The organism is Leifsonia sp. NPDC058230, assembly GCF_042882245.1.
Lineage (GTDB): Bacteria > Actinomycetota > Actinomycetes > Actinomycetales > Microbacteriaceae > Leifsonia.
On the sequence record NZ_JBHVWM010000002.1, the window covers coordinates 399,674 to 512,044 of the forward strand.

Below are 112,371 nucleotides of genomic sequence, written 5' to 3' on the forward strand. Positions count from 1 at the left end.
TCGCGACGACCATGCTCGCCTCGCCCGACCACACTTCGTGGTCGGCGGCGACGACGCTGACGTTGAGAACAGCCATCGTCAGCCGTTCTCCTTCTGGATCTGAGCCCACTTCTCTTCGACGTCGGAGATCGAACCGACGTTGAAGAACGCCTGCTCGGCCACGTGGTCGTACTCGCCCTTGGCGATCGCGTCGAACGACTCGATGGTGTCTTTGAGGGGAACGGTCGAACCCTCGACGCCGGTGAACTTCTTGGCCATGTAGGTGTTCTGCGAGAGGAACTGCTGGATGCGGCGCGCACGCGACACCGTGATCTTGTCCTCTTCGGAGAGCTCGTCGACACCGAGGATGGCGATGATCTCCTGCAGCTCCTTGTTCTTCTGGAGGATCTGCTTGACGGTGGTCGCCACGCGGTAGTGGTCCTCGCCCAGGTAACGCGGGTCGAGGATGCGGCTGGTCGAGGTCAGCGGGTCGACGGCCGGGTACAGGCCCTTCGACGCGATCTCACGCGACAGCTCGGTGGTGGCGTCGAGGTGGGCGAAGGTGGTCGCCGGCGCCGGGTCGGTGTAGTCGTCGGCGGGAACGTAGATCGCCTGCAGCGAGGTGATCGAGTGTCCACGGGTCGAGGTGATGCGCTCCTGCAGAACGCCCATCTCGTCGGCGAGGTTCGGCTGATAGCCCACGGCGGACGGCATGCGGCCGAGAAGGGTCGACACCTCGGAGCCGGCCTGGGTGAACCGGAAGATGTTGTCGATGAAGAGCAGCACGTCCTGCTTCTGAACATCGCGGAAGTACTCCGCCATGGTCAGCGCCGACAGGGCGACGCGAAGACGCGTTCCCGGCGGCTCGTCCATCTGGCCGAAGACGAGCGCGGTCTTGTCGAAGACGCCCGCCTCCTCCATCTCGTGGATGAGGTCGTTGCCCTCACGGGTGCGCTCACCGACACCGGCGAACACCGACACACCACCGTGGTCCTGGGCAACGCGCTGGATCATCTCCTGGATGAGCACGGTCTTGCCGACGCCGGCACCTCCGAAGAGGCCGATCTTTCCACCCTGCACGTAGGGGGTGAGCAGGTCGATGACCTTGATGCCGGTCTCGAACAGCTGGGTCTTCGACTCGAGCTGGTCGAACTTCGGGGGCTCGCGGTGGATGCCCCAGCGCTCGGTGATCTCGACCTTCTCGCCGGGCTCGAGGTTGAGGATGTCGCCGGTGACGTTGAAGACCTTGCCCTTGGTCACGTCTCCGACGGGAACCGTGATGGGGCCGCCGGTGTCGCGCACCTCTCCGCCACGGACCAGGCCGTCGGTCGGCTTCAGCGCGATGGCGCGGACCAGGTCGTCACCGAGGTGCTGGGCGACCTCGAGGGTGATCTCGGTCGACTGCTCACCGATCGTGATGGTGGTCTTGAGTGCGTTGTAGATTCCCGGGATCGAGTCGTGGGGGAACTCGATGTCCACGACCGGGCCGGTGACGCGGGCGATACGCCCCACGCCGGCCGGCTGCGCGGTCGAAGCCTGGGCTTCGGCGGTTGCGGTAGTCATGTGTCTTCTCTTCTCGTTCTACGTAAACGTATGTCGTCCGGGTCAGTCGGTGGTAGCGAGTGCGTCCGCACCGCCGACGATCTCGGAAATCTGCTGGGTGATCTCGGATTGGCGAGCGTTGTTCGCCAGGCGGGTGTAGTCGGTGATGAGCTTGTCGGCGTTGTCGCTCGCCGCCTTCATCGCCTTCTGCGTGGCGGCGTGCTTCGAAGCAGCCGACTGCAGCATCGCGTTGAAGATCCGGCTTTCGATGTACACGGGGAGCAGCGAGTCGAGGACCGTCTCGACATCCGGCTCGAACTCGTACAGCGGCAGGACCTTGTTGTCCTCCGGCTCCTCGACGCCCTCGACGACCTCGAGCGGGAGGAGGCGGATGACCTGGGGCTCCTGCACGAGCATGCTGACGAAGCGGTTGTAGATCACGTGGATCTCGTCGACTCCGCCGTCCGAGGCGTCCCGGAGGAAGGATTCGAGGATCGCGTCACCGATCTCCTTCGCCTGTGCGAACTCCGGAGCGTCCGTTCCACCTGTCCACACTCGCTCGAAGCCGCGGCGGCGGAAGCTGAAGTACGAGCTCGCCTTGCGTCCGACGAGGAAGTAGACGACATCCTTGCCCTGGCTGCGGAGCAGCTCGGCGAGACGCTCCGATTCCTTGAGCACGTTCGAGTTGAACGCGCCGGCCAGACCACGGTCGGACGTGAAGATGACGATCGCTGCGCGCTCGATCTTCTCCGGCTCGGTGGTCAGAACGTGCTCGACGTTCGAGTACGTCGCAACCGCCGACACCGCGCGCGTGATCGCGCGGGCGTACGGGGTGGATGCAGCGACTCGCGCCTGCGCTTTCTGAATGCGTGAGGCGGAGATCAGCTCCATGGCCCGAGTGATCTTCTTGGTCGTCTGGGCAGACCTGATCTTCTGCCGGTAGACCCGAAGTTGCGCTCCCATGTGTCTCCTACGTACCTATCTGCTCGTGCGTCGCGCTCAGCGCTTCGCCTTGACGATCTGCTCCTGGTTGACGTCTTCCTGGGCGATCGCTTCGAACTCTTCGCGGCCGACCGAGGCGAGCGGCTTGCCCTCGCCGGTCTGGAACTCGAGCTTGAACTTCTCGACGTCGGCCTCCAGCTTCTCGACGGTCTCGTCGGAGAGCACGTTGGTCTCCCGCAGCACGTCGAGAACGTCGGAGTTGCGGCGCAGGTAGTCGAGAAGCTCACCCTCGAAACGCAGGATGTCTTCGACCGGGACCTCGTCGAGCTTGCCGTTGGTGCCGGCCCAGATCGAGACGACCTGCTCCTCCACGGGGAACGGCGAGTACTGCGGCTGCTTGAGGAGCTCGGTGAGGCGTGCGCCTCGGGCGAGCTGGCGACGGCTGGCCTGGTCGAGGTCGGAGGCGAACATCGCGAACGCCTCGAGCGAGCGGTACTGCGCCAGCTCGAGCTTGAGCGTTCCCGAGACCTTCTTGATGGACTTGACCTGGGCGTCACCGCCGACTCGGGAGACCGAGATGCCCACGTCGACCGCCGGACGCTGGTTGGCGTTGAAGAGGTCGGACTGGAGGAAGATCTGGCCGTCGGTGATCGAGATCACGTTGGTCGGGATGTACGCGGAGACGTCGTTCGCCTTGGTCTCGATGATCGGCAGACCGGTCATCGAGCCGGCGCCCAGCTCGTCGGAGAGCTTCGCGCAACGCTCCAGCAGGCGGGAGTGCAGGTAGAAGACGTCGCCGGGGTACGCTTCGCGTCCCGGCGGGCGGCGCAGCAGAAGCGACACGGCGCGGTAGGCCTCGGCCTGCTTCGACAAGTCGTCGAAGATGATGAGGACGTGCTTGCCTGCGTACATCCAGTGCTGGCCGATGGCCGAACCGGTGTACGGAGCCAGGTACTTGAAGCCGGCGGGGTCGGAGGCGGGAGCCGCGACGATGGTGGTGTACTCCATCGCGCCGGCGTCTTCGAGCGCGCCCTTCACCGAGGCGATGGTCGAGCCCTTCTGGCCGATGGCGACATAGATGCAGCGCACCTGCTTGTTCTCGTCGCCGGACTCCCAGTTGGCCTTCTGGTTGATGATCGTGTCGATCGCGATGGCCGTCTTGCCGGTCTGGCGGTCACCGATGATCAGCTGACGCTGGCCACGGCCGACGGGGATCATGGCGTCGATCGCCTTGATGCCGGTCTGCAGCGGCTCGTGCACGCTCTTGCGCTGCATCACGCCGGGCGCCTGGAGCTCGAGCTCGCGACGGCCTTCGGAGGCGACCTCGCCGAGCCCGTCCATCGGGTTGCCGAGCGGGTCGACGACACGGCCGAGGTAGCCGTCGCCGACGGGCACCGAGAGGACCTCGCCGGTGCGGGTCACCTCCATGCCTTCGACGATGCCGTCGAACTCGCCGAGGATGACGACGCCGATCTCGTTCTCGTCGAGGTTCTGGGCGAGGCCTGCGACACCGTTGGAGAAGCGGATGAGCTCGTTCGCCATGACGCCGGGGAGACCCTCGACGTGCGCGATACCGTCGGACGCGTCGATGACGTGACCGATCTCGGTGGTGTCTGCCTTGCCCGGCTCGTAGTTGGTGACGAAGTCTTTCAGCGCGTTCCGAATCTCATCGGGGCTGATCGTTAGTTCTGCCATCGTTGTTCCCTATTCTGTGCGGGACTTGGATGTCCCTCAGTGCCTGTGTGCGGCGGCGACCTGTCGGTCAGCCCGCCAACTGAAGTCGTAGTTCGTGGATGCGTGAAGCGATGCTGCCGTCGATCACGTCGTCGCCGATCTGCACCCGCACTCCGCCGAGGATGCTGGGGTCGACGATCTGGTTGATCTTCAGTTGCTTGCCGTACTTGGTCGAGAGCACCCCGCGCAGACGCTCCTGCTGTTCCGCGGGGAGCGCCTTGGCCGTGTAGACCGTGGCGATGGTGAGATCGCTCTGGTCAGCGACCGTGCGCGCTGCTTCGCGCAGGGCCTCGCGGATGCTGCGGCCCCGGGACTGAACAACCAGCTGGCGCACGATGGCCACGGTCTGCTTCGAGAAGCGGCCCGCCAGAAGCCGGTCGACCAGGGCGCCCTTGGCATCCGGATCGGCGAGTTTGCTGCGCAGCGCGAGTTCGAGGTCGGCATTGGACGTCACGGCGGTGCCGAACGTGAACAGTTCGGAGGCGATGTCGACGTCTTTCGGCGCCGACTGGGCGATGGCCCGGATGCCGAGCTCCTCGATCGCGCCGAGCAGGTCTCTGGGCTTCGACCAGCGCTCGCGCGCGACGACCATCAGCACGTCGACCGACGTGATGGAGAGCTGAGGACCGAACACGCGACGGACGAGCTCGGCCTTGCCCGCGGGGTCGGCGGATGGATCGCTGACGACTGCGCGGAGCTGGGCGGAGTCGGCGAGGACCCTGGACGCTGCGAACAGGTCTTCAGCCGTCGCCAGATCGGCCTTGGTCCCCAGGCCGGCGAGAGCCGACACGGACCGGGCCAATGCTTCTCTGGTGGCGCTTCCCATTACTTGCTCGACCCTGCCTTCTCGCTGGCCTCGAGGTCGGCCAGGAACCGGTCGACGATGGCCTGAGACCTCTTGTCTTCGTTGAGCGCCTCACCGACGACACCCGACGCCAGGTCGAGTGCGAGCGAGCCGACGTCGTTGCGCAGCGATACGAGCGCCGACTGGCGCTCCGCCTCGATCTGCGCCTGAGCGTTCGCGGAGATGCGAGCGGCCTCGGTCGACGCGTTCTCCTTGGCCTCGGCGACGATGCGCTGACCGTCGGTACGTGCCTGCTCGCGGATCTTCGCCGCTTCGCTGCGCGCGTCGGCGAGCTGGGCGGTGTACTCCTCGAGAAGAGCCTCCGCCTTGTGCTGCGCCTCGTCGGCCTTCGCGATGTTTCCTTCGATCGCTTCTGCACGCTCATCCAGAAGCTTCTTCATGCGCGGAAGAACGAGCTTCCAGAAGAAGAACAGGATGATGACGAAGCAGATCAGCGAACCGACGATGTCGTACCACTCGGGGATGAGCGGATTGTGCGCTTCAGTTGCAGCCTTCACCACGGAGTGGATCATGCTTCCTCCTTGCTGAGTGAGAAAAGAGGACTTAGACGAAGATGAAGTAGGTCGCGATACCGATGAACGCCAGCGCCTCGGTGAAGGCGATACCGATGTACATCAGGACCTGGAGGCGACCGGCCAGCTCGGGCTGGCGGGCAACACCCTCGATGGTCTTGCCGACCACGATGCCGACGCCGATGGCGGGGCCGATGGCCGCGAGGCCGTATCCGACGGTGGCAATGTTGCCGTTGATAGCAGCGATGTCCACGTTATGTGTTTCCTTCCGTGATGGCGATCAGCGCGGGCGCGCGGAGCGTTGTTAGTGTTCCTCGGCGACCGCGAGCTGAATGTAGACAGCGGTCAGCAGTGCGAAGACGTAGGCCTGGAGGACTGCGACCAGGATCTCGAACAGGGTGAATGCGAAGCCGAAGGCGAAGGTGCCGATTCCGAAGAGCGACCACCAGCTTCCGGCCGTGAAGAAGAAGAACGCGGTCGCGCTGAAGAAGAGCACGAGCAGGAGGTGCCCGACGACCATGTTCATCAGGAGTCGGAGCGTCAGGGTGATCGGGCGCAGGATGAACGTCGAGATGAACTCGATCGGGGTCACGATGATGTAGAGCGCCTTGGGGACACCGGGCGGGAAGAGGGCGTTCTTGAAGAAGTTGCCCGGGCTCTTCTTGACGCCGGCGTAGATGAAGGCGATGTACGCGACGACCGCGAGCACCAGGGGGACGCCGATCACCGAAGTTCCGGCGATGTTCAGGAACGGGATGACACCCGTGAGGTTCATGAACAGCACCATGAAGAAGATGGTGGTGATCAGCGGGAGGAACCGCTGACCGTCTTTCTTGCCGAGCAGGTCTTCGGCGATGTTGACTCGTGCGAAGTCGAGTCCCATCTCCACGACCGACTGGAAGCGTCCGGGGACGATCTTCATGCGGCGGGTTCCCAGCCAGAAGACCAGGATGATGGCGAGGACCGCGATGAAGCGGATGACCATGATCCGGTTGACCTGGAAGTCACCGATCGAGAAAATTGCGGGCGGGAAGAACTCATCGATCGACGGACCGTGGAAGCTGCCGTCATCGGAGCTTGCGGTCTGGACCAGCAGGTTCACAGCGTTAGCTAACAGCGCTATCTCCTGTTTCGGGGCGTCGAGCATAAGCTCTCGCGACGACGAATATGTGAACACCCTGCGCTCTTGCGCGCCGGAAGAAATACACTCTGGCGAGCGCTGGGTGGGGGAACTTCCTCAACTCTACAAGAGTTTTCGCAGGGTAACGAATCGGATACGGGTCACGGCTTCTCGCCCGGCAGAGTCGTGTCGCTCACATAGGGAACACGCGACCGGAAGACGACGATCATGTCGACGACGAGCGATCCGACGACCCCCGCGATCAGGCTGAGGAACAGCACGACGGGGTTGATCCAGGGCTGATCTTTGAGCACGACCGCGAGCACGATGAACAGCACGAATTTGAGCAGCCAGCCGCCGAGGACGATTCCGAAGAACAGGCCGACGAAGAGGTCGCTGCCGATGAATCGGTTCGCCACGAGGATGCTGAGCGCCGTGATGCTGAGAAAGACCACAGCCATCAGGGTGCCGATGAGAGCGCTCGTGACACCGATCCAGCCGGCGAAGATCCCGCCGAGCACGGCTCCGACCACTGCGATCACGACGGCGAGGATCGCCCCGTACTTGAGCACGTCTTTGAACACCGGCGTCGAGCTCGGCTGCACGGGTCGTGCAGGCTGGCCGGCCGAAGGCTTGTCGCTTTCGCGGTCGGTCATGGGGTCTCCTTGGTGAGCGGGGTGGTCTTCCGGATGCGCGGAGTGTCGGGGGTCGACTCGCTGGCGACGTCGAGCTGGTCGTAGTGGGCCGTCGCATCCGCTTCGTCGCTGCCGGCCGGTGCGAGCTCGGCGGCCGCCTCGTTCGCCTTGCGACGGCTCAGCGGTGCGAGTGTGAAGGCCGTGCAGACCACCAGGCCGATCGCGATGAACACGATCGCCATCCAGTACGGGTCGAAGAAGAACAGCAGGCAGCCGATGGAGAGCACGGCCGTCCATGCGTAGAAGATGAGAACAGCGTGCAGATGGCTGTGCCCCATGTCGAGGAGGCGGTGGTGCAGGTGTTTGCGGTCGGCGCTGAACGGCGACTTGCCCGCGCGCAGCCGGCGAATCACGGCGAGACCGAAGTCGAGCAGCGGGACGACGAGCACCGCGAACGGCAAGATGATCGGAATGAAGGCGGGCACGAGCGACGACTTGCCGAGGGTCTGGAGCGCTTCGGGATTGATCGTTCCCGTGACCGAGATCGCCGACGTCGCCATGAGCAGGCCGATCAGCAGCGCGCCCGCATCGCCCATGAACATCTTCGCCGGGTGCCAGTTGAGCGGCAGGAAGCCTGCGCAGGCGCCGACCAGGATGGCCGCGATCACCCCTGCGAGGCTGAAGTAGTTCTGCGGGCTGATCTCGCGCTGCAGCAGATAGGTGTAGACGAGGAATGCGCCGTTCGCGATCAGCGCGACCCCGGCCACCAGCCCGTCGAGTCCGTCGATGAAGTTGATGGCGTTCATCACGAGCACGATCGCGAACAGCGTGATCACGATGCTCATCACCGGCGAGCCCACGGTCAGCCCGCCGATCGGGAGCGAGTAGATCTGCACGCCGAGCCAGGCCACGAGGCCCGCGGCCACGAACTGTCCGGCCAGTTTGGTCATCCAGTCGAGGTCCCAGATGTCGTCGGCGACGCCGATCACGACGATCAGCAGTGACGCCCCCAGGATGGCGAGGATCGGCCCCGAGTCGGAGAAGATCAGACTCAGCACGCCGAACTGCCCGGAGAGCAGGTAGGCCACCCCGAAGGCGACGAGGATGCCCAGGAACATCGCGATACCGCCGAGGCGCGGCGTCGGCGTGGTGTGCACATCCCGCGCCCGGATCTTCGGATAGAGCCGGTACTTCAGGCTGAGCTTGTAGACGACCAGCGACATCCCGAACGTGATGACGGCCGAGATCAGGGCGAGCGCGAGGAGGAGGGTCACGGCCTGGCGTCCGGGGCTTTCTCGGTCTCGGCGCTGTCGTGCGCCAGCTGGTCGCCGACGATCGCGCGGATGCTCTCCTCGGAGATCACACCGTGCCGCAGGATGCGCAGCGGGCCCGTGCCCGCGGCAAGAGCCGTGGCATCGACGATCGTGGACGACGAATCGCGCCCCTCGACCCGGCTGTAGCCGGCCCCGGCCTCTCCCCCGTCGAGGTAGACCTCGACCGAGTCACCGAGCATGCCTTCGGCCTCGGCGGCGGTGCGGGCGGCCGGGCGGCCGGTGAGGTTGGCGGACGAGACCGCGAGCGGTCCGGTCTCGGACAGGAGCTCGAGAGCGATCGTGTCACTGGGCATTCGCAGTGCAACGGTTCCGCGGGTCTCGCCGAGATCCCAGGCGAGCGAGGGTTGTGCGGGAAGCACCACGGTGAGGCCGCCGGGCCAGAACTCCTGCACGAGGTCGGTGACCGCCTGCGGCACGTCTTCGGCGAGGGCGGCGAGCGTCGGGATGCCGGGGATGAGCACCGGCGGAGGCGACTGGCGACCGCGACCCTTCGCATCCAGGAGCCGCTGCACAGCGGCCGGGTTGAAGGCGTCGGCCGCGACCCCGTAGACCGTGTCGGTCGGGAGGACCACCAGCTCGCCGCGGCCGATGGCGGCGCGCGCGAGCCTCATGCCGGTGAGGAGTTCGGAGTCGACCGAGCAGTCGTAGATGGGAGCCATGTCGCCACAATGATAGTTGAGCGATCACCGCGTTCCCTGCGGAGGGGACGATACTTGAGCCGATGGACGTCTACTTCTTCGACTGCGACAAGACCCTCTACGACTACGACTTCCATAAGCGGCTGCCGCTCCTCGCCGAGCTCAGCGGCGTCAGCCAATACAGGCTCGCCTCCACCTGGTGGGCCGGTGGCTTCGAGCGTGCAGCCGAGATCGGCGAGTACGCCACCTCCGACGAGTATCTGCGTGCTTTCGCCGAAGTCACGGGCGCCAAGCTGACCATCGAGCAGTGGCAGCGGGCGCGCAAAGCGGCGATGACCCCGATCCTCGGGTCCATCGCCGCCCTGCACGAAGCCGCCGGTCTCGGCACGGTCTCCCTGCTCTCGAACAACCCCATCCCGTTCAAGGATTCGCTGCCGGTGCTCACGCCGGAGATCATCGATGTGCTGCAAGGTAACGATCTCGTCTCGGCTGTGCTCGGCGCCCGCAAACCCGAACGGCGCATCTACACACGCGCCCTCGGACGGTTCGGCGTCGACGCCTCCGACGCCATCCTGTTCGACGACTCCGCGGCGAACGTCGAGGGCGCTCGCGCGGCCGGGATGCACGCCCACCAGCTGACGCAGAACGAGGACGGGTCGTTCGACACCGAAGGCCTGGTCGGAGCCATGCACGCTTTCGCTGAGCGCGACAGATCCGCCAGGCCTTCGACGTCGTAGCAGGTCAGCGGCGGCCGGCCTTGCGACGGAAGAGGATCGCCGTCCAGATGTAGGCGCCCACGATGATGACCAGGCACCAGCCGACCGCCCACCAGGCACGGTCCCCGATGTCGGTGTTGAACAGGAGGCCGCGGATGGTCTCGATCACCGGCGTGATCGGCTGGTTGTCCGCGATCCACTGCAGCCAGGTCGGCATGGTGTCGGTCGGGACGAAGGCGCTCGAGAGGTACGGCAGGAACAGCAGGGCGAATCCGTACCCGCTGGCCGCCGCGGGCGTGCGCGCAGCGAGACCGAGGGCGGCGTAGAGCCAGGTGATGGCGAGGATGAAGAGTGCGATCATCCCGATGGCTCCGAGCCACTGCAACGCGTTGCCCGTCGGACGGAAGCCGACCAGGAGCGCGACACCGATGACGACACCGGTTGCGAGCAGGTTGCGGGTGAGACTCGCGACCACGTGCCCGGTGATGACACCGTTGCTGCGCAGAGGCATCGTGCGGAACCGGTCCACGATCCCGTTGGTCATGTCGTCGGCGACGTCGACGGCGGTGCTCGACGACCCGAAGCCGGCGCAGAGCAGGATGATTCCTGGGACAACGTAGTTCACGTAGTCGCCACCGCTGTCGATGGCGCCTCCGAACACGTAGGTGAACAGCAGCATCAGCATGATCGGCAGCACGATCGCCATCGTCAGCACTTCGACGTTCCGAAGAGTGTGGCGCAGGCTGCGCCCGATGAAGACGAGGGTGCTCGTGGCGCCGGAGACGGCGCGGCTCGCGGGGGGCGTCGTCAGGCGGACGACGCGTTCGGGGAGAAGGGCGGTAGACATCAGCGGGTGACCTCCAGGTTCGTGTTCTGTGCAGCGTCGGCTGCTGTTCGGGGTGCGGCACTGCTCGTCGTGGTCCGCGCGGTGAGGGCGAGGAACACATCGTCCATGCTCGGTTTCCGGATGCTGACGCTCGAGCCGGCCAGGCCGCTCGCGTCGAGCAGGTCGATGGCTTGGCGCAGACCGTGCACGCTGCCGTCGGTGGGGAGTTCGCGCACGATCTCGTCGTTCGCGTCGCGCAGTTCGACCACCTCTCCGCCGACCCGTGCCTTCAGCTCGGCGGCGGTCCCCTCCGCGACGACGACGCCGCGGTCGATCACCGCGATACGGTCCGCCAGCAGGTCGGCCTCGTCGAGGTACTGGGTGGTGAGGAAGATCGTGATCCCCTGCGCCGCGAGGTCGAGGATCATGGCCCAGAGCGTCTGCCGGCTGCGGGCGTCGAGACCGGTCGTCGGCTCGTCGAGGAAGATCACGGGCGGCGTCGCGACGAGGCTGATGGCGAGATCGAGGCGGCGACGCATGCCTCCCGAGTACGTCTTGACACGCTTGCGCGACGCCTCGACGAGGTCGAACTGCTCGAGCAGCTCCCGTGCACGCTGCTTGGCCGCGGGGGCGGTGTAGCCCGACAGCCGCGCCATCATGCGCAGGTTCTCCTCCCCCGTGAGCACCTCGTCCACGGCGGCCGACTGCCCGGTGAGGCTGATGGAGCGCTTGACGCCCTCGCTGTCGGCGACGACGTCGTGACCTCCGACGCTCGCTGTCCCGGCATCCGGGAGCACGAGGGTGGAGAGGATGTTGATGAGCGTGGTCTTGCCCGCCCCGTTCGGCCCGAGCAGGGCGAAGACGGTGCCGGCCTGCACACGCAGGTCGATGCCGTCGAGCACGGACTGCCCGCCGAACGACTTGTGGAGGCCGGAGACCTCGATGGCGGCTGTCGTCATGATCCGATTCCTTTCTTGGTGCTGGTGTGTGGTGGCTTCTTCTGAGTGCGGCGTAAACTGTTTATGTCGCATACGGTTTTGTTTAAGGTATACACAGTTCTAGGATGAGTGTCAACAACCGACCGGAAAGGGCGCGAACCATGGCAGACGCCGTCGAAGACGCACTCCCCCGTGCCGTCGCGCTCAGTTGGGGAGTCGCGGAACGCCCCCAACGCGGACCCAAGCGCGAACTCAGCATCGAGCGGATCATCGAGACCGCCATCCAGATCGCCGACGACGAAGGCCTCGGCGCCGTCTCGATGAGCAAGATCGCCACGACGCTCGGCTTCACGACGATGTCGCTCTACCGGTACGTGACCAGCAAGGACGATGTGCTGCTCCTCATGCAGGACGCAGTCTGCGCGATCCCGATTCCGGCGGAGGAAGAGGACGGCGACTGGCGTTCGGGTCTGCGTCTGTGGGCCGGAGCGACCATCGATGTGATGCGCGCGCATCCGTGGTTCGCGGACATCCCCATCTCGGGCATGCCGCTGATGCCCAACAATCTGGCGGTTCTCGACTGGGGCCTGCGGATCATGAAGGACCTTCCGCTCAGCGATCCCGAGAAGATGTCGACGGCGCTGACACTGAGCTCGTACGCGCGTGCCAACGGCGTGGTCGAGCGCGACGTGCAACGCTCCCGCGCACAGCCCGACGAGCCACGACGGAGCGGCGAGGCCTTCTCGGCCGCGCTGAGCGAACTCGTCACCGAGGAGCGGTTCCCCTACCTGGCGCCGCTCGTGAGCTCGGGCGTGTACGCGGATTCGGAAGGCGACGACGACCAGGACGACTACGCCTGGGGGCTCGAGCGCATCCTCGACGGCATCCAGCGGTACGTGGACGCGCGCGGCGCGGGCGAGCCGATCGTCGCGGCGATGCCCCGGCCCGAGCCCGTGCCCCACGACAAGGCGGTGCGCGAAGCGGCGAAAGCCCGCCGCGAGGCCGAAGGACGCCTGCGTGAAGCGCGTAAGCGCGAACGCGAGGCGATCTCGAAGGCACGCGAGCGTCAGGCGAAAGCCGAGGAGCGCGCCGCCAAAGGCTAGGCGCTCTCCGGCGGCGTCAGCGGATCGCGGTCGTGGTGCGGTCGCGGGTGGTCAGGTCGCGGTGCGTGGCGGCCGCGCGCCAGCCGTCGGCGGTGAGGATGTCGCGGATCTGCGCGCCCTGCAGTTCGCCGTGTTCGAGAACGAGAGTGCCGCCCGGGTGTAGCAGGCGCTGGGCGACGTGGGAGATGGTGCGCACGACATCCAGGCCGTCCTCTCCGCCGTAGAGGGCCGCCGGCGGGTCGTAGAGACGGACTTCGGGGTCGCGCGGGATGGCCTCCGCGGGAATGTACGGCGGATTCGAGATGACGACGTCCACCTGGCCGTCCAGGTCGGGCAGGGCGTCGGCGAGATCCACGAAGACCACGCGCGCGTTCGACGCCCCGGACTCGTCGACGTTGCGTCGGGCCCAGATGTAGGCCTCGGGCGAGTTCTCGACCGCGAGGATGCGCGCGTGCGGCACCTCTGTCGCCATCGCCAGCGCGATCGCGCCGCTGCCGGTGCCGAGGTCGACACCGATCGGCTCTGCGCTCGGCACGGCCCGCAAGGCGTCGATCGCGAACTGCGCGACCTGCTCGGTCTCCGGTCGCGGCACGAAGACACCCGGACCGACGGCGAGTTCGAGCGATCGGAACGGTGCCCGCCCGGTGATGTGCTGCAAGGGCTCACGAGTCGCGCGCCGCTCGGCGAGGTCACGCACGCGGGCCGCATCCGGGTCGCTGATCGTCGATCCCGTCAGGACGAGTGCCTGGAGGCGTCCACGCCCCACGCCGAGCACGTGCCCTATGAGCAGCTCGGCGTCGACCTCGGGATCAGGCACCCCGGCACGCGAGAGCACGCCGATCACTTCGTCGCGAAGGGCGTCGACGGTGGGGGCGGGCAGAGCCGGGCGGTCGTCCGGGGAGGAATCGGGTGGGATCATCGCCCGTCGAGCCTAGCGGCACCGTCGAGGGCCATGGCACCGGGCGCATCCATGGCGGTCACACAGCGTGCTCGCACGGCGCCGAAGATTAGAGTGGTGATGCTCAGTCAACAAACCGCGCGTCACAAGGAAGAGGCCATGACAGGTCACGTTTACGACAACATCGCCGAAGCGGTCGGAAAGACGCCGCTCGTCAAGCTGAACCGCCTCACCGAAGGCATCGACGCGACGGTTCTCGGCAAGCTCGAGTTCTACAACCCGGCCGGGAGTGTCAAAGACCGCATCGGCGTCGCGATCATCGACGCAGCCGAGAAGTCGGGCGCACTGCGGCCCGGCGGCACCATCGTCGAAGGCACCAGCGGCAACACCGGAATCGCCCTGGCGATGGTCGGCGCCGCCCGCGGCTACAAGGTGATCCTGACCATGCCCGAGACGATGAGCAAGGAGCGCCGGGTGCTCCTGCGCGCGTTCGGTGCGGAGATCGTGCTCACGCCCGGGCCGGACGGGATGCGCGGAGCCGTCGAGACGGCCAAAGAGATCGTCGCGACCACCGACAACGCCATCTGGGCCCAGCAGTTCGCGAACGAGGCCAATCCGGCCATCCACCGCGCCACCACCGCGGAGGAGATCTGGGCGGACACCGACGGCGGCGTGGACATCTTCGTCGCGGGCATCGGCACCGGCGGAACGATCACCGGTGTCGGGCAGGTGCTCAAGGAGCGCAAGCCCGGCGTGCAAGTCATCGCGGTCGAGCCGATCGACTCGCCGATCCTCAACGGCGGCAAGCCGGGCCCCCACAAGATCCAGGGCATCGGCGCCAACTTCGTACCGGAGATCCTGGACACCACCGTCTACGACGAGGTGATCGACGTGTCCTTCGACGACTCGATCGACACGGCCAAGAAGCTGGCCAGCGAGGAGGGCATCCTCGCGGGCATCTCGTCGGGCGCGATCGTCTGGGCGGCGCTCCAGGTCGCCAAGCGCCCGGAGAACGCGGGCAAGACCGTTGTCGCGATCGTCGCCGACACAGGTGAGCGGTACATCTCGACCCCGCTCTGGGCCGACCTGCTCGACTGACGCATCCGGCTGACCATCTCCATGGCGTTTCTCTCCCGCACCCGCGAAGACATCGCGAACGCGCGCAAACACGACCCCGCAGCGCGCAGTGGCTTCGAGGTGTTCATGGCGTACTCGGGACTGCACGCCGTGTGGACGTATCGGGTGACCCACCGGATGTGGCGGGCCGGCTTCAAGACGCCGGCCCGCCTGCTCTCCCAGTTCACGCGATTCCTCACCGGGATCGAGATCCACCCCGGGGCGACGATCGGCCGCCGCTTCTTCATCGACCACGGGATGGGCGTCGTCATCGGCGAGACCACCTGGGTGGGCGACGACGTGATGCTCTACCATGGCGTCACTCTGGGCGGTAAAGGCAGCGGTCACGGCAAACGGCATCCCACCATCGAGAACGGCGTCACCGTCGGAGCCGGGGCGAAGGTGCTCGGCGCCATCACGATCGGTGCGCGCTCGGTGATCGGCGCGAACGCTGTGGTCGTGCACGACGCCCCCGCCGACTCGGTGCTCACCGGTGTGCCCGCGAAAGCCAGACACCGGTCGGGCCACGAGCAGATCGCCGGCGACGACTGGCTCGACCCCGCCATCTACATCTGACCCCGCCTCACTCCTCCGCCGCCGCCCAAATCCGCCGAGTCCACGAACAATCCGCGGACTCGACGCTTTTCGGCGCACTTTGCGCGGACTCGGCTGCTTGTTTGCGCGGGCTCGAGAGGGATGGGAGCGAGAGGCTTGGGGGTCAGTCGGTGGCGAGGTCGGCCAGGCGGGACTCCTCGTCGGCCAGGATGCACGACTCGATGACCGGATCGAGGGCACCGTTCATGACGGCGTCAAGGTTGTAGGCCTTGTATCCGGTGCGGTGGTCTGCGATCCGGTTCTCGGGGAAGTTGTAAGTGCGGATGCGCTCCGAACGGTCCATGGTGCGGATCTGGCTCTTGCGCACGGCCGAGGCCGCCGCATCCAGCTCCTCCTGCTGACGCGCGAGCACGCGGGCGCGCAGCACGCGCATCCCGGCTTCGCGGTTCTGCAGCTGGCTCTTCTCGTTCTGCATGGCGACGACGATGCCGGTGGGGAGGTGGGTGATGCGCACGGCGGAGTCCGTCGTGTTCACCGACTGGCCGCCGGGTCCGCTCGACCGGTACACGTCGATCTTGAGATCGTTGGGGCTGATCTCGACCTCCTCGGGCTCGTCGACCTCCGGGAACACCAGCACACCGGCGGCGGAGGTGTGGATGCGCCCCTGCGACTCCGTGGCCGGTACGCGCTGCACGCGGTGCACGCCGCCCTCGTACTTGAGGTGCGCCCAGACCCCCTCTGCGGGGTCGGACGAGTGGCCCTTGATAGCGAGCTGCACATCCTTGATACCGCCCAGATCGCTCGACGTCTGCTCGAGGATCTCGGTCTTCCACTTCTTCGACTCGGCGTAGTGGAGGTACATGCGCAGCAGGTCGGCGGCGAAGAGGGCGGACTCTGCGCCGCCCTCGCCCATCTTGATCTCCATGATGACGTCGCGGCTGTCGTTCTCGTCACGCGGGATGAGCAGGCGACGCAGCTTTTCGCCCGACTCGGCGAGGCTCGTCTCGAGCCCCGGGATCTCCTCGGCGAACGCCTCGTCCTCCGCGGCGAGCTCACGCGCGGCTGCCAGGTCGTCCTCGAGTTGCTTCCACTGGTGGTACGAGGCGACGATGCGGCTGAGCTCGGCGTACCGGCGGTTCACCTTCTTCGAGCGCACGGGATCGCTGTGCAGCTCCGGGTCGGCGAGCTGCTCCTGCAGGTCGTCGTGCTCGGCGATCAGGGTGTTCACCGATTCGAACATCGTCTCTTCTTCCTTCAGTTCCGCGTGTGGGCCGGCCTGCCCGTTTCAACAGCAAAGTGCCCGCCGACCGTCGGCTGAACCGACGACGACGGGCACTTCAACAGCTAGCGGTGGTCGTGCTCGCTGCTGTGCGAGTGCGCCGTTCCGTGGCCGTTGACCGGAGCCGCGGGCATCGACTTCTGCACCTGCATCAGGAACTCGACGTTGCTCGAGGTCTCCTTGAGACGGCCGAGAACGATCTCGAGCGCCTGCTGCTGGTCGAGGCCGGCGAGGGCGCGACGCAGCTTCCAGGTGATCTTGACCTCATCCGGGCCCATGAGCATCTCTTCGCGACGAGTACCGGATGCGTTCACGTCCACGGCCGGGAAGATGCGCTTGTCCGCCAGCTGACGCGACAGACGGAGCTCCATGTTGCCGGTGCCCTTGAACTCCTCGAAGATGACCTCGTCCATCTTGGAGCCGGTCTCGACGAGCGCCGAGGCGAGGATCGTGAGCGATCCGCCGTGCTCGATGTTGCGGGCGGCACCGAAGAACCGCTTCGGCGGGTACAGCGCCGAGGCGTCGACACCGCCGGAGAGGATGCGACCGGATGCGGGCGCGGCCAGGTTGTAGGCCCGGCCCAGGCGGGTGATCGAGTCGAGCAGCACGACGACGTCGTGGCCGAGCTCCACGAGACGCTTCGCACGCTCAATGGCGAGCTCTGCGACCGTGGTGTGGTCTTCGGCGGGACGATCGAAGGTGGAGGCGATGACCTCACCCTTCACCGTGCGCTGCATGTCGGTCACTTCTTCTGGACGCTCGTCGACCAGGACGACCATGAGGTGGACCTCGGGGTTGTTCGTGGTGATGGCGTTCGCGATCTGCTGCATCACGATGGTCTTACCGGCCTTCGGCGGCGCGACGATGAGTCCGCGCTGGCCCTTGCCGATCGGGGCGACCAGGTCGATGATGCGCTGCGTGATCTTGGTGGGCTCGGTCTCGAGGCGCAGACGCTCCTGCGGGTAGAGCGGAGTGAGCTTGCCGAACTCGACGCGGTTGGCCGCCTCCTCCATCGACTGGCCGTTGATCGAGTCGACCTTGACGATCGCGTTGTACTTCTGGCGGCTGTTGTTCTCGCCCTCGCGCGGCTGGCGAATCGCGCCGACAACGGCGTCACCCTTGCGCAGGTTGTACTTCTTGACCTGACCGAGGGAGACGTACACGTCGTTCGTGCCCGGGAGGTAGCCCGAGGTGCGCACGAAGGCGTAGTTGTCGAGCACATCCAGGATGCCCGCGACCGGGATCAGCACGTCGTCGTCGGCGATCTCAGGATCGAGCTCGTCGGTTCCCGTGCCGCCACGGCGCTTGCGGTCGCGGTAGCGGCTGCGGCCCGAACGCTCGCCGTCCGGCTGCACATCGTTGTCCGGACCGTTGTTGCGGTTCTGGTTCTGCTGGCCGTTCTGACCCTGCTGGTTCTGACCGCGGACCGACTCGTCGCGGTCGCGCTGCTGGCCCCGGCCGTTCTGGCCCTGGCCCTGCTGGCCCTGGCCCTGCTGGTTCTGGTTCTGCTGGCCCTGGTTCTGCTGGCCCTGGTTCTGCTGGCCCTGGTTCTGCTGACCGTCGCCGCCACTGTTCTTGTTGCGGTTGCGGTTGCGGTTGCGGCCCTGGCGCTGCTGGCCCTGCTCGCCGTTCTGCTCGTTCTGAGCATCGTCGGCGGAGTCGGCGTTGTCGGACTGCTCGGCCGGAGCGTTCTGCTCGTTCTGGCCCGAGCGGTCGCCCTGGTTGCGGTCGCCCTGGTTGCGGTCTTCGGCACCCTGACCACGGCCACGGCGACGTCCGCCGCGCGGTGCGTCATCCTGCTGGACGTCACCCTGCAGGACGTCGGCGCCGGTCGCGTCGTCGTTCTGGGCACCGGCACGCTGAGCGGCCGATTCGCGGGAGGCGAGGGCGGAGTCGAGCAGGGCGTCGACGTCCGGGATGAGCGAGTCGACACCGGTCACACCGGAATTGACGTGCGTGGCCGCCGGCACGATGGCATCGGCACTGGTGGCCCGGCGCGGGGCCCGCTTGCGGGACGTCGCGGTCTGCGTGGCGGCCTCGGGCTGACCCGCCTCGGGCAGCACGGCCTCGCCGACGTGCGGCTCGGCCGACAGGGGCTCGGCGATGAGCGGCTCGATGAGCACCTGGGAGGCTGCCGCGGCGGCCGGCTCGGCGTCGAGCGGCGCAGAGCCACCGTCGGCGGTCGGCTCGTCTGCGGTTCCCACGGTCTGGGCGGCACGGGCGGAGGCGACAGCCTCCACGAGCTCGCCCTTACGAAGCTTGTTGGCGCCCTGAATGCCCAGGCCGGCAGCGAGAGCCTGAAGCTCTGCCACCTTGAGGGACGTCAGGTCGCTGGTGTCCGCGCCCCCGGCGCGGAGATTGACATCAGTCACTGAAGAGGATTCCTTTCCCCCGACATGCGATCTTCGCAGTCGTTTGAAGCGCTCGTCATATGAACTGGCCTGTGCTTGATGGAGCTGACGCGATGCGTTCTGATCCGCTCGACGTCGGTACTCGACTAGGTATCGAATACGCAGGCAGGAATGACGGCATGATTGCTGGAAATCACCCGAAGATCAGATTCGCTCGTGACGCGGTTCTTGCGGGTGCAGGCACAGTTTACCACCTTTGCGGACGCGTTCTTGACGCTAGGCGGCTGGTGTGTCCAACTGGGTTTCGGCGACGGGCGCCACCGTGGCGCCCTTGAAGTCGACGGCGAGCATGAGCGGCTGCCAGCGGGTGTCGGCCTCCTGTGCGACGAGCTCCGCCGCGGCGAGTCTCTGGCTCGGGTCGTTGCAGAGCACGAGGATCGACGGCCCCGCACCGGAGACGACGGCGGCGAATCCGTTGTCGCGGAGCAGCGTGATCAGGCGGTCGGTCTCGGGCATGGCCGAGGCGCGGTAGCTCTGGTGGAGCTTGTCCTCGGTGGCGGCGAGCAGCAGTTCGGGGCTCTGGATGAGGGCCGCGACCAGCAGAGCCGAGCGGGAGAGGTTGAACACCGCGTCCTCGTGGGGCACGGATTCGGGCTGCAGACTGCGGGCCAGAGCCGTCGACATGACGTGCTCGGGCACGAACACCAGCGGCGAGACGCCGCGGTGCACGATCAGCTTCTTGAACCGCGGACCTTCGGGAGTCACCCACGCGATCGTCAGGCCGCCGAACAGGGCGGGCGCCACGTTGTCCGGATGACCCTCCATGTCGTTGGCAAGGGCGAGCAGTCCCTGAGCGTCGATGTCGACGATGCCGTCGAGCAGACCCTTCGCGGCCATGATGCCGGAGACGATCGCGGCGCCCGAGGAACCCAGCCCCCGCCCGTGCGGGATGGCGTTCCGTGCGACGAGGTCGAGTCCCGGCATCGGGTGGCCGACCGCCGAGAAGGTGTGGGCGATCGCCTGCACGACGAGGTTGGACTCGTCGGTCGGTACCTCGCCCTCCCCGATCCCGATGACCTCGACGGTCGCTCCCGGTTCGTCACGCACGGTGACGCGGAGCTCGTCGTACTGCGCCAGGGCGAGTCCGAGTGTGTCGAAACCCGGGCCGAGGTTGGCGCTCGTCGCGGGGACCTTGACCGTGACCGCGCGTCCGCGCAGGTCGTCGGCCGAGAAGGTCACGCCCCCGCTCCGGCGGGCTCGGTGGCCTTCAGCCCCAGGATGTCGGCGATCGCTGCGGTGTCGACGGCGACCACCGTCGGCTGCACGTCGGAGCCGTCAGCCGTGCGGAGTGCCCACTGCGGGTCCTTCAGGCCGTGACCGGTGACGGTGAGCACGACGGTCGCGCCTGCGGGGATGACCCCGGCGTCCGACCGCTCGAGCAGGCCCGCGACGCTGATCGCCGAGGCGGGCTCGACGAAGATGCCGACCTCGGCCGACAGGATGCGCTGGGCGGCGAGGATCGCGTCGTCCTCGATCGCGCCGAAGTAGCCGTCGCTGTCGTCGCGTGCGTTGAGGGCGAGCTCCCACGAGGCGGGGTTTCCGATGCGGATGGCCGAAGCGACGGTCTCCGGGTTCTTCACCGGGTGGCCGAGCACGATCGGGGCGCTGCCTGCGGCCTGGAAGCCGAACATCCGGGGCAGCCTGGTGGCCTCGCCGCGCTGCAGCTCCTCGGTGTAGCCGCGGTGGTATGCGGTGTAATTGCCCGCATTGCCGACCGGGACGATGTGGAAGTCCGGCGCATCCCCGAGCACCTCGACGACCTCGAACGCGGCCGTCTTCTGGCCCTCGATGCGGTCGGGGTTCACCGAGTTGACCAGGTGCACCGGATAGTGGGTGGCGAGGTCGCGGGCGATCTCGAGACAGTCGTCGAAGTTGCCCTGCACCTGGAGGAGCTGCGCGTTGTGGGCGATCGCCTGGCTGAGCTTGCCCATCGCGATCTTGCCCTCGGGCACCAGCACGACGGCCTGGATGCCCGCGTGCGTGGCGTAGGCGGCGGCCGAGGCCGAGGTGTTTCCGGTCGAGGCGCAGATGACGGCCTTGGCTCCGTGCTCGACGGCCTTGGAGATCGCCATCGTCATGCCGCGGTCTTTGAACGAGCCGGTGGGGTTCATGCCCTCGAACTTGACGAAGACGTTGGCTCCGGTGCGTGCGGACAGGGCGGGGGCCGGCAGCAAGGGTGTTCCGCCCTCGCCGAGCGTCACGATCGGAGTCGCGTCGCTGATGTTGAGACGGTCCGCGTATTCACGCAGCACTCCCCGCCACTGGCGACTGTTCGGCTTCTGGGGCATTACGATCCTTCGACTCGGAGAACGGATGAGATTGCTTTCACGACATCGCTGGCTGCCAACGAGTCGACGGTGGCCGCCAGTGCGGCCTCCTCGGCTTCGTGGGTTCCGATAACCAGGGTAGCGGTGGGCGCGCTGTCGAGATGACGGGCGGCGTCCGGCAACGTAACGATTCCGGTCCGCGTTCCAACGGACTGCTGAACGGTCTCGACGCTGACCCCGCCATCGCTCAGGATGCGCGCGACCGCGGCGAGCACGCCCGGCTGGTCGGCCACATCCATCGTGATCTGGTAGCGGGTGATGACGCGGCCGACCTCGAGCACGGGCAGCTGCGCGTGCGTGGACTCGGCGACTCCCGGTCCGCCGACGACGTGCCGCCGTGCCGCGGAGACGAGATCGCCCAGGACGGCCGAGGCCGTCTCGACACCCCCGGCGCCTGCGCCGTAGAACATGAGGTCGCCGGCCGCCGCCGCCTGTACGAAGACGGCGTTGTGTGCGCCGTGCACGGCCGCGAGCGGGTGGTCGCGACGGATGAGCGCCGGGTAGACGCGGGCGGAGACGCCCTCCTGCCCGGTCTCGGGATCGGTCAGGCGCTCGCAGATCGCGAGGAGCTTGATGACGGAGCCGTTCTCGCGGGCCGCCTCGACCTGCACCTTGCTCACGCCCGTGATCCCCTCGCGGTACACGGACTCGAGCGGAACCGTCGTGTGGAAGGCGAGGCTGGCGAGGATCGCCGCCTTCTGCGCAGCGTCGTACCCGCCGATGTCCGCAGTCGGGTCGGCCTCGGCGTAGCCGCGGTCGGTGGCGATCGCCAGCGCGTCCTGAAGGGTCTCGCCGTTGACGTCCATCCGGTCGAGCACGAAGTTGGTCGTTCCGTTGACGATGCCCAGGATGCGGTTGACCTTGTCGCCTGCAAGGCTGTCGCGCAGCGGGCGGATGATCGGGATCGCTCCGCCGACGGCGGCCTCGTAGTAGAGCTGCGCGCCGACCTGTTCCGCGGCCTCGAACAGCTCCGGGCCGTGGGTGGCCAGGAGCGCCTTGTTGGCGGTGATGACATCGGCGCCCGAGTTGAGCGCCTGGAGCACATATCCCCGAGCGGGTTCGATGCCGCCCATCAGCTCGACGACGATGTCGGCGCCCAGGATGAGCGACGACGCGTCGGTCGTGAAGAGGTGGTGCGGCAGGTCGGCGTCGCGGGGGGCGTCGACGTCGCGCACGGCGATGCCGACGAGTTCGAGGTTGGCGCCGACGCGGGACGCGAGCTCCTCACCCTCGTCGAGCAGGAGGCGCGCCACCTGGGAGCCGACGGATCCGGCGCCCAGCAGGGCCACGCGCAGGCTGCGGTATTCGATCATGCGTTGTCTTCCTCGTTCCCGGCATACGCGGCGTCGCGCGCCAACAGATCCGCTTCGGTCTCGCCACGGACGATCACCCGGGACTCCCCGTCGCGCACGGCGACCACGGCCGGGCGGCCCAGATAGTTGTAGTTGCTCGACAGCGACCAGCAATAGGCGCCGGTCGCGGCAACGGCCAGCAGGTCGCCGGGGGCGACGTCGCCCGGGAGGTAGTCGGCCTCCACCACGATGTCGCCGCTCTCGCAGTGTTTGCCGGCGATGCGCACGAGCGCGGGAGGCGCATCCGAGACCCGGTTGGCGATGCGCACCGAGTAGTCGGCGCCGTAGAGGGCGGGCCGGGCGTTGTCGCTCATCCCGCCATCGACACTGACGTAGCGCCGCACAGCGGTCTCGCCGTCGTCCTGGTAGCTGACCGTGACGTCCTTCGTCGTGCCGGCGGTGTAGAGGGTGAGGCCGGCGGAGCCGATGATCGACCGGCCGGGCTCGAAGGCGACGACGGGGATCGGGATGCCGAGCTCGGCGCATCCTGCGGCCACCGTCTCGGCGATGCGGGTCGCGAGCTCGTCGATCGGCGACGGGTCGTCGGCGGCCGTGTACGCGATCCCGAAGCCGCCGCCGAGGTTCAACTCGGGGACGGGCCCGCCCGCGAGGAGTTCGGCGTGGACGGCGAGCAGCCGCGCGGCCGACTCGACGAACCCGTCGGCGCCGAAGATCTGAGAGCCGATGTGGCAGTGCAGTCCGAGGAATGCGATGCCGTCGAGTTCGCGGATGCGCGCGACGGCCGCGGGAACGTCGCCGAGGGTGATGCCGAACTTCTGGTCTTCGTGGGCGGTCGCCAGAAAGGCGTGCGTGTGGGCGTGGACTCCGCTGTTGACGCGGACCCGCACGCGCTGAGTGCGCCCGTGGCGAGCGGCGGCGTCGGCCACGCGCTCGATCTCCTGCACGCTGTCGATGATGATGGCGCCGACGCCCAGCGACACCGCGCGGTCGATCTCGGCGAGCGACTTGTTGTTGCCGTGGAAGCCGATGCGCTCAGGATCCACCCCGGCCGCGAGCGCGACAGCCAGTTCGCCTCCGCTGCAGACGTCGATGTTGAGACCGGCCTCGACCATCCACCGCGCGACCTCGATGCTGAGGAAGGCTTTGCCTGCGTAGTAGACCCGGGCCGTGGACCCGACGCGCTCGAGGGCCTCGGTGAAGGCCCGGCGCACCTCGGCGGCGCGTTCGCGCGCCGCCGTCTCGTCCACCACATAAAGAGGAGTGCCGTAATCGGAGGCGAGGTCGCCCACCGAGACGCCTCCGACAGCGAGTTCGCCGTCGGTGCGTGTGACGGTGCGCGACCAGAGACCGGGAACGAGGGTGTTGGCGTCGGCGGGAACGCGCAGCCAGCCGGGGGCGAGCGGATTGCCGGCCACCGGGTTCTTCACCTCGGGATCTAGTGCCACAGGAAAACCTCACGGGATCAGACGAGTGGGGGTCTCTCGGGGCGAGCGGACCCGGATTGGCCCCTGAAGCCGACAGAGAAAACGGCGCACGCGACGAAAGGCGCGCGGTACCGCGATTCTACCGAGGTTCGTTCCCGGCTCTCGACTTCGTTACGCCGACACTTGTCACCGGCGATTCCGCTGCGAACGGAGGCTCAGCAACTGCCCTTGCTGCGGAGGGTGGCCTCGTTGAGCACGAAGTCCGCTGCGTCGAGCTTCACGGTTGCGTGGCCGGGTGTCACGGTGATCTCGTTCACCCCGACGCCCTCGGGCAGGTACTGTGCGACGCAGACGGGGATGGGCCCGCGGTCGGTCAGCGCCTTGACGAGCGTCGAGAGGTCGATGGCGCCCGAGCCTGCCGTCACCTGGGCGTCGACCGGCTGAAGCAGCACGGTGTCTCCGGCAGCCACCGGCCGCACGCTCAGCTGGTACCCGATCGGCAGGCCCAAAATGTCCGCGGTTCCGTCGTATTCCACGACACCGGAGTCGAGGGTGAGATCGCCGGTTACGCCGGGGATCGAGATCAGCTTGTTCAGCGAATCCTGCGAAACCCCGAGGGTGCCGTCGATGGCCTCGACCGGCTTCGTGAAGTCGGCGGGCACGCCGGTCGCGACGATGGATGCGCTGATCGGCACGTCCTGCACCGTGAGTTCGGGCGCATCGAGCTCCACCCGGTCGAACGATCCGCTGAGGTACTGCTGGATCACCGAGACGCCGCCGATGTGCACGGACACGTCGCCGGAGACGTTGTCGGGAAGACCCTTCTCGATCTCCGAGGCGACGCGGTCCTGCGCGTAGGCGCGCACGATCCCGTCCGCGATGAAGAACAGGGCGATCAGGGCGACGACCGGGATCACGATCCAGAGGAGGATGCGCAGCCAGCGCCGCTTCGGGCGAGGCCGGGCGACCGCATCCGGATGCGCGGGCCCGGCGTGCGCCGGATCGGGCTGCTGGGGTTCGGTCGGCAACGGTTCAGTCGGCTGGGCGTCGCTCATCCGTCACCTCACATGCGATCGGGGGCGGAGACCCCGAGCAGTCCGAGTCCGTTGCGGATGACCTGGCCGGTGGCGTCGTTCAGCCAGAGACGGGTGCGGTGCAGATCGGTGATCGGCTCCTCCCCCAGCGGGATCACCCGGGTCGCCGCGTACCAGGTGTGGTACAGCCCGGCGATCTCCTCGAGGTACCGTGCGACACGGTGGGGCTCGCGCAGCTCGGCCGCCTGCGCGACCACCCGCGGGAACTCCTGGAGGCCGCCGAGCAGGGCGGACTCGCTCTCGTGGGTGAGGAGTTCGGGCGCGAACGCGCTGCGGTCGACACCCGCCGCCGCGGCGTTCGTCGCCACAGAGCGGGTGCGGGCGTGCGCATACTGCACGTAGTAGACGGGGTTCTCGTTGCTGCGCTTGCTCAGCAGGTCGAGGTCGATGTCGAGCTGCGAGTCGCTGGACGAGCGCACGAGGGCGTAGCGTCCCGCATCCACGCCGACCGCGTCGACCAGGTCGTCGAGGGTGACGATGGTGCCGGCGCGCTTCGACATCTTGACCGGCTGCCCGTCGCGCACCAGGTTGACCATCTGGCCGATGAGGATCTGCAGGTTGTCGTGCGGCACATCCCCGAAGGCCTCGACCATCGCCATCATGCGGCCGACGTAGCCGTGGTGGTCGGCGCCGAGCATGATCAGGTTCTGCTCGAACCCGCGCTCGCGCTTGTCGAGGTAGTAGCCGAGGTCGCCCGAGATGTAGGCCGGCTCGCCGTTGCTGCGGATGATCACGCGGTCGCGATCGTCGCCGAACGTGGTGGTACGCAGCCAGATCGCGCCGTCGGATTCGAAGATGTGGCCCTGCTCGCGCAGCCGCTCGATCGCGCGTTCGACGGCGCCGGACTCGTGGAGGGAGTCCTCGTGGAAGTACACGTCGAAGTCCACGCCGAAGCCGTGCAGCTTGGACTTGATCTCGGCGAACATCAGCTGGGTTCCGGCCGAGCGGAACACCTCCTGCTGCTCATCGCGCGGCAGCTCGGCGAGGTCGCCGTCGTATCCGGCCACGACCTGTTCGGCGATGTCTCCGATGTACGCTCCGCCGTAGCCGTCGTCGGGCGTGGGCTCGCCCAGGTACGCGGCGAGCAGGCTGCGGGCGAACCGGTCGATCTGGGATCCGTGGTCGTTGAAGTAGTACTCGCGGGTCACCTCGGCGCCCTCGGCCTGAAGGATGCGCGCCAGGCTGTCGCCGACCGCGGCCCAGCGCACCCCGCCCATGTGGATGGGACCCGTCGGGTTCGCCGAGACGAATTCGAGGTTCACCCGGAGGCCGTCGTACAGGTGGCCGTCGCCGTAGGTGTCGCCGGCATCGACGATGGTCTTGGCCAGCTGACCGGCCGCGGCCGCATCGAGCCGGAAGTTGATGAAGCCCGGCCCCGCAACCTCGGTCGAGGCGACGCCTTCGATCGAGGCCGCCTCCTCGGCGATCTCGGTCGCGAGCTCGCGGGGGTTGGCGCCGATGCGCTTCGCCAGCCGCATCGCCACGTTCGACGCCCAGTCGCCATGCTCGCGGTTCTTCGGACGCTCCAGCGGCACGTCGTCGATCGTCACGGTGACCTCGCCGATGGTCTCATCGGCCGCGCGTCGCCGGTCGACGATCGAGGTCACGATGTCGAGCAGGGCGGCGGAGAGGTCAGCAGGAGTCACGATCACCGATTCTACCGGGGCTGCGCCAGGCATCGATTGCGCAACGAATCCCTCCTGCGCGACCGGGTCGTCCACTCCCCTTTGATAATGTCATCGCGACGCGCACCGGAGCGCTCTCGCAGCTTCGCGTATCCGCCCACAGCACCAAGAGGAACAAACCGCCATGGTCGAACCGTCCCGCATCCGTCCCGCAGCGGCCCTTCGTGCCGGTGTGGCCATCGTCGCCGTGCTCGCCGGCACCCTGGCTCTCAGCGGTTGCGTCGGCGGCAACGCAGCGACCACCCCTACCCCCTCGGCTACGAAGACGGCGGATGCCGCGGCCACACCGACGCCTACGCCTACGCCGACAGACCCGCCCACCCCGGTCACGCTGACCTGCGACCAGATCGTCACGCCCGACCAGCTGTACGCGTTCAACCCGAACTTCGGCGCGGCACCCGGCTACGCCCCGAAGGACGGCACCCTGCAGAAGCAGATCGCCGACTGGAAGGGAGCCGTCTGCGGCTGGTCCAACCAGACCAGCAACGACCTGATCGAGATCGCCGTCGGCCTGCCGCCGGCGAGCGCCCTCGAAGGACTGAAGAACGCGGCCGTCACGACGAGCCAGCCTGTGCCCACCTACGGCGTTCCGCCGGAGGTCGAGGGCTACTTCAAGCCGGGGGCGGCCGGTGAGGTGCAGATCTTCACCGGAGACTACTGGATCGTCGCCACCTCGACGGCGTTCTTCGAGCCCGGTGACGCCGCGCCTCTCATGGAGAACGTGCTGTCGAACCTGCCGAAGGGCTGACGCGGGCGCACGGCACGACAACACCCGTCGAGGATGCTAGCCTTGACGGGCACTCCTGGCCCCCATAGCTCAGGGGATAGAGCGTCTGCCTCCGGAGCAGAAGGCCGCAGGTTCAAATCCTGCTGGGGGCACCGTTTCCCTCGTTCTGTCGCGCTAGAAGTCTTCGTGCCCTTCCGCCTCGATGTCGAGGACTTTCTGGTCCTCCGCCCAGGCTTCGAGAACCAGTACGAGCTGGCGACGCAGCCAATCCGCCTGCAGCGGTCCTTCGGCTTCGAGTCGGCTGAGCTGTCGGGCTCGTTCGCCCGACGTTCCGGTGAGGTCGTCCATGTGCGCTCCCTTCCGTGACCGAGTCTGCCGCTTCTCGTCTCGTTCCGCACCCCTCCGCACGTCACCCGGCGGCGCGGATCCGGGTGTCGGCTGCCCGTGAGAGGGTGTACCCATGCCTGATGCCCTGCCGTCCACCGGGTGGAAGGCGAGCGTCTCCGCTCTGTCGCAGTCGGCGCCCTCGGCGGCGGCCGGCACGACGCGGATGGGACTGCAGTTCGAGCTCCGGGAGCGGACTCGCGCATCCACCGGCCGATGGGATGCGCCCCGATCGCGCACCGCGACCGCCCGCACCACCGGCGACAGGGGCGGGACGTTGCGTCTCGGCGTTCGGCCGGTGACCCTCAGCCGGACCGACAACTGGGTGCGCGGCAGCCTGACCTGGACGACCCTCCCCCACCTGCTCAACCGGCTCGGGGTCGCGCGCGAGCAGCATCATTGGTTCGGGCAGTTCGCCGCGCTCCACCGGTCGGGACGGGACGTGTACGTGCCGGGCGAGGCCGACTGGCTCTACCTCGACGAGTTCGCCTCGCCGCTCCTGTGGCCGCTCCTCGCCGAGGCCGAACGGCTCGGGATCGCGTTCGTGACCGGCAAGCGGGAGACGCAGGTCGCCCTCACCGAGAGTGCACGGGTCACGGTGGATGCGAGCTCCGACGCGGATGCGCACCTGCTACTGCGCACCGTCGTGGTGCTGGGCGACCAGGTGCATCCGGCAACCCGGGTCGGCACGATCGCGGAGCACGGGGTGTACGTGTGGGAGTTCATCCCCGAGCCGCGTTTCACGCTCGCCCGCACCGCGGCGCCGCTCACCGCGGAACAGCGGCGGCTGCTCTCCGGGCCCGCGGTGATCGAGGTTCCGGCGCACGAGACGGTCGAGTTCCTGCGCGACTACTATCCGCGGCTGCAGAGCGTCGTGGAGGTGGTGAGTACGGATGCGTCCGTCGCCTTCCCCGAGATCCTCCCGCCGCTGCTCGTGCTCACGGCCACCTTCGGCGCAGACGACCGGCTCGAGCTCGGGTGGGACTGGGAGCATTCGGGTTCGCGGGTGACCCTGGCGGCGCATCCGGTGCCGGCAGAGCTCGCGGAGGCGCTGGATGCGCTGGGTGCCGAGCCGCGCGCCATCGTGCTGTCGGGGGTGGCGGCCGCCGAGTTCGCCGCGGAGGTGCTGCCCGTGCTCGAGCAGCGCACCGATCTGCGGGTCGACGTGGTCGGCGAGCGTCCGGACTACCGGGAGCTCACCGAGACACCGAAGCTCGTGGTGACCACGGTCGAGACCGACAAACGCGACTGGTTCGACCTCGGCGTCATGGTGACGGTCGCGGGGCGCACGATCCCGTTCACCCCCCTGTTCTCGGCTCTGTCCAAGGGACGGGCCAAGCTCCTGCTCGTCGACAAGTCGTACCTGTCGCTCACGCAGCCGGTGTTCGACGAGCTCAAGCGGCTGATCGACGAAGCGCAGGAGCTCGACGAGTGGGAGCCCGGCGGCCTGCGCATCAGCCGGTACCAGACGGCGCTGTGGTCGGAATTCGTCGAACTCGCCGATGAGGCGCACCAGGCCGAGGCCTGGAGACGAACCGCCGACGGCCTGCGCGGGATCCGCGACGGCGACTCGCTCGAGGCACTCGCTGTTCCGGCCGCGGTGCGGGCGAGCCTGAGGCCGTATCAGGTCGACGGCTTCCGCTGGCTCGCCTTCCTCTGGGAGCACGGTCTCGGCGGCATCCTCGCCGACGACATGGGGCTCGGAAAGACGCTGCAGACCCTCGCGCTGCTGGCGCACGCGCGCGACGTCACTCCCGAGGCCGAGCGTCGTCCGTTCCTCGTGGTCGCGCCGACGTCGGTCGTGTCGAACTGGCAGACCGAGGCCGCCCGGTTCACGCCGGGGCTGGTCGTGCGCACCATCACGGCGACCGCGGCGAAGAGCCGCACCGCGCTCACGGCGCAGGCGGCCGGTGCGGATGTCGTGGTGACCTCCTACGCCTTGTTCAGGCTCGACTTCGCCGCGTATCAGGCGGAAGAGTGGGCCGGGCTGATCCTCGACGAGGCCCAGCTGATCAAGAACCGCAGCTCCAAGGCCCATGAGGCGGCGGTGAAGCTGAACGCACCGTTCAAACTCGCCATCACGGGCACACCGATGGAGAACAACCTGCTGGATGTGTGGTCGTTGTTCCGGGTCGTCTCCCCCGGGCTGCTCCCACCCCGTCTCGGATTCACGGAGCGCTATCTCAAGCCGCTGGCGGCGGGCGAGCGGCCGGACGTGCTCGCGCGGCTGCGGGGACGCATCCGGCCCCTCATGCTGCGGCGCACCAAAGAGGCCGTCGCCGCGGAGCTGCCCGCGAAGCAGGAGCAGGTGCTCCGCGTCGACCTGTCGCCACGGCATCGCCGGTTGTACGACCTCTACCTCCAGCGGGAACGGCAGAAGCTCCTCGGGCTCGTCGAAGACCTCGACCGCAACCGGTTCATCGTGTTCCGTTCGCTGACCCTGCTGCGGATGCTCGCCCTCGACGCCTCGCTCGTCGACGAGCAGTACGCCGGGGTGGCGTCGGCGAAGCTGGATGTGCTGCTCGAGGAGCTCGACGATGTGATCGCGGGTGGGCACCGGGCGCTGATCTTCAGTCAGTTCACCTCCCTGCTCGATCGGCTCGCGGCACGACTCGACGAGCGCGGCATCGCGTACTCCTCGCTCGACGGATCGACACGGCGGCGGGCCGAAGTGATCGACGGATTCCGAACCGGCGACGCTCCGGTCTTCCTGATCAGCCTGAAGGCAGGCGGATTCGGCCTGAACCTGACCGAGGCCGACTACGTCTTCCTGCTCGACCCGTGGTGGAACCCGGCCGCCGAGACACAGGCGATCGACCGCACACACCGCATCGGGCAGACGAAGAACGTCATGGTGTACCGGATGATCGCCAACGACACCATCGAGGAGAAGGTGCTGGCGCTCAAAGATCAGAAGGCGCGGCTGTTCGACGCCCTGATGGACGATCCGGCTGCGGCGTTCGGATCGGCGCTGACGGCCGACGACATCCGCGGGCTGCTGGAAGGCTGACGCGCCGCAGTGTCCCCCTGCTCCCGCTGAACACCCCGCTCGAGCAGGGAGCGGACCTCCGTCGGGTCGAGCCCGAGAATCCTCGCCTCCCGAAGCAGCGGCTCGATGTGGCGGGCGGTGAACTCGGAGCGGCGCCGCGCCAGCAGGGACTCGCGCGCGCCCGCGGCCACGAGCATCCCGACGCCGCGTCGTTTCACCAGAAGGCCCGACTCGACGAGCACGGAGAAGCCGTGCCGCACGGTCGCCGGGTTGAGGCCGAGTTCGCCGGCGGCTGCGTTCGTCGAGGGGACGAGAGCCCCTTCGGGGTATCTGCCGGTCAGGATGTCTTCGGCGACCCGGGATGCGACCAGCAGGAAGAGCGGCGGCCGTTCGGCCTCGGCGTGCGTCATCGTCCGCCGGCGGCGGCCGACAGCACTGCGAAGATCTCCGGTCCGCGAGCGGCGAGTCGGCCGCGGGCGACTCTCCCGAGGGCCACGGCGAGCGCCACGCCCGTCACGACACCGACCGGCACGGCCGCCCAGCCGATCCACGCGAGCCCGGATGCGCCGCCCACAATCAGCAGAGCGAGCGCCGGGATCGCAGTGACAGCCGTGAGCAGCAGTGTGGCGTAAGCCTTCACGACCCACGCCGCCCCCGGCGATCCGTTGTCGTCGAGCGGCTGCACAGCGACGACCGACAGGAACGGCAACACGCCCACCGCCCCGCCCAAGACAGCGGGAAGCAGGCCGAGCACCCACGGCCAAGCCCAGGCCTGGCCCCCGACGAGAACCCCGGCGACGCTCAGCAGCACCGAATACGGACCGACGAGGAGCAGCCAGCCGAGCTGGCGACCGCCGACGTCCGCGCGCGCCGTGTTCGGTGCCGACAGGACGATCCCAAACGCCGCCCCGTCGAATCCGTAGAGATTGCCGGCGACGGCGGCGGCGATCAGCACGGTGCCGAGCCCGGCGAAGGGCAGCAGCAGAGCCGTGCCCTGGGTCAGGAGCGGCACGAGGCACACTCCGATGCCGACGATGAACGCGATCAGGAGGAAACCGGCCCGGGTCGGGTCGCGGATCCAGAGGCGCACCTCCCGGGAGGTCACCGAGCCGAGTGGGGTCGCGGGCAGCAGCCGGCGCCGGTGGCCGCCGCGGGCGCGCCCGCCGGTTCCGCCACCGGCGACGAGGCGCGCGTCGAGAACGTGCGGCCACCAGCTCGCCAGCAGCCAGCATCCCGCGCCGAGCCCGACGAGCACGAGCAACGCCAGCGGGAGGTCTCCGACAGCCGTGAGTGCAACGGCATCGGATGCCCAGCCGGTCGGCAGGATGCGCAGGATCACGCTCAGCAGCGGCACCTGCTCGGCGCCGAGCAGGGCGAGCAGGGACTGGATGAGGGTACCCGCCACGACGACGGCACTGATCAGCACGGCGGCGAGCATGGTTCCGAGGTCTTGTCGCCGACGCGACCCCGACGGCACGAGCGCCCCGACGACCGTGCTGAGGAAACTGAGGAGGATCAGCGTGCCTGCGACGCCGACCACCCCGACCATCCCCGCCTCCGGTCCGTGCCGGAAGCCGAACACCGCTACGCCCGCGAAGGCGATCGCCATGAAGAACAGCGCGGGGTCGGCGAACCCGACGACGAGCAGGGATCGCGCCAGCGTTCGCCGGGGAACGGGCACGATGCGGAAGAGGTCGAGGGTGATCGCCGGATCCCCGCCCGAGAAGGCGACGAAGCCCACCCGGCCGACGGCCCAGGTCAGCACCACCAGGGCGAGTTGGTCGGCACTGCCGGCGATCGAACCGGTGACGGTGAATCCGAGGAGCAGAGTCGATCCGGCGACGAGCAACCCGAAGACGCCCGCGGCGATCAGCGAACCCGCGGCGAACCGGGACTGACGCGCGTTGCCGATGGACGCAGCCCTCAGCCGGATCAGGATGCGAACCATGACAGTGCCTCCGGTGCAGTATCGGCGCCGACGAGTTCGGCGAAGGCGTCGTCGAGGGTTCTGCCCGCACGAACCTCCTCGATCGTGCCGGTCGAGACGATCCGCCCCTCGGACATCACGGCCACGCGGTCGCAGAGGGTCTCGACGAGCGGCATGACGTGGCTGGAGAAGAGGATCGTTCCGCCCGAGGCGATGAAGCCGTGCAGGATCGACCGGATGGTCGCGCCGGAGACCGGGTCGACGGATTCGAACGGCTCGTCGAGCACCAGCACCCGCGGACCGTGGAGAAGGGCGACGGCCAGTGCGATCTTCTTGCGCATCCCCGTCGAGTAGTCGGTGACGACCGTGCCGGCCGCATCGGTCAGGTCGAGCACGCGCAGGAGTTCGTCGGCGCGGCTGCTCACGACCCTCTCGTCGAGCCCACGCAGCAGGCCGACATAGGTGAGAAGCTCGGATCCGGTGAGCCGGCGCGGCAGGAACTCCGACTCCGGCAGCACTCCGAGAGCTGTCTTGGCGACGACGGGTTCACGCCAGACGTCCGACCCGAGCACCGTCGAGGTTCCGCCGTCCGGACGGATCAGGCCAACCGCGAGCGAGATGAGTGTGGTCTTTCCGGCGCCGTTCGGTCCGACGAGGCCGAAGAACGATCCTTCGGGAATGCTGAGGTCGACCGCGTCGACCGCGGTGTGCTCGCCGTACCGTTTCGTCAGGCCGTCGAAACGGAACGCGACGGTCTCCTGGTCATTCATGCGAGGCTCCTTCGAGTGTGATCTGGTCGTACTGGCCCGCAGCCCGGTCGAAGAGCTGGAGCAGCTCGCGTTCGAACTCGGACAGGTCGAACGCGGGGTCGGAGCGGAGGCTCTCGGACGTCGAATCGATCGTCGCCCGCAGTGACACCGCGAGGATGCGCGACGGGACATCGCCGAACTCGCCGGCTCGCCGCCCGCCGTCGAACAGAGCCTCCAACGCGTGCACCGCTTGCGCTTGCGACGCCGCGAACAGCTCCGGAACGCCCTCGGTCGCCCGCGCGTTGGCGAGCACCTCGGTCAGCGCACGGATCTCGGTGCGATGGCTGTCGAGGTAGGAGAGGTTGGCCGAGATGTAGGAGTGCAGTGCGCCGCGAAACGATGCTGCGCCGTGCATCCTCTGCTCCATCCACTCCCCCGCCTCGCTCAGGACGAAGCGCACGACCGCCTGAAGCAGCTCGGCCTTGCTGGCGAAGTGGTACGACAGGATGCCCTTGCTCACGCCGAGCCTGCCGGCGATCACGGCCATCGTGGTGCCGGTATAGCCTTCCGCGGCGAGGACCTCGATCGTGGCCTGAGTGATCTGCACGCGACGGGCCGTCCCGATGAACGAGGAGTCGGATTCCGAGCTGTTTGTACGCACGGCCCAAAATTAGTACACTCGGCCAAACCAGCACAAGGCCTGGGGGCGAGAGGGTTCCTTCTGGTTTGCACATCTTTTTCCAAAGCTTCTCGGAGACCGGTCCCGGACACTTCCCTCTGGCCTGTTCATGTCGGGCCGTGACGCAAGAGAAGGGCTGGGAGTGCGCGGTAGTAGTGCGAGTGGTGCCGGGATGCTCGGGGCGTGGCTGGCGTTCATCGGAGGATGCGTGGTGGCGGCCATCCTGGTCGTCGCCGGAGTCGCACCGTCGATCGCGATGACGTCACTGGGCGCGGACACCGGCGCTGCGGCGTTCAACAACCTGCCGAGCTATCTCAAGATCCAGCCGCTCGACCAGACCACGACGTTCTATGCGACCCAGGCCGGCCAGCAGGTGCCGATCGCGACCTTCTACGACCAGAACAGGGTCGACGTCACCGCCGCGCAGATTCCGTCGGTGCTCACCGACGCCCTGCTCGCCACCGAGGACCCGAACTTCTACCAAGAGGGCGGGATCAATGTCACCGGCACCGTGCGGGCATTGGTGTCGAACTCCGCCGGCGGCGATACGCAGGGCGGGTCGTCCATCACCCAGCAGTATGTGAAGAACGTGCTCGTGCAGCGGTGCGAGACGACGATGAGAGTCGATCCGACCGCGGCGAAGAAGGTCTACGAAGCGCAGCAGGCTGCCTACCAGAAGTGCTACGACGACGCGGCAGGGCCGACGGTGGCGCGCAAGGTGCAGGAGCTGCGGTACGCGATCGGACTGGACAAGAGCTACAGCAAACAGCAGATCCTGGTCGGCTACCTCAACATCGTCGGCTTCGGCGGACAGGTCTACGGCATCCAGGCCGCCGCCCACTACTACTTCGGTGTCGACTCCGACAAACTCACCCTCGACCAGTCGGCCACCCTGGTGGCGATCCTCAACAACCCGGCGAATCTGCGCATCGATCAGTCGGCCGCGGCCAATCCCGGAAGCAACGCCGACAACAAATACAAGGCCACAGTCGATCGCCGCAACTACGTGCTGCAGCGGATGCTGACCACGAAGAAGATCACGCGGGCCCAGTACACGGCCGCGATCGCGACTCCGATCGCCCCGACCATCACACCGGTGACCTCCGGATGCCAGAGCGCCAGCCAGTACGACGCCGGCTTCTTCTGCGACTACGTGCAGGACGTGATCCTCAGCGACCCGACGTTCGGAGCGACCGCCGACGATCGGTCGGCGTTCTTCCGCACGGGCGGCCTGAAGGTCTACACGACACTCGACCTCGACCTGCAGAACACCGCGCAGACCGCCCTGAGCAAGTACATCCCGGCCACCAGCTCGCGGCTCGACCTCGGTGCTGCGGACGTCTCGATGCAACCGGGCTCGGGACGAATCGTCGACATGGTGCAGAACCGGGCCTTCAACGACAGCGCGACACCGGTACCGGGGGCGACGGCGGTCAACTACTCGACCGACTACGCCTACGGCGGATCCGGCGGCTTCCAGACGGGCTCGTCGTTCAAGGCGTTCGATCTGATCGCGTGGCTTCAGGCCGGGCACACCCTCAACGAGACCGTGAACGCGAGCCAGCACTTCTACAACTACGCCGACTTCCCCGCCAGCTGCACGAGTCTCGGCGGCAAGCCCTGGAACGTGACCAACGACGAGAGCAACGAGTCGGGCACGATGAGCGTGTTGAAGGCAACGGCGGACTCGGTCAACACCGCATTCGCCAACATGGCGACCCAGCTCGACCTGTGCAATATCTCCGACGCCGCGAAGAGCCTCGGCCTGCACACCGCCTCACCGTCGGAGGCCTGGCAATTGCTGCCCTCGATGATCCTCGGTGTCAACACGATCTCGCCGCTGACGATGGCGACGGCGTACGCCGGCATCGCGAACGGCGGGAAGGTGTGCACGCCGGTGGCGATCGACCGGGTCGTGACGGCGGACGGCAAGGATCACACTGTGCCCGCCTCCACCTGCACCCAGGCGATCACACCGCAGATCGCGGCCGGAGTGAACTACGCGCTGCAGCGGGTCTTGACGAACGGGACCGCGACGAGCGCCAACCCGAACGACGGCACCCAGATCATGGGCAAGACCGGTACGACCGACGGCTCCGAGCAGAACTGGCTCGTGACGTCGTCGACCACGATCACCAATGCGCTGTGGGTCGGCAACGTATCCGGTCACGTCTCCCTGCGCGCGCAGTCGTTCCTCGGAGTCGGGGGCGGGAACGTGAAATTCTCGATCGCCAAGCCGATTCTGAAGGCGTTGGATACGGCCTTCCCCGGCGCGACGTTCGCAGCGCCACCCGCATCGATGCTCGGCGGCGGCTCGTCGTCCGGCTCGTCCGGTCCGGACGGGTCGACCTCGACTCCGTCGCCCGGAGCCGGAAACGACCACGGCGACCGGCCCACGCCGGCCCCGCAACCGACGGACCCCGCCCTGCCGCCCATCGCGACACCCGGACCGGGGCCGGGCGGGGACCACTAGGGCCGCTGCCGTTACCGGCCGAGGTATCGTCCGGCGGCCTCTGAGGCCACGAATGCACGGTGCATCGCGGTCTGGGCGAGCGCGGAATCGAGGCGGAAGCCGTCGAGGTTCTCCCAGCCGTCGGTCCAGGTGAGACGGGATGCGATGCTCGGGACGCTCATGCCGGGGTCCGCGGCGAGAGCGGCGGCGACCTCACGCGAGCGCTTCAGGTGATGCTCGCGAAGGGCGGAACAGCGCGCTGCGAGACCCCGGAACACGTACTCGTGCCCTGGTCCGACCTCATAGTCGTCGAACGCGGCGATCCGCTCCAATGAGGCGAGGTAGTCGGCGATCGGATTCGTCTCGGTCGGGCCACCGAGACCGAGCCCGGGGTTGACGGTCGGGAGCACGTGGTCGCCTGTGAAGAGGAGCCGCGCATCGTGCACGGCCAGACAGATGCTGCCCGGCGTATGGCCGGGGGTGTGGACGACCTGCACCGCCCGTCCGGGGATGTCGAGGATGTCGCCGTCGGCGACGAGGACGTCGGGCACGATCGGCGCATCCCGCTCCCGCTCGTGGAGCACCACGGCGGCTCCGGATGCGGCACGGACGCGCTCGGCCAGGCCCAGGTGATCGGCGTGCAGATGCGTGACGATGACCTGCGCGACCGACTCGGTCCCGCGCCCCATCGCGCGGAGAGCGGACGCGAGCGTCGCCCAGTTCTCGTCGGTGGACGAACCGGGGTCGACGATGTGAACGCCGCCTCGGTCGTCGTCGATCAGGTACGAGAGCGAGTACGGGAGACCGTCGCCCCGCATCGGCATCGGAACGACGCGGATGCCGGGCGACAGCTCTCGGGACTCGGCCAACTAGCCGGCTACCTGCTCACGCCGGGGCAGCTTCCAGCTCGGACGCACGTAGTGGCAGGTGTAGCCCCACGGGATGCGCTCCAGGTAGTCCTGGTGCTCGGGCTCGGCCTCCCAGAACGGGCCGGCCGCCGTGACCTCGGTGACGACCTTGCCCGGCCAGAGACCGGACGCGTCGACGTCGGCGATGGTGTCTTCCGCGACGCGCTTCTGCTCGTCGTTCTCGTAGAAGATCGCCGAACGGTAGCTGGTGCCCACGTCGTTGCCCTGACGGTTCTTCGTGGACGGGTCGTGGATCTGGAAGAAGAACTCCAGCAGATCGCGGTAGCTGATCTTCTCGGGGTCGAAGGTGATCTCGACCGCCTCGGCATGGGTTCCATGGTTGCGGTAGGTGGCGTTCTGAACGTCACCGCCGGAATAGCCGACGCGTGTGTCGAGCACGCCGGGCATCTTGCGGATCAGGTCCTCAACGCCCCAGAAACATCCTCCGGCGAGGATCGCCTTCTCTGTGGTGGTGGTCATCGGGTAGCCTCCTCGGCCTCGAACAGTGTGCGGTAGTCGCCGTATCCCTCGGTCTCGAGGTCGGCGAGCGGGATGAAACGGAGAGCGGCGGAGTTGATGCAGTATCGCATCCCACCGGCCTCGGCAGGGCCGTCGTCGAACAGGTGGCCGAGATGGCTGTCACCGTGCGCCGACCGCACCTCGATGCGGGTCATTCCCCAGCTCCGGTCCTTCTTCTCGACGATGTTCGCCGGGTCGATCGGAACCGTGAAGCTCGGCCAGCCCGAACGGCTGTCGTACTTGTCGGTGGATGCGAAGAGCGGCTCGCCGGACACGATGTCCACGTAGATGCCCGCATCCTTGCTGTTCCAGAACTCGTTGCGGAACGCCGGCTCGGTGGCCGCCTCCTGGGTGACCTCGTACTGCCTCGGCGTCAGCTTGGAGACAGCCTGCGGGTCCTTGCGATAGTCCTGAGTCACTTGTCCTCCTCGGATCGGCGCCGCTGGCTGCGACGCACTCTGGTATGTACAACAAGGGGTCGCCGGATTAAGTTCCGCGTTCCGGGCCCGATGTCACCTCGCCCTCGTCGTCGTGCTGCACTGGGATGGAATCGGTGAACTGAGCGGCTCGCTGATCGCCTTCGGGAGTGCCGCTGAAGAGTCGCGAGTCGCCTTGGTCGCGCGCCCGCGGCGGCGGTGTCCCCTGCTCCGGCGGCTCGACCACCTCGACACGGGTACGCGGGAGCGACGGAGAGCTGTAGCGCTGCATCCAGTCGATCAGGCGCTCCCGCACGAGGCAGCGCAGGTCGAACAGGGTCGGCGCGTCCTTGGCCGTGACGAGCACGCGCACGCGCACGAACCCGCCGACGGCATCCGTCACCTGCAGCACGCTGGTGCGGCCGTCCCACAGATCGGTCGTTGCGAGGATCCGGTTCAGCTCCGAGCGCATCCCGCCGGTCGAGACGCGCCAGTCGAGGTCGAACTCGACGGAGCCGAGCAGTTCGCTGTGCTGCCGCGTCCAGTTCTGGAACGGCTTGGTGGTGAAGTACGTGGACGGCAGCACCAGCCGCCGGTCGTCCCAGATGTGCACGACCACGTAGGTGAGCGTGATCTCCTCGATGGTCCCCCACTCCTGCTCGACGACGACCGCATCGTCGAGCCGGATCGCGTCGCTGAAGGCGATCTGGATGCCCGCGAACAGATTGGCCAGCGAGGACTGGGCGGCGACACCGGCGATGATGCCGATGACGCCGGCGGAGGCCAGCAGACTCGCCCCCGCCGCTTGCAGCGCGGGAAAGGTCAGGAGCACCGCCCCCAGCCCGATCACGACCGCCGCGACGATCGTCAACCGACGGATGATCAGGACCTGGGTGCGCATCTTGCGGGCGTACCGGTTGTCGGGAACGTCGAGCCGGTACCTGGCGAGCCCCAGGTCTTCGACGTACACGGCCAGTCCGGCCGCGAACCACACCCCCGTGGCGATCGCCGCGATCAGGAAGGCGTGGTGGATCGCCTGACGCCAGCCCTCGTCCACCTCGGGCGGCATCGCCACGGCCACGGCGATCCAGAGCACGACGACCAGCAGGAAGATGCGGAACGGGATGCGCACGCGCTTGATCAGCAGCTTGGCCCAGTTCTGCCGCCGGGCGGCTGCGCGGAAGGGGATGCTCACGATCGCGGTGATGACGACGGCGGCGATGACAGCGACGATGCAGGCGACTGCCAATCCCGGCCAGGAACGCAACACGAACACGGTGGGGAGGCTCCTTCGGGTCGAGGGGTGTGCCGCGAAGTGTACGCGTGTGCGCGTCGCCACGTCCGGTCGCTACGCTGAGATCCCGGAGGCACGAGAGAAGGAGCCAGGATGGCAGCGACACGGACACTCTTCATCGGCGGCACGGGAGTCATCAGCTCCGCGTGCGTGGAGCGGGCCCTCGAAAAGGGCCACGAGGTCACGGTGATCAACCGCGGGACCTCCACCACGCGCCCGCTGCCCTCGGGCGTCGAGGTGCTGCACGCCGACATCCGCGAGCCGCAGTCCGTGCACGCCGCGCTCGGGGAGCGCAGCTTCGACGTCGCCGCCGAGTTCCTCGCGTTCACGCCCGAGCACATCCGCAACGACCTCGACCTCTTCGAAGGCAGAGTGGGTCAGTACGTCTTCATCAGCTCCGCGTCGGCGTACCAGACGCCGCCGGAGCGGCTGCCGGTCACCGAGTCCACCCCGCTGCGCAATCCGTTCTGGCAGTACTCGCGCGACAAGATCGCCTGCGAAGACCTGCTCGTCGAGGCGTACCGCGAGCGGGGCTTCCCGATCACCATCGTGCGCCCGTCGCACACCTACGACCGCACTCTCATCCCGACGAGCGGCCACTGGACCGACCTCGACCGGATGCGGCGCGGCGCCCCCGTCATCGTTCACGGCGACGGCACGAGCCAGTGGACGATCACCCACAACACCGACTTCGCGGTCGCGTTCGTCGGCCTGCTCGGCCTCCCGGCGGCCATCGGCGACGCGTTCCACATCACCTCCGACGAAGCCCCGACGTGGAACCAGATCTACAGCTACCTGGCCGAGGGCCTCGGGGTCGAGGCCGACCTCGTGCACGTGGCCAGTGAATCCATCGCCGCGGTCGTGCCGTCGCTCGGCCCTGGCCTCGTCGGCGACAAGGCCAACTCGATGGTGTTCGACAACAGCAAGGTGAAGGCGCTCGTCCCGGAGTTCCAGGCACGGGTGCCCTTCGCGCACGGCGCCGGCGAGATCGTCGAATGGTATCTCGCGGATGCGTCACGTCAGCATGTGGACCGCGATCTGGATGCCGCGTTCGACCACCTCGCCGACCACGCGCGCGCGTTCGGGTGAGAGCGTTCGGGTGAGGGCCTTGTCTCAGTACCCCCCGGTTCCCGCACTCCCGGAACCGGAGGGCGCTGCGGACTTGATCTTGTCCCCGTTCGCGCCGACCACCCACCAGATGTTGTCGAAGCCCTGGCCGGTCACATCCCCTGCCGACGAGTCGCCGGAGAAGGTGTAGAGCGGGAGGCCGTTGACGGTCACCTGCGGCTTGCCGTCAGTGCCGGTGATGGAGCCGACCATGCCGGTCACGCCGTCCACCTTGGGGGTGGCGGAGCCTGCGGCCACGGCCGGCCACTGTCCGATGCACGCGCCCGTGCACGCGCTCTTGCCCGAGTTCGCCTTGTCCAAGTCGTAGACGTAGACAGTCTTTCCCTGTCCGTCGACCAAGACGGTGCCGAGTGAGGTGGTCGCGGTCTTCAGTACCGTGGCCGACGCATCCGGCGCCGAGGATGCCGAGGAGGACGGGGATCCGCCGTCGGTTCCGGTTCCACCGCTCGAACACCCGGCGAGCGCCAGCAATGTCACCGCCGCGGCTCCGAGCACGATTCCGATTCTCTTCTTCATGATTCGTTCCGTTCCTCGATGGGGGCGGGGTTCCGCCCTTCCCCGACACCACGAGGTGTGTCACCCGAACGGTTCAATCCTGAGTGGAGGTCGAAAAACGAAACAGCCTCTTTACTGTTAAGAAACTTTCCTGATACATTCGTCCATCAAGATCGTTCCAACGAAGGGATGTGCGAGATGGCGCCCAAGCCGGTACCGGGAACCCCCTCCTGGCTGCGCGAGACCAACGACCGCACAGCCCTCTCACTCCTCCTGGAGCACGGCGTCCTGACCCGCAACCGCATCGGCCAGCTTTCCGGACTGTCGAAGCCGACGGCTGCCCAGATGGTCTCGCGCCTCGAGACGGCCGGGCTCATCCACGCGGTCGGCGAAGTGTCCGCGGGCCGTGGTCCGAACGCGGCCAGCTACGCCGTCCGCACCGACAGGATGCTCGGCGTGGCGATCGACATCGACTACCACGTGATGCGGTCGACGGTCGTGGATGCGAGCGGGCACGAGCATCCGATCGCCACCACTCCCCTGTCCCGAGCGGCACGCGAACGCTCCCCCGAAGCCGACGTGCGCACGGCGATCGACGCGGCCTGCGAGGCCGCAGGCATTGCGAGCGCGACCGTCAGCGCTGTCTGCATCGGCGTGCAGGGGGCGCTCGACCCGCGAACCGACGAACTGAGCTTCATCGAGACGCTCCCTGGCTGGCCGAAGAAGGGCATCCGCAAGCACCTCGAAGACGAACTCGGCCTGTCGGTGCAGATCGACAACGACGTCAATCTCGCCGCGATCGCCGAGCGCACCGACGGCGCCGGCCGCGACACCGGAGGCTTCGCGCTGCTGTGGATGGGCGAAGGTCTCGGCCTCTCGGTCGACCAGGGCGGCTCGGTGCACCGCGGCGCATCCGGTGGAGCCGGCGAGATCGGCTACCTCCCCATCCCCCGCGGCGCTGCCGAACTCGATCCGGCCGCCGCCGACCTGCAAGACCTCATCGGCGGCCCGACGGTCGCACGCCTGGCCCGCGGGCTCGGGATGCGCGGCCGGAGCTACGCCGCATTGATCGAATCCGTCGCTGCAGCCCCCGCCGCCGACCGGGAGGCGCTGCTGGCCGAGCTCGCACCCCGCGTCGCCGTCGGCGTCGTTCCCGTTCTCGCCCTCCTCGACCCGGAGCTGGTCGTGCTGGGCGGGCCGACGGGCAGCGCGGGCGGCGCACGGCTGGCCGAACTGGTCGGCGCACAGCTGCGCAAGGCGTGGGGCTCGTCGAAAGTCGTCGTGACCGGCGTTCCGGAGCATCCCGTGCTCCGCGGCGCCCGCGAACACCTGCTCGCGGAGGTGCGCACTGCGCTCTTCGCCGAAGTGTCGAGGATCTCCGCCTAGCGGACCCCCGGCACTGCTCCACCCGAAACACCGAGAACGCTCGACCCAACACATCCCTCAGCACCATCACGAACCGGAATCAGTGAGGAAACCACCGTGAAACACCGTTCCCATCGCATCCTCGCCGCCGCGGCGTTCACCGCAGCAGCGGCACTGACCCTCGCCGGATGCTCCGGCGGAGGCAGCAGTGCCTCCTTCGAAGCGAGCACACCGAAGGACCTCGCCGGCACCGTCTCGTTCTGGCACTTCTTCTCCGACCGCGAGGCGAAGGTCATCCAGTCCGTGGTCGACGACTTCGAGAAGAAGTACCCGAAGATCAAGGTCGAGGTGCACTCCGGCCAGGACGACGAGAAGCTGCAGAAAGCGATCGCCACCGGCAGCAAGGTCGACGTCGGGCTCTCGTACTCGACCGACATCGTCGGCAACTTCTGCTCGAACGGCGCATTCCGCAGCCTCAACAAGGTGATCGAGCGCGACGGCGTCGACATGGATCAGTTCTCGCCGACCGTGAAGTCGTACACCGAGTTCCAGGGCACCCGCTGCGCCATGCCGATGCTCGCCGACGTGTACGGCCTTTACTACAACAAGGACCTGCTCGCCGCGGCCGGCTACACCGAGCCGCCGAAGACGCTCTCCGAACTGGAGACGATGGCCGACAAGCTGACCACCTTCAACGGCGACGGCTCGATCAAGACGCTCGGCTTCAACCCGACAATGGGCTGGTACGAGAACGCCGCTGCGCACTACGGACCCGCGGCCGGCGCCGAATGGCTGAAGGCCGACGGCACCAGCGCGATCAGCTCGAGCCCGGGCTGGACCGACCTCATCGAGTGGCAGAAGGCCTACGTCGACAAGATCGGCTGGGACAAGCTGAACAAGTTCACGTCGGGCCTCGGCCAGGAGTTCTCGGCCGACAACGCCTTCCAGACCGGTCAGGTCGCCATGAACCTCGACGGTGAGTACCGCACGGCGTTCATCGCCGACCAGGCCAAAGACCTGAACTACGGCACCGCACCGTTCCCGACGGCCGACAACCACACCGACCTCTACGGCGGCGGGTACATGACCGGAAACATCATCGGCATCTCCAAGGGCTCCAAGCAGCCGGAGCTCGCGTGGGCGCTGCTGAAGTACCTGACCACCGACACGGATGCGCTGGTCAAGCTCGGCAACGGCCTCAAGAACGTGCCGACCACGACCGACGCGCTCGCCTCGCCTGACCTCGAGGTCTCCGAGCAGTTCAAGACGTTCCTCGACATCGCGTCGGACAAGAACGTCGCGACGACGCCCGCCAGCCCCCTCGGCGCCGGGTACCAGCAGTCGTTCCAGGACTTCTGGAACAAGTACCAGAGCCAGGGCGGCGACCTGCAGGCCGGCCTGAAGGACGTCGACAAGCAGATCGACGACGCGCTCGCCCTCACCACCGGTCCGTGACCATGACGAGCACTGCTGTACGCGAGGGGCGGGCGGTCGCCGTCCGTCCCTCGCGGGAGCGCACCAAGCGCAGGCTCGTCACCCTGGCGCTCCTCGCGCCGGCTCTGCTCGGGCTCGCGATCTTCTTCGTGTACCCGCTGGTCGCATCCGTCTACTACTCCTTCACCCGGTTCGACCTGGTCTCGGAGCCGCAGTGGATCGGCCTGCGCAACTACCAGTACCTGTTCACACAGGACCCGAACGTGGTGCAGGCGACGCTCAACACGCTGTGGTTCGTCGTGATCTGGGTGCCGGTGAAGATCGCTTTCGCCCTGCTCGTCGCCGGCCTCCTCGCTCGCGCGAAGCGGGCTTCGGGGCTCTGGCGCACGGTGTTCTACCTGCCGGCGCTCGTGCCGCCGGTCGCATCGGTCGTCGCCTTCGTGTTCCTGTTCAATCCGGGAACCGGTCCGGTGAACCAGATCCTGAAGTTCTTCGGGATCGAGGGACCGCTCTGGTTCAACGATCCCGCCTGGTCGAAGCCCTCGCTCGTGCTCCTCGGCGTCTGGGTCATGGGCGACATCATGATCATCTTCCTGGCCGCCCTGCTCGACGTGTCAAAAGAGCAGTACGAGGCGGCATCGCTCGACGGGGCCAACGGCCTCCAGAAGGCCCGCTACGTCACCCTCCCGAGCATCACCCCCGTGCTCCTCTTCTCGCTGGTGACCGGCGTCATCGCGGCGATCCAGTACTTCACCGAGGCGGCCGTCGCATCCGGGGTCGCCTCCGGGAAGGCGGTGATCGGCGAGGGCATCAGCAACAACCTCGGCTATCCCGACGGTTCGCTGCTCACGTACACGCAGTGGCTGTACGTCCGCGGATTCGGCACCTACCAGCTCGGCTACGCCTCGGCCCTCGCGGTGCTGCTGTTCGTGGTCGCCGCTGCGATCCTCATCCTCCTGCTGCGCCGGTTCAAGGCGTTCACCCCGGAAGGCGCACAATGACCTCCGCAACCCTGACGCCCCCGAAGGCGGCACCGACGACGGGCGGGCAGAGCCGCATCCCGACGCCCCGCTCACTGCGCACGCGACGCTGGCTGGCCTGGGTCGCCGAGCATGCGGTACTGATCCTCCTCGGCATCTTGTTCGTCGCACCCATCGTGTTCGTCTTCCTGACGTCGCTGATGTCGAGCGAGCAGACGCTGACCGCATCGCTCTGGCCGCAGCCGTTCGAGTGGGACAACTACGTCAAGGTGTTCACGACGGTTCCCCTGCTGCAATGGTTCGGAAACTCGGCGATCTACGCCGTGCTGGCGACCCTGTTCATGCTCGTCTCCAGCGTTCCGGCGGCGTACGCCCTCGCGAAGATCAAGTTCCGCGGCGCCAACGTGCTGTTCACCGTGATCATCATCGCGATGCTGCTGCCGCCGCAGGTCACGGCGATCCCGATCTACGTGATGTGGTCGCAGCTGAACCTGACCGGAACGCTGTGGCCGCTCATCCTGCCGAACCTGCTCGGCGACGCGTTCTCCATCTTCCTGCTCCGGCAGTTCTTCCTGACGATCCCGAGCGAGTACGCGGACGCGGCCCGCATCGACGGCAACGGAGAGTTCGGAGTGCTGTGGCGCGTCGTGCTGCCGATGGCCAAGCCGGGCATCGCGGCGACCGCGATCTTCATGTTCTTCCACTCCTGGAACGACTACTACGGTCCCCTGCTCTACACGTCGGAGAATCCGGACAACTGGCCCGTCGCGTACGGTCTCGCGTCGTTCCGTGGCGTGCACGGCACCGACTGGGGGCTCACGATGGCGATGACGATGCTCGTCACCATCCCCGTGGTCCTCATCTTCTTCTTCGCCCAACGCGTGTTCGTGGAGGGCATCACTCTGACCGGCGTGAAGGGATAGCCGTGAAACTCGCAGTCGTCGGTGGAGGTTCCACCTACACCCCCGAACTCATCGACGGGTTCGCCCGGATGCGGGACATCCTCCCCATCGAGGAGCTGTGGCTCGTCGACACCGACCCCGAGCGGCTCCGCCTCGTCGGGGGCATGAGCGACCGGATGTTCCGCGCCGCCGGGCACACAGGCCGCATCGTGCCGACCACCGATCTCGTCGCCGGGGTGTCCGACGCGGATGCGGTGCTCATCCAGTTGCGCGTCGGCGGTCAGGCCGCCCGGCACGGCGACGAGACCTTCCCGCACGAGTGCGGGTGCATCGGCCAGGAGACGACCGGGCCCGGCGGCTTCGCCAAGGCGCTGCGCACCGTCCCGGTGGTGCTGAGGGTCGCCGAGACCATCCGCGATCACGCCAAGCCGGACGCCTGGATCGTAGACTTCACCAACCCGGTCGGCATCGTCACGCGCGCCCTCCTGCAGGAGGGTCACCGCGCCGTCGGCCTCTGCAACGTCGCCATCGGCTTCCAGCGCAGGTTCGCCAACCTGCTCGGGGTCGACCACACGGCGATCACGCTCGGTCACGTCGGCCTCAACCACCTCACCTGGGAGCGGGCCGCGTACGTGACGGATGCGGACGGCACGCGCGACGCGCTGCCCGCGCTCCTCGACGCCCATCTCGGCGAGCTCGCCGAGGAGATCGAACTGCCGGCATCCCTCATCGCCATGCTCGGGAACGTGCCCTCGTATTACCTGCGCTACTACTACGCCCACGACGAGGTGCTCCGCGAACAACTCGCTTCGCCGACCCGTGCAGAAGCCGTGCAGGAGGTCGAGCGCGCCCTGCTCGCGCTGTACGCCGACCCCACGGTCGACACCAAGCCCGAAGCGCTCGCGAAGCGCGGCGGCGCCTTCTACTCCGAGGCGGCAGTCGACCTGATCGCCTCGCTCCGCAGCGACCGTCGCGACACCCAGGTGGTGAACCTGCGCAACAACGGATCGCTGCCGTTCCTGCCCGACGACCATGTCATCGAGGTGCCGGCGATCGTCGGCGTGGAGGGCGTCCGGGCCCTGCCCATCGAACCGGTGGCCGACGACATCCGCGGTCTCATCTCCCACGTCGCCGGCTACGAACGGCTCGCGCTGGACGCCGCTGTGCGCGGGGGACGTGAGCGCGTCGTGCGGGCGATGCTGGCGCATCCGCTGGTCGGGCAGTACGACCGGGCCGAGAAGCTGACCGACCTGCTTATCGCGGGAAACCGCGACCACCTGGCGTGGGCGAAGTGACCGCGAGCGACGGCTTGCCGATCGTGATCGCGGTCGACGGAGGCGGATCCAAGACGGATGCGGTCGCCATCGACCTCGACGGAACGGTCGTCGCGAACGCCCGCGGGACGACCTCCAGCCCGCACATCATCGGGATGGCCGAATCCGTCGAGCTGATCGACCGGCTGATCGGGGACATCCTGGCGCAGACCGGCCCACGCGCGATCACGCAGACGAACGTCTACGTCTCCGGACTCGACCTCCCGGCCGAGATCGCCGCCTTCACCGCCGCGATCGCGGGCACGGCATGGGGCGACGCGGTCGTCGACAACGACCTCTTCGCGCTCCTGCGCGCCGGCACGGCCGAAGCGGACGCGGTGGCCGTCGTCTGCGGCACCGGAATCAACGCGGTCGGCGTCCGCGCCGACGGCCTGGTGATCCGGTACCCATCGCTCGGCATCATCTCCGGCGACTGGGGCGGCGGCTGGCACCTCGGCGAACAGGCCCTGTGGCACGCGGCCCGCGCGGTCGACGGTCGCGGCCCGGAGACCTCGCTCGCCACGACGATTCCCGCGGTCTACGGGCTCGAATCCTTGCAGGCCGTGATCGAGGCGCTGCATTTCGAGCGCATCCCGAACGCCGACCTCTCGCTGATCTCGCCGAGCGTGTTCGGCGCGGCCCGAGCCGGGGATGCTGTCGCCGGCTCTCTCGTCGACCGGCAGGCCGCAGAGATCGTCACCTTCGCCGCCACGACGCTGCGACGGCTCGACCTGCTCGACCGCGCAGTGCCTGTTGTTCTCGGCGGCGGCGTGATCGGAGCGCGCGACGAGCGCCTTCTCGGCGCGATCGAGCGGGGACTGGCCGAGCGTGCACCCCTGGCGCACATCGAACTGGTGACGGCGGCACCGATCCTCGGCGCGGCCATGCTCGCACTGGAGGCGGCGGGAGCGCACGCGGCGCTCGGCCGGGCCAGGGCGCAGCTGGAGTCGCGGCAGGTCGCACCGGTGGCATCGGGAGGGTGACGCGCCCGTCCTGCGGTGGTTCACTGGCAGCGGGAGGCCGGTACGCGAACGGACTTTGAGGTCGAGCGCAGGCGGATGGTCGGGCAGCAGCTCGTCCCCCGCGGAATCGTGGACGAGCGGGTCCTCGAGGCGATGGGCCGTGTGCCGAGACACCTCTTCGTGCCCCCGGACGTCGCCCCCTACGCGTACGCCGACCATCCGCTCCCGATCGGGGACGGGCAGACCATCTCGCAGCCGTACATCGTCGCGCTCATGCTGCAGGAGGCGCGCATCCGGCCGTCCGACACAGTGCTCGACGTCGGGACAGGTTCCGGATACGCGGCAGCGGTCACGGCGGAGCTGGCCGCCCGCGTCGTGAGCATCGAACGGCATCCGTCGCTCGCATCAGGCGCGGCGGCGACCCTCGAGGCACTCGGCTACGACGTCGCGGTGGTGATCGGCGACGGCTCGGTCGGCTGGCCCGAAGGAGCGCCGTACGACGTGATCCTGGCCGCGGCCACCAGCCCGTCGGTCCCCGAGGCCTGGCGGGAGCAGCTCGCCGAAGGCGGTCGCATCGTCGTTCCGATCGGCCGTAGCGGCGGAGCCCAGCACCTCGCGCTTTTCGAGCGCGGAGACGATGGGATGCTCGCAGAGACGAACCTGGGCGGCGTCGCCTTCGTGCCCCTCCTCGGCGAGCAGGCGTGGCCGGTGCCGGGCGAGCCCGGCGTGTGAACGGCGGCTACGCCGCGACGGCCTCGTCGAGGCCGACGCGATCGAGCGAGGCGAGTAGACCGGCGAGCTGCCCGGCCGGGGCTCCGGGGTCTTCGGGGTGCCACTGCACCGCCAGCACCGGCGCACTCTCGTGCTCAAGCGCCTCGATGTGCCCGTCGGACGCGCGACCGGTGACGACGAGTCCGCCTCCGACCGCGTCGACCGCCTGGTGATGGGCGCTCTGCACGTCGACGGTCCCGCTCTCCAGGAGGCCGGAGACGAGACTGCCCTCGGTGAGGTGGACGGGATGGGAGGCCATGATCTCCCGGATCGGCACGTCGTGGTTCTTGTGCACACTCTCGCCCCCGAGGTGCTGCACGAGGGTGCCGCCGAGGGCGACGTTGATGATCTGGAGTCCCCGGCAGATCCCGAGCAGCGGGATTCGGCGTTCGATCGCCCGGTGAACGAGGGCGATCTGCGCAGCGTCGGCCGCTTCGAGGTGACGGCTCTCGCCCTCGTAGCCCTCGGCGCCGCCGTAGAAGGCGGGCGCGATGTCTTCGCCGCCCATGATGAGCACGGCGTCGGCCTGCGCGGTTCGGTCGAGGAGCGCATCCCGGCCCTCGTCTGCGGCGAGGCGGATGACGTTCCAGCCCTGCGCTTCGGCCTCGGCCATGGCCGAACCGACCAGCAGTTGAACGTACGCGTGGTACTCCGGGTCGTGCGCGCGGAACCGGGTGGCCTCCACGACCGCGAGCGTGCGGCCGGTGCTGTCGGAGCGGCGGGCGCGGTTCGGGTGCTGGATGCTCATCCCGGATGCTCCTCTCCCGCTCGCGTGCCGACCCGTCCATTCTGAGCGGGCCCCGCGATGCGTGCATCCTTCCCGTAACAGGATGAAACACGCGGGACCGGCAACGGCTCGCAGCCGGCTCCCAGGATGTGGCGCCGTGGAAGGCGCCGACAATAGACTCGGCTGTACCGCGAAGCTCAAGAGAGTGAGTCGATGGGCGTCAAAGCAGTTCTGGGTGGGGTTCTTCTCGCGATCGGTGTGGTCGTGGGCTCGGCGACGGGGGCGGTCGCTGAAGACCCGGTGGAACTCGGGAGCGCGCACGTCGTCGATCAGGCCGGAGTCGTCGGAGGCGACGAGCAGAAGATCGAAGATGCAGCCGCCCAGCTCTTCCAAGACCACGACGTCGACCTCTTCGTGGTCTACGTCGACCGCTTCACGAACCCGGCGTCCGCCGCCGACTGGGCCAACGAGACGGCGGCCCGCAACAACCTCGGACCGACCGACTACCTTCTCGCCGTCGCGACCGAGGGCCGCGCCTTCTACCTCTCGGGCGATTCGTCCGGCCCGGTGAGCGACGACCAGCTCGCTCAGATCGAGACGAACGACATCGAGCCCAAGCTGAAGGCCGGCGACTGGTCGGGTGCCGCCGTCGCGGCCGCCGACGGGCTGGCGGATGCGACGGGCGGCGGTGGCGCGGGGTCCGGCTTCTTCTGGTTCTTCCTCATCGCCATCGTGGTCGTCGGGCTCATCATCTTCTTCGTCGTGCGAAATCGCTCCAAGAAGAAGGTCGCCGCCGGCGGACAGGCTGGAAGCCAGGTTCCGCCCCCGAACGAACTGCAGACCATCCCGCTCAAGGATCTCGAGCGCCGGGCCGGCTCGGCGCTCGTGCAGACGGATGACGCCATCCGCACCAGCGAAGAAGAGCTCGGCTTCGCGACCGCGCAGTACGGCGCGGAGTCGGTCGTGCCGTTCCAGGCTGCACTCGATGCAGCCAGGGCTCAGCTCGGCGACGCCTTCAAGCTCAAGCAGAAGCTCGACGACGCCGAGCCTGACTCCGAGGAGCAGACGCGCGACTGGAACGCCCAGATCGTGCAGCTCACCGCGGCCGCCAACGACGCGCTCGACAAGCAGGCCGACGCCTTCGACGAGCTGCGCGCGCTGGAGAAGCGCATCCCGCACGCGAGCGCCGAGATCCAGGCGTCAGCCGACGCGCAGCGCGCCCGCATCGCACCGTCGAGCGCCGCATTGGCCGCCCTCGCCGCGCGGTACACCGATGCGTCGCTGGCGACCGTGCACGACAACATCGCGCAGGCCACCGACCGCCTGGAATTCGTGACGACAGCGCTCGCCGGCGCCACGCAGAAGAGCGACGCCGGCGACACGAGCGCGGCCGCGATCGGCGTGCGCGCGGCCGAAGAGTCCGTGGACCAGGCCAAGCTCCTCCTCGACGCGGTGGACCGGCTGGGTGCCGACCTGGGCACGGCCCAGCAGAGCATCGACGCGACCATCGCCGAGCTCGAACGCGATCTGGCCGAGGCGCGCGCTCTCGCAGCCGCCGACGACCCTCAGGGCAGCATCGCGGGCGTCGTCGCCGCCACCGAGCAGACCCTCGGAGACGTGAAGGCCAAGATCGCGGGCGGCACGATCAACCCACTCGAGCTGGCTCAGCGCCTCGAGGCCGCAAACCAGAGCATCGACGGCGTACTGCAGGGTGTTCGGGATGCACGCCAGCAGTCCCAGCGCGCGCGGGCATCCCTCGACCAGACCCTCCTCTCGGCGAGGAGCCGGGTCTCGGCCGGCGAAGACTTCATCACGGCTCGTCGCGGAGCGGTCGGACCCGAAGCGCGCACACGGCTCGCCGAGGCCGGGCGACTGGTCGCCCAGGCCGACGCGAACGCTGCCGCCGACCCCGTGGCCGCTCTCGCCCAGGCGCAGCGAGCCGACCGGTTGGCGCAGGAAGCGATCCAGTTCGCACAGCGGGATGTCGGCGGCTTCCAGCCGGACGCAGGGGGGCTCGGCGGGATGTTCGGCGGCGGCACGAGCGGCGGAGGCGGCGGAAACGGCGCGATGGGGGCGATCCTCGGCGGTATCCTCATCAACTCGGTGCTCGGCGGCGGAGGAGGCGGCGGGCTCTTCGGCGGCGGCGGCGGCGGTCGCGGCGGCGGCCGCGGCGGCGGCGGGTTCAGCCCGGGAAGCTTCGGCGGGGGCGGCACGCGCTCTCGCCGCGGGGGTGGCAGGTTCTAAGGCCCCTCGGGGCCCAAGCGAAAGGAAGCACAATGGCAAAACAGTCGATTTTCGGCCGGATCTCCCAGCTGATGAAGGCGAACGTCAATGCCCTCATCGACCAGGCTGAAGACCCGGAGAAGATGCTCGACCAGATGGTCCGCGACTTCACCAACAACATCGCCGACGCCGAGAGCGCCATCGCCGAGACCATCGGCAACCTGCGGCTGCTCGAAGACGACCACCGCGAAGACGTCGAAGCCGCGTCGGAGTGGGGGCAGAAGGCTCTCGCCGCCAGCAAGCAGGCCGACGTGTACCGCACCGGCGGCGATGCCGCCAACGCGGACAAGTTCGACAACCTGGCCAAGGTCGCCCTGCAGCGCCAGATCTCGGCGGAGAACGAGGCGAAGGCGGCCGAGCCGCAGATCGCCTCGCAGACCGAGACCGTCGACAAGCTGAAGTCGGGCCTCAACGGCATGAAGGGCAAGCTCGAGCAGCTCAAGACCAAGCGCTCCGAACTGATCGCGCGTGCCAAGACGGCGCAGGCGCAGGCGCAGGTGATGGATGCGGTCAAGAGCGTCGACATCCTCGACCCCACCAGCGAGGTCGGCCGCTTCGAAGACAAGATCAGGCGCGAGGAGGCTCGCGTGCGGGGAGCTTCGGAACTGGCGGCGTCGAGCCTCGATGCCCAGTTCAACCAGCTCGACGATCTCGGCGAGATGACCGAGGTCGAGGCACGGCTGGCCGCCCTCAAGACAGGCGGCGCCCCGGCGCAGCCCGCCGTCACGGCCGAGGCGACGCCGTCGGCGCCGTACACGCCGGGTCAGTGAGCGCGATCATCGAGGAGGGCTGTTGAGCAGCGCGACGTTCCTCGTCGTCCCGCAGTGGCAGGGCTCCGGGTCATCCCGGGCCATGCGCCTCATCGACGGGGCCGAGGCGATCCGGGGCGACCTGCCGTCGACGGCGACGACCGTGCTGGCCGTGCCCGCGTCGGCGGGCGACTCCCTCGGCACCGGGGTGCACCGGTTCTCGTCGCTGGTGAGCATCCGGGACGCCGCCGCTGCAGAGCTCATGGTGCTCGAATCCCCGGTCGTGACAGTCGGCGGCGACTGCGCGGCCGACCTGGCGAGCGTGCAGCACGTGGTCGCGTCGCGGGAGCCCGGATCCGTCGCCCTGGTGTGGTTCGACGCGCACGGCGACCTCAACACGCCGGAGTCATCGCCCTCGGGAGCATTCCACGGCATGGTCCTGCGGGCTCTGCTCGGTGAGGGGCCGGAGGGCCTCGCTTCTACCGGCGCGGCCCTCCTCGCTGCGGACAAGCTGGTGCTCGCCGGCACCCGCGCGCTCGACGACGGCGAGGACGCGTACGTCACCGAGGCCGGGGTGCGGATGCTCACGGCGGAGTCGCTGGCGTCCCCTCGCGAACTGGTGGACGCGGTCGCGGCCACGGGCGCGGAAGCGGTCTACCTGCACATCGACCTCGACGTGCTCGACCCGGCGACGATGAGCGGCATCGGCTATCCGGAGCCGTTCGGGGTGCAACCGGAAGAGCTCGCCGACGCCATCCGGGCGCTTCGCTCCCGATTCGAGCTGGCGGGGGCTGCGATCACCGAGTTCGCGCCCGAGTCCCCCGAGGCTGCGGAACACGACCTGCCGGTGATCCTCCGCCTCCTCGGAGCGCTCACGGCACCCCTGCCCGGGCCGAACGGCTCCTCGACGGGCGGCGGCGCACGGCACCTCTCCACCGATGACCGGACCACCGGTGACGCACTCTGACCCGCGAGGTACGTTGGGACACATGACCGAACCCAAGATCCTGACCGAGCGGCGCGGGCACGTCCTGCTCATTGCGTTCAATCGCCCCGAGAAGCGCAACGCAGCAGACTACGAGCTGCTCAGTCAGCTGGCCGCCGCCTACGGCGAGCTGCACCGGGATCCGGAGCTCAGAGTCGGCCTGGTCTACGCGATCGGCGAGCATTTCACGGCGGGGCTCGACCTCGCAGACCTCGGTCCGCGCATCGGCGCCGACGGCCTGACCTTCACCGAAGAAGGCGGCATCGACCCGTGGCAGGTGTCCGGAGAGCAGCTGGGCAAACCGGTCGTCGTCGCGGTGCACGGAACCTGCCTGACGCTCGGCATCGAACTCCTCCTCGCCTCTGAGGTCACGGTCGCGGCGCGCTCGACGACATTCGGTCAGATCGAAGTGACGCGCGGAATCCTGCCGTTCGGCGGGGCGACGCTGCGCTTTCCGCGAGCCGTCGGATGGGGAAACGCCATGCGCTGGATCCTCACCGGCGACACGTTCGGCAGTGCCGAAGCGCACCGGATCGGTCTGGTGCAGGAGGTGGTCGAAGACGGCGAGCAGTTCGACCGCGCGCTCGCCATCGCCGAGCGCATCGCCGCGCAGGCGCCGCTCGCCGTGCAGGCCGCCCTGGCCAATGCCAAGCGGGCGATCCGGGAGGGGGATGCGGCGGCCGAGTCGGAATTGCAGCCGACCCTCGTGCGCCTGGTCGCCAGCGAAGATGCCGCAATCGGCATGCAAGCCTTCCTCACCCGCTCCGAAGCAGAGTTCGTCGGCCGCTGAGCGCCACCAGAAGACAGGAGACAGCATGACAGCCATCGAATACGACGTCATCGTGATCGGAGCGGGTGCCGTCGGAGAGAACGTCGCGGACCGCGCCAAACAGGGCGGGATGCGCACGGTGATCGTCGAGTCGGAACTGGTCGGCGGCGCGTGCTCGTACTGGGCCTGCATGCCCTCCAAGGCGCTGCTGCGCAGCGGGGCTCTGCTGCGAGCGGCCCAGCGCGTCGGCGGGTCGCGCGAGGCGGTCACGGGCGAGCTCGACGTCGCCGCCGTCCTCAAACGCCGCGACTACATGACGAGCGATTGGAACGACGCGGGACAGGTGAAATGGCTGAACGGCGCCGGCATCGAACTGGTGCGCGGGCGTGCGGTCATCACCGCGCCCCGGGAGGTGACGGTCACGGCGGACGACGGCACGGTCACCGTGCTGACCGCTACGCACGCCGTCGCGGTGTCGACGGGCTCGGCCTCGCTGCTCCCCGACATCCCCGGTCTCCGCGAGAGCGAGCCGTGGACGAGTCGCGATGCGACGAGCGCTCACCATGTGCCCGCATCGCTCGCCATCCTCGGTGGCGGCGTCGTGGCTGTCGAGATGGCCACCGCGTACGCGGGCTTCGGCACGAAGGTCGACCTGATCGCCCGGCACGGGCTGCTCGGCACCAACGAGCCGTTCGCCGGCGAAATGGTCACGGACTCCCTCCGCGAGCTCGGCGCCTCCGTGCATCTCGACACGACGGTGGTGTCGGTCGAGCGCACGGCCGATGACGGCTTCCGCATCCAGCTCGACGACGGTGGCACGATCGAGGCCGAGGAGTTCCTCGTCGCAGCCGGCCGCATCCCGAACACCGCCGGAATCGGTCTCGACGCCTTCGGTTTGGAGGAGGGCGCCTGGCTCGACGTCGACGACACCATGCGGGTGCTCGGCGCCGACGGCGAACCCGTCGACGGCGGCTGGCTCTACGGTGTGGGAGACGTCAACCACCGGGCACTGCTCACGCATCAGGGCAAGTACCAGGCCCGGGCAGCCGGTGACGCCATCGCCGCCCGTGCGAACGGCAAGGACGTGAGGATCGAGCCGTGGGGCACGTACGTCGCGACGGCCGACCACCGGTCGGTGCCCCAGGTGACGTTCACCGACCCCGAGGTCGCCTCGATCGGACTGACCGCAGCGAAGGCCGACAAAGAGGGCTACCGCATCAGCATCGTCGACTACCCGATCAGCAATGTCTCGGGTGCGAGCATCGCGGCGGACAACTACATCGGCCAAGCGCGCATGGTCGTCGACGAGGACCGCCAGGTGCTCCTCGGCGTGACGTTCGTCGGCCAGGATGTCGGCGAGTTGCTGCACTCGGCCACCATCGCCGTCGTCGGCGAGGTGCCACTCTCCCGGCTGTGGCACGCGGTCCCGTCGTACCCGACGCTCAGCGAGGTGTGGCTGCGGCTGCTCGAGGCGTACGGCCGGCCGGAGAACTAGGGGATGCGTCTGCTCCGAGGCCTGTTCCTCGATTCGCCGATCAGCCGGCTCGGCTACCTCTACGCCACCGCGGTCGGGCTCGCCTGGGGCTTTCTGTGGAGCACCGGCCGTGTGGAGCGACGGCATGGGTTGTTCGTATTCCGCGGTATGCCGCCGCGCACCTTCGGTCGCGGGGGGTCCTGCGTCGGCGGCTGCTACCTCACCGCCCAGAACGTCTCCGACGATGTGCTCGAACACGAGGCTGTGCACAAACGGCAGTGGCAGCGTTACGGCATGCTGTTCCCGTTCTTCTACCTGCTTGCGGGTCGCAACCCGCTCAAGAACCGATACGAGATCGAGGCGGGCCTCGAGAAAGGTGGATACCTGTGAGCGCACAATCCGGGAGCCGTCGCACGATCATCCTCACCGGAGCGAGTTCCGGCATCGGGGTGGTCGCCGCGGAGCAGCTGGCCGCGCAGGGCAACGAGCTCGCCGTGGTCGGCCGCAACCCGGAGCGCACCCGCGCCGTCGCCGAGCGCATCGGTGCGACGCCGTTCCTCGCGGACTACGAGCGTCTGGACGACGTGCGCTCGCTCGCCGACGCCCTCCTCGATCGCTACGACCGCATCGACGTGCTGGCCAACAACGCCGGCGGCCTCTATGCCAAGCGCGAGCTGACGATCGACGGGCACGAGCGCACGATCCAGGCCAACCACTTGGCGCCGTTCCTGCTGACCAACCTGCTCCTGCCCCGAATGCGCGCCACGGCAGAGGCGGGCAACCCCGTGCGGGTCGTCTCCACGGCGAGCCTGGCGAACCTCTTCGGACACGTGCGTCTCGATGACCTCGACTTCGAGAAGCGCCCCTGGCTCGGCGGCTGGCGCGGCTACGGCACAGCCAAGCTGGTGACGATCCTCTTCATCCGCGAGCTCGCCGAACGACTCACCGGCACCGGCATCGACGCGTTCTCGTTCCACCCGGGGACCATCGCCACGAACTTCGGCATGTCGTCGCCGCTGATCCGCTTCGGATCCGCGGTCACCCGCGGCGGCTACGGCATCAGCGTCGAACAGGGTGCGGCACCGCTCATCGCCCTCACCGCCGACTCCCCCGTCGGCGCTCCCAGCGGAACCTACTTCGATCGGCTCACTGCGAACGGCAGAGTGCGACACCAGGCCAACGATGCTCAGCTGGGCCGGGATCTCTGGACGCTCACCTCGGAGTTCACCGGGGTCGAGGCCGTGGTCTAGCGGTCAGCGCCAGGACGGCGCGGTGACCGCGGCCGGCGCCATGCCGACCTCGCCGACGAGGTGCTCCTGCACCTCGGTCGCCAGCTCGAATCCGCCGAGGACGATGGCACGGGTCTCGCCGGGCCCGTCGCAGAGCATCTCAGCGGTCCACGCGCGCACTGCGCGCGTCACAGCCTCACCGCGGGAGCAGCTCTCGCCCGTTCCGGGCCGACCGCTCCGGCGCGATCGCGCCAGCCACGTGACCGTCATGCGCATCGGCGTCGACAGCTGAACCGCGTCTTCGGGACGCTCGACCTCGACGAACACCCGGCCGCGAGCGCACAGCGGGAGAAGCGCGAGTTCCGCTTCGAGCTGGGGCAACGACGACTCATCGGCGACGACGAGGAACTGCACACGGTCGTCGTGGTGGGCGGTGGTCGCGGTGTGGCTCGCGTGATCGGGTCGGTACATCGTGATTTCGAGTATAGGGCAGGCTTACCTAACCCCCACCGGTTCGAAGAGGATGCCCAGGGGAGGCAAGACTTCCGCCCAGGGCCGCCGGAGAGCATGATCGAGGGATGAACCCCTCCTCGGAGTCCCCCGTCGCGCCGATGCTGGCGAAAGCCGTTCCCTCCGTTCCCGAGTCCGACTCGGCAGAGGGCGGGCTCAGCTACGAGCCGAAGTGGGACGGCTTCCGCGCGATCGTGTACGCCGAAGGTTCCGGCGACGCGATCGACCGGGTCGAGATCGGCAGCCGCGGCTCCAAGATGCTCACGCGGTACTTCCCCGAACTGGTGGAGGCATTCAAACGCCTGCTGCCGGGGCCGTGCGTGCTCGACGGCGAGATCGTCGTCCCCACCGGGGAGCCCGGCACCCAGCGCCTCGACTGGGAGGCGCTGTCGCAGCGCATCCACCCGGCGGCGAGCCGTGTCGATCTCCTCTCGAAGGAGACCCCCGCCACGTTCGTCGCCTTCGACCTGCTCGCCCTCCGCGGCGAATCCCTGCTCGAACGGCCCTTCTCCGAACGCCGGGCAGCCCTCGAGGGGTTCGCGGGACCACTGCCCGCTCCGATCGAGATCACCCGGACTACAACCGACGTCGACCTCGCGCGCCGATGGCTGGAGGAGTTCGAGGGCGCCGGCCTCGATGGGGTCGTCGCCAAGCCCCTCGCGGCACCGTACTCGCCGAACAAGCGCACGATGCTGAAGATCAAGCACCATCGCACCGCTGACGTCGTCGCGCTGGGCTACCGCATCCACGCCAGCGGCCGAGGGGTCGGATCTCTTCTCGTCGGGCTCTACGACTCGGACGGCACGCTCCGCAACGTCGGCGGGGTCTCCGCCTTCAGCGACGTCCGTCGCCTCGAACTCGTCGACGAGCTCGAGGCCGTCGTCGAGCGCGATGAGAGCGGCAACGCCGCCAAGGGCGAAACCGAACGGAGCCGGTTCTCGTCGGGCAAGGACGTGTCGTTCATCCGGCTCCGTCCCGAACGGGTCCTCGAAGTGCGCTACGACCAGATGGAGGGGATGCGGTTTCGCCACACCGCGCAGTTCGAACGCTGGCGCCCCGACCGCGAGGCCGCGTCCTGCACCTTCGAGCAGCTCGAGCGGCCCGTCGCCTACGACCTGGCCGACGTGCTCAGCTGACGCCCGTTCAACTCTTCTTGGCTCGACTCGGCTGCACTCGCGGCGGCTCACCCGGCATCTTCGGGTAGTCGGGCGGGAACGGCAGCTCGCCGAGTCCCGCATCCAGGTCGCGCTGCCACCAGCCGAGCAACTGGTCGATCGTTCCCGGCTCGTCTCCGAAGGACTCCCACGGATCGCCGACGGTCTTCAGCCGATCAGGAACCGTGAGCACGGTGAAATCGCGCGGGCTCACCCTCTCCAGCTCGTCCCAGGTGATGGGTGTGGAGACGGCCGCATGGGCGAGCGCACGCGGACTGTACGCCCCCGCCATGGTGCGGTCGCGGTTGGCCTGGTTGAAGTCGACGAAGATGCGCTCGCCGCGCTCCTCCTTCCACCACGCGGTCGTCACCTTGTCGGGCATCCGGCGTTCGAGTTCGCGCGCGGCCGCGATCACGGCGTGCCGCACATCCTGGAACTCGTGGGTCGCCTCGATCGGCGCGAACACGTGGACTCCCCGGTTGCCGGAGGTCTTGATGAACGCGTCGAGGCCGACCTCGGCCAGGACCGCGCGCAACTCGATCGCGGCGGGGACGGCGTCGGAGAAGTCGGTGCCCGGCTGCGGGTCGAGGTCGATGCGCAGCTGGTCGGGGTTGTCGGAGTTCTCTGCGCGCGACGGCCACGGGTGGAACACGACCGTGTTCATCTGCGCGGCCCACACGGCCGCCGCCGGCTCGTCGATCACCAGTTGCGGATGCGAGCGCGCGCTCGGGTAGACCACCATCACCGATCGCACGTACTCCGGCGCACCGCGGGGCGGGTTCTTCGAGAAGAACTGCTCGCCGCCGATCCCCTCCGGAAACCGTTCGAGCGAGACCGGCCGATCGCCGTTGGCCCGCACGAACGCGTCCCCGACGGCGATGAGGTAGTTCGCCAGATCGAGCTTGGTGATGCCGAGCTCGGGCCAGAGCACCCGTGTCGGGCTGGAGATGCGAACCTCGCGGTCGCCGTTCGGACCGGGGACGGTGATGACAACTGCTTCGCTCGCCATGGCACCACCGTACTCGCCGGATATCGAGCGTGTCTCGCCGATGACTCTCTTGTGAATTCCGTGTGCGAAGTGCGGCACCGGCTTTCCGTGTGAAGATTCTGGTGAAGAATGTTGTCGCATCCCCTCTCGATCGGGATGCGCGAGAAGAGGGATCCAACTGAGAATCGTCAGCTACAACCTGCGAAAGCACGCTGCCGGTCACGAACTGGCCGACATCGCGGCGGTTCACGACGTCGACGTTCTCTGCCTCCAGGAATGCGATGCCGAAGCGCTCCCGCAGCGCCTCCACCACCTGATCCTCGCCGACGCCACCAAGGCCAACCGCCTCGGTCTCGCCATCTACGTGCGGGAGAGCCGCTACGACATCCTCGGAACCGAGGTGTTCGCCGTGCACAAGTCGGTGCACGACCGGGTGCTCGCACCCGCCCACGAACGGCTGCTCGCCGCCCACCTGCACGACAGGGAGGCCGACGAGGATGTGCTGGTCGGCTCGTTCCACGCCGCCCCGCTCACCGCATCCAACTCCCTCCGCCGCAAGCAGATCGCAGCAGCCCACGAGGGGATGCGATCGCTCGCCGACGACATCCCCGCTGTCATGGTCGGCGACTTCAACTACCCCTGGTTCATCCGCGGACTGGAGCGTCGCCTCACCACGACCGGCTACGCCCTGATGCGCAGCACCGAGCCGACCTACCTGCGCTACAAGTTCTTCACCGGCTATTTCGACTTCGTGACGTCCACCGGCTTCGAGATCACCCAGGTCGACGTTCTCCCCGCCGGGGCCTCCGACCACCGCGCGATCAGCCTCGACGCCCGCCTCGCCGCCTGAGCCTCCCATCCGGCCTGGTCCGCATCCCCGGGCCGGCGTATCGTGGGCGCAGTTCACGGCGGGCGGTGCGAGATGGACGTCTTCGACTGGTTGGCGGCAAGCGAGTACAGCGTTGCCCGTGAGGTTCTCCAGCGCGGGGTCGGCGCCCTCTACCTGATCGCCTTCATCTCCGCGGCCAACCAGTTTCCGGCCCTCCTCGGCGAGCACGGGCTGCTTCCTGTTCCGCGCTTTCTCACGCTGGCGTACGCGCGGCGGCAGCCGACCCTGTTCCGCTGGCGCTACACCGATCGGCTGCTCCTCACAGTGGCCTGGACCGGCGCCGCACTGTCCGCACTCGTGGTCGCCGGCATCCCCCAGCTCGCGCCCTCGTGGACGCTGATCGTGGTCTTCCTCGTGCTGTGGGGGCTCTATCTCTCGATCGTGAACGTCGGGCAGACGTTCTACTCGTTCGGCTGGGAGAGTCTGCTGCTCGAGGCGGGGTTCACCGTCGGCTTTCTCGGGTCGCACGACACAGCCGCGCCGATCACGATCGTCCTGCTCGTGCGCTGGCTGGTGTTCCGGCTGGAGTTCGGCGCGGGGATGATCAAGATGCGCGGCGACCGCTCCTGGCGCGACCTGACGGCCCTCTTCTACCACCACGAGACCCAGCCGATGCCCAATCCGCTGAGCCGCTCGGCGCATCTGCTGCCGAAATGGTGGCATCGCATCGAAGTGCTCGGCAATCATTTCGCTCAACTCGTGGTGCCGTGGTTCCTGTTCGCGCCGCAACCCGTGGCAAGCATCGCGGCGGCGGTGGTGATCCTCACCCAGCTCTGGCTCGTCGTGACGGGCAACTTCGCCTGGCTGAACGTGATCACGATCGTGCTCGCGTTCTCAGCGGTGAGCGATCCGGTGCTCTCCGCCGTGCTCGGCGGCATCCCGGTCGGCGGGATCGGGCCGACGGGGATGCCCGTGTGGTTCGCGGTGGTCGCGCTCCTGGTGAGCCTGCTCCTCGTCGTTCTCAGCTGGCAGCCACTCGTGAACCTGTTCTCGCGCCACCAGCTCATGAACGCCAGCTTCAACCGCTGGCACCTCGTCAACGCGTACGGCGCCTTCGGAACCGTGACGAAGGAACGCTACGAGATCATCGTCGAAGGTACGATCGACGATCCCGCCTCGGGAGCGGCCGAGTGGCGCGAGTACGAGTTCAAGGGCAAACCCGGCGACGTGAAGCGGATGCCGCCGCAGGTCGCCCCGTACCACCTGCGACTCGACTGGCTGATGTGGTTCCTCGCTCTGGGCTCGCGCGACACCCGCTGGTTCGAGGTCTTCCTGCTGCGCCTTCTGGAGGCGGATGCGCGCACGCTGCGACTCATCCGGATCGACCCGTTCGGCGGTGAGCGGCCGACAGCCGTGCGCGCCCGCACCTTCCTCTACCGGTTCGCGACGCGCGCGGAGAAGCGCGAGACGGGCGCCCGCTGGGTTCGCGTGGAGGTGGGGACGCTGATCCCCCCGGTCGCTCTTCCCCGCTCGACGGATGCGCGGCCTCAGTAGCCGCCGCGCTCCTGTTCCAGCTTGGCCAGGTCGCGGCCGATCAGCAGCTTCAGCCGGGCCGGACGTTCCGCTTCGTAGTCGGCTTTGAGTGCTTCGACGCCGGAGAACGCGTCGAGCGAGTTCTCGATGGCGTGGCCGACCTCGTCCCAGGCGTCGGCGCGGGCGCGTTCGACGATGGCGAGCAGCTCGGACTCCGAGTCCGCCCGGTGGCGGAGGGCAGCTGCCAGAGCGCCGGCCGCCTTCTCCCGGCGTCGGAGGTTGCCGGCGTCGACGTCACGGTAGTCGTGCGGGTGGGTCGCCTCGCCGTCCCGTCCGTCGACCTGCGCCCGGGATTCCGCGATGCGCGCGGCCGCTTGATCCTGCTCGTCGGCGAGATCGCGCAGCATCCGGGCGGCTTGATCGGTGTGCCGGACGGGGTCGAACGCGTTCCCCTGCTGGATCGTGTCGACGACGATGTGGTTCTTCACCGCCATGCGGGTGGCGTAGTCGGCCAGCATCAGTCCCTCCTCGACCGACTGGTCGAGGCTGGGCGTGGCGATCTCCACGAGGGCGCTCTCGTCGAACGGCCGCATCCTGGGCTTGTCAGCCCGTCTGCGGAACCAGTTCGGCCAGCGCATCCGTCTCCTCGGGTCGGGGCGACCAGACGCCGTCGCCCTGCGAAGACCATTCTTTCAGGTGGGCGGCCTCGGGATGGAAGCCGCCGGGTGGAACGGGCGTTGTCGCCCGGCCTTGATCTGAGGCAGAGTGAACTCATGGCAGGGATCCGGTACGAGTTCGAGGCTGATCTGTGGCGCTGGGAGGCGCGACGCGACCTGTGGGTGTTCGCGCGGCTGCCGCTCGACATCTCGGAGGAGATCCGTGATCAGCCGCATCCGCCGGCCGGGTTCGGGTCGGTGAAGGTGGTCGCCACACTCGGAAGCTCCCGGTGGTCGACCTCGATCTTCCCGGAGTCGGCCGAGGGCTCGTACACGCTCGCGATCAAGGGATCCGTGCGCAAGAAGGAAGGCGTCGGCCTCGGGGACGTGGTCAGGATCGGAATTGAGACGCTGCTCTAGGCGGAGGCCTCCGCCTCCAGCTCGGCGGGCTCCGGCACGGGGAAGATCGCGCCGAGAAGCGACGACACCCACGCGATGAGGTCCGAGTCCGCCGGAGCGTCACCGTCGACGCGCGGCAAGGGCACCGTCACGACCTTGGGCGCTGCGTGGTATTTCGAACCCGGGTACATCCGCTGCAGGCGCACCTGCACCGAGTCTGGCAGGATCGCCGGAGCCAGGCGCAGGTTCGAGCCCATCGCGACGACCTCGCCGAGTCCGGCCTTCTGGGCCGCGAGGCGCAGGCGCGACACGGCGATCAGGTTCAGCACGGGCAGCGGGGGTTCGCCGTAGCGGTCGGTGAGCTCTTCCAGCACGGCGTCGATCTGACCGGCCTTCGCGTTCGGCGAGCTGGCGGTCGAGAGCTTCTGGTAGGCCTCGAGGCGCAGTCGCTCGCTGTCGACGTACTCCTCGGGGATGTGCGCATCCACCGGCAGCTCGAGCCGCAGCTCGGTCTGCCCCTCGGCGACGTCGCCGCGGAAGGTGCTCACGGCCTCGCCGATCATCCGGAGGTAGAGGTCGAAGCCGACGCCCGCGATGTGGCCGGACTGCTCGCCGCCCAGCAGGTTTCCGGCGCCGCGGATCTCCAGGTCTTTGAGCGCAACCTGCATCCCGCTGCCGAGCTCGTTGTTCGCCGCGATCGTGGAGAGCCGGTCGTGGGCCGTCTCGCTGAGCGGCTTGTTCTCGTCCCACAGGAAGTAGGCGTACGCGCGTTCGCGGCCACGGCCGACGCGACCGCGCAGCTGGTGAAGCTGGCTGAGGCCGTACTTGTCGGCCCGGTCGATGATGATCGTGTTCGCGTTCGCGATGTCGAGGCCGGTCTCGATGATGGTGGTCGAGACGAGCACGTCGAACTTGCGCTCCCAGAAGTCGACGACGACCTGTTCGAGCGCCGTCTCGTTCATCTTGCCGTGCGCGACACCGATCCGTGCCTCCGGAACGAGCTCGGCCAGCTTCGCGGCCACGCTCGAGATGCTGCCGACCCGGTTGTGCACGAAGAACACCTGGCCTTCGCGCAGCAGCTCGCGACGGATCGCCGCGGCGACCTGCTTCTCGGAGTACGCGCCGACGAACGTGAGGATGGGGTGGCGCTCCTCCGGCGGGGTGGCGAGCGTCGACATCTCGCGGATGCCGGTCACCGCCATCTCCAGGGTGCGCGGGATGGGCGTGGCGCTCATCGCGAGGATGTCGACGTTCGTCTTCAGCTTCTTGAGCGCATCCTTGTGCTCCACACCGAAGCGCTGCTCCTCGTCGATGATGACCAGGCCGAGGTCTTTGAGCACGATGCCGTCGGCGAGGAGTCGGTGAGTGCCGATCACGACATCCACCGTGCCGTCCGCCATGCCGTTGATGGTCTCGCGTGCTTCTCTGTCCGACTGGAAGCGGCTGAGCGCCCGCAGGTGGATGGGGAAGCCGGCGAACCGCTCCTGGAACGTCTCGAAGTGCTGCTTGACCAGCAGAGTGGTCGGCACGAGCATGACGACCTGCTTGCCGTCCTGCACGGCCTTGAACGCCGCGCGCACGGCGATCTCGGTCTTGCCGAAGCCGACGTCGCCGGAGATCAGGCGGTCCATCGGGATCGGCCGCTCCATGTCGGCCTTAACCTCGTCGATGGTCTGCAACTGGTCGGGCGTCTCCGCGAACGGGAACGCCTCCTCGAGTTCGCGCTGCCACGGGGTGTCGGGCCCGAACGAGTGGCCCTTGCTCGCCATGCGGGCCGAGTACAGCTTGACGAGCTCGACCGCGATGTCGCGCACGGCCTTGCGGGCGCGTCCCTTCGCAGCCGACCAGTCGCTGCCGCCCATCTTGCTGAGCGCCGGAGCCTCCCCGCCGACGTACCGGGTCAGCAGGTCGAGCTGGTCGGTCGGAACGTAGAGCTTGTCTCCCGGATACCCCCGCTTCGACGGCGCGTACTCCAGCACGAGGTACTCGCGCTTCGACTTCACGGGGTGGCGGCCGCCGCTGGAGACCTCACGCTGGGTGAGCTCGACGAACTTGCCGATGCCGTGGGTCTGGTGCACCACGTAATCGCCCGACTTGAGCTGCATCGGGTCGACCACGTTCTTGCGGCGCGTGGCCAGCTTCTTCACCTGGCGGGAGTCGTACCCGATCGTGCGGCCGTAGAACTCGCTCTCGCTGAGGAGCGCCAGCTTGGCCCCCTCCAGCTCGAAGCCGTGCTCGACGGTGGCCTTCAGGATGTACGCGATCCCCGGCTCGGGTTCTGCCGGGTACTCCTCGACCGGGCGCGCCGGCAACCCTGCCTCGCCCAGCACATCGGCTGCACGCTCGACGAGCCCGGCGCCCTCGGCCACGATCGCGACCTTCCAGCCGTCGCGGAGCCGCGCGCCCACGTGCTCGATCGCGCCGGAAACGTTGCCCTGGAAACTGGGCACCGCCTCGGCGGCGATGCGCACCTGCAGGTGCTCCTCGAGCTCGCGGTGCTCGGGGAGGATGTCATCGGCCTGGAACCCGCTCATGGTCCACCACGGGTGCGTGGGTGCCTTCTGCCCCGGCGCACTGAACGTGGTGGAGTCCTTCAGCTGCTGAAGGGTCAGGAAGTCGCCGGCGGCCAGGTCGATCGGCGCCGCAGCGCCCACGGTCGCCGCGCTCCACGCGGCCGAGAGGAATTCGCGGTTCGTCTCGGCGAGACTCACCGCACGGCTCGCGACCCGCTCGGGCGAGAGCACCGCGACGGCGGCGCCGTCGGGCAGGTAGTGCGTGAGTGGAACGAGCCGGTCGACCAGTGCGGGCGCCAGTGACTCCATGCCCTCGACCGGGATGCCCTCGCCGATCTTCGCGAGCATCTGGGACAGGCTCGGGAACTCGTGCTCCATCTCCCTCGCCCGCTGCCGCACCGACTCGCTCAGCAGAAGCTCGCGGCTCGGCGGCAGCGTGACCGACGGGATGGGCTCGGGCAGCGACCGCTGGTCGGCCACCGAGAATGCACGGATCTGGTCGACCTCGTCGCCGAAGAAGTCGACGCGATACGGGTGCTCCGCCGTGGGCGGGAAGACGTCGAGGATGCCGCCGCGAACTGCGAACTCGCCGCGGCGCGTAACCATGTCGACGCGCCCGTAGGCGAGGTCGACGAGCTCAGCGGCCAGCCGGCCGAGGTCGAAGCCGCGGTCGCCGGCGGCCAGCTCGACCGCCTGATAGTCGATGAGGTTGTCGGCCAGCGGCTGCAGTGCCGCACGCACGGAGGCGACGACGATGATCGGATGCGCGCGATCGCCGTCTTCCCACGACGCCAGCCGCCGCAGCGCGAGAAGGCGCTTGCCGACGATCTCGGCGCTCGGACTGAGGCGCTCGTGCGGCAGGGTCTCCCAGGCCGGGAACTCGATCACCTCGGCGTCGGGGACGACCGCGCCGAGCGCACCGCGGATCGACTCGGATTCGCGACCCGTCGCGGTGATGACCAGCAGGGCCTGTGACGCATCCGCCTCGGCCCGCCTCTTCAGCAGCCCGGCGATGAGGGGCGCCCGCAGGCCGTCGGTCAACGAGAAATCAGCGTCTCGGGAAGCCGACGCCAGGGCGTCATCGAACGTGGAGGCGCGCGAAAGCGCTGCGATCAAGCCCTGCAGTATCACTCGCCCAAGTCTACGGTCCCGCGCCGACACTGCACCCGAAAGCGTCAGATCCAGCCGTCCAGCGCGGTCATGAAGCCCGCGAAGTCGTCACGGTTGATCACGTGGCCGCTGCCGCGCACGATGCGCACCTCGAACCCCGCCTCGGCGAGCCGGCCGGCGAGAGCGGGCTTCACGAGCTGCGACTTGTCGGCGAGCACGACCAACGAGGGCACATGCATCCGTTCGGGGGCCCGCAACGACCCCGGCGTGATCAGCACCGGGATGACGGCGGGGTCGAACGCTTTGAACGTCTCCACCTCGATGGCGACGTCGGCCGGATCCCACCGCGGGTTGCGCTTCGCGATCCGGGCGGCCGATGCACGGGTGAGGTTGCGGAGGAACGCGGGCGCGAGCATCCGCTGCCACCGGGCGAGCGCCGGCCCGGAGAACGCGGGGTCGACGTAGATCGCCCGCTGCGGCTCGAGTCGTTCGACCGCGAGGCTGACGGTGAGTCCGCCGAGCGAGTGGCCCATGACGAGCTCCGGATTCGCGGGGACCGTGTCGACCACGTCCTGCGCGAGCAGTTCGGCCGAGTACTCGTCGGCACGGGGGCTGTGACCGTGGCCACGCAGGTCGACGGCGACGACGTGGTATCCCCGCTCTGCGAGGGCGGGACCGACCGTGCGCCAGTTGCGCGAGTCGGACATCGCGCCGTGCACCAGCACCGCGTGGCGGTCGCCGCTGCCCCATTCGCGCGTGAACAACTCCATGAATCGAACAGTACCGCCGCTCGGCTGTGCGCCAGCCGCACGATTGCCCTCAACGGGTCAACGACCGGTGTGGAACCTGAGCTGTGCGGCGGTGAGGCCCTCCGAGGCGATCTGCTCGACCGCATCCGCTGCGTCGGAGATGAGGTTGGGGAGGGTTTTGCGCTCGGTCGTGGAGAAGCCCTTGAGCACGTGGTCGGCTGCGCCCTGCGCACCGGGCGGACGGCCGACGCCTACGCGCACCCGGGTGAAGTCACCGGTGCCGATGGCGGCGATGACATCGCGGACGCCGTTGTGGCCGCCGTGCCCGCCACCGAATTTGAGCTTCATGGTGTCGAACGGGATGTCGAGCTCGTCCTGCACGACGATCAGGCGCGAGGGGTCGAGCGAGTAGAAGCGCAGCAGCTGTGCGACCGGCCCGCCGGACACGTTCATGAACGTGTTCGGCTTGGCCAGCACGAACCGCTCGCCGCCGGGGGTCAGGCGCCCCTCGGCGACGGTCGCGTTCGTCTTGTGGGTCTTGAAGGTGAGACGCCCGCGGTCGGCGAGTTCGTCGAGCACCATCTGACCCACGTTGTGACGCGTGGCTGCGTAGCCGGGCCCGGGGTTGCCGAGCCCGACCACGAGCCAGGGCGAATCCATCGAGGAGGTTACTCGGCAGCTTCGGCGGAGGCCTCTTCGGCGACCGCGGCGGCCTCAGCGGCCTCTTCCTCTTCACCGCGCGCGGCGGCCGGGATCATGACGTTCAGGATCAGCAGGTCTTCGTCTTCAGCCAGCACGGCGCCCTTCGGCAGCGTGAAGTCCTTGGCGTGGAACTGCGTGCCCTCGACAGCGTCGGTCACATCGAGAACGATGTTCTCCGGGATGTGGGTCGCCTCGACCTCGAGACGGAGGGTGTTGACGTCGAGCACCGCGATGGTGCCCGGGTAGGTGTCGCCGAGGACGTGGACCGGCACCTCGACGGAGACCTTCTCGCCGCTGCGGACGATGATGAGGTCGAGGTGCTCGATGATCTGGAGCACCGGGTCCTTCTGCACGTCCTTGACGAGGGTCAGCTGGTTCTTGCCGCCCTGGATCTCGATGTCGAGCACGGCGTTCGCCTTGCGGAGAAGCAGGCCGACCTGGTGCGCAGGGAGCGTGACGTGCACGGGCTCGGTGCCGTGACCGTAGATGACGGCGGGGATCTTGCCGGCCGCGCGGATCTTGCGCGCCGCACCCTTGCCGAAGCTGTCGCGAACTTCCGCGACGACCTTGTTGGACTCGTCAGCCATGAGTAACTCCTTACCGGCGTGGCCGGCTGTCGGGCGAGCAGTGCTCGCAGTGTCTGGTTGTGTGTCGACTCGAACGCATCGTTCTGATGAAAGACGTGTGAGGAAAGACTGCGAAGCCCTGCTCCACCGCGTCGATAACGGATTGCGCACGTGACCGCGCGCATCCCTCGCCGAAGTTCAGTGGATCAGTCTACCGGATGCGCGGCCATGCTCACGCACGCAGAAAAGGAGCCGTCAGGCGACGCGCTCGGCGAGGCTGGTCGCAGCGGCGGCGGCGATCTCGGCGGGGGTGCCGTCGATGGGGACGCGGACGCCCGGCTCGTCGGAGGCGAGCGGCTGAAGGGTGGCCAGCTGGGAGTCGAGGAGCGCTGCCGGCATGAAGTGGTCGCGGCGGGATCCGATGCGTTGCTGCACCAGGTCGCGGCCCCCGTCGAGTTCGACGAAGAGCGCATCCGGTGCCTCGGCGAGGATGGCCGCGCGGTACTCGCGCTTCAGAGCGGAGCAGGCCACGACCATCCCCGAGCCGGCAGCCGCCGCCAGCGTGCGCCCGACGTTCGCCAGCCACGGCCAGCGGTCGTCGTCGTCGAGCGGGATGCCCGAGGCCATCTTGGCGACATTGGCGTCGGGATGCAGGTCGTCGCCGTCGACGAACGGCACGCCGAGCCGCTCGGCCAGCAGCACCCCGACGGTGCTCTTCCCCGACCCGGAGACGCCCATGACGACGACGAGCGGCGCGACGAGCGGGACGCCGGGCCCGGGAACTGGATGGGCGGCGTCGGCACCGGACGGACTCACTGGGGCTTGCTCCTTCTGGTCACCAGTCGTGCATGGAACCGTCGAGCAGACGATTCACTGGCAAGTATGCCGCCTGATAGGGGAAGGAGTTCGCCACCACCTCGTCGTAGTCGACGCCGAGGCCGGGCGCTTCGCCGGGGATGAGCATCCCGTCTTCGAAGCTGTACGTGGTGCGGAAGACCTCGTGGGTCGCCGCGCTGTGCTTCATGTACTCCTGGATGCCGAAGTTCGGGATGGCGATGCCGAGGTGGATCGCCGCGGCCAGGCCGACCGGGGAGACGTCGGTCGGTCCGTGCACACCCGACTTGATCTGGTAGACCGCGGCGTAGTCGAAGATCCGCCGCAGGCCGGTGATGCCGCCCGCGTGGGTGACGGGGCTGCGCACGTAGTCGATCAGCTGCTCCTCGAACAGTTCCCGGTAGTCCCAGATGGTGTTGAAGACCTCGCCGATGGCCAGCGGAGTCGTGGTGTGCTCGCGCACCCGGCGCAGCACGGCCTGGTTCTCGGCCGGGGTCACATCCTCCAGCCAGAACAGGTCGTACGGTTCGAGGGACTTGCCGAGCTTGGCGGCCTGGATGGGCGTGAGCCGGTGGTGCGCATCGTGCAGCAGCGGCAGTTCGGGCCCGAACTCGTTGCGCACGGCCTCGAACACGGTCGGCGCGTGACGCAGGTATGCGCGGGTGTCCCACTCCTCCTCGACCGGGACCGCGCTGCGACGGGCGGGCTCGTGGTCGTAGCGGGCGGTGGTGCCGCCTGCCCCGGCCGCGGCGTTCGCCGACGACGCGACGCCGTACACCGAACCGAGGCCCGGGATGCCCGTCTGCACCCGGATCGCCCTGTAGCCCTGCTCCAGGTGGTCCCGGATGGAGTCGAACAGTTCGGGGAGCTCGGCACCGGAGGCGTGCCCGTAGACGAGGCACCCGCGCCGGCTGCGACCGCCGAGCAGCTGGTAGAGCGGCAGACCGGCGACCTTGGCCTTGATGTCCCACAGGGCGGTGTCGACAGCGGCGATCGACGCCATCGTCACCGGGCCGCGCCGCCAGTACGCGCCGCGGTAGAGGTACTGCCAGGTGTCTTCGATCTGGTGCGCGTCCCGGCCGATCAGCAACGGCACCACGTGCTCGCTCAGATAGGCGGCGACCGCGAGCTCGCGACCGTTCAGCGTCGCGTCGCCGAGACCGACGAAGCCGTCTTCGGTGGTGATGCGCAGCGTGACGAAATTGCGGCCGGGGCTCGAGACGAGGACATCGGCGGAAGTGATACGCATTGTCAGAGGGCTCCTTGTGATGGTTGTTCGGTGGCGAAGGATCGGTCGGCGCGGAGGGCGCCGAGATGGTGACGGACGGGTTCGGTGACGCTGGGATCGTCGGCCAGGTCGGGGGCGAGGGCACGCACGGCCTCGACGGCGAGCCGGGCGTCGTCGTCCGGGTGCACGAGCAGGCGGGCGACGAGGTCGATCGCTCCGGCGTCGGTGGACGAACCGTCGAGGAGGTGCAGGATCCACGCGGCGAGCACGCCGGTCTCGGCACGACCGGGCGCACTGCCGTGAGCGAGCCGTGAGCGCACGGGGTCCAGGATGCGCGGCCCGAGCTTCTGCGAGCCGTCGGCTGCGATCTGGCCGAGCCGGTGCTCGATGCGCGCGTTGGAGAAGCGGGTGCGCAGCGCGGCGGTCGCCGCTTGCATCGTGTCGTCGTCGAAGGGGAGCTCGGTGCGCGCCTCTTCCCACAGCTCTTCGAGCGCGGCGACGCAGACGGTATCGTGCATGGCATCGGCGATGGTCCGGTGCCCGCGAAGCAGTCCGAGATACGCGAGCAGCGAGTGGCCGGCGTTCAGCAGCCAGAGCTTGCGGCGCTCGAACGGCTCGATGTCGGCGACGAACCGGGCTCCTCCGGACTCCCATCCGGGACGACCGCCCGGGAAGTCCCCGCTGAGCACCCACTCGCTGAACGGTTCGGTCACGACCGGTGCCGCGTCGTCGTATCCGGTCAGCTCGCGGACGGTCTCGCGGTCGTCCGGCGTGGTGGCCGGGGTGATGCGATCGACCATCGTGGACACGAACGAGACCTCGGCGTCGATCCACTCGGCGAGCGAGGGATCGAGCGAGACGGCCAGGCCGAGCACCGCCTCGCGCGTGACCCGGCCGTTGTCGGGAAGGTTGTCGCAGCTCACGACGGCCAGCCCGCCGGCACCGGAGTTCCGCCGGGCGCGAAGGCCGTCGACGAGGCGGCCCGGCGCGGTCGTGGCTGCGCCGCCGGCGCTGAGGGATGCGAGGTCGGCGTCCAGCGCGGCGGACGTCGGCCGGTAACCCGCCTCGGTGATAGTCAGTGTCAGCACCGCGACGGCGCGATCCGCCACGGCGTTCCGCCACCTGTCCGCGTCGGCGCCGTCGGCGACCACGCTCAGACTCTCGACGATCGCCGCGGTGTCGGCCTCCGGGCCGCGCTCGACCAGGGTGTAGACCGCATCCTGTGCCGCGAGGATGCGCGCGGCCTCGGGACTGCGCCCGGTGAAGGCCGCGATCCCCCAGCCCCACCCGCCGGCCGCCTCATTCGCCTGCTGGGTGTACCAGGCCTGGTGCGCACGGTGGAACGCACCCAGCCCCAGGTGCACGATGCGGACCGGATGACGCACCGTGCGCCGGGGCGGTGTCATGACGAGCTCTCGCGGACGAACCCGCGGGTGCGGGACTCGACCTCCCGCAGGTAGGCGAGGTTGCCCAGCGTGCGCTCCCGCAGCGGGAGCTCGGTCGAGAAGTCTTCGGAAGTGACCCAGCCGTCGTAGCCGACCTCGTGCAGCGCCGTGAAGTAGGCGTCGACGTCCGCCTGCCCGGTTCGCATCGGCGCCCACTCGTGGTGCCAGCGCACGGTGCCGTCGGTCTCCGGCTCCCCCGGAACCCAGCGCACGTTCTTGACGTGCACGTGCGCGAGGTACGGGCCGAGCAGCTGGAAGGCCGCTCGATGGCTCTCCTGCCCCTCGATGACGAGGTTGCCGAGGTCGTGGATGACTCCGACATGCTCCGGATCCAGGCCGTCCACCAGCCGGAAGGCCGCGGAGGCCGAGGGCGTGATCGTCTCGTGGTGCAACTCGATGAGGGCCTTCACGCCCAGCTCGGCGGCGCGGGACGCCGCGCGGGCGACATCGCGGCGGGCGGCGGCGAAGAGCTCGCGGTACTCGCCCGAGTCGGTGCGGGGCATGGTGACCCGCACCTGGCGTGCGCCGAGGGCGGCGGTGGCTGCGAGCATCCGGTCGACGTTCTCGTGGTCGTCGCTGCGCGCGTAGCCCCCGAGTCCGGAGTACTCGAGGCCGGCGTCACGAGTGATCCGCGCGATCTCGTCGAGGGAATCCTCCAGGCCGGTGAGAGGCCAGTTCGCCCGGTTGCCTGCCCAGAAGCCGGGCGAAGCAGCGTCCGACTGGTCGGTGACCCGCCACTCGATGCCGTCCCACCCTTGGGCGGCCAGGTTCTGCGCGGCCTCCTCGGGAGTCCAGTCGGGGGTGGATGCGGTGAATACGGAGAACTTCATTTGCTTGCTTCTTTCTGCGCGCAGCCGGTGCTGACCGTCACGGAGTCGAGCGCGCCGGAGATGACCTCGTCGACCGCGACCGCGCGGCCGAGCGTCGCCGAGAGGTAGAGGGCGCGCACGACGGCGAGGGAGCCGAACGCATCCTCGACGGTTACTCCGGGGGCGCGCTGCTCCCGGATGGCCGAGACGACGTCCCGGTACTGGCGGAGATGGCCTTCGATGAACCGGTCGGGTCCGCGGTCGCCGCCGCGCACCTCGCCGGCCGGCACGAGCTCGGCAGCACGGTTCGTGACGGATGCACCGCTCGGGTCGACGGCATCCGGATCGGCGGCGCCGAAGTATTCGAGCTGGTCGTTGTCGATGATCGCCGAGCCGCGGTCGCCGTGCACCTGCAGACGGACGGAGAGACCCGGGTAGGCAGCCGTGGTGGCGTGGATCACCCCGAGAGCGCCGGACTCGAACTGCACCGTGGCGACAGCGATGTCCTCGATCTCGACGCGATCGTGCGCGAGCAGCGCTGTCTGGGCGAAGACCTCGACCGGCTTTCCGAGGAACCAGACGAGCAGGTCGACGGTGTGGACGCCCTGGTTCATCACGGCGCCGCCGCCGTCGAGCTCCCACGTGCCGCGCCACTGCCCGGAGTCGTAGTACTCCTGGCTGCGCCACCAGGCGACGGATGCGAGGCCGCTGGTCACCCGGCCGAAGGTTCCGTCGTGGGCCGCCCGCGCCACCACGACGGACGACGGGTCGAAGCGGTGCTGGCTGATGACCGACACCACGAGACCCTGCTTCTCGGCCTCGCGCGCCAGCTCCAGGATGCGCCTGGCCCTGTCCATCGATACGTCGAGCGGCTTCTCGATGACCACGTGCGTGCCTGCGGCGAGCGCCTCCTCGGCGAGCTGCACGTGCAGTCCGCTCGGGGTGCAGATGACGACGAGGTCGACCGGTGCGGCGGCGAGCGCATCCGGGAGCGTCACGAATTCGGCGGGGCGCGGGATGCCCAGTTCGGAGACGACCTGGTCGGCGAGCGCGGTCGCGGCGGCCGGTACCGCGTCCACCAGCGCTGTGATGGTCAGCTCCGGGTGACGGGCGATGGCGCGCGCGTGGTTGAGGCCGATGATGCCGCAGCCGACGATGGCGACGGTCAGGGGTGTGGTGGCTTCGCTCATACGAGCTCGACTCCAATCGTTTCGGTGAGGCGGCGGAGGGCGCGGCCGGCGCGGCCGAAGGCTTCGGGGCCGGAGAAGCCGCCGAGGGCGTTCACGTCGGTGAGGTGGGGTTCCAGCGAGGCGAACCCGGTGTACCCGTCGTCGCGCAGTGCGGTGAGCGTCTCGAGCAGCTGGCCGTCTCCCTCGCCGGCGGGGATGACCTCGCCGGACGCGGCCAGGGCATCCTTCACCTGCAGGTACTCGAAGTGCGGTCGCAGTGCGGCGTAGCCGTCGTCGAACGGACGCGCGACGCCGACCTGCACGAAGTTCGCGCTGTCCCAGGCGAGCCTGAGGTGGTCGGAGCCGACCGACTCGACGATGTCGAGGCACCGCTCCGGGGTGTCTCCGTAGATGTCCTTCTCGTTCTCGTGGAGGAGGATCACGTCGGCGGCCTCGGCCGCATCGGCCAGGGCGCGCATCCGCACCATCACATCGTCCCGGATGCTCTCCACCGGCACACCGTCGCCGCGGTAGAACGAGAAGAGCCGGATGTACGGAGCGCCCAGCCGCTTGGCCGCGGCGATCGCGCGTCCCAGGCGCTCGACCTCGTGCTCGACCGGGAGCTGCACATCGACCTTGCCGATCGGCGAGGCGATGGCCGAGACGCCCATCCCCCGCTCCCTGAAGATGCCGGCCAAGCCGTCGAGCCGCTCACCGTCGAGGTCGACGATGTTCACACCCCAGGCGCTCCGGACCTCGATGTGGTTGGCGCCGAGTGCTTGGAGCACCGCGACCTGCACGACCGGATCGGGGTCGATCTCATCTCCGAAACCGGACAGTGCCCATTCGACGTCACTCACGTGACTCCTCCAGAGGTCAGGCCACCGACGAGGTAGCGGTTGCTCCGAACACCTGCAGGGTCACAGCGGCCGTGCGGGTCTCCGGATTGGTCAGAACCGAGGCGAACAGCACGTCGTTCCAGCCGAGCATGAAGGCGAAGATGCCCGAGACGACGATGGCCGCCGGCGAGGCCCGCGACCGCGCCGAGCGCGATTCGTGATCTCATCGTGACTCTCCTTTGAGACGGGAGGTGAGGTGGGCACCCTCAACGGTGCAGGCGAGGATTACTGGTGAGGACACTATGCGGCGTGGCAAGGGTTGGCAACCGATTGCCAAAAATTGCCATCCTGTGGTGTGATGTGCTCATGCAACCTCTCGCTGGAGCGGGGTCGGAGCGCCCCGCGACCCTCGCGGACGTCGCCGCGGCGACGGGTCTCGCCACCTCGACGGTCTCCCGCGCCCTCTCGAATCCGGGCCGGGTGAACCCGATCACGCGCGAGCGCATCGAAGAAGCCGCACGCGCGCTGAACTACGTTCCGAACTCCCACGCCCGGGCCCTCACCAGCGGCAAGACCCGTGCGATCGCGGTGCTGGTCTCGGATGTGACGAACCCCTTCTACTTCGGCATCATCCGCGGCACGCAGCAGCAGTTGAAGGCAGCCGGCTACACGCAGATCCTCGTCGACACCGAAGAGTCCGACGAACTCGAGGACGGCATGCTGCACAAGCTCCGCCGTTCCTTCGACGGCGCCATCCTCGCCGCCTCCCGCCTCACCGATCGCCGGCTCACCGCTCTCGCGGCCGAGATCCCCCTGGTCGCCATCAACCGCCAGACCCGGGGCGTTCCGAGCGTCTTCATCGACACTCCGAGCGCCATCGAGCAGGCGGTCGGCCACCTCGTCTCGCTCGGCCACCAGGACATCGCGTACGTCTCCGGTCCGGAGACGTCGTGGCCCAACGAGGGACGCTGGCGGGCGATGGCCCGGGCGGCTCAGCGCTACGGCGTCACCGCAACGCGCCTCGGTCCGTTCGCGCCGCGGCAATACGCCGGTGCGGCCGCGGCCGACGCCATCCTGCACGCGGGCGTCACCGCCTGCATCGCGTTCAACGACCTGCTGGCGATCGGGATGCTCGCCCGGTTCCGGGAACGCGGCGTCAGCATCCCCGGCGACATCAGCATCGTCGGATGCGACGACATCTTCGGAGCCGACTTCTGCAACCCCCCGCTGACCACGCTCACCGCACCGATCGAGCAGGCCGGCCGCACCGCCGTCTCCATGCTCCTCGGCCGGCTCGACGAGCCCACCGCCGTCGGCGCGCGACAGACCGCGACCCTTCCCACCCATCTCACCGTGCGGGCCTCGACCGGCCCCGTACGGCGCTAGCCCTCACCCGAAAGGATGCGCATGACCGCGCTCGCACCCCACCCCGACCGCCTGTTCCCCGCAGACCCGGGCGAGCGGGAGCTGGCGCGCCGGCTGCACGCGAGCGTGGCCGACGCGCCGATCTACTCCCCCCACGGGCACATCGACGCGCGGATGCTGCTCGACGACGAACCGTTCCCCGACCCGGCCGCGCTGCTCATCACGCCCGACCACTACGTGACCCGGATGCTGCACGCCGTCGGCGTTCCGCTGGAGGAGCTCGGCCTCGGCCGCGACGGCGCCGCCCCCACCGCATCCGGTCGCTCCATCTGGCGGCGGCTCTGCGAGAACTGGGACGTCTTCCTCGGCACTCCCGTGCGGTTCTGGTTCGAGTCGGAGTTCAGCGAGGTGTTCGGGCTCACCGAGCAGCCGACGGCGGCCAACGCCGACGACCTGTACGACCAGCTGAGCGAGACCATGGCCCGGCCCGAATTCCGCCCGCGCGCGCTGTTCGACCGCTTCCGCATCGCGGTGCTCGCCACGACGGACGACCCCGCCGACGATCTCTCGGCCCACCTCGCTCTGCGCGACGAACCGACCTTCGCCGGCCGCGTTCTGCCGACCTTCCGCGCCGACCGCTACATGCACCCGGATGAGCCGACCTGGCGCGGCAGGCTCGACGCCCTGGCCGCACGCTCGGGCGTCGACACCGGCAGCTACGCCGGTCTGCTCGAGGCGCTGCGGGTGCGCCGGCAGGCCTTCATCGAGGCAGGCGGCACCTCGACGGACACCGGGGTGCGGGATGCGGGCAGCGAGCCGCTGTCGCACTCCGACGCCGAGCGCATCCACCGCTCCGCGATCGACGGGACCCTCACCGCCGCCGACGCCGTCGCCTACCGCAACAACATGCTCTACCGACTGGCGGAGCTGGCGAGCGAGGACGGGCTCGTCATGCAGCTGCACCCGGGCGTTCTCCGCAACCACCACCAGCCGACGTTCGACGCGTTCGGCCCCGACACCGGCCACGACCTGCCGGCCGTCGGCGCCTTCACGAAGCCGCTCACGCCCATCCTGCGCGACTTCGGCACCGACCCGACCTTCCGCCTGGTGCTGTTCACGGTGGACGAGACGACCTTCTCGCGCGAGATCGCACCGCTGGCGGGCTTCTACCCGTCGGTCTATGCCGGAGCTCCCTGGTGGTTCCTCGACACGCCCGCCGCCATCCTGCGCTACCGCCGGGCGATCACCGACAGCGCCGGGTTCACCAAGACGAGCGGCTTCATCGACGACACCCGCGCGTTCTGCTCGATCCCGGCGCGGCACGACATGTCCCGCCGCGTCGACTCCACCTTCCTCGCCTCACTGGTCGCGACTCACCAGCTGGCCGAAGAGGATGCGTTCACCATCGCCGGCCGCCTCGTCTCCGACATCCCCCGCGCCACGTTCCGGCTCGGCTGAGGCCGTCGCGCCTCCGTCGCCCGCAATAGTGAAGGGGCAGCGCTGCGCCGCCCGGTACGCTTGAGAAAAGTCTGTTTCGAAGGAGAGATCGTGCCGGAAAACACCAACGCAACTGCCAACATCGGCGTCGTCGGTCTGGCGGTGATGGGCTCGAACCTCGCCCGCAACCTCGCGTCACGCGAAGGCAACCAGGTCGCCGTCTACAACCGCACCTGGGCACGCACCGACGAGCTCATGACCGAGCATCCGGAGGCGGGCTTCATCCCCGGCGAGTCGATCGACGACTTCGTGGCCTCGCTCGCCAAGCCGCGCACCGCGATCATCATGGTGCAGGCCGGCGCAGGCACGGATGCGGTCATCGAGCAGCTCGTCCAGCGCTTCGAGCCGGGCGACATCATCGTCGACGGCGGCAACGCGAACTTCCAGGACACGATCGCGCGCGAGAAGCGCATCGCACCCACGGGCATCCACTTCGTCGGAACGGGCATCTCGGGCGGCGAAGAGGGCGCCCTCAAGGGCCCGTCGATCATGCCCGGCGGCTCGGTCGAGTCGTACAAGACCCTCGGCCCCATCTTCGAGTCGATCGCCGCCGTCGCCGAGGGCGAGCCGTGCGTGACCCACGTCGGCACCGACGGTGCCGGTCACTTCGTCAAGATGATCCACAACGGCATCGAGTACGCCGACATGCAGCTCATCGCCGAGGCGTACGACCTGCTCCGCACGGTCGGCGGTCACGAGCCGGCAGAGATCGCGGATGTCTTCACCGAGTGGAACAAGGGCTACCTCGAGTCGTACCTCATCGAGATCACCGCCGAGGTGCTGCGACACGTGGATGCCGAGACCGGCAAGCCGTTCGTCGACATCGTGCTCGACGAGGCGGGCTCGAAGGGAACCGGCGTCTGGACCGTTCAGAACGCACTCGACCTCGGCGTGCCGGTCGGCGGAATCGCCGAAGCCGTGTTCGCCAGGGCCGTCTCCTCGAAGCCCGCTCAGCGCGAGGCCGTGCAGAAGGTCGTCGCATCCCGTCCCGACGTGCAGAAGGTCGACTCCTCCTTCGCCGACGACGTCTCGAAGGCGCTGTACGCCTCGAAGATCGTCGCGTACGCGCAGGGCTTCGACGCGATCATCGCGGGAGCCGAGAAGTACGGCTGGGACATCAACAAAGACAAGATCGCGAAGATCTGGCGCGGCGGCTGCATCATCCGCGCCCAGTTCCTCAACCGCATCGCCGACGCCTACGACGAGAACCCCGACATCGCGACGCTGCTCGAGGCGCCGTACTTCGCCGACGCGATCGCCGAGGGCGAGGCGGCCTGGCGTCGTGTCGTCTCGACGGCCGCGCTCTCGGGTGTTCCGATCCCCGGATTCGGTGCAGCGCTGAGCTACTACGATTCGCTCGCCGTCAAACGTCTGCCCGCCGCCCTCATCCAGGGCCAGCGCGACTTCTTCGGCGCCCACACCTACAAGCGCGTCGACCGCGACGGCGTCTTCCACACCCTGTGGTCGGGCGACCGCAGCGAGATCGAGACCGAAGGCTCGAGTCACTGACCGTGCGGGAACCCGCCTGGCGCCAGGAAGGTGAAGAGCCGGACTACCGGTTCTCGCTCGCTAACGAGCGCACCTTCCTGGCCTGGGTGCGCACAGCGCTCGCCCTTCTGGCGGGCGCTGTCGTTCTCGAACAGTTCTCCAGTCAGCTCGGCCCGCATGTCGTCGTCGTGATCCTCGCGGTCGGCCTCGGCGTGCTCTCCGCTGTGCTGAGCGTCATCGCCTACGTGCGCTGGCGCGCGAACGAGATCGCGATGCGCAACCACCGGCGCCTGCCGACGACCGTCGCCATCCCCTTGCTGTCGGCGGCCGTGCTGCTGATCGCGGCGATCGTCGCCGTGCTGTTCGTCGTGCACTGACCGGATGCGCGCGCAGCCATGACCACCCCTCCCGCTCGCGATCCCGGCCTGCAGGGCGAGCGCACGGCCCTCTCGTGGACGCGCACGGCGCTTGTCATCGTGGTCAACGCCCTGCTCTCCCTCCGCACCGGGTGGGTCTCGGGCCAGCCGGTGCTGATCGCGGTCGGGGTCATCCTCGTGCTCGCCGCCATCGCCGCCATGATCTACGGCACTCACCGCGGTCGTGCCCTGGCCGGGCAGACGAAGGCCGTACCGCCGGCCGCGCCGACGATCGCGATCGCGCTCACGGCGGCGATCACCCTCCTTGCCTGCGCGGCCGGGGTCGCCTCGGTCCTCGTCGCGCACTGACCTGCCCGTTTCCGCCGCCGAGTCGCGGCGAATCGACCTTCAGGAGTGCTGGGAAGGTCGATCTGACGCGAGTCGCCGGTTGCGAAGCGAGCCCCGGACGCCGAAACTCGAAGAATGACGTTAGACGACCATCCCGAACTCGACGGCTACGAGCCACTCGAACGGCCGCTCCGCGGACGACGGATGGTCATCGCCACCCGCGTCGTGGTCGTCATGGGTCTGGTGGCGCTCATCCTCCCGGGCGTTCTCGTCACGATCAGCATCGCCACGAACACCGCCACGAACACCTGTGCCGTGTACGTCAGGCAGTACGAACCGGATGCCGTCTCGTCGTCGGCGCGCTTCGAACTCCTGGGGCCGGTCGGTCCGGGCTGGCAGTGCTACGCGCTGAACACGGAAGGCGACGCGACCTTCGTCGCCCCGCTCGGGCTCATCCCCTCGACTCCGCACCAGTTCCGACAGGCCGCATAGCGTCCCACGCGAACGACGCCAGCCAGTGCGACGACTGGTACTCGCGCGTCACGACTGCCGCCAGTCCCGCCTCGAGCAGCCGGCCGTGCGATCGACGAAGCACCGCGGCGACCGGGGTGTCCCCCAGCTCGGCGGCGATCCGCGCGACCTGACCGGCCCGCGAGAGGTTCAGCCCGTGCAGGTGCACCTGGTATCCGTCGGTCTCGTCGAGCACCACCGCAGGAGTGAGCACCAGCGAGTCTGCGTTCACGTCCGGAAGCAGTGCCTCGAATGCGGCGGCGAAGTCGGCGGCGGGCAGCACCCGCCGCATCAGGTCGGCCTCGCTGAGGGAGGCGGACAGGAAGTCCTGACCACTGCGCTCCCCCGCGTGATCCAGCGCCGCATCGCTCCCGAACCAACGGATCGCGGCGGTCTCGCACGTCGCTGCTCCGGATGCGTGGCCCAGGTCGCGAAAAGCGTCCAGCAGCATCCCGAGGCCGAATGCCGAGTTGGTGTGCACCCCGTGTCGCACGGGCCATTCCGCGTGCTCCACCCACCCCGAGACCAGCTCGGCGACTGCGTCGGCGGCCGGGCGCAACGCCTCGCCCCAACCCCGGATGCCCGCATCGTCGGACGCAACGCAGACGGCCGCCAGCCGAACCAGCCACGCCCAGCCGTACGGGCGCTCCCAGCCCGGATGCGCGCGCAGGTACTCGACCTCGACCGCGAGCTTCTCCGGCGTCAGGTTCGCGCCCAGCGCGGCGCGCAACGGCGCGGACGACTGCTCTCCGAGGCCGAACTCCAGCAGCGACACCCCGAGCCAGTGCATGTGCACGCAGGAGTGCCAGTCGAACGACGTCGCGAATGCGGGATGCAGTTCGCGTGGACTCCGCCGCGAATCCGCGTCGTTCGAGGCGACGTGATGGGAGGCGTACGGATACGCGCGCCCGAGGTTGTCGAGCACGATCTGCGCGTACCCGGGCGCGAGGAGCGTGCGCCGGTCGGTCACCGCCTAAGCGGCCCCGTCGAACATCGACGTGACCGAGCCGTCGGTGAAGACCTGCTGGATCGCGTTCGCCAGGAGCGGCGCGATCGGGAGGATCGTGAGCTTCTCGAACTGCTTGTGCTCCGGCAGCGGCAGGGTGTCGGTGACGACCACGGAATCGATGAAGTCGCTCTGCAGCAGCTCGACGGCGGGGTCGCTGAACACCGCGTGCGTCGCCGCGACGACGACGCCGAGCGCGCCGTTGGCCTTGAGTGCCTCGGCAGCCTTCACGATCGTGCGACCGGTGTCGATGAGGTCGTCGACGAGCAGGCAGACGCGACCGTGCACATCCCCGACGATCTCGTGCACAGACACCTGGTTCGGGATGAGCGGGTCACGGCGCTTGTGGATGATCGCCAGCGGGACGCCGAGCTTGTCGCTCCAGTTGTCGGCGACGCGTACGCGGCCCATGTCGGGAGACACCACGGTGAGGGTTGCGGGGTCGAGTTCCTTGCGCATGTGCTCGAGCAGGACGGGCATGGCGAACAGGTGGTCGACCGGGCCGTCGAAGAAGCCCTGGATCTGAGCGGCGTGCAGGTCGACCGACATGATGCGGTCGGCACCGGCGGCCTTGAAGAGATCGGCGACCAGCCGGGCCGAGATCGGCTCGCGGCCGCGGCCCTTCTTGTCTTGGCGGGCGTACGGGTAGAACGGGGCGACGACGGTGATGCGCTTGGCGGAGGCACGCTTCAGCGCGTCGACCATGATCAGCTGTTCCATCAGCCATTCGTTGATCGGCGAGGTGTGCGACTGGATGACGAACGCATCCGAACCGCGCACGCTCTCGTCGAAACGGGCGTAGATCTCCCCGTTGGCGAAGGTGCGGGAGTCGGTGGGAACGAGCTCGCTGCCGAGGTTCTCGGCGATCTGCTCGGCGAGGGCGGGATGCGCACGCCCCGAAATCAGAACCAGGCGTTTCTGTCCGGTGGTGGTTATCCCTGACACTTACTCTCCGCTCTCTTCCGCAGCTTTGGCGGCGTCGGTGCCCGGCCGCTTCTGCGCGACCCAACCCTCGATGTTCCGTTGCGGGGCGACCGTGAGGGCGAGAGCCCCTGCGGGGACGTCCTTGCGGACGACGGTCCCGGCTCCGGTGTACGCTCCGTCACCCATCCTAACCGGCGCGACGAACACGGTGTTCGTGCTGACCCGAACATGTGAGCCGATCTCGGTGCGGTGCTTGTTCACGCCGTCGTAGTTGGCCGTGATGACGCCCGCGCCCAGGTTCGACTTCTCCCCGACCTCGGAGTCGCCCACGTAGTTGAAGTGCGCGAGCTTGGTGCCGGCACCGATCTTCGCGTTCTTCGTCTCGACGAAGGTTCCGATCTTGCCGTCGGCCCCGAGGATCGTTCCCGGGCGGAGGTAGGCGAAGGGGCCGACCGTCGCGCCGGCGCCGATGACCGACAGGGTCGCATCCGTTCGCTTGACCGTCGCTCCCTCGCCGATCTCGCAGTCGAGCAGCGTCGTGTCCGGCCCGATGACCGCGCCGGTCTCGACGACCGTCGCGCCGCGGAGCTGCGTGCCCGGCAGGATCGTCACGTCGGGGGCGAGCTTGGCCTTGACGTCGATCCAGGTGGTCGCCGGGTCTTGAACGGTCACGCCGGCGAGCTGCCAGGTGCGGACCAGCAGGGCGTTGAGCTTGGCCGCTGCGTCGCTCAGCTGGGCACGGTCGTTGATGCCCTCGACCAGCCACGACTCGGCCACCGGCAGCGCATCCACGTCGAAGCCCGCCTGACGCAGGAGCCCGATCACATCGGTCAGGTACTTCTCGCCCTGCACGTTGTCGGTCGTGAGGGCGGCGAGCTGATCGCGGAGCTGGGCGAGACCGAACAGGTAGATCCCGGCGTTGATCTCGCCGATGGACCGCTCGGCGTCGGTCGCGTCCTTGTGCTCCACGATGCGGTCGAGGTGGCCGGAGGCGGTGCGGACGATGCGGCCGTAGCCGGTCGCATCCGCCGGGAAGGAGGAGAGGATGGTCGCCGCCGCCGAACCCGCCCGGTGCTTCTCTACGAGGCCGCGCAGCGTCTCCGCGTCCAGGAGCGGAACGTCGCCGTTGACCACGAGCACATCGCCGTCGAAGTCGCTCGGCAGCGCCGCCACCGCGAGCTCGACCGCGCGGCCGGTGCCGGGTACATCATCCTGGTCGACGATCATGCTCTGCGGCAGATCGGCCGAGATGACCTCCACCAGCCTGTCCCGTTCGTGGCGCACGACCGAGACGACATGCGCCGCGTCGAGCTCCCGCGCCGTCGCGAGGACGTGACCGATGATCGGCATGCCCGCGAGAGGATGCAGCAGCTTGGGCGTCGCGGACTTCATCCGCGTCCCCTGCCCGGCCGCGAGCACGACGATGGCGAGGTTCTGGTCGGTCATGGTTCTCCCGGAGATCGATGGCGGGTACGCTCCGCCTCCAGGACTCGAACCTAGACCTAACAGCTCCAAAGGCTGTCGTGCTGCCATTACACCAAGGCGGACCGCGACAATGCGCTCGTACAGTTTGCCAGACTCTCCCGGGAGGGCGGCCATCCGCGTGCATCCCGAGCAAATAGCATGGGGGGATGCCTGACGCACGCGACGAGGTCGACCGCATCGTCGACTCCTGGCTGCGCGAACGCCCCGACCTCGACTTCTCGCCGCTCCAGGTGCTCTCCCGTGTCGCCCGCCTGTCGCGCCATCTCGACCGCGCCCGGCGCACCGCGTTCGAACGCTCCGACCTCGAGTCGTGGGAGTTCGACGTGCTCGCCGCGCTTCGCCGGGCGGGAGCGCCGTACCAGCTCAGCCCCAAGGCGCTCCTGCAGCAGACCCTCGTCTCCAGCGGCACGATGACGAACCGCATCGACCGCCTCGTCTCGCGCGGGCTCGTCGAGCGTCGCACCGATCCGAACGACGGCCGCGGCATCCTCGTGCAGATGACCTCTCAGGGCCTCACCCGCGTCGACGCGGCCATCACCCGCCTGGTCGACGCGGAGTCCGAGCTCCTCGCCTCGCTCTCCTCGTCCGATCAGGAACGCCTCGCCGGTCTGCTCCGCAAGCTCAGCCTCGACTTCGACGTCGAGAGCTGAGCGCATCCGGGTCCCAGTCCGCTGAAAGGGCGCTCCCAGCACTCTGTTATCCGGCTCACATATGCTCGCAGGCGATGAGACTCTCCCGACTGAAGCGCCTCCCGTCCCGCGTCAAACGTGCCGCGCGGTACGAGATCCACGCCTACTGGCGGCGACAGCCCATCGTCAACGGCTCCGTCTTCTACGAGTCGTTCTCGGGCAACGGGATGCTCGACAACCCCGAGGCCATCTTCCGCGAGCTGCTCGCCGCCCCCGATCTCAGCCATCTGACCCACATCTGGGCACTGTCCGACCTGCATCAGTCCAAGGCGGCGGTCGACGAGTTCGCCGACGACCCCCGGGTCTCGTTCGTGCGGTACGGCTCCCCCGCCTACTACCGCGCCCTGGCGACCAGTCAGTACCTCGTCAACAACGCCACGTTCCCTCCCGACTTCGGCAAGCGTCCCGGGCAGGTCTACCTGAACACCTGGCACGGCACGCCGCTGAAGCGCATGGGCTACGACATCGAAGACGGAGCGCTCGCCACCGCGAACATCGTCCGCAACTTCGTCGCCGCCGACTACCTGCTCGCTGCGAACTCGTTCATGGCCGACCAGATGTACGAGACGGCATACAAGATGGCGGGCGTCTACCGCGGCACCCTCGTCGAGGAAGGCTACCCGCGGATCGACCGGCAGTTCCTCGATGACGCCGGGCGCGCATCCGCCCGCCGTCGGCTCATCGAGGCCGGGCTCCCGCTCGGCGACCGCAAGGTCATCCTGTACGCGCCCACCTGGAAGGGCGCGTCGTTCGGCCGCCCGACCGACGACCTCGACGAGATCCTCGAGCACATCGCCGCCATCGAGGATCGCATCGACACGAGCCGCTACGCCGTGCTGCTGAAGACGCACCAGAGCGTGCACAAGCTGGCCAGGCACCGACCGGAGCTGAAGCGGATGCTCGTTCCGAACGAGATCCCCACCAACGTCGTGCTCGGTGTCACCGACATCCTCGTCACCGACTACTCGAGCATCTTCTTCGACTTCCTTCAGACGGGTCGCCCGATCCTGTTCTTCACGCCCGACCTGGCCGACTACGCGGGAACGCGCGGACTCTACTTCGAGCCCGACGAATGGCCGGGGCCTGTGCTGATGTCGGCGCGCGAGCTGGGCGAAGAACTCGCTCGCATCGCGGATGCCGGCGACGCCGTGCCCGAGGAGTCGCGCGAACGCTATCTCGCGATGCAGCGCAGGTTCACGCCGTACGACGACGGCGCGGCCTCCCGGCGCATCGTCGACATCGTGTTCCGCGGCGCCCGCGAAGGCTATCGACTGCGCACCGGGCTCGCCGAGGACGGCCGCCAGAAGATCCTGCTCTATCTCGGCGGGATGCGCCCCAACGGCATCACCACCTCGGCCCTCAACCTGCTCAACAACATCGACCACAGCCGCTACGACGTCTCGGCGTTCTTCGCCCAGAGCCGTTCCCGGGCGACGATCGCCAAGCAGAAGCAGATCAACCCCAATGTGCGGCAGTTCCCGCGGGTCGGCGGCATGAACGGGGCCAAGCTGCGGCAGCTCGCCCGCCACCTCGAGTTCCGCCGCGGGCGCACCGCCGAGCACGGGAACGTTCCGACCCAGAACCGGCTGTGGGACGACGAGTGGTTCCGCTGCTTCGGCGACACCGAGTTCGACTACGTGATCGACTTCTCCGGTTACGGTCCGTTCTGGTCGATCCTGCTTCTGCACTCCCCCGCGGCCGTGCGCTCGATCTGGCTGCACAACGATCTGGCATCGGATGCGCACCGCGAGGTCGGCGGCGAGAAGAAGATGCTGCACAGCCTCACCCAGGTCTTCACGCTCTACCCGCAGTACGACCATCTCGTCTCGGTCTCTCCCACTCTCGCCGACATCAATCGCGAGGGCCTGGCGGAGTACTCCGCACCGGAGAAGTTCGTTTCGGCGCTCAACACGGTCGACGCCGAGCACATCCTCGAGAACGCCAGGGCCGACCTCCACGAGATCACCTTCGACGAGGAGACCGGCACGAACCCCGAATGGGCCGAGGCCCTCCTCGCGGACGACGACGTGACCACCTTCGTGTGCGTCGGGCGGCTCTCCCCCGAGAAGAACCACGCGAGACTCATCCGCGCCTTCGCCGGGGTGCATGCCGAGCATCCGGCAACCAGGCTGGTCATCGTCGGCTCAGGACCGCTGGCCGGCGAGCTCGAAACGCTGATCGACTCCCTCAGTCTCTCGGGCGCCGTCTTCCTCACCGGGATGCAGCGCAACCCGCACGCGATCATGGCGCACGCCGACTGCTTCGTGCTCTCCAGCGACTACGAGGGCCAGCCGATGGTCATTCTCGAAGCCCTCGTGCTCGGCCTGCCGATCGTGACGGTCGAGTTCGCCTCGGCGAAGAACGCCCTCCCGGCCGGCTCCGGCCTCGTGGTCCCCCAGTCGGACGAGGGCGTCGCCGCTGGCCTCGAAGCCTTCCTCCGCGGTGAGGTTCCGGCCAGCGCGTTCGATTTCGCGGCCTACAACCGCAAGGCCGTCGACCAGTTCTACCGAGCGATCGGGGCGAAGGCGGACGCACCCGTCGCCTGACCGTCCCGGTCTCCGACGGCGCGGGCGCTAATCCTCGAGCTGCTCCGACAGTTCCAGCCACCGGGTCTCCAGCGTGGCGATCTCCTCTTCGAGAGCCCGGAGTTCGTCGGTGATCGCGCCGATGCCGACGTAATCGCTCTGATCGTACTCAGCGAGTTGTTCGTGCTTCGACGCGACCTGTCCGGCCAGCTTGCCCAGCCGGCGGTCGATCGAGGCGACCTCCTTCTGCGCGCTGCGCAGGTCGGCGCCGCTGAGCGAGGGTGCGGCCGCACTCGTGGACGTTCCGGATGCGCGCGCCGCGGTGTTCGCTTCGAGTGCCGTCGCCCCACCCCCGGTCATCGCGCCCTGAGTCCTGCGCAACTGCAGGTACTGGTCGACGCCGCCGGGAAGATGCCGGAGTGCCGCATCCATGATCGCGTACTGCTGGTCGGTGACCCGCTCGATCAGATACCGGTCGTGCGAGACGACGATGAGCGTTCCCGGCCACGAGTCGAGGAGGTCTTCCATGGCGGCGAGCATGTCGGTGTCGAGGTCGTTGGTGGGCTCGTCGAGGATGAGGACGTTGGGCTCGTCGAGCAGGATGAGCAGCAACTGCAGCCGCCGCTTCTGGCCTCCCGACAGGTCCTTCACCGGTGTGGATAGCTGCGCGTTCGTGAAGCCGAGCCGCTCCAGCAGCTGTCCCGGCGTCATCTCCTTGCCACCGGCGAGGTAGGTGGTCCGCTTGCCGGCGATGACCTCGCTGACGCGCTCGTTCATCACGTCGTCGAGTTCGCCGAGCTGCTGAGTGAGCGTGGCGATCTTGACCGTCTTTCCGCGCTTGACCCGTCCGCTGGTCGGCTCGAGCGTTCCGGCGATCAGGTTCAGCAGCGTCGACTTGCCGACACCGTTCACGCCCAGCACGCCGGTGCGCTCGCCCGGTGCGATGCGCCACTCGACCTCGTGCAGCACCGTCTTCTGCGTCGGGGCATCCGGCTCCCCGCGCACCGGGAAGACCACCGACACATCCAGGAGGTCGACGACGTCTTTGCCGAGACGCGACGACGCCATCTGCTTCAGCTCGACGGTGTCGCGGGGCGGCGGTTCGTTCTCGATCAGCTCGTAGGCGGCATCCATGCGGAACTTCGGCTTCGACGTGCGGGCGGGCGCACCGCGGCGAAGCCAGGCGAGCTCCTTGCGCATCAGGTTCTGGCGCTTGCCCTCCATGACCGCGTTCATCCTGTCGCGCTCGACGCGCTGCAGGATGTATGCGGCGTACCCGCCCTCGAACGGCTCGATGATGCGGTCGTGCACCTCCCAGGTGGCGGTCGACACCTCGTCGAGGAACCACCGGTCGTGGGTGACGACCACGAGTCCGCCCGAACCGGCGGGCCACCGCTTCTTCAGGTGCGCGGCCAGCCAGGCCACTCCCTCGATGTCGAGGTGGTTGGTGGGCTCGTCGAGAAACAGGATGTCGTGGTCCTGCACGAGGAGAGCAGCCAGCGCCACACGCCGCCGCTGCCCACCCGACAGGTCGGCGACCGTGGCGTCCCAGCGGATGTCGGCGACGAGACCGCCGAGCACGTCGCGCGCCCGCGCATCCCCCGCCCAGACGTGTTCGTCGAGCTCACCGACGATGGCCGCGCCGACGGTCAGCGCAGGGTCGAGCTCGTCACCCTGGTCGAGCATCCCGACACTCACATCGCGTCGCCGGGTGACCCGGCCGGCATCGGGCTCGAGGCGACCCGACAGCAGGGAGAGCAGCGTCGACTTGCCGTCGCCGTTGCGGCCGACGACACCGACGCGATCGCCCTCGTTGATGCCGACGGTCACGCTGTCGAAGATGACGCGGGTCGGGTATTCGAGATGCAGCGACTCAGCGCCGAGGAGGTGTGCCATGAGTCTTCCAGCCTACCGGCGGTTGCCTGCCGGGTCGCGCGGCCGACCCTCCAACGGGTGCTCCCCTCGCCTACCCGGATGTGCGAGGATCGCAACGATCGGTCTCGCGCTGTACCCGCCCGATATCGCCGGACTGGTCAGGATGGGGTTTGTTCGTGACCGAGATCTCTGCGGTGCCGTCGTCCGCGCCACTCGTCGGCCGTGATCCCGCGCGCGACGCCCTGCTTCTGGTGGCCCAGCGGGCGCTCTCGCAGGGCGGCACCGCCCTGGTGAGCGGCGAGGCCGGCCTCGGAAAGACCGCCCTGCTCACGGATGCGGCCGATCGCCTCGAGGGCTGGACCGTTCTGCGGGTGCACGCCGACTCCTTCGAATCCGACCTCAGCTACTCGACGGTCGAGCGTCTCGTGCGCGGGCTGAACGCGCTCAGCGGCACGCGCATCCGGCCGCCCGAGCCCACGGATGAGCCGATCGCCGTCGGTCGTCTGCTGCTCGACGCGATCGACAGCGTCTCGTCGCCGGTGTGCGTCGTCGTCGACGATGCGCAGTGGGTCGACGAGGCTTCGGCCCGTGCTCTGCGCTTCGTGGTGCGCCGGCTCACCGACCAGGCATTCCTCTTCATCGCGGCGACCCGTCCACTCGCGAACAGCGTCGTCGCGTTGTTCGACGATGTCGCGGCGACCACGGTGAACCACGCACGCATCGAGCTGACGCCCTTGGCCGTGGCCGACACGCAGGACCTGGCGCAGCACATCCTCGGGCACGCGATCTCGCGGCGCACGGCGACCCGCCTGACCGAGGCGACGCAGGGCTCGCCCCTCCTGTTGAGCGTTCTGCTCCACCAGTTGCGGGAGACGTTCGCGTCCGCCCTCCATCCGGCGGGCTGGGATCTTCCGGTCGCCGCGATCACACCGCTCTCGACCGCGGTCTCCTCCGCGCTGGAGGGTGCGGATGCGTCGGTGCGCGACGCCACCCAGATCGTCGCGGTTCTGCGCGACTCGCTTCCGCTCCCCCTGTTCGGCACGATCGCGAGCAGGCTCGGTGTGCAGGTGGATGCGGCCGGCGCGGTCTCACGCGGTCTCGTGCGCTCGACGGAACTCGACGGCGTGGTCTGGGTCGAGCCGGCCCACGCCATCCTCGCCGACGCCATCGCCGGCGAGCTTCCCGTCGCGCGGCGCGTGGAGATCCACCGCGTCGCTGCAGAAGTGCTCACCGGGCACCGTGCGTTGCGCCACCGGGTCGAGGCCGCCGACACGGCCGACCCCACGCTGGTCGCCGAGCTCTTGGCGGCGAGCAGGCTCGCCGCCGACCGTGGGCAGGCCGACCAGGCCATGAGCTACGCCCGCTCGGCGGTGCACCTGTCCGCGGCGGGCGACGAGCACGAGCGCGCGCTGCTCGAGATCGGGCTGCTCGCCATGCGCACGCGGATGCACGAGCGGATCTTCGACCTCGCCCCCGCGATCGAGGCCCTTCCCGCCTCGGTGGTCCGGGATGCCGTGCTGCTCGAACTGCGCACCCTCACCGGCGACATCCCCGGTGCGCTCGCCCTGGGTCTCGCCCTCGAGGCGGCCCCTGCCGTCACGCCGGAGGAGCGGGCGATCCGCGCGCACGTCGCCGAGGCGATCCCGAAGGTGCTGATGGCGATGCGCGACTTCGCGGCCGCCATCGACCACCTCGACGTCGGTCGACAGCACATCGCGGAGGCACCGGACGACCCGGACGAGCTCACCGACCCGGCGCTCCGCTGGCTCGCCCAGCCGCGCGACGATCTGCTGCGGCTGCTCGGCTGGATTCTGAACGCATCCCTGCACGCCCGCCGCGTCGATCTGATCCAGCCGCTGATCGCGGAGCTCGACGGCCTGCTGGGTTCGACGGAGTCGGCGGCAGCCGTCGACGCCCTCGTCACGCGCGCCCGCGTGTTCATCTTCATGGGAGACATCGGTCGCGCACGAGACGACCTGACCCGCGCCAACGTGCTGGTCCGGCGCTTCCCGTCGAGCTGGACGGCCGGATTCGCGCGCACCATCGCCGCGCACGTGCTGTTCCTGGTCGGCGAGTGGGACGAATCCGTCACCCTTGCCGACGCTGCAGTTGCCCTCGCGCTCGACGAGACCGACCTCTCCGGCTGGCCGATCGCCCTCAACGTCTCCACGCTCGTGCGCGCGGGGCGCGGCGAGGGGGCGGCCGTCGAGGAGCGCCTCCGGTCGGCGGCGCAGGCCAAGCCGGGCTTCGCCGGGTCGTACGACGGGGATATCCCGCACCTCGCGCGCGCCGAGCTGGCCCGTGCCCTCGGCCGGCCGGATGCGCAGCTCGCTGCCACAGAACAGGCCGAGGCCGGCGCGATCGGCGCGTCGTCGCTCGGCTGGCTGACCTACCGGGTCGACGCACTCGCCTCCCTGGGGCGAGCGCAGGAGGCGCGCGCCGCCTTCGAGACCTGCTCCGACCCGCGCCGCCCGTGGCACCCGTACTACGGATCCCTCGGCTGGCTGGAGGGCCGCGTGCTCGAAGCCGAGGGTGACCTGGCGGGGGCGGCCGCGGCCTACGGCGCGTCTCTCAGCGACCCGGGCTCTGCTCGGTTCCCGTTCCCGCACGCCGTGGCCGCCCTCGACGCGGCCAGAGTGCTCTTCGCCACGGGCGGCGACAGCGAAGCGGTCCGGGCACTCGCCGAGCAGGCCTCGGTGACATTCCGCCGGGTCGGTGCCGCCCCCTACCTCGCCCGCTGCACGAGCCTTCTGGAGGAGGTGGATGCGGGCGCCGACGAACCGCGCACCGAGCCCGGCGACCCGTTCGCGCCGCTCACCACGCGCGAACGCCAGGTCGCCCACGCCATCGCCGCCGGCATGACGAACAAGGAGATCGCGGAGCGGCTCTACGTGTCGGTCACGACGGTGAATTTCCACGTGCGCAACATTCTCGCGAAGCTCGAACTGACGTCGCGGCGCGACCTGCGCAAGCTCAGCATCGCCTCCCGCGGGCTCCGGTCCGCGAGCCTCCGGCGCGTCTCCCGCTGACGCGCCTCAGGACCGGGGAACCGCATCCCGTCAACTCTTGACGGTTTTCCTCCCCGGGTTGGGACGGGCACTCGCCCGCCCGCTATTTTTGAACCACACCCTGGGATGCCCGCCCACGGACACGCATGGATACGCTTCTCATTACGAATCGTCTCAACACCCGACATGCCGCCTCCGCGTGCAGGCATCCCTGGGTGTCGGCACGCGCCTCCCGCAGCCGGACGGGCTGAGGGGCGAAGCTCAGTCTCCGACGATGCGGGCGCCGTGCACCGGCCCCGTCGCCCGCACGGCGGTGAGCCGGGCGGCGCTCAGCGCGATCTGCAGGTCGAGTGCGCCGTCGAGGTCGGGCGTGAGGAATGCGACCGTCGGACCGGATCCCGACACGATGCCGGCGAGCGCGCCGTTCATCTCGCCGAGCTCGAGTACGTCCCCGATCTCGGGCGAAAGGTGGATGGCCGGCGCCTGCAGGTCGTTCGTCAGCGATTCGGCGAGCATCTGCGGATCGCCCGCGCGAAGGGCTTGGAGCACGGCGGTGTCGACGCTGGGCTTGCGCTGCGCCGGTGCGATGTCGTGCGAGTGGCGTTCGCGGTGCTTGTCCAGCTCGGTGTAGACGGTCGGCGTGCTGAGCTGGGCCTCCGGAAGAGCGAGCACCCAGTGGAAGCTGCCGGTCGCGAGGGCGGGGCTGAGCCGGTCTCCGCGGCCGGTGCCGATGGCCGTGCCTCCGAGCAGCGCGAAGGGGACATCGGCGCCGAGGCGGGCCGCCAGCGCGTGCAGGTCGTCTTTGCTGGCCTCGGTGCCCCAGAGCGCGTCGCACGCGACCAGGGTGGCCGCTGCATCCGCCGAGCCGCCGCCCATGCCGCCGCCGATCGGAACGTGCTTCTCGATCTCGAGTCGCACTCCGCCGCGGTAGCCGGCTTTGCGGGCGAGCATCCGCGCCGCCTTGAGGGCCAGGTTCGTGTCATCGGTCGCGAGCTCCGACGAGTCGATCGATCCGGTGAAGCTCACCGAGAAGTCGTCGGCGGGATACGCGCGCACGTCTTCGTACAGCGAGACCGCCTGATATGCGGTCGCCACGTCGTGGTAGCCGTCGTCCATCACGGCGCCCACGCGCATGAACACGTTGATCTTGCCCGGTGCTCTGACGTGCACCGCAGGGGCCGCCGACGAGGTCATGCATCCAACCTACAGGGGGTTGGCGGCCGCTCCGTTCGCAAACGGTCAGGCGGCGGGGGTTGCGGATGCGCGGGCCAGTGCAACGAACTCCGCGATGCCGAGCTGCTCCCCGCGCAACGTCGGCGCGAGCCCGGCCGCCTCCAGGGTCGCGGATGCAGTGGCCGAGTCGCCGAATACGCCGGAGAGCGCCTGCCGCAGCATTTTGCGACGCTGCTGGAAAGCCGCATCGACCAGCCGGAACGTGCGCAGGCGCAGCGCCTCGTCGCCCGGCTCGACCTCGTGCCGTTCGAACGCGACCAGCACGGAGTCGACGTTCGGAACCGGCCAGAAGACCTGACGGCTGACCGTTCCAGCCGTGCGCCACGATCCGTACCAGGCGGCCTTCACGCTCGGCGCGCCGTAGACCTTCGATCCTGGCTCGGCGGCCACCCGGTAGCCGACCTCGGCCTGCACCATGACGACACCGGACCGGATGCTGTCGAAGTGCTCGAGGAAGTGCAGCAGCACCGGCACCGACACGTTGTACGGGAGGTTGGCGACGAGCCGGCTCGGAGCGCTCGGCAGGTCGGTCACGGCGAGCGCATCGTCGCGGACGACGGTCAGCCGGTCGGCGACCTCGGGCGCGAGCTCGCGGACGGTCGCAGGGAGCTGCGCGGCGAGACGCTTGTCGATCTCGATGGCGACCACGTGCGCCTCGGCCTCCAGGAGCCCGAGCGTGAGCGAGCCGAGTCCCGGGCCGACCTCGACGACGGTGTCGCCCGGCTCGACGCCGGCGACCCGGACGATGCGGCGCACGGTGTTCCCGTCGATGACGAAGTTCTGTCCGAGCTTCTTGGTGGGCGTCACGTCGAGCAGTTCGGCGAGGTCGCGGATCTCGGCCGGCCCGAGCAGACGCACGTCGCTCACGCGATGATCCCGATCGGCGTCGTCGGGGGCGAAGCGACCGGTTCGGCATCCCAGCGCCCGTAGACCAGCTCTGTGTTCGAGCTGATCTGCGCCGCCAGGGTCGACGCGTCGGTGCCGATCGTGTCGGCCATCGCGCGCAGCGTGTGCGGGATGAGGTACGGCGCGTTCGGCCGCCCGCGGAACGGCGACGGTGTGAGGAACGGCGCATCCGTCTCGACGAGGATCAGCGCGCGCGGAGCGGCGAGGAGGGCCTCGCGGAGGGTTCCCGCGTTCTTGAAGGTCACGTTGCCGGCGAACGACATGTACCAGCCGTTGTCCGCGCAGATCTGCGCGAGCTCGGCATCGCCGGAGAAGCAGTGGAACACGGTTCGTTCCGGCGCACCGACGCGCTTGAGGGTCTCGACGACGTCGCGGTGCGCATCCCTGTCATGGATCTGCAGGGCGAGGTCGTTCTGCTTGGCGATCTCGATGTGGGCCTTGAACGAGAGGAACTGGGAGTCGCGACGCGGGCCGTCCGGCGTGCGGTAGAAGTCGAGGCCGGTCTCTCCCACGGCACGCACGCGGGGGCGCCCGGCGAGCTCGGCGATCACCGCGAGTGCGTCGTCCAGTTCGCCGCGCTCGGCGTAGTCGGGGGCGTCGTTCGGGTGCAGGGCGACGGCGGCGAGCATCCGGGGCTCCACAGCGGCCATCTCGGCCGACCAGCGTGACGTCTCGACGTCGTTGCCGACCTGCACGACCCCGCGCACGCCCACGCTCGAGGCGCGGTCGAGCTGCTCGCGATAGTCGAGCGGGTCGTCCCCGTCCGAGATCTCCAGGTGCGTGTGGTTGTCGTACACGGGCACGACGAGCGCCTCCGGCAGCGGCGGATACTCCAGGTCACGTCCGTCGGTGACGTGGCGCTGGCGGATGAACGCCGGATCGGTCATTGGCCGGGCACCGCATCCGCATCGATCCGCGGGAACAGTGCTTCGAGCCCGTTCACGGTGGTGCCCACCGGAAGCTGGCCCCAGTCGCCGGCCTCCCGGATGCGCTGCTCGTCCAGGGCGCCGAGCTCGTCTTCCGCGCCCAGCGCCTCCCACAGCTTCTGCGTGGCACGCGGGATGACCGGCGAGAGCAGCACGGCCAGCGCACGAAGTCCTTCGGCTGCGGTGTAGAGCACCGTTCCGAGGCGTTCGCGCTGCGACTCGTCTTTCGCGAGAGCCCAGGGCTCGTGCGTCGTGATGTAGCCGTTGAGCTCGTCGACGACAGTCCAGATCGACGTGATGGCGTCGTGGACGGCCAGTCGCTCGATGGCGTCGTCTGCGTCGGCCGCCGCTGCGGCGACGACCTGCTGAACGGTGAAGTCGGCCTCCAGGTAGGTGCCGGGCTCGGGGACGATGCCTTCGAAGTACCGGGTGACCATCGCGACCACGCGCGAGGCGAGGTTGCCAAACCCGTTGGCGAGCTCGGCCTGGTAGCGCGCCGCCAGGTCCTCCCAGCTGAACGAGCCGTCCTGACCGAAGTTGATGGCTCGCATGAAGTAGTACCGGAACGCGTCGGACCCGAAGGTGTTCGTGATCTGCGTCGGGGCGATGCCCGTCAGCTTGGACTTCGACATCTTCTCGCCGCCGACCAGCAGCCAGCCGTGGCCGAACACGCGATGCGGAACCTCGACGCCTGCGGCCATGAGCATCGCGGGCCAGATGACGGCGTGGAACCGCAGGATGTCCTTACCGACGATGTGGGTCGCCGGCCAGCGCCGGTCGAACGTCTCGTCGTCCTGCCCGTAGCCGACCGCCGTGACGTAGTTCAGGAGCGCGTCGAACCACACGTAGACGACATGCGACTCGTCCCACGGGACCTTGATTCCCCAGTCGAAGCTCGACCGGGAGATCGACAGGTCGCTGAGGCCCTGCCGCACGAAGGACGCGACCTCGTTGCGCGCCGACTCCGGCTGCACGAATTCGGGGCGCTCCTCGTAGAGCGCGAGCAGCTTGTCGGCGAACTGGCTCATACGGAAGAAGTAGTTCTTCTCCTGCAGCAACTCCAGCGGCTTCGAGTGGATGGCGCAGACCTTCTGGCCCTCGTACTCCCCCGTGCCGTCGACGATCTCGGACTGCGGCTTGAACTCCTCGCAGCCGACGCAGTAGAGCGCCTCGTACTCGCCCGCGTAGATGAACCCGTCGTCGTAGAGCTTCTGCAGGAACTTCTGCACGTTCTTCTCGTGCCGCTCATCGGTGGTGCGGATGAAGTCGTCGTTCGCGATGTCGATCGTCTTGAGCAGCGGCAGCCATTCGGTGGTGACCAGTCGGTCGGCCCACTCCTTGGGTGTGGTGCCGTTCGCGGTCGCCGTGCGCAGGATCTTCTGACCGTGCTCGTCGGTGCCGGTCAGCAGCCAGGTGTCGTCGCCGGCCTGACGGTGCCAGCGGGCGAGGACATCGGCAGCCACCTCGGTGTATGCGTGCCCGATGTGCGGGACATCATTCACGTAGAAGATCGGCGTGGTGATGTAGAACGAAGAGCCGTCGGACATGGCCTCTATCCTACGGGCGCGCCGACGGGTGGTTTCGCTTGTTACCGACCGGAGCTCGGTGCGCTGCCGGAGCGACGGTCCAGCGCCGCCTGATACAGGTCGCGCCTGCCGAGTCCGGTGGCGTCGGCGACCTCGGCGGACGCATCCTTCAACCGCGTGCCGGCGGCCACGAGGGCGAGCACCTGCGTCACGCCGGTTTCGAGGTCGACCGTGCGCTCGGGCGCCCCCTCGATGACGACGGCGATCTCGCCGCGGACGCCAGCCGCTGCCCAGGCGGCGAGTTCGGATGCGGTGCCCCGCTTCACCTCTTCGAACAGCTTGGTGAGTTCCCGCGCGACGACCACGCGGCGCTCGTCGCCCAGGACGGCGGCGACATCGGCGAGCGAAGCGGCGAGACGGTTCGGCGACTCGAAGAAGACCATCGTGCGGCGTTCGGCGGCGAGTGCGCGGAGGGCGCTCATCCTCTCGCCGTGCTTGCGTGGCAGGAAGCCCTCGAAGGTGAAGCGGTCGGTCGGCAGGCCCGAGACGGCGAGCGCAGTGATGACTGCCGAGGGACCGGGGAGGGCGGTGACGACGACGCCCGCGGCGGCGGCGGCCTCCACGAGGTGGAAGCCGGGGTCGGACACGGTCGGCATGCCGGCGTCGCTCAGGAGGACGACATCCTGCTCGCGGGCCAGTTCGACGAGGTCGGCGGCCCGGTCGCGCTCATTGTGGTCGTGCAGCGCGATCAGTCGCGGCCGGTTCTCGATGCCGAGGCCGGCGAGCAGCCGCTGCGTGACGCGGGTGTCTTCCGCCGCGACGACCGCGGCCGAGCCGAGCACCTCGATCAGACGCAGCGAGGCGTCCTTGAGGTTGCCGATCGGGGTGGCCGCCAGGATGATCATGGGTCCAGTCTGTCAGCCGCTGGGCCGTCGGGAGGTCGTGCAAAGGTTTCGCGCCCTAGCATGATCTGGTGACCACGACCCCCGCCCTCGGCACAGCGCGCCGGCCCGAGCATCAGCCCGCGCACGGGGCCGAGCCGACCGGCAGCCGACTCGACGACTGGTGGGCACGTCGACTGCGCACGCCGCTGCGGATGAAGCTCTGGTACTGGGGAGCACCGCTGGGGGTCACCCTGCTCGCCGCGATCCTCCGGCTGTGGAACCTGGGCAACCCGCATTCCCTTGTTTTCGACGAGACCTTCTACGTGAAGGACGCCTACACGCTCATGCACCTCGGCTACGAGGGCAGCTGGCCCGACAAGGCCGATCAGCAGTTCAACGCCGGGCACACGGACATCTTCTCGTCCGATCCGTCGTTCGTCGCGCATCCCCCGCTCGGCAAGTGGATGATCGCGATCGGACTGGCCGTCTTCGGCGCCGGCAACTCGTTCGGGTGGCGGATCAGCACGGCGATCGTGGGCATCCTCGCGGTGCTCGTCGTCTTCCTCATCGCCCGCAAGCTGTTCAGATCGACGATCCTGGCGACCGTCGCCGGCGTGCTCATGGCGGTCGACGGTCACGCGATCGTGATGAGCCGGGTGGCGCTGCTCGACAACTCGGTGATGTTCGTGGCGCTGCTGGCGTTCGGCTGCATCCTGCTCGACCGCGACTGGTTCGCGACCAGGCTGGCGGCGGCTGTCGGCAGGGACCGGGAGAAGGGCGGCGATCCCGCCTGGGGGCCGGTGCTCTGGTGGCGTCCCTGGCTCATCGCGGCCGGCGTGCTCACCGGGCTCTGTGCCGGCGTCAAGTGGAGTGGCTTCTACTTTCTCGCGTTCTTCGCCGTCTACACCGTGGTGGTGGATGCGGTGGCCCGCCGCCGTGTCGGGCTCCCCTTCTGGATCAGCGGCGCCGTGCTCAAACAGGCGCCCGCCACCTTCGTGCTCATGGTGCCGATCGCTCTGGTCGCCTATGTCTCCACGTGGGCGGGCTGGATCTTCACGAGCGGCGGCTACTACCGCAACTGGGCGCAAGCGACCCACCTCGAGTGGACCGGCGCCCTGAACTGGGTGCCGCTCTGGTTGCAGAACCTCTGGCACTACCAGACCGAGATGTACAACTACAGCATCAACTTGCACGTCTCGCATCCGTATCAGTCGAATCCCCTGACCTGGCTGTTCATGATCCGGCCGACCAGCATGTACTACGAGGGCTCGACCCTCGGGCAGAACGGATGCACCGTCAGCGCCTGCTCGTCGGCGATCACCTCGCTGGGCAACCCGCTCATCTGGTGGGCGGCGGCCGCGGCCGTGTTCTACCTCGTCTACCGGCTGGCACGGTACCGGGAGTGGCAGGTCGGGCTGATCCTCACCGGTCTCGCCGCGGGATACCTGCCGTGGCTCCTCTACATCAATCGCACAATCTTCACGTTCTACTCGATCGCCTTCGAGCCGTACCTGATACTGGCGCTGACGTTCGCGATCGGGTTGATCATCGGCAGACGCTCGGATGCGAGGTGGCGGCGCGTGCGCGGCCTCTGGATCGTCGGGATCTACCTCGTCTTCGTCGTTCTCGTCACCGCGTTCTTCTATCCGATCTGGACGGCGCAGACCGTGCCGTTCTGGTTCTGGCAGATCCATATGTGGCTGCCGAGCTGGGTCTGAGAACCGTCCGGCGCATCTTGCAGCGTCGGAGCCTGGTGGTAGACCGTGGGGTATGACGGATGCAGAGCAGCCCCTCGACCTCGTTCCCCTCGCCGGTAGTGAACGACCGGATGCCCCCGGCGTGCGGCCCCACGGCGCGCTCGCTCCGGATGCGCCGGTCGAGGCCACCCTCATCCTGCGCCGCCGCGCAGCCGTCCCGGATGATGCGCTCGCCTCGCCGCTGAGCCGCGACGAGTTCGCGAGCGCCTACGGCGCATCGCAGGAGGACCTCGACCTCGTGACGTCGACCCTCGAACCGCTCGGCGTCTCCCTGGTCGACGCGAACGCCGCCGAGCGGCGAGTGCGCGTGTCCGGTCCGGCGCGCGTGATGGCCCGGGTCTTCGGCACCGACCTGACCGAAGCGGAGAGCGATGCGAGCGATGTCGGCGTCACGCACCGGCACCGCACCGGCGGGTTGAGCATCCCCGCCGCCCTCGACGGGATCGTGACCGCCGTCCTCGGCCTCGACGACCGGCCCCAGGCGCGCGCGCTCTTCCGGGTGGCGCTCCCCCGGGCGGTGAGCACGAGCTACACCCCGCTCGAACTGGGCGCTATCTACAAGTTCCCCGAAGGGACCGACGGCTCAGGCCAGACGATCGCCATCATCGAACTCGGCGGCGGCTACGTGCAGGCCGACCTGGACACCTACTTCGCCGACCTGGGGATCACCGGACCCACGGTCACCGCGGTCGGCGTCGACGGCGGCACGAACTCCCCGGGCTCCGATCCCAACGGCGCGGACGGCGAGGTCATGCTCGACATCGAGGTCGCCGGAGCGCTGGCCCCCGGTGCCGACATCGTCGTCTACTTCGCGCCCAACACCGACGCCGGTTTCGTGGATGCGGTGATCGCCGCCGCGCACGCCACCCCGACACCGGCGGCCATCAGCATCAGCTGGGGCCAGAGCGAGGACGCCTGGACGCAGCAGGCACGGACGGCGTTCGACGACGCCCTCGTGGACGCCGCTGCACTCGGAGTGACCACGACCGCCGCCGCCGGCGACGACGGCAGCGACGACCGGGTGGCCGACGGGAGGGCTCACGTCGACTTCCCGGCCTCCTCACCCCACGCGCTCGCCTGCGGCGGCACCCGGCTCGCGGCCGACGCCGCCACCGGGGTGGTGCACTCGGAGACCGTGTGGAACAACGGCAACGGCGGTGGGGCGACCGGAGGCGGCGTGAGCGCGACCTTCCCACAGCCCTCCTGGCAGGCGAAGGTCGGCGTGCCGACCGGTGCCGAAGGCGTCGACGCGGGCGGTGCGGCGAACGGCCCGAGCGGGCGCGGCGTGCCGGATGTGGCGGGCGTGGCCGATCCGCAGACCGGCTACCGCGTGCGCGTGGACGGCAGAGACCTCGTCATCGGCGGCACCAGCGCTGTCTCGCCGCTGTGGGCAGCTCTCATCGCCCGCATCGTCCAGTCCACCGGCAGGCCCCTCGGCCTCGCCCAGCCCGCGCTCTACGGCTCGATCGCGCAGGGACAGGTGGCGGCGGGTTTCCGCGACATCACGACCGGTGACAACGGCGCGTTCACGGCCGGCCCGGGCTGGGATGCGTGCACCGGACTCGGAGTGCCGGACGGAACGGCGCTGCTGGCGGCTCATGCTGCAGGGCCGGTGCCGTCAGAATAGGGGGTGATGAGTTCCGTCGCCCCTGCTTCCCGCACAACACTCCCCTGGCTGCCGGGGGTCGTCGTGGCCGGGCTCGCAGCCCTGGCGGCCTGGGGCATCCACTGGCTCGTGCCGGCCGTGCCACTGCTGACCGCCGCCGTCGTGCTCGGGATCATCGTCGGCCAGCTGCCGTTCGCGCGCCCGGCGGTGACGGGCATCCTGAAGCCGGGCCTCTCGACCGCCGCGAAGCGCCTCATGCGCATCGGCGTCGTTCTGCTGGGGCTGAAGCTCAGCCTGGGTGACATCGCGGGTCTCGGCTGGGTGAGCATCCTGACGACCGTCGCCATCGTGCTGGTCACGTTCGTCGGCACGATGTGGCTGGGGCGCCTGTTCAAGCTGCCGGGCCATCAGCCGCTTCTCGTCGCCACCGGGTTCTCGATCTGCGGCGCCTCGGCGATCGGCGCGATGAGCGGAATCGTGAAGTCGAAGGATGAGGAGACCGCCACCCCGGTCGCCCTCGTCACCCTGTGCGGCACGCTCGCGATCTTCGTGCTGCCGGTGCTGTGGCATCCGCTGGGGCTGAGCACGCTGCAGTACGGACACTGGGTGGGGGCCGGCGTGCACGATGTCGGCCAGGTCGTCGCGACTGCTCAGATCGCAGGATCCGCAGCCCTCGCCGTCGCGATCGTCGTCAAGCTCACCCGCGTGCTGATGCTCGCCCCGATGGTGGCGATCGCCTCCGTCGTCGAGCGTCGCCGCAACGTCGAGCCAGACCCCGCGGCGAAGCGCCCGCCGATCGTGCCGCTGTTCGTCGCCGGGTTCATCGTCGCCGTGCTGGTGCGCTCTTTCATCCCGCTTCCCGACGTGGTCATCGACGGCGCCGACACCGTGCAGACGGCGCTGCTGGCGATGGCGCTCTTCGGGCTCGGCACGGCTGTGCGGCTGCGCACCCTGCTCGGCACGGGCTGGCGGGCACTCGCCGTCGGCCTGCTCTCGTGGGTGCTCATCGCGGCCCTCGCCCTCGGGGCGGTGTGGATCTCCAGCTGATCAGGCGAGAACGCCTAGTGGGAATCGACCAGCTTGAGTCCGACGACGCAGCCGACCAGACCGACGATGAGCAGCACTTTCACGAGCGAGAAGCCGTCATCACCAAAGACCATCGCGTAGAGCACCGTGAGGGCTGCTCCGATGCCGACCCAGACCGCGTAGGCGGTTCCGGTGGAGATGTCGCGCATGGCGAAGGCGAGGCCCGCCATCGAGGCGACCAGCGCGACTCCGAAGGTGACCGACGGCCAGAGCTTCGTGAAGCCTTCCGCCTTGCCGAGGGCGGTGGCCCAGACGGCTTCGAGGATTCCGGATGCGATCAGAACGATCCAGGACAACATGCTGCACTCCCGTGGCCAGTCTTGTCGCGCACCGGGTACTGATCCGTCGTCCGGGGGTCGTGCATCCACGCCCTAGTACAAGTGTACCAGAACGTCGGTGCAGCGCAGCTGAGACGGGTTGCGGCATGTTACGAGGTCGCACCGGGCGTCCGTCGCCGCTCCGGTAGCGTGACCTCATGGCTGATCGCGAATATGGCTTCCGCACGCGTGCAATTCATGCGGGCAACATCCCCGATCCGGTGACCGGCGCCCGCGCCCTCCCGATCTACCAGACGAGCGCGTTCGTGTTCGACGACACGGCGGATGCGGCAGCCAGGTTCGCCCTGCAGAAGTACGGCAACATCTACTCGCGTCTCGCCAACCCGACCGTCGCATCCTTCGAGGAGCGCGTCGCCAGCCTGGAGGGCGGCCTCGGCGCCGTCGCCACGGCAAGCGGACTGAGCGCGCAGTACATCACCTTCGCCTCCCTCGCCGGCGCCGGGGACCACATCGTCGCCTCGGCCAACCTCTACGGCGGGTCGATCACCCAGCTCGATGTCACGCTGCGCCGCTTCGGTGTCGAGACCACGTTCGTGCAGAGCGCGGACCCGGCCGACTATGCGGCCGCGATCACGGACAAGACGAAGCTGATCTTCGCCGAGACGGTCGCGAACCCCTCCGGGGAGATCGCCGACATCGAGGGTCTCGCGGAGGTCGCGCACGCCACCGGCATCCCACTGATCATCGACTCGACGATCGCGACCCCGTACCTCAACCGACCGATCGAGTGGGGCGCCGACATCGTCGTGCACTCGGCGACGAAGTTCCTCGGCGGCCACGGCACGACGCTCGGCGGTGTCGTGGTCGAGAGCGGCCGCTTCGAGTGGCACAGCGAGAAGTTCCCGCTCTTCGGCCAGCCCGTCCCCTCCTACGGCGGGCTCGAATGGTCGGGGAACTTCGGCGAGTACGCGTTCCTGACCCGGCTTCGCGCCGAGCAGCTGCGCGACATCGGACCCTCGCTCGCTCCGCACTCGGCCTTCCTGCTCGCGCAGGGCGTCGAGACGCTTCCGTACCGCATCCAGGCGCACGTCGACAATGCGCGGATCGTCGCCGAGTGGCTGGACGCCGACCCGCGCATCGAGTCGGTGTTCTGGGCCGGCCTGCCCGCGCATCCACACCACGACCGGGCCCTCAAGTACCTGCCGAAGGGGCCGGGGAGCGTCTTCTCCTTCGTCGTGAAGGGCGGCCGCGAAGTCGGCCAGTCGTTCATCGAGAACGTCGACCTCGCCAGCCACCTGGCGAACATCGGCGACGCCAAGACCCTCGTCATCCATCCGGCGTCGACCACGCATGCGCAGCTCACGGAGCAGCAGCTGCTCGACGCCGGCGTGCTTCCCGGCGTCGTGAGGATTAGCGTGGGCATCGAAGACGTTGATGACATCATCTACGACCTCGACCAGGCCCTCACGGCCGCATTGAAGGAGACGAACGCATGACGATCACGGATGCGCCGGCTGACGCCGACACTGCCGAGGTTCAGCTCGCGAACGGGCTCAGCTGCTCGGTCCCGTCGAACTCCCCTCTCGCCAAGCTGCTGAAGTCGCAGCGCACCTGGGTCGGTCCGGATGCGAAACAGCGCCTCAAGATCCTGCGGGCCGCACGGTCGATCGCGATCGTCGGAGCCTCCCCCAATCCGACCCGCTCGAGCTACTTCGTCGGCACGTACCTCCAGCAGTCGAGCGACTACCGGGTGTATTTCGTGAACCCGAACGCCGACACGATCCTGGGCCAGAAGGCGTATCCCGACCTGGCCTCGCTGCCCGAGGTTCCGGACATCGTCGACGTCTTCCGGCGCGCCGCCGACATCCCGAGCGTGATCGACGACGTCGTCGCCGTGGGCGCACCCACCGTCTGGGTGCAGCTCGGCATCTGGAACCAGGAGGCTGCCGAGTACGGGGAGTCGAAGGGCCTCACGGTCGTGATGGACCGCTGCATCAAGGTCGAGCACGCTCGCTTCCACGGCGGACTGCACCTTCTCGGCTTCGACACCGGCCAGATCTCCTCGCGCAAGACGCTCCGGTAGCGCGACCCGCCCCGGGTGACTCAGCTCGGAGCGACGGGACGGCTCGCCGTGCCGGTGTCGCGTCCACTCAGCTCGGCGTCGAGGGTCTCCTGCGCCACACGCATCGACGCGGCGAACTCGGGCTCGGCCATCCGTATCCAGGTCTGATCCTCCGGTACGTCCTCGACGTGCGCCATGACCCACCAGATGTTGCCGAAGGGATCGCGCACGCGGCCACCGCGGTCTCCCCACGCACTGTTCGACAACGGTGTCACGATGTGCGCGCCCGCTGCGACCGCCCGCGCGACGGCTGCATCCGCATCCGGGACGAAGACCCGCAGCAGGGACGGCATCGACGGCCAGTCGAGCCGTCGGTCGAAGGCGAGCAGTACGGTGTCGCCGACGCGGATCTCGGCATGCCCGATCGTGCCGTCCTCGACGGCCACCCGGGCGAGCTCCACTCCCTCGAAGGCCGTGGAGACGAACTCGAGGAGTGCGCCGGTGTCGTCCGTGACGATCCAGGGCGCGACGGTCGTGTATCCGGTCTGTTCAGCCATGATGCTGTCTCCCTCGTTCGCTCATCGATTCTGGTCTCACCCTACGAGCGATAAAGGACAATTTCTGGCCTGAATCCGAGGTGTATTGTGAGGCGAACTCAGTTTGCGAGGCGTCGTCTCATGATCATGAACTCGAGAAGAAGCAGCATCGGCCGCTTGACCGGATCGATGATCGGCATCATCGTCGCGATCGCGCTCTGCGGCGGCGCGGCTCCACCCGCGTCCGCGTCCGCACCGGCGTCGGTCGGATCGTGGATCGACAACTCACCTCCCGCTGTCGGATGCCCGCAGTACTGGACACAGGTGGCGATCTCCCCTCCGGTGTCCACTGTCTTCGTGTGCTCGGAACCGGGCGGGCACACCTATCTCTTCAACGATTCGGACCAGGTCTGGAACATCGCCGACTACGACGCGGGTCGCCATGTCGTGACCACCGTGTTCTCGACCCCGCGCTCCGACATTTTCCAAACAACGTTCGCCGGGCACTACGCCCGCCTCGGGCTGGCCGCTCCGCGCGACGTCGTGCAACTTCCCGACTATTACCACAACATCAGAATCTCGCCCCACCAGAACCTCACCGTCGCCTGGAACCAGCAGATCCAGCTCGAGACGGCGGTCCTCAATACGACGGGAACGGCGCTCGCCACCCTCTACGCCAAGGGGTCGACGACGAGGACGGCCGTCGTGAAGTGCGCCCTCGCCGCGTGGACCGGTGTGAAGGGAACGCAGAACGTGGTGGAGGAGCCGGAACTGGAGAATCTGATCGTGACCGGGCTCGGAGTCACCGTCGGAGCGACCGGCTGCAAGAAGGCGATCAATGCCGCCAGCAATCTTCCCGACAGTCGGCTGCTCGAGAAGTTCGACGCCGAGATCGTCGCGGCCAACCGGATCGTGAAGCAGAGCCAGACGGTGAGGAACACCGTGCAGGAGCTGTTCGACCTCGTCGTTCGGTACTTCCCACGCTCCTAGGCGGCCTCCGGGAGCCGCTCCACCACGGCGCCCTCGCCGGGCATCCCCCTGGCCCTGCACACCTCGAGCGACCGAGAGAACGGCGCTGTCCATCGCCTGCAGGTGCAGATGCGGCTGGGTCGAGTTGCCCGAATTCCCGCAGCGCGCGAGCCGCCCGCCCTCCACGACGCGATCGCCGACGGAGACCTCGACCGACCCCGCCTGAAGGTGCACCAGCGCCACGAAGACGCCGCTGGGGAGCTCGACCACCACGTGATTGCCCGCGATCGCCTCGATGCCCTGACGCATCCGCGCCGCCTGACCCAGCATGTACCTCGCCAGCGCCAGCTGGGACCGCCTGCCGTCGTGGTCGGACTCGCCGTCATGGATGGTGACGACCGTGCCGCTCGCGGGCGCCAAAATGTCGCGACCGAAGCCGACGAACCGCTCGGCCGGCTCGGCCCCGAGGAGCGTGCGCCAGTCGCGCACGCCGGCCGTGCGGCCGCGCTCGTCGATCGCTACGAAATCGATCGCGTAGCGTTCGCCGCCGGATGCCGAGCCTCAGGTGCGCGCCAGGACGTGCCGCGGGAGCACTTCGTCCACGAGCCCGTAGTCGCGCGCGCCCTCCGCCGTGAAGACCCGGTCGCGGTCTGTATCGTGCCGCAGCGTCTCGACGGATTGCCCGGTGTGCTCGGCGAGGATCGACTCGAGCTCGGCCCGGATGCGCACCACCTCGTCCGCTTGCAGGATCAGGTCGGGGATGGTTCCCTGCCCGCGAGCCGCCGGCTGGTGCAGCACGACGCGCGTGTGCGGGAGCACCGCCCGCCTGCCCGGCGCCCCGGCGGCCAGAAGCACGGCTCCGGCCGCGATCGCCTGCCCGACGCAGGTCGTCGCCACCGGCGACTGGATGTACTGCATCGTGTCGTAGACCGCGAGCATGGAGGTCAGATCGCCGCCCTCGCAGTTGATGTAGAGGTTGATCGCCAGGTCGGAGTTGTCGGCGTCGAGGTGCAGGAGCTGTGCGATCAGGGCGTTCGCGACGCCGGCGTCGATGGCCGTGCCGAGGTAGATGATCCGCTCGGAGAGCAGGTGCGAGTACACATCCATGATCCGCTCGCCACGCGGATGCTGGGTGATGACGTTGGGGATCGTGTAGCTGCTCACGAGCTCACCTCCCACTCGTCGCGGTCGACGGCATGACCTGCTCGAACGAGTCGACCACGTGGTCGATGAAGCCGTAGTCGAGCGCCTGCTCGGCCGTGTACCAGCGGTCATGGAGGGAGTCGTCGAAGATCCGCTCGACCGGCTGACCGGTGTCGTCCGAGATGAGGCCGAGCACCACATCCCGGGTCAGTCGCAGGTCGTTCGCCTGCACCTCGACCTCCACCGCGGAACCGCCGATGCCGGCCGAGCCCTGGTGCATCAGGATGCGCGCGTGCGGCAACGCATACCGCTTGCCCTTCGTGCCCGCCGAGAGCAGGAACTGACCAGCGCTGCAGGCGAGCCCGAGGGCCAGCGTGCTCACGTCGTTCGGTACCAGCCGGATGATGTCGCGGATGGCGAGCATGGACGGAACGGAGCCGCCCGGGGAGTGGATCCAGAGCGCGATGTCCGCCCGCGCATCCTCGGCCGCCAGGGTCAGGAGCTGGGCAGCGAGCATCGTGCCGTTGTCGTCGTCGAGCGCGCCATCGAGCACGAGGATGCGGTGGAACAGGAGCTGCTGCCGCATCCGGTCGTCGAACTGCGGTCTCTTCTCGTCGTCTGTCATGGGACGAGACTGCACCCGGGCCCGCCTGCCGCGCTGCGATCTCTGCTGTCGGCAGATTCGCTGAGAGCAGACGAGGAACGAGGTCTGGCTGATCTGCAGCCTGACGTGACCCCTAGGGAGTGCAGGTCGCGGTGGAACGGAACGTCTGACTCGAGAGCGTAACGTTCTTGCCGCTGAAGGCGAGCGAAAGCCCCTGGGGCGTCACGGTGACCCCGGTGAGCGTCGTTCCCTTCGGGACGTACTTCGCCAGGCAGACCGCCGGTTTCTGCGCCATCAGCTGTGCCACGATCGCAGGCTGCTGCTCGGGCGACGCGCCAGACGTGACGGTCGCGGCGGTCGGCGTCATCACGATGCTCTGACCGCTGAGCGAGGGCGTCGCCGTGACCTCGTACGCGATCGATCCGGCCGCGACGGCCTGCGTGCCGGCGAACGAGACGGTTCCGTCGCCGAGCGTGACCGCCGTGGTTCCCGGATACGGCGCCACGGTGGTCAGCGCCGCAGGCCCGAACGCGACGGTTCCGTCGAGCTGGTCGACCGGCTTCGTGATGTCGGTCGCCACTCCCTTCGCCCGCAGTTCGAGAGCGGAGGTCGCGCCCTCTGCGGTCAGGGCCGGGATGCTCACCGTCACATCGTCGAACGATCCGCTGAGGTACTGCGTGATCACCGATCCGCCCCCGATCGAGACCTTCACCTCTCCGGTGGCGCCGTCAGGCAGGCGACTCTGGACCTGCTGAGCCGCGACCGTCTCGGCCGCTCCACGCAATCCGCTGTCGGTGAAGTAGAAGGCGACCCAGGCCAGGATCGCCAGGATCGCGATCACCGAACCGGCGATGATCCAGCCGCGCCCGCGCCGGCGCGGTTTCTCCCGCTCGTAGTTCGTCTCGAACAGCGACGCGAACGCGTCGTTGGAGTCGCTCATTCCACACCCCTGTTGCCTCGGCCGCGCGACCGGATGCGCGCGTCCCCCTCGATGAGCCTAGCGGGCATCCTGTTGCGGGGTGGGCTGACCGGGCCTACTCTGCGTGCATGAACGTGACCGACTGGCTGCTCGATTCCGACCCGGCGATCCGCTGGCAGGTGATGCGCGACCTTCTCGACGCGCCGGGATCCGACGTCGAGGCGGAACGCGCCCGTGTCGCCACCGACGGATGGGGCGCGCGGCTGCTCGAGCTGCAGGATGCGCGCGGACAGTGGGACGGCGGAACGTACCGCCCGGGCTGGGCGGACGACTCCAAGCCGTTCTTCGACGCCTGGACTGCGACGACGTTCTCCCTGCAGCAGCTGCGCGACTTCGGGCTGGATCCGGCGAGCCCGCAAGCGCGGAGCGCGATCGCCCGCGTTCGTGACAACGTGCGCTGGGAAGCGACGGGCACATTGTTCTTCGAGGGCGAGACCGAACCGTGCATCAACGGCATGGCACTCGCGATCGGCGCCTACTTCGGCGAGAACGTCGACCGCATCGTCGAGCGGCTGGTCGCGGATGAACTGCCCGACGGCGGCTGGAACTGCTGGGCTGACTACGGCGCGACGGTCTCCTCGTTCAACACGACCATCGACGTGGTCGAGGGGCTGCTCGCCTGGGAGCAGGCGGGCGGCACCTCCGACGCCGTCGCGGTCGCGCGCCGCCGCGGCGAGGAGTACCTGCTGGAGCGCGGCCTGTTCCGCCGCCGCTCGGACGGGCGCGTCGCCGACCCCCGTTTCACCCTGCTCTCCTACCCGACCCGCTGGTACTACGACATCCTCCGCGCACTCGAACACTTCCGTGCGAGCGGGGACGCGCCCGATCTGCGCTGCGCGGAGGCCGTCGAACTCCTGGCCGACAAGCGCCACTCGGACGGCTGGTGGCCCCTCGAGAACGCACACCAGGGCCCCACCCATTTCGAGCTCGACGACGGCGAAGGCCGGCCGAGCCGGTGGGCCACCCTGCGAGCCACGCGCGTGCTCCGCTGGTGGGAGGAGCGGTGAGTGGTGAGCGAGCGGCTATCGGGGTTTGTCCGACATTCCCCTAGTTCGCTCACAGGACGCGTGCGTACGCTCCCAACACCGTCGATGTGCCGGAATTGCGGGGAGGGGAATCCATGACGACTCGGTCGAACCGCGCGCCCAGCGCTGCGCGGGCGCCACTGCGCGTCGGGATGTTCGCCCGCAAGCGCCTCGAGCGGCTGGCCCTGACCGATGCCGCGAGCGGCGCATCCGGGTCGCGATTCGATAACGAAACGCGGGAGTCGTCGACCCCGACCGTGCAGGCGATCCAGGCGCACGCCAACGCCTATGCGAGGCGCGAGGAGCAGCGGTTCTTCGCGAACATCAACCGCGAGCTCACCGAGTACCGCGTTCTCGTGAAAGCGCTCGACAGCGACACCGCCGCCTACGAGGACAAGACCGACGGCCTCTCCCTCGCAGACCGGGGGGCGATCGCCGACGGCCACGGCCCGGCCTTCGAGGAGCTCCGCCGCCTCGAGCGCAGGATCGCGCGCGGCCGCCGCCGCACCGACGAGCTCTCGGCCCTCATCCACTCGCGGTTCACCTCGGCGAAGCTGCGCGCCAGCCGCTACTACGACCACTCCGACGAGAAGATCGCCATCTACTGGGGTGCCTTCCGGCGCTCCGGCACCGCCGACCGTTCCACTGAGCATGCCCCCGCGCTGCGCCGGGCAGAATGGCTGACGACCCAAGAGAACACCCGACTTCTGGAACTCTGGCAGGGGAGAAACGATGCCCAAGCGTGACAAGCCGCTTGCCGACTACAAGGTGCACAAGACGAGCCGCGTCAGACGACGGATGCTGTGGCAGCTGACACGGATGCGCGACGCAGTCGACGTGGAGACCCTCGAGGTCTTCGAACACGAACTCGCCGCGTACGAGCGCGCGGGCGTCGCCGACATCGACCGGCAGCGGACGCGCAACGTCGCCATCGCCGCCGGGCGGGTCGCCAAGTCGCAGACCCGGGAGGAGCTCATCCGCAACGCCCTCCTCCGCTCCGAGATCGATATCCGCCGCGCGGAGATCGCCGCCGAGAGACTCGACGCCAAACTCGCGGGGCACGACCCGCAATTCCACGAGTACGCCTGAGGAGGGGGAACGACATGGCCAGAGACATCGTTCTGAAGCCGCCGCGCATCCGTTCGCAGGTCGGTCACATCTCACCGTTCGCGCACGTTCTCGTCTACCTGCTGCTGCTCGGCATGATCACCGTCGACTACGTGCTGCTCTCGCAGGCACTCACCCTGCTGCTGCGCAATGACAGCCAGTACGGGGCGATCGGCACGCAGATGTACATCATCACCCTGGGCATCTCGCTCGCTGTGGTGACCTTGCCCCACGTGGTCGCGGTGCTGATGCGGCGCATCCAGGCCGGCGTCATGTCGCGTCGTTGGTCCATCGCGGCGATCGCACTGACACTCATCTGGTGCGCACTGCTCGCCACCATCACGATCGCGCGGATCAAGGCCGGCATCGACGCCCAGAACGCGGGCGGACTGACCGGGCTCGAGGGCGCCCCGGCCGCACCCGCGGCGACAGGCTTCTCCTGGTCGGCGCCGGACACGATCATGGCGTTCCTCATGCTGGGTGTGCTGGCCACCTCCGGAGCCATCAGCTTCATCGTCGCCTGGCTGACCACGCGCCCGCTGGTCAGTGCTGCCGAGAAGGCGCACGCGCACGTCGACAAGCTGCGGGTGCACCGCGACCGGCTGCTCGGCGAGGCCGTCGCCGCGCGCGAGGCGACGCAGCAGGCGCTTCGGCTCGATCACGAGGACGCCGTGCGGTACACCGGCGCGCGGATCACCTTCGCGTCGCGCGTCGACCTGCTGCGCGCGCAGCTCGCCACGAAGCTCGCACAGCTGGAACGCGACCCCGAGAGCACGAGCCAGATCATCCGGGAGCTGCGGGCGCGGCATGTCGCCGAGCCGACGGAGATCTCCCCCGCGATCCCGCCGAGGCAGTTGAGCGACTGAGCCGGCCTGCCCCGCTTCCGCACCGCGCTCACGCTCCACATCCCATTCCCGAAAGGACCCGCCCGTGACGTTCCGTCTCGCCCGTGCCGGCCTCGCCATCGCCGCCGTCGTCGCCCTGGGCGCCGGCCTCACCGCGTGTGCACCGGCGACCGCATCCGGTCAGTCGTGCGACC

At 68.6% G+C, this 112,371-nt stretch carries 107 protein-coding genes, 2 tRNA genes, 2 pseudogenes and 1 riboswitch (2 of these 112 only partly in view); of the genes and pseudogenes, 48 read left to right on the plus strand and 63 right to left on the minus strand.

Translation table 11 applies throughout. The features are described 5' to 3' along the window. The 11 genes from ACFVV0_RS07525 to ACFVV0_RS07575 form a co-directional block, all read right to left on the minus strand. Positions 1-76, minus strand: partial view of a F0F1 ATP synthase subunit epsilon gene (locus ACFVV0_RS07525; RefSeq protein ID WP_387060532.1) — the beginning only. Its footprint begins 185 nt before the window's first position; the window shows 76 of its 261 coding nt (coding positions 1-76); the start codon lies at positions 74-76; its stop codon lies off the left edge, out of view. A gap of 2 nt (positions 77-78) precedes the next feature. After that, on the minus strand, positions 79-1,542 hold the full coding sequence (gene atpD, locus ACFVV0_RS07530; RefSeq protein WP_387060535.1) for a F0F1 ATP synthase subunit beta: 1,464 nt from the start codon (positions 1,540-1,542) through the stop codon (positions 79-81). Positions 1,543-1,584: 42 nt separating this feature from the next. Next, a complete protein-coding gene (locus ACFVV0_RS07535; RefSeq protein ID WP_387060538.1) occupies positions 1,585-2,484 on the minus strand; it encodes a F0F1 ATP synthase subunit gamma in 900 nt (299 codons plus the stop codon). Between the two features lie 36 nt (positions 2,485-2,520). Next, positions 2,521-4,158 (minus strand): F0F1 ATP synthase subunit alpha, encoded by a 1,638-nt coding sequence (gene atpA, locus ACFVV0_RS07540; protein ID WP_387060541.1) that lies wholly within the window; start codon positions 4,156-4,158, stop codon positions 2,521-2,523. Between the two features lie 67 nt (positions 4,159-4,225). Beyond that, entirely contained in the window at positions 4,226-5,023 is a 798-nt protein-coding gene (locus ACFVV0_RS07545; RefSeq protein WP_387060544.1) for a F0F1 ATP synthase subunit delta, read from the minus strand. Continuing rightward, positions 5,023-5,574, minus strand: a complete 552-nt coding sequence (locus ACFVV0_RS07550) for a F0F1 ATP synthase subunit B (RefSeq protein ID WP_387060546.1) — start codon at positions 5,572-5,574, stop codon at positions 5,023-5,025. Before ACFVV0_RS07550 ends, ACFVV0_RS07545 begins: the two co-directional genes overlap by 1 nt. A 31-nt stretch (positions 5,575-5,605) precedes the next feature. After that, on the minus strand, positions 5,606-5,827 hold the full coding sequence (gene atpE, locus ACFVV0_RS07555) for an ATP synthase F0 subunit C (protein WP_064111451.1): 222 nt from the start codon (positions 5,825-5,827) through the stop codon (positions 5,606-5,608). Between the two features lie 51 nt (positions 5,828-5,878). Beyond that, positions 5,879-6,676 (minus strand): F0F1 ATP synthase subunit A, encoded by a 798-nt coding sequence (gene atpB / locus ACFVV0_RS07560; protein WP_387060550.1) that lies wholly within the window; start codon positions 6,674-6,676, stop codon positions 5,879-5,881. A gap of 179 nt (positions 6,677-6,855) precedes the next feature. Beyond that, complete coding sequence (locus ACFVV0_RS07565) at positions 6,856-7,350, minus strand: hypothetical protein (protein ID WP_387060553.1); 495 nt, start codon at positions 7,348-7,350, stop codon at positions 6,856-6,858. Further along, the gene (locus ACFVV0_RS07570; protein ID WP_387060556.1) at positions 7,347-8,603 is read right to left on the minus strand and encodes an MraY family glycosyltransferase; all 1,257 of its coding nucleotides are present in this window, start codon (positions 8,601-8,603) and stop codon (positions 7,347-7,349) included. The genes ACFVV0_RS07565 and ACFVV0_RS07570 overlap by 4 nt, the downstream gene beginning before the upstream one ends. Continuing rightward, on the minus strand, positions 8,600-9,322 hold the full coding sequence (locus ACFVV0_RS07575; RefSeq protein ID WP_387060559.1) for an L-threonylcarbamoyladenylate synthase: 723 nt from the start codon (positions 9,320-9,322) through the stop codon (positions 8,600-8,602). Before ACFVV0_RS07575 ends, ACFVV0_RS07570 begins: the two co-directional genes overlap by 4 nt. A 62-nt stretch (positions 9,323-9,384) precedes the next feature. Here ACFVV0_RS07575 and ACFVV0_RS07580 point away from each other — a divergent pair, with 62 nt between their 5' ends. Continuing rightward, entirely contained in the window at positions 9,385-10,038 is a 654-nt protein-coding gene (locus ACFVV0_RS07580) for an HAD family hydrolase (protein WP_387060562.1), read from the plus strand. 4 nt (positions 10,039-10,042) lie between these two features. On the opposite strand, the gene ACFVV0_RS07585 is transcribed toward ACFVV0_RS07580, so the two are convergent. Continuing rightward, the gene (locus ACFVV0_RS07585; protein WP_387060564.1) at positions 10,043-10,864 is read right to left on the minus strand and encodes an ABC transporter permease; all 822 of its coding nucleotides are present in this window, start codon (positions 10,862-10,864) and stop codon (positions 10,043-10,045) included. After that, on the minus strand, positions 10,864-11,802 hold the full coding sequence (locus tag ACFVV0_RS07590; protein WP_387060566.1) for an ATP-binding cassette domain-containing protein: 939 nt from the start codon (positions 11,800-11,802) through the stop codon (positions 10,864-10,866). Before ACFVV0_RS07590 ends, ACFVV0_RS07585 begins: the two co-directional genes overlap by 1 nt. Positions 11,803-11,942: 140 nt before the next feature. On the opposite strand from ACFVV0_RS07590, the gene ACFVV0_RS07595 reads away from it, so the two are divergent. Further along, positions 11,943-12,884 carry a TetR/AcrR family transcriptional regulator C-terminal domain-containing protein gene (locus tag ACFVV0_RS07595; RefSeq protein WP_387060569.1) on the plus strand — a complete coding sequence of 314 codons (942 nt, stop codon included), beginning with the start codon at positions 11,943-11,945 and terminating at the stop codon, positions 12,882-12,884. A gap of 16 nt (positions 12,885-12,900) precedes the next feature. On the opposite strand, the gene prmC is transcribed toward ACFVV0_RS07595, so the two are convergent. Next, on the minus strand, positions 12,901-13,803 hold the full coding sequence (gene prmC / locus ACFVV0_RS07600) for a peptide chain release factor N(5)-glutamine methyltransferase (protein WP_387060572.1): 903 nt from the start codon (positions 13,801-13,803) through the stop codon (positions 12,901-12,903). A 138-nt stretch (positions 13,804-13,941) separates the two neighbouring features. Here prmC and cysK point away from each other — a divergent pair, with 138 nt between their 5' ends. Continuing rightward, entirely contained in the window at positions 13,942-14,880 is a 939-nt protein-coding gene (cysK, locus tag ACFVV0_RS07605) for a cysteine synthase A (RefSeq protein WP_387060575.1), read from the plus strand. Positions 14,881-14,901: 21 nt separating this feature from the next. Continuing rightward, the gene (gene epsC, locus ACFVV0_RS07610) at positions 14,902-15,474 is read left to right on the plus strand and encodes a serine O-acetyltransferase EpsC (RefSeq protein WP_387060578.1); all 573 of its coding nucleotides are present in this window, start codon (positions 14,902-14,904) and stop codon (positions 15,472-15,474) included. Between the two features lie 142 nt (positions 15,475-15,616). On the opposite strand, the gene prfA is transcribed toward epsC, so the two are convergent. The 8 genes from prfA to argS form a co-directional block, all read right to left on the minus strand. After that, positions 15,617-16,693: a peptide chain release factor 1 gene (gene prfA, locus ACFVV0_RS07615; protein ID WP_387060581.1), complete on the minus strand. Its 1,077-nt coding sequence runs from the start codon at positions 16,691-16,693 to the stop codon at positions 15,617-15,619. Between the two features lie 104 nt (positions 16,694-16,797). Beyond that, the gene (gene rho / locus ACFVV0_RS07620) at positions 16,798-19,104 is read right to left on the minus strand and encodes a transcription termination factor Rho (protein WP_387060584.1); all 2,307 of its coding nucleotides are present in this window, start codon (positions 19,102-19,104) and stop codon (positions 16,798-16,800) included. A gap of 255 nt (positions 19,105-19,359) precedes the next feature. Next, positions 19,360-20,322, minus strand: coding sequence for a homoserine kinase (thrB, locus tag ACFVV0_RS07625; protein ID WP_387060586.1), 963 nt, complete (start codon positions 20,320-20,322; stop codon positions 19,360-19,362). Then, positions 20,319-21,431, minus strand: coding sequence for a threonine synthase (thrC, locus tag ACFVV0_RS07630; protein WP_387060587.1), 1,113 nt, complete (start codon positions 21,429-21,431; stop codon positions 20,319-20,321). Before thrC ends, thrB begins: the two co-directional genes overlap by 4 nt. Continuing rightward, positions 21,431-22,783: a homoserine dehydrogenase gene (locus ACFVV0_RS07635; RefSeq protein ID WP_387060590.1), complete on the minus strand. Its 1,353-nt coding sequence runs from the start codon at positions 22,781-22,783 to the stop codon at positions 21,431-21,433. Before ACFVV0_RS07635 ends, thrC begins: the two co-directional genes overlap by 1 nt. Further along, entirely contained in the window at positions 22,780-24,198 is a 1,419-nt protein-coding gene (gene lysA, locus ACFVV0_RS07640) for a diaminopimelate decarboxylase (RefSeq protein ID WP_387061763.1), read from the minus strand. The genes ACFVV0_RS07635 and lysA overlap by 4 nt, the downstream gene beginning before the upstream one ends. 224 nt (positions 24,199-24,422) lie before the next feature. Further along, the gene (locus ACFVV0_RS07645) at positions 24,423-25,262 is read right to left on the minus strand and encodes a DUF2993 domain-containing protein (RefSeq protein WP_387060594.1); all 840 of its coding nucleotides are present in this window, start codon (positions 25,260-25,262) and stop codon (positions 24,423-24,425) included. An 8-nt stretch (positions 25,263-25,270) separates the two neighbouring features. Further along, positions 25,271-26,947 (minus strand): arginine--tRNA ligase, encoded by a 1,677-nt coding sequence (gene argS, locus ACFVV0_RS07650; protein WP_387060597.1) that lies wholly within the window; start codon positions 26,945-26,947, stop codon positions 25,271-25,273. A gap of 163 nt (positions 26,948-27,110) precedes the next feature. Between argS and ACFVV0_RS07655 the strand changes: the two genes are divergently transcribed. Together ACFVV0_RS07655 and ACFVV0_RS07660 are read left to right on the plus strand one after the other, a co-directional pair. Continuing rightward, entirely contained in the window at positions 27,111-27,734 is a 624-nt protein-coding gene (locus ACFVV0_RS07655; protein WP_387060600.1) for an iron ABC transporter ATP-binding protein, read from the plus strand. Positions 27,735-27,792: 58 nt separating this feature from the next. Beyond that, a tRNA-Arg gene (locus tag ACFVV0_RS07660) sits at positions 27,793-27,865 on the plus strand. Between the two features lie 22 nt (positions 27,866-27,887). Here ACFVV0_RS07660 and ACFVV0_RS07665 read toward each other — a convergent pair. Beyond that, entirely contained in the window at positions 27,888-28,061 is a 174-nt protein-coding gene (locus tag ACFVV0_RS07665) for a hypothetical protein (protein WP_387060603.1), read from the minus strand. Between the two features lie 112 nt (positions 28,062-28,173). Here ACFVV0_RS07665 and ACFVV0_RS07670 point away from each other — a divergent pair, with 112 nt between their 5' ends. Then, positions 28,174-31,107, plus strand: a complete 2,934-nt coding sequence (locus ACFVV0_RS07670; protein ID WP_387060606.1) for a DEAD/DEAH box helicase — start codon at positions 28,174-28,176, stop codon at positions 31,105-31,107. Here the strand turns inward: ACFVV0_RS07670 and ACFVV0_RS07675 are convergent. The 4 genes from ACFVV0_RS07675 to ACFVV0_RS07690 are packed head-to-tail and all read right to left on the minus strand — an operon-like array spanning position 31,008 to position 34,423. Continuing rightward, positions 31,008-31,496 carry a GntR family transcriptional regulator gene (locus tag ACFVV0_RS07675; protein ID WP_387060609.1) on the minus strand — a complete coding sequence of 163 codons (489 nt, stop codon included), beginning with the start codon at positions 31,494-31,496 and terminating at the stop codon, positions 31,008-31,010. The two genes, ACFVV0_RS07670 and ACFVV0_RS07675, sit on opposite strands and share 100 nt — an antisense overlap. Then, positions 31,493-33,034, minus strand: coding sequence for a hypothetical protein (locus ACFVV0_RS07680; RefSeq protein WP_387060612.1), 1,542 nt, complete (start codon positions 33,032-33,034; stop codon positions 31,493-31,495). Before ACFVV0_RS07680 ends, ACFVV0_RS07675 begins: the two co-directional genes overlap by 4 nt. Continuing rightward, positions 33,019-33,783 carry an ABC transporter ATP-binding protein gene (locus ACFVV0_RS07685; RefSeq protein ID WP_387060615.1) on the minus strand — a complete coding sequence of 255 codons (765 nt, stop codon included), beginning with the start codon at positions 33,781-33,783 and terminating at the stop codon, positions 33,019-33,021. Before ACFVV0_RS07685 ends, ACFVV0_RS07680 begins: the two co-directional genes overlap by 16 nt. After that, the gene (locus tag ACFVV0_RS07690) at positions 33,776-34,423 is read right to left on the minus strand and encodes a TetR/AcrR family transcriptional regulator (RefSeq protein ID WP_387060618.1); all 648 of its coding nucleotides are present in this window, start codon (positions 34,421-34,423) and stop codon (positions 33,776-33,778) included. The genes ACFVV0_RS07685 and ACFVV0_RS07690 overlap by 8 nt, the downstream gene beginning before the upstream one ends. Before the next feature lie 160 nt (positions 34,424-34,583). On the opposite strand from ACFVV0_RS07690, the gene ACFVV0_RS07695 reads away from it, so the two are divergent. Then, entirely contained in the window at positions 34,584-36,914 is a 2,331-nt protein-coding gene (locus ACFVV0_RS07695) for a transglycosylase domain-containing protein (protein WP_387060621.1), read from the plus strand. A gap of 11 nt (positions 36,915-36,925) precedes the next feature. Here ACFVV0_RS07695 and ACFVV0_RS07700 read toward each other — a convergent pair whose 3' ends face one another. From ACFVV0_RS07700 to ACFVV0_RS07715, 4 genes are all read right to left on the minus strand, one after another. Further along, positions 36,926-37,762 (minus strand): MBL fold metallo-hydrolase, encoded by an 837-nt coding sequence (locus ACFVV0_RS07700; protein ID WP_387060624.1) that lies wholly within the window; start codon positions 37,760-37,762, stop codon positions 36,926-36,928. Beyond that, positions 37,763-38,281 carry a peptide-methionine (S)-S-oxide reductase MsrA gene (msrA, locus tag ACFVV0_RS07705; protein ID WP_387060626.1) on the minus strand — a complete coding sequence of 173 codons (519 nt, stop codon included), beginning with the start codon at positions 38,279-38,281 and terminating at the stop codon, positions 37,763-37,765. Further along, entirely contained in the window at positions 38,278-38,739 is a 462-nt protein-coding gene (gene msrB / locus ACFVV0_RS07710) for a peptide-methionine (R)-S-oxide reductase MsrB (RefSeq protein WP_387060629.1), read from the minus strand. Before msrB ends, msrA begins: the two co-directional genes overlap by 4 nt. Before the next feature lie 67 nt (positions 38,740-38,806). Then, complete coding sequence (locus ACFVV0_RS07715; RefSeq protein ID WP_387060632.1) at positions 38,807-40,012, minus strand: mechanosensitive ion channel family protein; 1,206 nt, start codon at positions 40,010-40,012, stop codon at positions 38,807-38,809. Between the two features lie 111 nt (positions 40,013-40,123). Here ACFVV0_RS07715 and ACFVV0_RS07720 point away from each other — a divergent pair, with 111 nt between their 5' ends. After that, positions 40,124-41,119, plus strand: coding sequence for an SDR family oxidoreductase (locus ACFVV0_RS07720; RefSeq protein WP_387060635.1), 996 nt, complete (start codon positions 40,124-40,126; stop codon positions 41,117-41,119). A 24-nt stretch (positions 41,120-41,143) separates the two neighbouring features. On the opposite strand, the gene ACFVV0_RS07725 is transcribed toward ACFVV0_RS07720, so the two are convergent. Then, positions 41,144-41,674 carry a hypothetical protein gene (locus tag ACFVV0_RS07725; RefSeq protein WP_387060638.1) on the minus strand — a complete coding sequence of 177 codons (531 nt, stop codon included), beginning with the start codon at positions 41,672-41,674 and terminating at the stop codon, positions 41,144-41,146. Between the two features lie 177 nt (positions 41,675-41,851). On the opposite strand from ACFVV0_RS07725, the gene ACFVV0_RS07730 reads away from it, so the two are divergent. From ACFVV0_RS07730 to ACFVV0_RS07760, 7 genes are all read left to right on the plus strand, one after another. Further along, positions 41,852-43,039 carry an ROK family protein gene (locus tag ACFVV0_RS07730; RefSeq protein ID WP_387060641.1) on the plus strand — a complete coding sequence of 396 codons (1,188 nt, stop codon included), beginning with the start codon at positions 41,852-41,854 and terminating at the stop codon, positions 43,037-43,039. A gap of 96 nt (positions 43,040-43,135) precedes the next feature. Continuing rightward, a complete protein-coding gene (locus ACFVV0_RS07735) occupies positions 43,136-44,473 on the plus strand; it encodes an ABC transporter substrate-binding protein (protein ID WP_387060644.1) in 1,338 nt (445 codons plus the stop codon). Between the two features lie 2 nt (positions 44,474-44,475). Further along, positions 44,476-45,453 carry a carbohydrate ABC transporter permease gene (locus tag ACFVV0_RS07740; RefSeq protein ID WP_387061765.1) on the plus strand — a complete coding sequence of 326 codons (978 nt, stop codon included), beginning with the start codon at positions 44,476-44,478 and terminating at the stop codon, positions 45,451-45,453. Beyond that, a complete protein-coding gene (locus ACFVV0_RS07745) occupies positions 45,450-46,355 on the plus strand; it encodes a carbohydrate ABC transporter permease (protein ID WP_387060647.1) in 906 nt (301 codons plus the stop codon). Before ACFVV0_RS07740 ends, ACFVV0_RS07745 begins: the two co-directional genes overlap by 4 nt. Before the next feature lie 2 nt (positions 46,356-46,357). Beyond that, positions 46,358-47,629: a 6-phospho-beta-glucosidase gene (locus ACFVV0_RS07750; protein ID WP_387060650.1), complete on the plus strand. Its 1,272-nt coding sequence runs from the start codon at positions 46,358-46,360 to the stop codon at positions 47,627-47,629. Continuing rightward, positions 47,626-48,630, plus strand: coding sequence for an N-acetylglucosamine kinase (locus ACFVV0_RS07755; protein WP_387060652.1), 1,005 nt, complete (start codon positions 47,626-47,628; stop codon positions 48,628-48,630). Before ACFVV0_RS07750 ends, ACFVV0_RS07755 begins: the two co-directional genes overlap by 4 nt. A 75-nt stretch (positions 48,631-48,705) precedes the next feature. Continuing rightward, positions 48,706-49,341, plus strand: coding sequence for a protein-L-isoaspartate(D-aspartate) O-methyltransferase (locus ACFVV0_RS07760; RefSeq protein ID WP_387060655.1), 636 nt, complete (start codon positions 48,706-48,708; stop codon positions 49,339-49,341). Positions 49,342-49,348: 7 nt separating this feature from the next. Here the strand turns inward: ACFVV0_RS07760 and ACFVV0_RS07765 are convergent, their stop codons facing one another. After that, positions 49,349-50,128 (minus strand): gamma-glutamyl-gamma-aminobutyrate hydrolase family protein, encoded by a 780-nt coding sequence (locus ACFVV0_RS07765; RefSeq protein WP_387060657.1) that lies wholly within the window; start codon positions 50,126-50,128, stop codon positions 49,349-49,351. 192 nt (positions 50,129-50,320) lie between these two features. Between ACFVV0_RS07765 and ACFVV0_RS07770 the strand changes: the two genes are divergently transcribed. The 7 genes from ACFVV0_RS07770 to ACFVV0_RS07800 are packed head-to-tail and all read left to right on the plus strand — an operon-like array spanning position 50,321 to position 57,617. Then, positions 50,321-52,351, plus strand: coding sequence for a TPM domain-containing protein (locus ACFVV0_RS07770; protein WP_387060660.1), 2,031 nt, complete (start codon positions 50,321-50,323; stop codon positions 52,349-52,351). Between the two features lie 32 nt (positions 52,352-52,383). Then, a complete protein-coding gene (locus ACFVV0_RS07775; protein WP_387060663.1) occupies positions 52,384-53,160 on the plus strand; it encodes a PspA/IM30 family protein in 777 nt (258 codons plus the stop codon). Positions 53,161-53,182: 22 nt separating this feature from the next. Then, complete coding sequence (locus ACFVV0_RS07780) at positions 53,183-54,106, plus strand: arginase family protein (RefSeq protein WP_387060665.1); 924 nt, start codon at positions 53,183-53,185, stop codon at positions 54,104-54,106. 22 nt (positions 54,107-54,128) lie between these two features. Then, a complete protein-coding gene (locus ACFVV0_RS07785; protein WP_387060667.1) occupies positions 54,129-54,914 on the plus strand; it encodes a crotonase/enoyl-CoA hydratase family protein in 786 nt (261 codons plus the stop codon). Between the two features lie 25 nt (positions 54,915-54,939). Next, positions 54,940-56,388 carry a dihydrolipoyl dehydrogenase family protein gene (locus tag ACFVV0_RS07790; RefSeq protein WP_387060670.1) on the plus strand — a complete coding sequence of 483 codons (1,449 nt, stop codon included), beginning with the start codon at positions 54,940-54,942 and terminating at the stop codon, positions 56,386-56,388. 3 nt (positions 56,389-56,391) lie between these two features. Continuing rightward, a complete protein-coding gene (locus ACFVV0_RS07795) occupies positions 56,392-56,757 on the plus strand; it encodes a Fe-S oxidoreductase (protein WP_387060673.1) in 366 nt (121 codons plus the stop codon). Next, complete coding sequence (locus ACFVV0_RS07800) at positions 56,754-57,617, plus strand: SDR family NAD(P)-dependent oxidoreductase (protein ID WP_387060676.1); 864 nt, start codon at positions 56,754-56,756, stop codon at positions 57,615-57,617. The genes ACFVV0_RS07795 and ACFVV0_RS07800 overlap by 4 nt, the downstream gene beginning before the upstream one ends. 3 nt (positions 57,618-57,620) lie before the next feature. Here the strand turns inward: ACFVV0_RS07800 and ACFVV0_RS07805 are convergent, their stop codons facing one another. Beyond that, positions 57,621-58,067, minus strand: a complete 447-nt coding sequence (locus ACFVV0_RS07805; protein ID WP_387060680.1) for an SIP domain-containing protein — start codon at positions 58,065-58,067, stop codon at positions 57,621-57,623. Between the two features lie 107 nt (positions 58,068-58,174). On the opposite strand from ACFVV0_RS07805, the gene ACFVV0_RS07810 reads away from it, so the two are divergent. Next, the gene (locus ACFVV0_RS07810) at positions 58,175-59,242 is read left to right on the plus strand and encodes an ATP-dependent DNA ligase (protein ID WP_387060682.1); all 1,068 of its coding nucleotides are present in this window, start codon (positions 58,175-58,177) and stop codon (positions 59,240-59,242) included. A 7-nt stretch (positions 59,243-59,249) separates the two neighbouring features. On the opposite strand, the gene ligD is transcribed toward ACFVV0_RS07810, so the two are convergent. Continuing rightward, a complete protein-coding gene (ligD, locus tag ACFVV0_RS07815; protein WP_387060685.1) occupies positions 59,250-60,269 on the minus strand; it encodes a non-homologous end-joining DNA ligase in 1,020 nt (339 codons plus the stop codon). 178 nt (positions 60,270-60,447) lie between these two features. Here ligD and ACFVV0_RS07820 point away from each other — a divergent pair, with 178 nt between their 5' ends. Beyond that, on the plus strand, positions 60,448-61,098 hold the full coding sequence (locus ACFVV0_RS07820; RefSeq protein ID WP_387061768.1) for an endonuclease/exonuclease/phosphatase family protein: 651 nt from the start codon (positions 60,448-60,450) through the stop codon (positions 61,096-61,098). A 72-nt stretch (positions 61,099-61,170) separates the two neighbouring features. After that, entirely contained in the window at positions 61,171-62,631 is a 1,461-nt protein-coding gene (locus ACFVV0_RS07825) for a lipase maturation factor family protein (RefSeq protein WP_387060688.1), read from the plus strand. Here the strand turns inward: ACFVV0_RS07825 and ACFVV0_RS07830 are convergent. Further along, a complete protein-coding gene (locus ACFVV0_RS07830) occupies positions 62,625-63,248 on the minus strand; it encodes a hypothetical protein (protein ID WP_387060691.1) in 624 nt (207 codons plus the stop codon). The two genes, ACFVV0_RS07825 and ACFVV0_RS07830, sit on opposite strands and share 7 nt — an antisense overlap. A gap of 135 nt (positions 63,249-63,383) precedes the next feature. Between ACFVV0_RS07830 and ACFVV0_RS07835 the strand changes: the two genes are divergently transcribed. Beyond that, positions 63,384-63,686, plus strand: coding sequence for a DUF1905 domain-containing protein (locus ACFVV0_RS07835; RefSeq protein WP_387060693.1), 303 nt, complete (start codon positions 63,384-63,386; stop codon positions 63,684-63,686). On the opposite strand, the gene mfd is transcribed toward ACFVV0_RS07835, so the two are convergent. From mfd to ACFVV0_RS07890, 11 genes and pseudogenes are all read right to left on the minus strand, one after another. Next, a complete protein-coding gene (mfd, locus tag ACFVV0_RS07840; RefSeq protein WP_387060696.1) occupies positions 63,683-67,309 on the minus strand; it encodes a transcription-repair coupling factor in 3,627 nt (1,208 codons plus the stop codon). The genes ACFVV0_RS07835 and mfd overlap by 4 nt on opposite strands. Positions 67,310-67,353: 44 nt before the next feature. After that, positions 67,354-68,058, minus strand: coding sequence for an alpha/beta fold hydrolase (locus tag ACFVV0_RS07845; protein ID WP_387060699.1), 705 nt, complete (start codon positions 68,056-68,058; stop codon positions 67,354-67,356). A 57-nt stretch (positions 68,059-68,115) separates the two neighbouring features. Next, on the minus strand, positions 68,116-68,697 hold the full coding sequence (gene pth, locus ACFVV0_RS07850) for an aminoacyl-tRNA hydrolase (protein ID WP_387060702.1): 582 nt from the start codon (positions 68,695-68,697) through the stop codon (positions 68,116-68,118). A gap of 8 nt (positions 68,698-68,705) precedes the next feature. After that, positions 68,706-69,326 (minus strand): 50S ribosomal protein L25/general stress protein Ctc, encoded by a 621-nt coding sequence (locus ACFVV0_RS07855; RefSeq protein ID WP_387060705.1) that lies wholly within the window; start codon positions 69,324-69,326, stop codon positions 68,706-68,708. Positions 69,327-69,560: 234 nt separating this feature from the next. Further along, on the minus strand, positions 69,561-70,121 hold the full coding sequence (locus tag ACFVV0_RS07860; RefSeq protein WP_387060708.1) for a gluconokinase: 561 nt from the start codon (positions 70,119-70,121) through the stop codon (positions 69,561-69,563). Between the two features lie 19 nt (positions 70,122-70,140). Beyond that, positions 70,141-71,388 carry a D-mannonate dehydratase ManD gene (gene manD / locus ACFVV0_RS07865; RefSeq protein ID WP_387060711.1) on the minus strand — a complete coding sequence of 416 codons (1,248 nt, stop codon included), beginning with the start codon at positions 71,386-71,388 and terminating at the stop codon, positions 70,141-70,143. A gap of 2 nt (positions 71,389-71,390) precedes the next feature. Further along, positions 71,391-72,773 carry a mannitol dehydrogenase family protein gene (locus tag ACFVV0_RS07870; protein WP_387060715.1) on the minus strand — a complete coding sequence of 461 codons (1,383 nt, stop codon included), beginning with the start codon at positions 72,771-72,773 and terminating at the stop codon, positions 71,391-71,393. Continuing rightward, entirely contained in the window at positions 72,770-73,642 is an 873-nt protein-coding gene (locus ACFVV0_RS07875; protein ID WP_387060718.1) for a sugar phosphate isomerase/epimerase family protein, read from the minus strand. Before ACFVV0_RS07875 ends, ACFVV0_RS07870 begins: the two co-directional genes overlap by 4 nt. Further along, a complete protein-coding gene (locus ACFVV0_RS07880) occupies positions 73,639-74,811 on the minus strand; it encodes a Gfo/Idh/MocA family protein (RefSeq protein WP_387060721.1) in 1,173 nt (390 codons plus the stop codon). Before ACFVV0_RS07880 ends, ACFVV0_RS07875 begins: the two co-directional genes overlap by 4 nt. Then, complete coding sequence (locus tag ACFVV0_RS07885) at positions 74,808-75,650, minus strand: sugar phosphate isomerase/epimerase family protein (protein WP_387060724.1); 843 nt, start codon at positions 75,648-75,650, stop codon at positions 74,808-74,810. Before ACFVV0_RS07885 ends, ACFVV0_RS07880 begins: the two co-directional genes overlap by 4 nt. A 37-nt stretch (positions 75,651-75,687) precedes the next feature. Continuing rightward, positions 75,688-75,807: pseudogene (locus ACFVV0_RS07890) on the minus strand (carbohydrate ABC transporter permease); the annotation flags it as partial. 188 nt (positions 75,808-75,995) lie between these two features. On the opposite strand from ACFVV0_RS07890, the gene ACFVV0_RS07895 reads away from it, so the two are divergent. The 6 genes from ACFVV0_RS07895 (at position 75,996) to ACFVV0_RS07920 (ending at position 81,175) form a co-directional block, all read left to right on the plus strand. Next, complete coding sequence (locus tag ACFVV0_RS07895; RefSeq protein WP_387060727.1) at positions 75,996-77,015, plus strand: LacI family DNA-binding transcriptional regulator; 1,020 nt, start codon at positions 75,996-75,998, stop codon at positions 77,013-77,015. A 21-nt stretch (positions 77,016-77,036) separates the two neighbouring features. Then, the gene (gene uxaC, locus ACFVV0_RS07900) at positions 77,037-78,452 is read left to right on the plus strand and encodes a glucuronate isomerase (protein ID WP_387060730.1); all 1,416 of its coding nucleotides are present in this window, start codon (positions 77,037-77,039) and stop codon (positions 78,450-78,452) included. A 144-nt stretch (positions 78,453-78,596) separates the two neighbouring features. Beyond that, complete coding sequence (gene gndA, locus ACFVV0_RS07905; RefSeq protein WP_387061771.1) at positions 78,597-80,000, plus strand: NADP-dependent phosphogluconate dehydrogenase; 1,404 nt, start codon at positions 78,597-78,599, stop codon at positions 79,998-80,000. Between the two features lie 2 nt (positions 80,001-80,002). Continuing rightward, positions 80,003-80,356: a YidH family protein gene (locus ACFVV0_RS07910; RefSeq protein ID WP_387060731.1), complete on the plus strand. Its 354-nt coding sequence runs from the start codon at positions 80,003-80,005 to the stop codon at positions 80,354-80,356. An 18-nt stretch (positions 80,357-80,374) separates the two neighbouring features. Next, on the plus strand, positions 80,375-80,704 hold the full coding sequence (locus ACFVV0_RS07915) for a DUF202 domain-containing protein (protein ID WP_387060734.1): 330 nt from the start codon (positions 80,375-80,377) through the stop codon (positions 80,702-80,704). 114 nt (positions 80,705-80,818) lie between these two features. Continuing rightward, positions 80,819-81,175, plus strand: a complete 357-nt coding sequence (locus ACFVV0_RS07920) for a hypothetical protein (RefSeq protein ID WP_387060737.1) — start codon at positions 80,819-80,821, stop codon at positions 81,173-81,175. Here the strand turns inward: ACFVV0_RS07920 and ACFVV0_RS07925 are convergent. From ACFVV0_RS07925 to ACFVV0_RS07940, 4 genes are all read right to left on the minus strand, one after another. Continuing rightward, complete coding sequence (locus ACFVV0_RS07925) at positions 81,135-82,163, minus strand: DUF2891 family protein (protein WP_387060740.1); 1,029 nt, start codon at positions 82,161-82,163, stop codon at positions 81,135-81,137. The two genes, ACFVV0_RS07920 and ACFVV0_RS07925, sit on opposite strands and share 41 nt — an antisense overlap. Before the next feature lie 3 nt (positions 82,164-82,166). Beyond that, positions 82,167-83,144: a ribose-phosphate diphosphokinase gene (locus ACFVV0_RS07930; RefSeq protein WP_387060743.1), complete on the minus strand. Its 978-nt coding sequence runs from the start codon at positions 83,142-83,144 to the stop codon at positions 82,167-82,169. Next, the gene (gene glmU, locus ACFVV0_RS07935) at positions 83,145-84,569 is read right to left on the minus strand and encodes a bifunctional UDP-N-acetylglucosamine diphosphorylase/glucosamine-1-phosphate N-acetyltransferase GlmU (protein WP_387060746.1); all 1,425 of its coding nucleotides are present in this window, start codon (positions 84,567-84,569) and stop codon (positions 83,145-83,147) included. 29 nt (positions 84,570-84,598) lie between these two features. Then, positions 84,599-84,670, minus strand: a tRNA-Gln gene (locus tag ACFVV0_RS07940). A gap of 84 nt (positions 84,671-84,754) precedes the next feature. On the opposite strand from ACFVV0_RS07940, the gene ACFVV0_RS07945 reads away from it, so the two are divergent. Both ACFVV0_RS07945 and ACFVV0_RS07950 read left to right on the plus strand, forming a co-directional pair. Next, the gene (locus ACFVV0_RS07945; protein ID WP_387060749.1) at positions 84,755-85,258 is read left to right on the plus strand and encodes a MarR family winged helix-turn-helix transcriptional regulator; all 504 of its coding nucleotides are present in this window, start codon (positions 84,755-84,757) and stop codon (positions 85,256-85,258) included. A gap of 74 nt (positions 85,259-85,332) precedes the next feature. Continuing rightward, the gene (locus tag ACFVV0_RS07950; RefSeq protein ID WP_387060752.1) at positions 85,333-87,843 is read left to right on the plus strand and encodes a CDP-glycerol glycerophosphotransferase family protein; all 2,511 of its coding nucleotides are present in this window, start codon (positions 85,333-85,335) and stop codon (positions 87,841-87,843) included. Between the two features lie 27 nt (positions 87,844-87,870). Here the strand turns inward: ACFVV0_RS07950 and ACFVV0_RS07955 are convergent, their stop codons facing one another. Beyond that, positions 87,871-89,718, minus strand: a complete 1,848-nt coding sequence (locus ACFVV0_RS07955; RefSeq protein ID WP_387060754.1) for an ABC-F family ATP-binding cassette domain-containing protein — start codon at positions 89,716-89,718, stop codon at positions 87,871-87,873. 155 nt (positions 89,719-89,873) lie between these two features. On the opposite strand from ACFVV0_RS07955, the gene ACFVV0_RS07960 reads away from it, so the two are divergent. After that, complete coding sequence (locus ACFVV0_RS07960; RefSeq protein ID WP_387060757.1) at positions 89,874-92,726, plus strand: LuxR C-terminal-related transcriptional regulator; 2,853 nt, start codon at positions 89,874-89,876, stop codon at positions 92,724-92,726. A 240-nt stretch (positions 92,727-92,966) separates the two neighbouring features. On the opposite strand, the gene ACFVV0_RS07965 is transcribed toward ACFVV0_RS07960, so the two are convergent. From ACFVV0_RS07965 to rsmI, 5 genes are read right to left on the minus strand one after another with little or no spacing between them, the layout of a single operon-like run. After that, positions 92,967-93,899, minus strand: a complete 933-nt coding sequence (locus ACFVV0_RS07965) for a 4-(cytidine 5'-diphospho)-2-C-methyl-D-erythritol kinase (RefSeq protein ID WP_387060760.1) — start codon at positions 93,897-93,899, stop codon at positions 92,967-92,969. 45 nt (positions 93,900-93,944) lie between these two features. After that, on the minus strand, positions 93,945-94,805 hold the full coding sequence (rsmA, locus tag ACFVV0_RS07970) for a 16S rRNA (adenine(1518)-N(6)/adenine(1519)-N(6))-dimethyltransferase RsmA (RefSeq protein ID WP_387060763.1): 861 nt from the start codon (positions 94,803-94,805) through the stop codon (positions 93,945-93,947). After that, entirely contained in the window at positions 94,802-95,731 is a 930-nt protein-coding gene (locus tag ACFVV0_RS07975) for a TatD family hydrolase (RefSeq protein ID WP_387060766.1), read from the minus strand. Before ACFVV0_RS07975 ends, rsmA begins: the two co-directional genes overlap by 4 nt. Further along, a complete protein-coding gene (metG, locus tag ACFVV0_RS07980; protein ID WP_387060769.1) occupies positions 95,728-97,317 on the minus strand; it encodes a methionine--tRNA ligase in 1,590 nt (529 codons plus the stop codon). The genes ACFVV0_RS07975 and metG overlap by 4 nt, the downstream gene beginning before the upstream one ends. A gap of 41 nt (positions 97,318-97,358) precedes the next feature. Beyond that, positions 97,359-98,201 carry a 16S rRNA (cytidine(1402)-2'-O)-methyltransferase gene (gene rsmI, locus ACFVV0_RS07985; protein ID WP_387060772.1) on the minus strand — a complete coding sequence of 281 codons (843 nt, stop codon included), beginning with the start codon at positions 98,199-98,201 and terminating at the stop codon, positions 97,359-97,361. 68 nt (positions 98,202-98,269) lie between these two features. On the opposite strand from rsmI, the gene ACFVV0_RS07990 reads away from it, so the two are divergent. From ACFVV0_RS07990 to ACFVV0_RS08000, 3 genes are read left to right on the plus strand one after another with little or no spacing between them, the layout of a single operon-like run. After that, a complete protein-coding gene (locus ACFVV0_RS07990) occupies positions 98,270-99,898 on the plus strand; it encodes a dolichyl-phosphate-mannose--protein mannosyltransferase (RefSeq protein ID WP_387060775.1) in 1,629 nt (542 codons plus the stop codon). A gap of 52 nt (positions 99,899-99,950) precedes the next feature. Beyond that, positions 99,951-101,564, plus strand: a complete 1,614-nt coding sequence (locus ACFVV0_RS07995; protein WP_387060778.1) for a protease pro-enzyme activation domain-containing protein — start codon at positions 99,951-99,953, stop codon at positions 101,562-101,564. 6 nt (positions 101,565-101,570) lie between these two features. Beyond that, positions 101,571-102,590 carry a YeiH family protein gene (locus tag ACFVV0_RS08000; protein WP_387060781.1) on the plus strand — a complete coding sequence of 340 codons (1,020 nt, stop codon included), beginning with the start codon at positions 101,571-101,573 and terminating at the stop codon, positions 102,588-102,590. A 14-nt stretch (positions 102,591-102,604) separates the two neighbouring features. On the opposite strand, the gene ACFVV0_RS08005 is transcribed toward ACFVV0_RS08000, so the two are convergent. After that, a complete protein-coding gene (locus ACFVV0_RS08005; protein WP_387061774.1) occupies positions 102,605-102,925 on the minus strand; it encodes a DMT family transporter in 321 nt (106 codons plus the stop codon). 13 nt (positions 102,926-102,938) lie between these two features. After that, a riboswitch (guanidine-III (ykkC-III) riboswitch) is annotated at positions 102,939-103,005 on the minus strand. Positions 103,006-103,104: 99 nt separating this feature from the next. On the opposite strand from ACFVV0_RS08005, the gene ACFVV0_RS08010 reads away from it, so the two are divergent. Both ACFVV0_RS08010 and ACFVV0_RS08015 read left to right on the plus strand, forming a co-directional pair. After that, on the plus strand, positions 103,105-104,403 hold the full coding sequence (locus ACFVV0_RS08010; RefSeq protein WP_387060784.1) for an O-acetylhomoserine aminocarboxypropyltransferase/cysteine synthase family protein: 1,299 nt from the start codon (positions 103,105-103,107) through the stop codon (positions 104,401-104,403). Beyond that, positions 104,400-104,990: a CoA-binding protein gene (locus ACFVV0_RS08015; RefSeq protein ID WP_387060787.1), complete on the plus strand. Its 591-nt coding sequence runs from the start codon at positions 104,400-104,402 to the stop codon at positions 104,988-104,990. The genes ACFVV0_RS08010 and ACFVV0_RS08015 overlap by 4 nt, the downstream gene beginning before the upstream one ends. Positions 104,991-105,010: 20 nt before the next feature. On the opposite strand, the gene ACFVV0_RS08020 is transcribed toward ACFVV0_RS08015, so the two are convergent. Further along, positions 105,011-105,526: a VOC family protein gene (locus ACFVV0_RS08020; protein ID WP_387060789.1), complete on the minus strand. Its 516-nt coding sequence runs from the start codon at positions 105,524-105,526 to the stop codon at positions 105,011-105,013. 126 nt (positions 105,527-105,652) lie between these two features. Here ACFVV0_RS08020 and ACFVV0_RS08025 point away from each other — a divergent pair, with 126 nt between their 5' ends. Continuing rightward, the gene (locus ACFVV0_RS08025; protein ID WP_387061814.1) at positions 105,653-106,495 is read left to right on the plus strand and encodes a hypothetical protein; all 843 of its coding nucleotides are present in this window, start codon (positions 105,653-105,655) and stop codon (positions 106,493-106,495) included. 150 nt (positions 106,496-106,645) lie between these two features. On the opposite strand, the pseudogene ACFVV0_RS08030 reads toward ACFVV0_RS08025, so the two are convergent. Beyond that, a pseudogene (locus tag ACFVV0_RS08030) lies at positions 106,646-106,804 on the minus strand (M23 family peptidase); the annotation flags it as partial. Here ACFVV0_RS08030 and ACFVV0_RS08035 point away from each other — a divergent pair. Then, positions 106,803-107,012 carry a hypothetical protein gene (locus ACFVV0_RS08035; protein WP_387061816.1) on the plus strand — a complete coding sequence of 70 codons (210 nt, stop codon included), beginning with the start codon at positions 106,803-106,805 and terminating at the stop codon, positions 107,010-107,012. The pseudogene ACFVV0_RS08030 and the gene ACFVV0_RS08035 overlap by 2 nt on opposite strands. Positions 107,013-107,035: 23 nt before the next feature. Here the strand turns inward: ACFVV0_RS08035 and ACFVV0_RS08040 are convergent, their stop codons facing one another. The 3 genes from ACFVV0_RS08040 to ACFVV0_RS08050 form a co-directional block, all read right to left on the minus strand. After that, a complete protein-coding gene (locus ACFVV0_RS08040) occupies positions 107,036-107,638 on the minus strand; it encodes a ClpP family protease (protein WP_387060791.1) in 603 nt (200 codons plus the stop codon). 4 nt (positions 107,639-107,642) lie between these two features. Further along, positions 107,643-108,242 (minus strand): ClpP family protease, encoded by a 600-nt coding sequence (locus tag ACFVV0_RS08045; protein WP_387060794.1) that lies wholly within the window; start codon positions 108,240-108,242, stop codon positions 107,643-107,645. Between the two features lie 112 nt (positions 108,243-108,354). Continuing rightward, positions 108,355-109,161 (minus strand): DUF2993 domain-containing protein, encoded by an 807-nt coding sequence (locus ACFVV0_RS08050; RefSeq protein ID WP_387060797.1) that lies wholly within the window; start codon positions 109,159-109,161, stop codon positions 108,355-108,357. Between the two features lie 107 nt (positions 109,162-109,268). Between ACFVV0_RS08050 and ACFVV0_RS08055 the strand changes: the two genes are divergently transcribed. From ACFVV0_RS08055 to ACFVV0_RS08075, 5 genes are all read left to right on the plus strand, one after another. Next, the gene (locus tag ACFVV0_RS08055) at positions 109,269-110,207 is read left to right on the plus strand and encodes a hypothetical protein (RefSeq protein ID WP_387060799.1); all 939 of its coding nucleotides are present in this window, start codon (positions 109,269-109,271) and stop codon (positions 110,205-110,207) included. A gap of 113 nt (positions 110,208-110,320) precedes the next feature. Further along, positions 110,321-110,971 (plus strand): hypothetical protein, encoded by a 651-nt coding sequence (locus ACFVV0_RS08060; protein ID WP_387060802.1) that lies wholly within the window; start codon positions 110,321-110,323, stop codon positions 110,969-110,971. Beyond that, positions 110,958-111,314: a hypothetical protein gene (locus ACFVV0_RS08065; RefSeq protein ID WP_387060805.1), complete on the plus strand. Its 357-nt coding sequence runs from the start codon at positions 110,958-110,960 to the stop codon at positions 111,312-111,314. Before ACFVV0_RS08060 ends, ACFVV0_RS08065 begins: the two co-directional genes overlap by 14 nt. A 14-nt stretch (positions 111,315-111,328) precedes the next feature. Further along, complete coding sequence (locus ACFVV0_RS08070; protein ID WP_387060807.1) at positions 111,329-112,198, plus strand: hypothetical protein; 870 nt, start codon at positions 111,329-111,331, stop codon at positions 112,196-112,198. Between the two features lie 64 nt (positions 112,199-112,262). Next, positions 112,263-112,371, plus strand: the 5' portion of a protein-coding gene (locus tag ACFVV0_RS08075) for an OmpA family protein (protein ID WP_387060810.1). It continues 1,079 nt past the right edge of the window; 109 of the gene's 1,188 nt are visible here — the first part of the coding sequence; the start codon lies at positions 112,263-112,265; its stop codon lies off the right edge, out of view.

Bases quoted from the DNA above. Each gene is read 5' to 3' on its own strand.
- thrC (WP_387060587.1), bottom strand. From the start codon at position 21,431: ATGCCCCAGAAGCCGAACAGTCGCCAGTGGCGGGGAGTGCTGCGTGAA.
- ACFVV0_RS07855 (WP_387060705.1), bottom strand. From the start codon at position 69,326: ATGGCTGACGAGTCCAACAAGGTCGTCGCGGAAGTTCGCGACAGCTTC.
- ACFVV0_RS07795 (WP_387060673.1), top strand. From the start codon at position 56,392: ATGCGTCTGCTCCGAGGCCTGTTCCTCGATTCGCCGATCAGCCGGCTC.
- ACFVV0_RS07635 (WP_387060590.1), bottom strand. From the start codon at position 22,783: ATGATCGAATACCGCAGCCTGCGCGTGGCCCTGCTGGGCGCCGGATCC.
- epsC (WP_387060578.1), top strand. From the start codon at position 14,902: ATGGCGTTTCTCTCCCGCACCCGCGAAGACATCGCGAACGCGCGCAAA.
- ACFVV0_RS07880 (WP_387060721.1), bottom strand. From the start codon at position 74,811: ATGAGCGAAGCCACCACACCCCTGACCGTCGCCATCGTCGGCTGCGGC.
- ACFVV0_RS07975 (WP_387060766.1), bottom strand. From the start codon at position 95,731: ATGACCGATCCGGCGTTCATCCGCCAGCGCCACGTCACCGACGGACGT.
- ACFVV0_RS08035 (WP_387061816.1), top strand. From the start codon at position 106,803: ATGTACCTCGCCAGCGCCAGCTGGGACCGCCTGCCGTCGTGGTCGGAC.
- ACFVV0_RS07670 (WP_387060606.1), top strand. From the start codon at position 28,174: ATGCCTGATGCCCTGCCGTCCACCGGGTGGAAGGCGAGCGTCTCCGCT.
- prfA (WP_387060581.1), bottom strand. From the start codon at position 16,693: ATGTTCGAATCGGTGAACACCCTGATCGCCGAGCACGACGACCTGCAG.
- atpD (WP_387060535.1), bottom strand. From the start codon at position 1,542: ATGACTACCGCAACCGCCGAAGCCCAGGCTTCGACCGCGCAGCCGGCC.
- cysK (WP_387060575.1), top strand. From the start codon at position 13,942: ATGACAGGTCACGTTTACGACAACATCGCCGAAGCGGTCGGAAAGACG.
- ACFVV0_RS07915 (WP_387060734.1), top strand. From the start codon at position 80,375: ATGACCACCCCTCCCGCTCGCGATCCCGGCCTGCAGGGCGAGCGCACG.
- msrA (WP_387060626.1), bottom strand. From the start codon at position 38,281: ATGACCACCACCACAGAGAAGGCGATCCTCGCCGGAGGATGTTTCTGG.
- ACFVV0_RS07945 (WP_387060749.1), top strand. From the start codon at position 84,755: ATGCCTGACGCACGCGACGAGGTCGACCGCATCGTCGACTCCTGGCTG.
- ACFVV0_RS08045 (WP_387060794.1), bottom strand. From the start codon at position 108,242: ATGACAGACGACGAGAAGAGACCGCAGTTCGACGACCGGATGCGGCAG.
- ACFVV0_RS07805 (WP_387060680.1), bottom strand. From the start codon at position 58,067: ATGTACCGACCCGATCACGCGAGCCACACCGCGACCACCGCCCACCAC.
- ACFVV0_RS07720 (WP_387060635.1), top strand. From the start codon at position 40,124: ATGGCAGCGACACGGACACTCTTCATCGGCGGCACGGGAGTCATCAGC.
- ACFVV0_RS07810 (WP_387060682.1), top strand. From the start codon at position 58,175: ATGAACCCCTCCTCGGAGTCCCCCGTCGCGCCGATGCTGGCGAAAGCC.
- ACFVV0_RS07895 (WP_387060727.1), top strand. From the start codon at position 75,996: ATGCAACCTCTCGCTGGAGCGGGGTCGGAGCGCCCCGCGACCCTCGCG.
- ligD (WP_387060685.1), bottom strand. From the start codon at position 60,269: ATGGCGAGCGAAGCAGTTGTCATCACCGTCCCCGGTCCGAACGGCGAC.
- ACFVV0_RS07955 (WP_387060754.1), bottom strand. From the start codon at position 89,718: ATGGCACACCTCCTCGGCGCTGAGTCGCTGCATCTCGAATACCCGACC.
- ACFVV0_RS07590 (WP_387060566.1), bottom strand. From the start codon at position 11,802: ATGACGACAGCCGCCATCGAGGTCTCCGGCCTCCACAAGTCGTTCGGC.
- ACFVV0_RS08000 (WP_387060781.1), top strand. From the start codon at position 101,571: ATGAGTTCCGTCGCCCCTGCTTCCCGCACAACACTCCCCTGGCTGCCG.
- ACFVV0_RS07870 (WP_387060715.1), bottom strand. From the start codon at position 72,773: ATGACACCGCCCCGGCGCACGGTGCGTCATCCGGTCCGCATCGTGCAC.
- ACFVV0_RS07845 (WP_387060699.1), bottom strand. From the start codon at position 68,058: ATGGAGTTGTTCACGCGCGAATGGGGCAGCGGCGACCGCCACGCGGTG.
- ACFVV0_RS08070 (WP_387060807.1), top strand. From the start codon at position 111,329: ATGGCCAGAGACATCGTTCTGAAGCCGCCGCGCATCCGTTCGCAGGTC.
- ACFVV0_RS07790 (WP_387060670.1), top strand. From the start codon at position 54,940: ATGACAGCCATCGAATACGACGTCATCGTGATCGGAGCGGGTGCCGTC.
- ACFVV0_RS07565 (WP_387060553.1), bottom strand. From the start codon at position 7,350: ATGACCGACCGCGAAAGCGACAAGCCTTCGGCCGGCCAGCCTGCACGA.
- ACFVV0_RS07665 (WP_387060603.1), bottom strand. From the start codon at position 28,061: ATGGACGACCTCACCGGAACGTCGGGCGAACGAGCCCGACAGCTCAGC.
- atpA (WP_387060541.1), bottom strand. From the start codon at position 4,158: ATGGCAGAACTAACGATCAGCCCCGATGAGATTCGGAACGCGCTGAAA.
- manD (WP_387060711.1), bottom strand. From the start codon at position 71,388: ATGCGTATCACTTCCGCCGATGTCCTCGTCTCGAGCCCCGGCCGCAAT.
- ACFVV0_RS08010 (WP_387060784.1), top strand. From the start codon at position 103,105: ATGGCTGATCGCGAATATGGCTTCCGCACGCGTGCAATTCATGCGGGC.
- metG (WP_387060769.1), bottom strand. From the start codon at position 97,317: ATGTCCGACGGCTCTTCGTTCTACATCACCACGCCGATCTTCTACGTG.
- ACFVV0_RS08055 (WP_387060799.1), top strand. From the start codon at position 109,269: ATGAACGTGACCGACTGGCTGCTCGATTCCGACCCGGCGATCCGCTGG.
- ACFVV0_RS08020 (WP_387060789.1), bottom strand. From the start codon at position 105,526: ATGGCTGAACAGACCGGATACACGACCGTCGCGCCCTGGATCGTCACG.
- ACFVV0_RS07595 (WP_387060569.1), top strand. From the start codon at position 11,943: ATGGCAGACGCCGTCGAAGACGCACTCCCCCGTGCCGTCGCGCTCAGT.
- ACFVV0_RS07725 (WP_387060638.1), bottom strand. From the start codon at position 41,674: ATGAAGAAGAGAATCGGAATCGTGCTCGGAGCCGCGGCGGTGACATTG.
- ACFVV0_RS07770 (WP_387060660.1), top strand. From the start codon at position 50,321: ATGGGCGTCAAAGCAGTTCTGGGTGGGGTTCTTCTCGCGATCGGTGTG.
- gndA (WP_387061771.1), top strand. From the start codon at position 78,597: ATGGGCTCGAACCTCGCCCGCAACCTCGCGTCACGCGAAGGCAACCAG.
- ACFVV0_RS08050 (WP_387060797.1), bottom strand. From the start codon at position 109,161: ATGAGCGACTCCAACGACGCGTTCGCGTCGCTGTTCGAGACGAACTAC.
- ACFVV0_RS07675 (WP_387060609.1), bottom strand. From the start codon at position 31,496: ATGACGCACGCCGAGGCCGAACGGCCGCCGCTCTTCCTGCTGGTCGCA.
- ACFVV0_RS08015 (WP_387060787.1), top strand. From the start codon at position 104,400: ATGACGATCACGGATGCGCCGGCTGACGCCGACACTGCCGAGGTTCAG.
- prmC (WP_387060572.1), bottom strand. From the start codon at position 13,803: ATGATCCCACCCGATTCCTCCCCGGACGACCGCCCGGCTCTGCCCGCC.
- ACFVV0_RS07550 (WP_387060546.1), bottom strand. From the start codon at position 5,574: ATGATCCACTCCGTGGTGAAGGCTGCAACTGAAGCGCACAATCCGCTC.
- uxaC (WP_387060730.1), top strand. From the start codon at position 77,037: ATGACCGCGCTCGCACCCCACCCCGACCGCCTGTTCCCCGCAGACCCG.
- ACFVV0_RS07645 (WP_387060594.1), bottom strand. From the start codon at position 25,262: ATGAGCGACGCCCAGCCGACTGAACCGTTGCCGACCGAACCCCAGCAG.
- pth (WP_387060702.1), bottom strand. From the start codon at position 68,697: ATGGATTCGCCCTGGCTCGTGGTCGGGCTCGGCAACCCCGGGCCCGGC.
- ACFVV0_RS08065 (WP_387060805.1), top strand. From the start codon at position 110,958: ATGCCCAAGCGTGACAAGCCGCTTGCCGACTACAAGGTGCACAAGACG.
- ACFVV0_RS07875 (WP_387060718.1), bottom strand. From the start codon at position 73,642: ATGAAGTTCTCCGTATTCACCGCATCCACCCCCGACTGGACTCCCGAG.
- ACFVV0_RS07745 (WP_387060647.1), top strand. From the start codon at position 45,450: ATGACCTCCGCAACCCTGACGCCCCCGAAGGCGGCACCGACGACGGGC.
- ACFVV0_RS07740 (WP_387061765.1), top strand. From the start codon at position 44,476: ATGACGAGCACTGCTGTACGCGAGGGGCGGGCGGTCGCCGTCCGTCCC.
- ACFVV0_RS07680 (WP_387060612.1), bottom strand. From the start codon at position 33,034: ATGGTTCGCATCCTGATCCGGCTGAGGGCTGCGTCCATCGGCAACGCG.
- ACFVV0_RS07965 (WP_387060760.1), bottom strand. From the start codon at position 93,899: ATGACCTCGTCGGCGGCCCCTGCGGTGCACGTCAGAGCACCGGGCAAG.
- ACFVV0_RS07580 (WP_387060562.1), top strand. From the start codon at position 9,385: ATGGACGTCTACTTCTTCGACTGCGACAAGACCCTCTACGACTACGAC.
- ACFVV0_RS07765 (WP_387060657.1), bottom strand. From the start codon at position 50,128: ATGAGCATCCAGCACCCGAACCGCGCCCGCCGCTCCGACAGCACCGGC.
- ACFVV0_RS07835 (WP_387060693.1), top strand. From the start codon at position 63,384: ATGGCAGGGATCCGGTACGAGTTCGAGGCTGATCTGTGGCGCTGGGAG.
- rsmI (WP_387060772.1), bottom strand. From the start codon at position 98,201: ATGATCATCCTGGCGGCCACCCCGATCGGCAACCTCAAGGACGCCTCG.
- ACFVV0_RS07825 (WP_387060688.1), top strand. From the start codon at position 61,171: ATGGACGTCTTCGACTGGTTGGCGGCAAGCGAGTACAGCGTTGCCCGT.
- ACFVV0_RS07950 (WP_387060752.1), top strand. From the start codon at position 85,333: ATGAGACTCTCCCGACTGAAGCGCCTCCCGTCCCGCGTCAAACGTGCC.
- ACFVV0_RS07545 (WP_387060544.1), bottom strand. From the start codon at position 5,023: ATGGGAAGCGCCACCAGAGAAGCATTGGCCCGGTCCGTGTCGGCTCTC.
- ACFVV0_RS07575 (WP_387060559.1), bottom strand. From the start codon at position 9,322: ATGGCTCCCATCTACGACTGCTCGGTCGACTCCGAACTCCTCACCGGC.
- ACFVV0_RS07655 (WP_387060600.1), top strand. From the start codon at position 27,111: ATGGTCGAACCGTCCCGCATCCGTCCCGCAGCGGCCCTTCGTGCCGGT.
- ACFVV0_RS07760 (WP_387060655.1), top strand. From the start codon at position 48,706: ATGGTCGGGCAGCAGCTCGTCCCCCGCGGAATCGTGGACGAGCGGGTC.
- ACFVV0_RS07920 (WP_387060737.1), top strand. From the start codon at position 80,819: ATGACGTTAGACGACCATCCCGAACTCGACGGCTACGAGCCACTCGAA.
- ACFVV0_RS08025 (WP_387061814.1), top strand. From the start codon at position 105,653: ATGAACTCGAGAAGAAGCAGCATCGGCCGCTTGACCGGATCGATGATC.
- ACFVV0_RS07830 (WP_387060691.1), bottom strand. From the start codon at position 63,248: ATGCGCTGGCCGAACTGGTTCCGCAGACGGGCTGACAAGCCCAGGATG.
- ACFVV0_RS07730 (WP_387060641.1), top strand. From the start codon at position 41,852: ATGGCGCCCAAGCCGGTACCGGGAACCCCCTCCTGGCTGCGCGAGACC.
- ACFVV0_RS07785 (WP_387060667.1), top strand. From the start codon at position 54,129: ATGACCGAACCCAAGATCCTGACCGAGCGGCGCGGGCACGTCCTGCTC.
- ACFVV0_RS07995 (WP_387060778.1), top strand. From the start codon at position 99,951: ATGACGGATGCAGAGCAGCCCCTCGACCTCGTTCCCCTCGCCGGTAGT.
- ACFVV0_RS07535 (WP_387060538.1), bottom strand. From the start codon at position 2,484: ATGGGAGCGCAACTTCGGGTCTACCGGCAGAAGATCAGGTCTGCCCAG.
- ACFVV0_RS07685 (WP_387060615.1), bottom strand. From the start codon at position 33,783: ATGAATGACCAGGAGACCGTCGCGTTCCGTTTCGACGGCCTGACGAAA.
- ACFVV0_RS07585 (WP_387060564.1), bottom strand. From the start codon at position 10,864: ATGTCTACCGCCCTTCTCCCCGAACGCGTCGTCCGCCTGACGACGCCC.
- ACFVV0_RS08060 (WP_387060802.1), top strand. From the start codon at position 110,321: ATGACGACTCGGTCGAACCGCGCGCCCAGCGCTGCGCGGGCGCCACTG.
- glmU (WP_387060746.1), bottom strand. From the start codon at position 84,569: ATGACCGACCAGAACCTCGCCATCGTCGTGCTCGCGGCCGGGCAGGGG.
- ACFVV0_RS07775 (WP_387060663.1), top strand. From the start codon at position 52,384: ATGGCAAAACAGTCGATTTTCGGCCGGATCTCCCAGCTGATGAAGGCG.